Here is a 115343-nt window from a genome sequence, read left to right as displayed (position 1 = left end):
ACGATACAAAACATTGGTTGTGTTGTCTTCTACATCAGTATAGATGAAGAAGTCATGTCCCAATAAATCCATTTGAAGAAGAGCTTCTTCTAAGTCCATTGGTTTTAAGTCAATTTGTTTGGAGCGAACGACTTTTGCAGGTGCAGCTTCAGCTTCTTCAACAACAGCATCTGTAAACAACTGACTGGTTGATTTTTTATTACGGTTTTTACGTTCAATTTTTGTTTTATTTTTACGAATTTGACGTTCAATTTTGTCTGTCACCAAATCAATAGAACCATACATATCTTGAGAAACATCTTCTGCACGAAGAGTGATAGAACCAAGTGGAATAGTTACTTCAACTTTGGCTGTTTTTTCACGATAGACTTTCAAGTTTACACGTGCATCCAATTCTTGGTCAGCTTGGAAATACTTTTCGATTTTTTCAAGTTTAGAAACTACATAGTCACGAAGAGCTTCTGTTACTTCTAGGTTTTCACCACGGATACTATATTTAATCATATAAGTACCTTCTTTCTAAGCGTTTTGTTTTTCTTTATTTTATTATAACGCTTTCATTATTTTTTTGCAAATTTTTTGTTACCTTGCCAATGAAAATGTCACAATTTCTTTCACTCCTGCTTCCACTAAAATTTCCTTGGCTAATTGTAGGGTTGAGCCTGTTGTATAAATGTCATCTATCAAAAGGATTTTAGGTGGAAGTTGAACGTTGTCTTTCAATTTAAAACACTGCCGACTTTGCAATCGCTCCTCTCTTGTTTTACTGGATTGAGCAATTGTATCATGTTTTTCTAAAACTTCCTTAAATGGGAACTTTGCACCCTCAAGAAGAGCTGTTACTTGATTAAATCCTCTTGTCTGATACTTTTCAGCACTTACAGGAATGGGAACAAGCGCATAATCACGGTAAGCTTTTAATTCCCTTTGCAAAACCTCCGTAAATACAGAATAAAGAGCATAATCTCCTTGAAATTTGTATTGACTAAAGAAGTCTTTCATAGCTTCGTTATAAATAAAACAACTTTTATGGCAAACTTCTTTTCCTTTTTTTATCCACACTTGGCAATCCATGCAGACTTCGCATGTCCCTTCACGATAGCACTTCGGGCAATGCTGCGCTGAAATGCGCTGAAATTTTTCAAAACAGTCATCACAAGCCCTTGCTTTTGGCTTCTTCAAGGTCAATAAATCACAGAATTTCAGCTTTTCTTCTAGTGGATTTTCACATAAAACACATGAATTCATAGACCGGCCTCCTGATTCATATCCTGAATTTCTTTAATCGCTTTTTCTATCGCCATAGTCGCACCGTCATGAAAAAAGATTAACTCGCCTGTCGGTCGATCCATACTGCGACCGACGCGTCCAGCGATTTGTACCAGAGCGCTGCGACTAAACAGACGGTGGTTGGCTTCCACCACGAAAACATCTACACAAGGAAAGGTCACCCCACGCTCCAAAATCGTCGTCGTTACCAAAATCGTGATTTCTTTTTGACGAAATTTCTCTACAATTTCTAGTCGATTTTCAGTCGTCGAGGCTACACAACCAACTTTTTCATTTGGAAAATTGCTTTGGAGAATCTCTGCCAGCTCCTGCCCTCTTCTGATCTCGGAAGCAAAAATAAGAAGTGGAAATCCTGTTTTTCTCTGCTTTTGAATAAACTGCCTTAACTTGGTAACTAGCTTCTTTTGACCAAGATATTTTTGAAAATCTGCCAACCAAATTTTTTGAGGAACAATCAAAGGATTCCCATGAAAACGTCTAGGTAGACTCAAACGAGTTAATTCTCCTTTAGCCACTTTTTTGTCCAACTCATCTGTGGAAGTTGCTGTTAAGAAAATCTTCGTTCCCTCTACTTTAACTGCCTGATGAACCGCATGATAAAGCATCGGATTGTCCACATAAGGAAAGGCATCTACTTCATCAACGATAAGAAGATCAAAGGCTTGATAAAATTTGAGAAGCTGATGCGTTGTAGCAATCACGAGAGGACTGCGGGAATATGCTTCTGATTCACCGTGCAGGAGTGAAATATCGCAAGTAAAATCTACTTTCAGTCTGCGATAAAGTTCTAAGCAGACATCAATTATGGGGCTAGCCAAGCAGACGGATCCACCTTGATTGATGACTTGTGCCACCACCTGATAGATCATTTCCGTCTTTCCGGCTCCTGTGACTGCGTGAACCAAGCTATCTTTGCGTTTGGTAACCGCCTCTACAAGTCCTTGAGAAACCTTAGCTTGAAATTCTGTCAACTTTCCTTGCCATTTCAAAACATTCGCTTTGGGAAATTCTTCCTGTGGAAAATAGTATAGTTCTTCATCACTCCTAACCCTTCCTAAGATCAAGCAAGACCTACAATAATAAGCACTAATTGGTAGTTGCTGTTTTTCTTTGTCAATGGCTTGTCCACAGCGATTACAGCTTAACTTTCCTTTCTCTTCTACCATTCCAGCTAAGCTTTGTGCTTGCAATTGCAATTCTGGTGACAATTGACTTTTTGTAAAAATACGACCTAAGCAATCTTGTAATTCCGTCATATCTATTTATTCGGAAAAACTTTGGCAAAATAAAAGTTTTTTTGTAAAATGAAGATATGGAATTTAGAACAATCAAAGAGGACGGTCAAGTCCAAGAAGAAATCAAAAAATCACGCTTTATCTGTCACATTAAGCGTGTGACAACAGAGGACGAAGCACGAAATTTTATTCAGTCTGTCAAAAAAGAACACTACAAAGCTACTCATAACTGCTCTGCCTTTATTTTAGGAGAGCGGAGCGAAATGAAGCGAAGCAGCGATGATGGCGAACCCAGCGGAACTGCTGGCGTGCCTATGCTAGGCGTCTTAGAAAATCATCAACTAACTAACGTCTGTGCTGTCGTGACGCGCTATTTTGGGGGCATCAAGCTAGGAGCAGGTGGGCTCATTCGGGCTTATGCTGGCAGCGTTGCCCTAGCTATCAAAGAAATCGGAAGTGTCCACATAAAAGAACAACTTGGACTAAGGCTTACTCTTTCCTACAGTCAATATCAAGAATTGCCAAATTTTCTTAAAGCCAAACAGTTGCAAGAACAAGATACAGCTTTTACAGATCAAGTACAAACGACTATTTTCGTTGACAAAGACGATAAGGACAGCGTTATAGAAAGTTTGATTGAACTGTTCAATGGAAAAATTGACATTGTTGAGCAGGGATTGCGGAAAGTTGAGGTTCCCATTTCTTCATCCTAAATATTAAAAAAAGCTATCGACTTGATAGTTTTTTTATATTTTACAAAGACTCTTTTTCGTTTTATACTGACTGTATCAACAGAATTGAGGTATTATTTTATGGCACAAATTTATCATAACATTACAGAACTCATTGGAAATACTCCTATTGTGAAATTGAATAAGCTGGTTCCAGAAGGCGCTGCTGATGTCTATGTCAAGCTAGAAGCTTTCAATCCGGGGTCGTCTGTCAAAGACCGCATTGCTCTCAGCATGATTGAGACCGCTGAGCAAGAGGGCTTGATTAAGCCGGGTGCAACCATTGTCGAAGCAACCAGCGGAAATACTGGAATCGGTTTGTCTTGGGTCGGTGCTGCTAAAGGTTATAAGGTCGTTATTGTTATGCCAGAAACCATGAGTGTAGAGCGCCGCAAAATTATCCAAGCTTATGGTGCCGAATTGGTGCTCACTCCCGGAAGTGAGGGAATGAAAGGTGCGATTGCCAAAGCTGAAGAAATCGCCAAAGAACGTAACGGATGGCTACCACTACAGTTCAACAATCCAGCTAATCCTGAAGTACACGAAAGAACAACAGGAGCAGAAATTATCTCTGCTTTCGGTGAAAAAGGATTGGACGCCTTTGTCGGAGGAGTTGGCACAGGCGGTACCATTTCTGGTGTTTCTCACGCTCTCAAAAAAGTCAATCCAGATATACAAGTTTATGCAATTGAAGCAGATGAGTCCGCTATCCTGTCCGGTGAAAATCCTGGACCACACAAGATTCAAGGAATTTCAGCTGGTTTTATCCCAGAAACACTGGACACTCAAGCTTATGACGGTATTGTCCGTGTTACCTCTGATCAAGCACTTGACCTTGGACGCCGTGTCGGTGGACAAGAAGGCTTTCTTGTAGGGATTTCTTCTGCCGCAGCTATCTATGCTGCACTTGAAGTCGCCAAAAAACTAGGAACAGGTAAAAAAGTTCTGGCTCTTGCTCCAGATAACGGCGAGCGCTACCTCTCAACCGCTCTCTATAATTTTGAGGTTTAGAAATCAAGGCATATACACGTACAAACTTTAAATTTGGATTTGACAACAGTTTAAAAAGAACAGCTCAATAATAGAGCTGTTCTTTTTTGATGGGTGGGGATGGATTGTATGTTGGAAAATATCGGTAACTTTCTTATTTCAGGTACTCCACCTAAAATATATACACTAAGTAAGAACCTTTCTGACCTCGGATGTTGATGTATCAATTTAAGTTCATTATACCAAAAACAAACCCAATCGTATAGCTGGGTTTGGGAAATTTATAAAAAGAAACTTAATGGGAGAGATTTTTATAATGGCGGTCTGTAACCTAAGTTTTTAACTAGTTTATCGTATTCTTGAGAATTTAATTGAGTTAATTTCCCTATTTGATTACGATACCAATGTCTCGTGTTAGTATCAGTAAATAATATTGATACCATAGGACATTCACCAGAACCACTCCCATAAGTATTTATTGAATCTATTTTTTCCCCTGGTACTAAACATGAATAATAATTGATAAGATTATCATCCCAGTTTTTAATATCTTTAAAATGAAGATATTTCTTATTGCTTAACGCTAAAACTACTACATTATATATAGGTAAATGAGAATTGTTATTAATAATTAAATCATATCTAATAAAACAATTTTTAAGTTGGTCATCTGAATTTGATACACTTGTTAACCAGGCTGCAATTTTTGAGGCTTGTTCAGCTTCCTTTTCTTTTTCTATTGATTTTAATTGAAGTCGTGCAACCCCAATAGAAAATAAACCACCTATAAATGCTCCTATGATTGTTGTCATTAAATTTGAAAAATTAATCACTTGCTAAAACTCCTTTATAAACTTTTGGTATCAATTCTCAATGTAACTGATTTTACAATTTAGATATATTTTCTCTCAAATAAATTGTCAGTTTAATTATATCATAGTACATACCTTACAGCTAAATATATATTCCTCTTATAAATTTACACTACACACTAGTAACAAAAAACACGTTTTTTACACCGTGTTTTCTTGTATCTATCTAGTCTGACTAACTCAACTTTCTCATCTCTTCAATCCGTGCTACAGTCGCATCATACTTAGCTTGGTAGTCGGCTTGTTTGTCGCGTTCTTTGTCGACGACTTCTGGTTTGGCGTTAGCGACGAATTTTTCGTTGCTGAGTTTCTTGGCAACTATATCTAATTCTTTCTGCCATTTAGCCAGTTCTTTGTCAAGGCGGGCTAGTTCTTCTTCAACATTGAGCAAGTCAGCGAGAGGCAGATAGATTTCAGCTCCTGTGATGATGCTGGACATAGCTAATTCTGGCGCCTCAATGTCAGAAGCAATTTCCAAATGCTCTGGATTTGTAAAGCGTTTGATGTAGTTCACATTGGCGTTGAAAAATGCTTCTAATTCGCTGTCGCTTGTTTTCACAAGGATGGTGATTGGTTTGCTTGGGGCTACATTCACTTCTGCTCTGCTATTTCTCACGGCACGAATCAAGTCTTTCAGACTTTCAACATCTTTGTGCGCCGCTTCATTTTCAAATGCGGGGTTAACTGTTGGGTATTCAGCTGTTACGATTGAACCTTCAGAAATTTGTTCAAAGATTTCTTCCGTCACAAACGGCATGATTGGGTGAAGGAGACGCAGGATTTTGTCCAAAGTGTAGAGAAGGACAGAGCGCGTGATAACTTTTTCGTCTTCGTTGTCGCTGTAAAGGACTTCCTTGGTCAACTCCACATACCAGTCGGCAAATTCATCCCAGATGAAGTTGTAAAGGATGTGACCTGCCACACCAAATTCAAATTTATCAAAGTTTTCAGTAACTTTAGCAATGGTTTCGTTGAGGTTGTGAAGAATCCAGCGGTCAGTTACGTTACCAGCCGTACCAGCAACAACTTTTGCAACATTTTCACTCGCTTGGTCAAGCGTAAGGTCTTCATTGTTCATCAAAATGTAACGAGAGATATTCCAGATTTTGTTAATGAAGTTCCAGCTGGCGTCCATCTTTTCGTAAGAGAAACGAACGTCTTGACCTGGTGCAGAACCGTTTGACAAGAACCAACGAAGCGCATCAGCACCATATTTTTCGATAACGTCCATTGGATCAATACCGTTACCAAGTGATTTAGACATTTTACGTCCTTGTTCGTCACGGATAAGACCGTGGATAAGCACGTTTTCAAATGGACGGCGTCCTGTGAATTCCAATGATTGGAAAATCATACGTGATACCCAGAAGAAGATGATATCATAACCAGTTACCAATGTAGATGTTGGGAAGTAACGTTTGAAGTCTTCTGCTTCTATGTCAGGCCAACCCATTGTGGAAAATGGCCATAGTGCTGAACTAAACCAAGTGTCAAGCACATCTTCGTCTTGAGTCCAGCCGTCACCTTCTGGAGCTTCTTCACCAACGTACATTTCACCTTCTTCATTGTACCAAGCAGGGATTTGGTGGCCCCACCAGAGTTGACGGGAAATGACCCAGTCGTGAACATTTTCCATCCATTGAAGGAAAGTATCGTTGAAACGTGGTGGGTAGAATTTCACTTCGTCATCTGTGTCTTGATTGGCAATAGCATTTTTAGCTAATTGATCCATTCTAACGAACCATTGTGTTGACAAACGTGGTTCAACCATAACACCCGTACGTTCTGAATGACCAACAGAGTGTGTCATTTTTTCAATATTAACAAGGGCACCGATTTCTTCCAATTTTTTAACAACGGCTTTACGAGCTTCAAAGCGATCCATGCCAGCAAATTCACCAGCAAGGTCGTTCATCGTACCGTCATCATTCATGACATTAACTTGAGGAAGATTATGACGCTGACCAACAAGGAAGTCATTAGGGTCGTGAGCTGGAGTGATTTTAACCACACCAGTACCGAATTCAGGGTCAGCATGTTCATCAGCCACGATTGGAATAGGTTTATTGACAATTGGCAGGATAACATTTTTGCCAATCAAGTCTTTGTAACGGTCATCATTTGGGTTAACCGCAACGGCAACGTCACCGAACATTGTTTCAGGACGAGTTGTGGCAACTTCAAGGCTACGTGAACCATCTTCCAACATGTAGTTCATGTGGTAGAAAGCACCTTCGACATCTTTGTGGATAACTTCGATATCAGAAAGGGCTGTACGAGCTTTTGGATCCCAGTTGATGATAAATTCACCGCGGTAAATCCAGCCTTTTTTGTAAAGTTCAACAAAGACTTTACGAACCGCTTTTGACAAACCCTCATCAAGGGTGAAACGTTCACGAGAGTAATCGACAGAAAGCCCCATTTTACCCCATTGCTCCTTGATAGTGGTAGCATACTCGTCTTTCCATTCCCAGACTTTATCTAAGAATTTTTCACGACCGAGGTCATAGCGTGAGATACCATCTTCAGCAAGACGTGCTTCAACTTTTGCCTGTGTTGCAATCCCCGCATGGTCCATACCAGGAAGCCAAAGGGTATCAAAGCCTTGCATACGTTTTTGACGAATAATAATATCCTGCAAGGTTGTGTCCCAAGCATGACCAAGGTGCAATTTCCCCGTCACATTTGGTGGTGGAATAACGATAGAATACGGATGAGCTTTCTTATCGCCAGATGGCTTGAAAACATCCTCAGCCAACCATTTTTGATAACGCCCAGCCTCAACTTCGGCTGGATTGTATTTTGGTGAAAGTTCTTTTGACATGATGTGTCCTTTCTAAATAATCTAATTAAAATATCTATTTGAAGTCTCTATATATGTTCTTCGTATTAAATATATCATTACTTTACTGAGTACATAAGCAATAGCCATTGAACATAGCAACATAATAAATGAAACAAAAATACCTAATGTAAAATTTGAAGATGTCCCCCGATCTAATACAGAAATAAGAAAGAGTTTTAAAGAATTGATTTGTTCCATTTGATTTTTTTTTAATATTTGCTTTGTAAATATAGAAGACACTATATTAAACACAAGTAATGTATTAAAACTCATCATTTGAAGCCAATAAATATGTTTCTTCATAACAGGTGTAGGAGTTTTTAAATATCCTCTGGGGATTATGCTATTCACTTCCCCAATAAAAATTGGCAATAATATCGGTAAAAACCATGTTAAAATTCCAATTAAGTCACTTTCAATTTGATCTAAAAGAACTAAAAAGATTGATACCAAACCAATTAATACCCAATTCAATATCACCTCTTTTTTGTCATCTCCTCCTCTGTCAATACCTTCATATACATACATCCAAAAGTAAATATTTAATGACATATATATTAAAAAGACTAATATTGTACTAAATTGTAATGTATCTAGTTGAAAAAATAAGGTAGCATACAAACATATAGATATAAACGAAGCAAAATATGATTTTAGATACAAATTCCAAAATACTTTTCCAAATTGTTTACGAATTCCGTTTTGTTTTTTATAGAACCAAACAGATAGACATCCTCTAAAAGCAGGTATCAGTACGAACAATACTATTAAAGTTAAAATTATAATAATCAACTCAAGATCATCCTGAGGTATAGACAATTTGTTTAAAAAGCTATTTATAACATCTGTTTTACACTTTATAATAAATTTTAAAAGAAAATAAAAGCCAATAAAAAACGCATCAAATGAATTAAGAACTACAAATGCATCTCTACTTTTTTGAACATATTTTTTAAAACTTATAAATATATGTTCAAATACTATAGCATAAATTATGGGTAACAATGGCTGTAACAAAATAATTAATCTATATTTCAAAAGTAATAGCACTCCAGCTGATGCTCCTAAAATAATCCAATAGATAATTTGAAGTTTATTATCTATTTGCATCCTTCTTAATCTAAATCCATATAAACCCAGTAGTATTCCTAAAATAATCTCAACAATATATATAGGAGCAACTGGTAAAATACTATTTGGAAGTAAAGTTATCGGAAAAAGCAAAATAGCTAATAGTAACAAAGAAACTACAGATATAACAGGTAGTAACGCCAACAGATACAAAAATAATCTTTTCATTTTTCCTCCCACTCATTCCCCAGCAATCCATATCGCAATAAATCACAGCGTTTACCTTGTGCATCTTTGCGATCACGGACGCGAGATTCGAGGGTGAAGCCAAGTTTTTCAGCAATACGCTGGCTTGCTTTGTTGTATCCATAGCATTCAATTTCGATTTTGTAAAGATTGAGTAGGGTGAATCCAACTTCCAACAGCGCACGCGCAGCTTCTGTCACGATCCCTTGCCCCCAATAATCTGGGTGAAGCAAATAGCCCATTTCAAGAACATCATCAGCATGGCGATTATTAAAATCAATCGAGCCAATGACTTTATTTGTCCCTTTTAAGCAGATACCATAACCAGACGGTATTTTTTGCTCAATCCAGCGTTTGGGCATAATGTTTTCGAGATAATTTTCCTCTTCTTCCACGCTTTCCGCAGGTGGAAAACCAGCTGGCCAAGTCACTTCTGGTAAACTGGCGTAGTCAAAGATATCCTCAGCATCAGCTACTGTGCGGACTCGTAGGACGAGCCGTTCGGTTTCTAATCGTTCTGGTAATTGTACTTGCTCCATCTTCCTCCCTCGCTTTCCATAAAAAATCGCCCCTACCATATCCATGACAGGGACGAATGTGTTTATCCGCGGTACCACCCAATTTCGGGCAGACGCCCGCAACTCTGGTCTTCTTGTTCATCTTTTATCACGTTGTTAGCTCGCTTAGGCGTACGCCAGTACAGCCCGTAACTCACTGCCTAGTCCTAAAAGTAAACAAAAAGACACCATTATTTCAATTTTAGCCTTAGCAACCAGTTTTGACATTTGTGCGGATTTCTCAGCAACACCGCTTTCTGTGACAAATGGGATTCAAAACACCTCTAATGCATTTAGTTTAACATGTTTTCTAGAGAAAATCAATAATTTCTCTGTCCAAAAAGTCCGTCTGGTAGGTCATGAAATCCCTTGCCCTCTTGATAATTGGCAAATTTCCCCAATAGAAACTGATAGGCATCTAGGCGGCTCTCATAACGAATCGCAGCTTCTTTAGCGCGTTCATCTTTATCTTCCTCATAAACTTTCTGACTTTCTTCAAGAGCCATTTCGTTGATAGTCACCTGAGTTTTGACCCAAGCTTCAAAATCCTTTAAAAATTCCTGTTCGTACGTCATCATATTCCTTCTAATCTACTCCTCGGTAGAAATCTTCTTCAATATCACGGAAAGGCTGAATATCTTGGACATATTCCAGCACACCTTGAAATTCTCCTGCTTTATCTCTCACTGCTGCATACGTCACATGAACAAATTTTCCCCGCGACTCCGACTTAAACCACATAACAAACTTGTCTCGCTTGCCTTCGCGCAATTCCTTAAAAATAAAGCGAACTTTCTCCAAAAACTTAGGCGGGTGGCACAGCTCGACATTGCGCCCCACTTGACTCGGCGTCCGTTTAAAAATCATCTCATCAGCTGGCACACTGTCATTGTAGTACTGGAAAATATCCTCCTTATTGACAAAGGTAATCTCCATCGGCAGATGATTCAAGATTAGATTTGCCTCTTCCACTGACAAATAGCCATGTCCAAAAGACTGTTGGGTCTGTCGATCAAAATTGTTTTCTGCCTTTTTCTTTTTTGGCTTAAAAGAAATGGTGACCTGCCCATCAGGTGTCTCAATGACCTGCTGAATAGTACCGTCTGACATAAGCTCATCACTAGCTGCCGCTTCGCTTCCAGTCTTCTCAGCAGCCTCTTTTTCTGCCTCCGTGAATGATTGACGAGCTGGTACCCATTTCTCAGTCGGCTTGATAATCGCATAACCGTAGGCACCACTTTCTTCTGCAATTTTCAACCAATCGTCCTGTGTGAAAGATTCCAGCAAAATCATAAGCAAGATGGATTCTTCCTTGAAAATCATCGCCTCAAATTCAGCCGCAAAATTTTCAAATGTTGCTCGAACTGGCTCGATACCTAGGTTAGACAAATCTTCAGCAGCAGTCTTTGCTTCGCAAAAAAGCTCTCGAATCTGGTCGTCCACACCCCACATAACCTTGGGTGGCGAGTCATGACCGTATTTCTCCATAATCGGAAACATCAGCTCTTCCTTGCGCTGATAATGAATGTCAAATTGACCGACCAAGCCCAGCTGGCGCATCAACCCCTTTTCCAACTCTGTCTTCATTTCTGCATCATCTGTTTGAGCATAGGTATCAAGGAGGCGTCGGATCCGCAACAGAGCCGCTCTAAGAGCTAGATTTTCCTGCTTGAAAATCTGGACTGGATGTCCCGGATAATCTGTATCTGCAACTTCTACATTTTTCACTGCTCCCTTAAAAAGATTCGCATGAACATTGCAAAGCGACATAACATCCTCAAAGGTTACACCCGTATCCGAGTTCATCAGTTCGTGCTCCATAAGACTGATCTCAATAGCTGAAACGCCTGTAAAATGCTTATTAAACTGCTCTTGAACCTCTTCTGGATTTGCACCATGATGCAAATCCAGCAAAATAGATTTCAAAATATCAATTCGTTCATCTATCATTAGTCTAGCCCCACCACTTCATAGCCATTTGCTTCCAATGTCATAACAATTTTATCCATAGGGGTTCCCTCTAACTTAGAACCTTGCTTTAACGACACCTTGCGCCCAATCGTATTGCGCATGATTGGATTAGCAAGTGGTTTGAAACCAAGTTCTACCAAAATTTCTAGCACTTCCGGATGTTTATCCACTACTTCTGCTACAGGAATTGATACATCAATGATATTGTCCATTTCTCACCTCATGAACATTTTTCTATTATTATAACACAAAATACAGTTGCTTTCTAAGCAAAATCAACACATTCCTTATCTTTGCCTCATTCCATTTTTCTGAATTAAGTATCTATAACTATTTTTAATATAGTATAAGTAATTATTATAATAAAATGATTCTGTATTTTTCACAATTAAAATAATTGATAAATCCTCTCTTCAAAGCAAAATATTTCACAAACAAAAGAAAAGTTATTAAATCACGGATTTGAAAACGCTTTTATAATCGTGATATAATAATTTTAAAAATAGGACTGAGGAGATAGTATGTCTATTACAACTTTATTAAACATTAAATATCCAATTTTTCAGGGTGCTATGGCGCAAATTTCTCACTATCCATTGGCTGCTGCTGTTTCAGAAGCAGGTGGCTTGGGGATTATCGCTTCAGGTGGCATGACTGGCGACCAATTACGCGACGAAATTCGTGAATTGCGCAAACTCACAGACAAACCATTCGCTGTTAACGTGATGCTGATGTTGAAAAACGTTGAAGAGCTTGTGAATGTTATCATCGAAGAAAAAGTTCCTGTTGTGACAACTGGTGCTGGCACCCCTAAATTCATTCTGCCCGCTCTCAAAGAAGCAGGTATCAAGGTTATTCCGGTCATTGCCAGCGTGAAACATGCTAAAAAAATGCAGGAATTAGGTGTTAACGCTGTTATCGCTGAAGGAGCTGAAGCGGGGGGTCATATCGGTAGCACCAATACTATGGCTTTGCTGCCACAAATTACTGATGCAGTTGATATTCCCGTGATTGGTGCAGGAGGTATTGCAGACGGTCGCGGGCTTGCTGCTGCTTTCGTTTTAGGCGCACAAGGAGTTCAACTCGGTACGGTATTTCTCGCATCAGAAGAATGCCCAATCGCTGAAAGTTATAAAGAAGCCGTTCTCAAGGTAAATGATACAGATACAGCTGTCACAGGCAGGAGGGCGGGTGCCCCCGTTCGTTGTATCCGAAACGAAATGACAGACCATTATATAGAACTTGAAAATAAAGGTACCAGCCGTGAGGAACTGGAAGAGATTACTATTGGAGCTCTCTCAAAAGCTGTATATGACGGAGACACAAAAAACGGCTCCATGATGTGCGGTCAAATTGCTGGTATGATAAAAGAAATCCGACCATGCAAAGAAATCATTGAAACAATCGTCTCAGATGCACAAAAAGCATTGGAAAACACAGATATTTCCTTGTAAAATAAAAAAACTTGTAGAGATTGTTTTCTACAAGTTTTTCTATTGCTGAAGTAGTTGAAAATATTTGCGTTTCATTTTACTGCTCAACTTCTGTCGCCTATTTGTCATCTGCCTCAAACTAGACTCACTCATGAACAAGTCATTCTATTCCATTTACCAAATACTATAAAATATCAATAGCATTGCTACAGAATACCTTCTTTGCAATTTTTACATCCTGATCCTTTGAACTTTCGTTGTTAGAAAGTGCCTCGTATATTATTCTAACATACAGTAAAAGTGCTTCATATCATTTTCCGTCATTTTCAGCACGTTCTTGCCCCCACCAGTAAGGCATGAGTTCTCCCAAAGTAATCGTTTCTCGTTTTTCAAAATTCAACATAAACTCCAGATGACGATTTTCAGGATTCAACTCCATTAGAAATTCTCTACACGCCCCACAAGGCATACCAGAACCTCCGCCATAAGGCGGTTTATCACGAAAAGCCAATACTCGTTTCATTTTTGTCTGTCCAGAATACTGATACATATTAAAAGCTGCTGCCCTTTCAGCGCAGAGATGAAAGACACCACAGGTTCCTTCAAAGCAAAAGCCTGTATAAATCTTTCCATCCTCTGCTTCAATAGCTGCTACAACATGATTAGCGTACACAAAGGGCGATACCTCATGCGGATCATAGAGCTTCTTGGCTTCTTCATACATTTTTTCCCAAATATCCATTCTAATCCTCTTTCTTTATCAACTTCACTACAGCCTCGGTCCTGGCTGTGTGTGGAAACATATCCACAGATTGAATATAATGAACATCGTAGACCTTGCTCAATTGCACCAAATCTCTAGCTAGAGTAGAGATATTACAGGAGACATAAACCATTTTCTTCGGTGCATAACGAACAATCGTTTCAAGCAGCTTATCATCTAAGCCAGTCCGTGGTGGATCCACAATCAAGGCATCTGCTCGATAGCCTTCCTTGTACCAGCGAGGAATAATACTTTCAGCAGTCCCAGCCTCATAATAAGCATTGTCAAACCCCATTTTCTTGGCATTTCGCTTAGCATCCTCAATAGCTTCTGGTATAATATCCATGCCGCGAAGAGATTTCACTTTTTTAGCAAAAGCAAAGCCAATCGTTCCCACGCCACAATAAGCATCAATCAAACAATCCTCTGAATCGACATCCAGAGCCTTAACTGCTTCATTGTAAAGCACCTCTGTTTGCTCTGGATTGAGCTGGTAAAAAGCTCTAGGCGATAAGGAAAACTCGTAATCCAAAACACCTTCCTGAATGGTCTCTTTTCCCCAGATGATCTCCGTCTTGTCTCCATAGATTTCACTTGATTTTGTCGTATGGTAATTGACCGCTACTGTTTCTAACTCTGGAAATTCTGCTGACAAATCACGAATGACTGGAGAAAAGTCCAACTTCTTTCCCGTGACAAAAATCATCTGCACCTGACCTGTTTTTCGAGCCCTGCGAATCATGACTGTCCGAACGCCAGCTCTCCTGCGCTCATCATAGATAGGAAGATTGTACTTTCCCAAAAGGAGAGCCACTTTATTGATGATTTTCTGCGTTACTTTATCTTGAACCAGACAGTTTTTCAAAGAAATCAGATAATGAGAATTCTGCGCATAAAGACCCGCTTTTACATCTCCCTTAAATTTCCGTGTTTGAAACTGCAACTTCGCTCGATAATATTGAGGTTCTTGCATACCAATCGTTGGACGAATCTCGTAGTTTTCATAACCTTGAGGTGCAAATTTTTTCAAAGCCTGCCGCAGCAGATCTGTCTTAAATTCTAACTGTTTGTCATAATGCAAGTGCATAATCTGGCAGCCCCCGCATTTTTCATAAATCTCACAAGGAGGCTCTACTCGATACTTGGAGTGTTTGTTAATCGTCAACAGTTTTGCTTCGACAAAATTACGCTTAACCGTCGTGATTTGACAAAAAATATCCTCACCTTTTAAAGCACCTGGTACAAAGACCAATGTCTTTTTATAAAATCCAATCCCTTCCCCGTTGATTCCCATTTTTTTGATTTTCAAGGGGATTTTTTGTTTTACTTTCAGATTCATAAGCCTATCTTACCATATTTTGAGGTATAATAGAATCATGAAAATTACAAAAATTGAAAAGAAAAAGCGGCTTTATCTCTTAGAGCTGGATGAGACGGAAAAACTGTATATCACCGAAGATACCATTGTTCATTTTATGTTATCAAAAGGCATGAACATTACTGAGCAAGAGCTGAAAGAAATCCAAGAATATGCTCAATTTTCTTATGGAAAAAATCTGGCATTGTATCATCTTTCTTTCAAGCAGCGTACTGTAAAGGAAGTCAATGATTATTTGCGCAAGCACGACATGGAAGAGGAAACGATTGTTCACGTTATTGACAACTTAAAAAAAGACAACTGGCTAGATGATGCCAAATATACTCATTCATTTATCCATTCCAATCTTCTCTCAGGAGACAAAGGTGCGTATGCGCTCAAGCAAAAGTTAATGCAAAAAGGAATTGCTGCTTCTATCATTGATGATGAGTTGCATCAACATGATTTTACAAACCTAGCAGAAACAGTTGCTCAAAAATTACTCAAAAAATATCAAGGGAAGCTCCCAGAAAAAGCGCTTCACGATAAAATCTTACAACAGCTCATCAATAAAGGCTTTTCCTATGAAGAAGCAAAAATAGCTTACCAAAGCCTTACCATAGAAGACGATGACGAAAAACAACAAGAATTGCTTTACAAAGAATTAGACAAACAATACCGCAAGTATTCCCAAAAATACGACGGCTATGATTTAAAGCAGCGCCTTACTCAAGCACTCGCACGCAAAGGCTTTGATTTTTCTGATATTGCGAGCGCTCTCAAAGAATATCTATAAAAAATGTAAGGTTTATTTATGTTTTTTCATGAAAATATGTTACAATAAAAGCGATAACCTGATAAATTGTAGAAAGTTGGTAGATTATGAAGCTTCCAAAAGAAGGCGACTTTATTACAATTCAAAGTTATAAGCATAATGGAAGTCTGCACCGCACTTGGCGCGACACCATGGTACTAAAAACAACTGAAAACGCCATTATTGGTGTCAACGACCATACCTTGGTCACAGAAAGTGACGGGCGGCGTTGGGTGACACGTGAGCCAGCTATTGTCTATTTTCATAAAAAATATTGGTTTAACATTATCGCTATGATCCGCGAAAATGGGATTTCCTACTATTGTAATCTAGCCAGCCCCTATTATCTTGATGCAGAAGCATTAAAATACATAGATTATGATTTAGACGTCAAAGTCTTCACCAATGGTGAAAAGCGATTGCTGGATGTAGATGAATACGAGCGCCACAAACGGCAGATGAGCTACTCCAATGATTTAGATTACATTCTCAAAGAAAATGTAAAAATCTTAGTAGACTGGATTAATAATGAGCGTGGACCTTTTTCACAGGCCTATGTCAATATTTGGTACAAACGTTATGTAGAGCTAAAGAATCGCTAAAGTTGTCAAGGGACCTCTGGTCCTTTTTGATTTTCAAAGAACAATTTCTTGCAATTCAAGCTTATTTTATGTATCATATAGAAAATACTTTGATGAATGAGCACAGAAAGGAAGAAACAATGGCTTTTACAAATACACGTGGACGTTATGCCAGCTTTGGCGTTGTAACAAGTTTGCCAGATGACATTATTGATTCTTTCTGGTACATCATTGATAATTTTTTAAAAGGTGTGTTTGAATTAGATGAACTTCTTCGATTCGAACTCATCAACCATCAAGGAAAATTAACATTTCGATTTTCCGAGGCAAGTCTGTCAACTACTGTCTCTTTTGATTTTAATGACGCTTTCGATCCATTTTTTCCACGAGAAATCTTTGTGACTGACAATAATGGCAAAGAAACCATCATGCTGCCAGATGAATATGCTTTAATGTGATAGTGGTTTGAACAAAGAATACAGAATTGATATCCACCTGAAAATGTATGAGAATAAATAACCCCCTCAATAAGATACAATGCTCTCTTATTGAGGGGGTCTTTTATGTGAAAATATCACAATTCTTGTCATTTGGTTTCTTCTTTTGATTGATTCAGAAAACCCATTGCTTCCTTGGTCCAAGTCGGCAAATTTTTAGCGAGCGGTGCAAAACCAATCTTGTAATGGTCATTTGAAAAGCGATGGCGTTTAGGAAAATGATGCTTCTCTTCTTCCAGAGTTCTCATTGACAAACTAGCCTTGCCCGAAAATTCATCATAGTCCATCACTTGCACCAAGACCTGATCGTCAACATGCAGAATTTCATGGATATTTTCGATATAGCCTGTCCGAATTTCTGAGATATGAATCAATCCCATGGCACCCGTTTCTAGTTCCACAAAAGCACCATAAGGCTGAATACCAGTAATTCGGCCTTTTAGTTTTTCACCAATTTTCATCTCAATCCTCAATTTCAATGGTTTCAATCACGACATCCTCAAGCGGTTTATCCATTGCACCAGTTTCAACTGCCGCAATCTTATCTAACACTTGATAAGAAGCCTCGTCTAGCAATTGCCCAAATACAGTATGCCGGCGATCCAAATGCGGCGTTCCACCATTGCTTGCATAGATCTCAGCAATTGGTGTCGGCCAACCACCACGTTCCAATTCCTTTTGTGCATAAGGAATCTTGCTGTTTTGCACAATAAAAAATTGACTGCCATTTGTGTTCGGACCAGCATTGGCCATCGAAAGTGCACCACGGATATTGTACAGTTCCGGAGAAAATTCATCTTCAAACTTTTCTCCATAAATAGATTCGCCACCCATACCCGTACCAGTTGGATCACCACCTTGAATCATGAAATCCTTGATAATCCGGTGGAAAATCACGCCATCATAGTAGCCATCTTTTGATAAAGCGATAAAATTAGCCACTGTCTTCGGTGCCTGTTCTGGAAATAATTGAAATTTCAAATCACCGTGGCTGGTTTTAATAGTCGCTTTCGGTCCTTCTGCTGTTTCCATCGTTACTTGTGGAAAATGTAATTCTTTTTCTATCATTCCTAATTCCTCCAAAGCATAAAAAATACCATCTTCTTCTACTTTTTTTGTCACAAAGTCAGCCTTTGCTTTGATCTTTTCATGGGAAATGCCCATAGCAATACTGATACCTGCATAATCAAACAATTCTAAATCATTGAGTTCATCTCCAAAAACCATCACATTCTCAGGCTTCAACCCTAGATGCTCCACAACTGTCGCAACTCCAGATGCTTTTGAACCATTTGTTAGAACTACATCTGATGAATGCGGATGCCAGCGAACCAATCGTAGATGTTCTTCTAACTCTTTAGGCAATTGCAAGCTATCTCCAACATCTTCAAATGTCCACATTTGATAAATGTTGTGATCTTGATAAAAATCCGGCTGAATAGGTAAATTAGGATAAACAATATCAATGGCTTCATCAATAAGCGGTGTTCGCGTCGAAAGCGCTGCCTCATGACTACCAACGAGACCAAAGTCAATCCCAACTTCCTTCGTCCAAGCGATATAAGTTTTTACTAAATTTCGATCAATCGGGGTTTGCGCAATAACCTTTCCTGCTTTATCTTCAATATAGGACCCATTTAAGGTGACAAAGAAATCCGGCTGCAATGCTTTCAGCTCTGGCACTACACCAAAAATCCCTCTCCCTGAAGCAATTCCTGTCAAAATTCCTTTTTCTTTTAGCTGTTTAAACACCGTTTTGATAGAGTCCGGAATGTAGCCAGTATCTTTCACCCGCAACGTATCATCAATATCGAAAAAGACGATTTTGATTTTCTTGGCTTTATACTTTAATTTTGCGTCCATAATCTCCCTCTAGCAATTATTCTGTTTTCTATTATACCACTAAATATCATCTTGTGGGACAAGGTGATGTTGGAAAGCATAAACAACAGCTTGTGTACGGTCACTCACCTCTAGCTTTGATAAGATATTGGACACATGTGTTTTCACTGTCTTTAAAGAAATAAACAACTCATCTGCTATGCGTTGATTTTCATAACCTTTTGCCAGTAGTCCTAAAATATCTCGCTCACGCGCGGTCAAATCTTCGTGCAATTCAATATGATTTCGATGATATTCTACTTTTTGGCTGACCTCTGTTTCAATAGCAAGTTCACCCTTGGCTACTTTTCGGACCGCTCGTAAAATATCATCAGCACTAGAAGTTTTTAGCATATATCCTTTAGCACCCGCATCTAAAACTGGATAAATTTTTTCATTATCCAAATAAGAAGTCAAAATGAGAATTTTAGCTTCAGGCCATTCTTTTAAAATGGCAAGCGTCGCTTCAATCCCATTCATTTCAGGCATGACAATGTCCATCATAATCACATCTGGGTGCAACTCCAAAGCTTTTTCAACTCCTTCGCGACCATTTGAAGCTTCTGCCACTACATCCACATCGTCTTGTAAATCCAAATAACCTTTCAAGCCAAGTCTTACCATTTCATGGTCATCTACTAATAAAATCTGCATCCTAAGCTCCTTTCAATAATGGCACACGAATGTCAATTGCCACTCCCTGCTTCGGAGCGGTTAAAATCTGCATTGTTCCTGCCATGTCATTTACTCTTTCTTCCATATTTTTCAAACCATAGCTCAATTCATCAGATGAGGTATGCTCAAAGCCAATCCCATCATCTGTCATTTTCAACTGCAATTCATTCCGAGTTTGATACAAATAAACATCTAAATGATTCGCATTGGCGTGACGGAGCGTATTACTGATAATTTCCTGAGCAATTCTAAAAATATGCTCCTCAATCTGTTTCGGTAATTTTTGAACATCATGGTGAAAACTCACCTCAATATCGCTTTTATCTGATAGCTCTTTCAAGATGAGGTTCAGCCCTTCAACTAAGCTCTTCCCCTCCAACTCTGTCGGTCTCAAATGTAGAAGCAAGATACGCAAATCCCTTTGGGCAGTATTTAAAATTCCTGATACGCCTGTCAATTGTTTTGATAAGCTATCCGTATCTAAGTTCTCCACTTGACCTGTCACACCTGACAAAATTATATTAGCAGCAAAAAGCTCTTGACTGACCGTATCATGTAAGTCACGCGCAATTCGCTTGCGCTCTTTCTCAATAATCGTCTCCTCATTTTGCAGGGCACGGTTCTCTGACTTTTGCAGATTTTCTGTCAAATGAGTTAATTTCTCTGAAACCAGCCGAAAAGAGGAATCAATTTCAGGCTGATGAATCTCTTGCAATTCTCGACCTTCTAAAACATTTTTTAGGTTTGTTTGAATGGTAGACAAAGTGACCATTTGAATCACTTTAACACCTAAAATCATCAGCATCGTCAGAGATAAAGTCAGTACAATCACAAAGAAACTGAACTTTTCCAACCGCTCTACATTACTAAAAATCAGTTGCCAATCAAAATTAAATAGGCTAAAAATATAATGAATAATGATTCCTAAAATGAGTAGGGAATAAAAGCTAATCAAGAGATAGTAGACTTTTTTCATTTGCGAACCACCTCAACATTCCCTACAAACGTTGACAGGACAATTTTGACGCTTTTATGTGATCGCTTGAAGTCAGATGTCGTTAGGCTGATACTTTCATTTCGCAATTCATAAACAGGTTGATCTAAAAACTGCAATTCACCATACAGATTATTCACTTTCAGGCTGACTGCCACATCAACTGGCACGATGATTTTTGTATTTCCGAAAAATTTTCGCAAAATAATCACATTGTCATGGTTTGTGATAATGACTTGTTCCAAATGAATCGTATCTTTCCCCATGAGACGGAAAAGATTGATGTCATCAAATCGACAGGTATCCGATGAGCCAAAATGATGAAGATTTCCCAACCATTGATTTTTTTCACGTTTTTGTTCTACTGCATCATCAAAGATGAGAGTTGTCACTCCATTTTCTTTATAAATATAAGGATAAGCCACAATCATGCCATAAATGACCGCAAAGAGCAAGGCAGCAATGACATAAGGATTGAGCATAATAATGAAAAAAAGCAATATGGTAGAAGTTACTAGCAGAAAATTTCCTCTTTGTTTTCCAAAATAATAATAGAGCAATAACAAGAAGAGCACCAAAAAAAGAATAACACGTGAAAAATGACCAGACAAAATGGTCACTAATGCAAATGTTAATAGAATAGATTCAACAAAGATAAAAAATTGGATCTTTCTCATAGCCTCGATACCTTTCTTACTCTATTGTATCAAAAACTTACAAAAATTCCTCCGGCTAAGGTATGAAAAGAAGGTAGTGAACTGGAAGAAACTATTTTCAAGTTCTAGTTTGTAGTCCTAGAAGCTAACATTTTTATTTACAATATACTGGATAAACTTGATTGAGCAAAAACAATGCTTATCAATGATGTAAAACGAGTGCAAAAAAAGAGGGAGAGAAAATCGGTTTAACAAAACTATGATTTTATCCTCTCTCTTTTTTAATTACTTGCACTAGCACTTGTGTCTGGTGTTTTTGAGCTGCTTCCATCATTACCACTAGCTGACGAACTGCTAGAGGATGAGCTAGTTTTATCTGAGCTGCTATCAGATTGTGAACTACTTTCAGATGTTGAAGAATCTTCGTTTTTTGGCTCATATACATATAAGACAATGCGATCACTCTTCAAATTCAAAGACTGACCAGCTTCTGGGGTTTGTCTGATAATTGTATTTGCCTGTGTACCCGCCGGAGCTGTTGTAACCGTACGTTTTTCAATATTCGCTCCTTGAATACCAATCACTTCCGTCAAATTATTATAAGCAAATTCATAGGTTGAGCCGATATAGCTTGGCATCGTGACACTTGAAACGGACTTCGCTACTTTTAACGTAATACGGGTCTTTGAAGTCAAATCATAAGTGCTGCCTGCTACTGGTGTTTGATCAACAACTGTTCCTGCCGCATACTCACTACTTTCAACTTCTTCTGTTTTAATTAAGCCTTTTGAAACCTTGTATTTTTGTACCAGATTGTTGATAGCATCTGCTCTTTTCTGACCTTTATAATCTTCCATAATAAAAGTTTTAGTCCCTTTTGAGACAATCAGATCCACCGTACTGCCCTCACGACGTTGCGTTCCCGCTTCTGGATTGGTGCGAATAACTGAATCTTTTTTAACAGAATCACTGTATTCGTCTTTTTCCTTGCCAACTTTCAAACCTGCAGTTTCAATAGCGGAACGAGCTTGGGCAATAGTTTTTCCAGTAACATCTGGGATTTTTACATTTGACGGACTCAAATAGACTAAAGCCACCAGAGCTACGATGACTAAAACCACCGCTGATAACAAAACTTTATAGCGCGTTCTTAAACGGCGCTTCTTTTTTGCTTTTGGCTTAGGCGTAGGCTTACTACTGACTGCTTCTTTTGTAGGAGTAGGTGTTGACTTCGTCGCAGAAGTCAAGGTATTTTGTGATACTTTCGGCAGTGTCTTTGTGTCTGCTTTAGCAGTGTCATCAAAAACTAGTTTTTTCTCATTTCGACGGTCAGCAGATAAGCAGCTTGATAAATCCACATACATTTCTGCAACTGACTGATAACGATCCGTCAATTTTTTTGCCGTTGCCTTGATGACTACATTTTCCAATGCTTGTGGAACGTTTGGATTTTCAGCAATAATGGACGGTAGGGGCTTTTGGAAATGTTGTAGGGCAATCGTAACAGCACTATCTCCATCATAAGGGATGTGTCCTGTCAGCATTTCATAGAAAATAATCCCCATGGCATAAATATCGCTCTGAACGGTCGCTTTTGAACCACGCGCTTGTTCTGGTGATAGATAATGTACAGACCCCAACATAGAGTTGGTTTGCGTTAAGCTCGTTTCTGCAAAAGCTACTGCAATTCCAAAGTCAGTTACTTTTGCATCGCCATCTGGAGTTAAAAGGACATTTTGAGGTTTTAAATCACGGTGAACAATCCCATGCGTATGCGCCAAACGCATCGCCAAAAGGATTTGTCCCATGATTCGCACCGCTTCTTCATTGGACAAAGGAGCATGCTCTTTGATATAGCGTTTCAAGTCAAGTCCAGCCACATACTCCATTGCTAGATATTGCTGGCCTTCTTCTTCTCCAATGTCGGTAATCCGGACAATATGAGGATGATCCAAATCTGCCATGGCTCGCGCCTCTCTTTGAAAACGTGCTACAGCAATCGGATCTGTCTGGTAATTGGTTCTTAGAACCTTAACCGCGACTTCTTCCCCGTCTAAAATCAAGTCTTTCGCCAAGTAGACATCTGCCATGCCTCCTCGACCAATTTGTTTGATGATTCTATATCGTCCGGCAAATATCTTGCCGACTTGAATCATTCTGCATCCTCCTTATGATAATGAATCAGGGCAACTGTAATATTGTCCAAACCGCCTGCATTATTTGCAAAGCGAATCAAGGTTTCCGCTTTTTCTGAAAGAGCAATATCACTTGTCATAATATCATAAATTTCACTTTCTGAAATCATATTGGACAAACCATCGCTATTCAAAATAATGTAATCATCATCTTCTAAGCTAATCATGCCAACATCAGGCTGCACTTCGCCTCTTTGACCGATTGATTGCGTGATGATGTTGCGTTGTGGGTGACGTTCTGCTTCCTCAGGCGTAATTTGTCCTGCTTTGAGCAATTCATTCACCAAAGAATGATCGCTTGTCAACTGCTTATAACTGTCACCACGAATTAGACCGATACGAGAATCCCCTACATGAGCATAAATTGCTTGATTGCCAATAATTGCTAAGGCTTCAAGCGTCGTTCCCATGCCTTTATATTCTTCATCTTGACCAAATTGGTGAACTTTTTGATTTTCTGTTTCGAGATGTTCTGCGAACCACTCACGGACACCATTAATAGAATCAATTTGAGTATCCACCCAAGCAGCACCGAGGTCTGTTACTGCCATTTCACTAGCAATATTACCGGCACGGTGACCTCCCATACCATCTGCTAAAAGAACCATTGTCATACCAGCACGATTAACAAATTGATTGGCATAATCTTGATTATTTGTACGCTTCTGACCAACATCTGTTAATAATGAAATTTCCATACTGTCAGTTTCCTCCTTTAGGATATTCGTTTGAATTGACTGATGAAAAATCCGTCACTTCCATACAATTCTGGCGTAATTAAAATACAGCCATCTTTTAGAATATCCTGTCTATTATGTTCTAGTTTTACCTGTTTAAAATCTGGATGAGCTGCTAAAAACTGCTCAACAACTTGAAAATTTTCTTGCGAAACAATCGTACAGGTACTGTAAGTTATTATACCACCTTTTCGCAAGCTTTGACAAACACTATCCAGTATCTCAAGCTGAATTTTTTGCAACGAGGCAAAATCTGCATTTTCTTTATTGTATTTAATATCTGGTTTCCGTCGGATCAGGCCAATTCCTGAACATGGTGCATCGACTAAAATTTTATCAAAGGCATCTGCCCCAAAAGTTTCAAAAACCTTTCTCGCATCTAGCTTTTTCGTAATCACTTTATCTGCCACACCTAAGCGCTGTGCATTTTCTTTTATCAGAGCCAACTTATGCTCATAGAGATCTAATGCCGTGACCTGCCCTGTCGTTAAGTAAGAAGCAATGTGCATGGTTTTGCCACCCGGCGCACTGCATGCATCTAGCACTTTTTCATCGCCGCGCAATTCAAGACTTGGCGCAACCAATTGGCTAGACTCGTCTTGAATAGTAATAGCTCCTTCTTCAAACAAGGCATGCCCTGCAAAATGACCGTGGTTTTTCACCAGCGCACTCGGAGCTAATAGCGAATCTTCTGCCTGCAACACTTGTTTCAACTCTTCTTTACGGCTTAAATCCCCCACTCGAACACTGGCTTTATTCCGAAGAAATAAACTCTCAAAAATGGCTAGAGCTCGTTTTTCACCGTACTCTTCAATCAGCATTTTAACCAGCCAAACTGGCAAAGAATACTGAATAGAATAGCGTTTGTTTTTACGTTTAATACTGCCTATATCTGCCACACCGTCCCGCAATAATCCTCGCAGTACTGCATTGGCGAACTTTTCGCTTCCCTTTTTTCGCACCTTTGCCAACTCTACCGCTTCATTGACGACCGCATGCGCCGGAATTTTATCAAGATACAGTATCTGATACAAGCTCATCAGTAAGAGAAAATAAAGCCAAGAATCTAACTTATCTCGATCTTCAATAACATGAGACAAATACCATTCTAAAGTGATTTTACGTGCAACGGTACCATATACGATTTCTGTTACAAGTCCTTTGTCTGCAGAACTTAAAGGTACTTCTAGCAAAGCCTGGTTGAGAGCAATATTGGAATAAGCTCCTTCTGAAAAAACTGCTTCTAAAACTGCAAGAGCCGTTTGCCGCGCTGTTTTTGTTTTATTGACCAAAGAAATCACCTACTGATAATTGCCGTCCCAGACCATTCAGAAAATCAACGATAGTCATTTTGGGCTTTCCAGCTGGCTGTACTGTTTTCAGAGAAAGTGCACCCTCACCAGCTGCTACAATCAATTCTTTTTTCCCAATAGCAAGAATTTCTCCTGAATGACCAGCTCCTTCTACTGGAGTAGCTTCGTAAATTTTAAAACGGTCTCCATTTAAAAGCGTATGCGCGACTGGCCATGGATACATGCCTCGAATCTGATTAAAAATTTGTCGATTGGTCTTGGTCCAGTCAATTCTCTCCTCTTCTGGTGAAATATTTGGTGAAAAAGTAACTTGATTTTTGTCTTGCGGAACAGGCTTTATATCCCCAGACAAATAGCTCGGCAAAGTGTCCAGCAACAAATCGCGTCCTACAAGTGCTAACTTTTCAAACATCGTCCCAACATTGTCTGTTTCCTCAATAGGAATCGCTCGATGCGCAATCATATCCCCCGCATCCATCTCTTTAACCATTTCCATAATAGTCACACCGGCTTCTTTGTCACCGTTGATAATGGCGTAGTGAATGGGAGCTCCTCCGCGGTATTTGGGTAATAGAGAAGCATGCACATTAACGGCAAAACAAACTGAATCTAGCAATTTGCTTGGTAGAAATTGACCGAAAGCTGCTGTGACGATACCATCAGCGTTTAAATTCATCAAACTATCCAATTCAGCACTTTTAGACAATTTCTCTGGCTGATAGACGGGTAAGCCATAGTCTAAAGCCAGTTCTTTAACAGGCGTCATACGGATTTCTTTTTTGCGCCCTACTGCACGATCTGGCTGGGTTACAACTGCCAAAATCTCGTACTGCTTGCTTTCCAATAATCCTTTGAGCACTGTTGCAGAAAAATCTGGCGTTCCCATAAAAATAATGTTTGTCATGGTTTCCTCACATTCTTTTTTACTATTATATCAGAAGAAGTCGTGTATTTCTTTAAAAAAGGCTAAAAATAAGGCTACATAAAACTTTGTGGCTCATGATCAATACTCAAGCGTAAGTCTTTATTGATCTTTTCTTGCGTCCAATCCAAAATCTGATTCAACACATCTTGCAAGTGTTCTTCAAAACGGTATTTAATAATCAATTGATAGTGATAGAGGTTGTGAGTGCGGGCAATCGGCTTAGGAGTTGGTCCCAATATCTGAACCTTATCTGACAAGCCAGAACGTATCATATTCAAGACTTCGTATGACTTTTTGACGACCTCTGCTTCTATTTTATGAGACAAGGTAAGTCCCACCGTAAAATAATAAGGTGGATAGGCCAACTGCTTTCTGATACTCATTTCATAAGCATAAAAGCCCTCATAATCCTGATTTTTCGCAAAAGTAATCGCATAATGCTTCGGATTGTAACTTTGAATAATCACATGACCTTCCTTTTCAGCTCGTCCTGCACGCCCAGCAACCTGAGTTAAGAGTTGAAAGGTGCGCTCAGATGAACGAAAATCTGGCAAATTCAAAGCCGTGTCTGCATTGAGCACTCCAACGAGAGTGACATTCGGGAAATCCAGCCCCTTTGCAATCATCTGCGTTCCCAGTAAAATATCTGCACGCCCTTCACCAAATTCTTTTAAGATTTGTTCGTGACTGCCCTTTTTACGAGTGGTATCAACATCCATTCTCAAAATTCGAGCTTGCGGAAAGGCTTCTGCTAATTCACCGTAGGCTTTTTGTGTCCCAGTTCCATAGTATCGAATGCTCCGACTGGAGCAATTCGGACAAGTATAAGGAATCCCTTTTGAGAAACCACAATAGTGACAATTCATACTTTTCGTATCCATATGCAAGGTCAAGGAAATATCGCAGTTTGGACAGGTATCAACCGTTCCGCATTCACGACACATGACAAAACTAGAATAGCCACGTCGGTTCAACATCAAAACAACCTGTTCTTTCTTATCTAGTCGATCTTGGATTGCCTCTAACAGAACCGGAGTGAAATTACTAGCCTCATTTTGCCCAATATAATCACGAAAATCCACAATTTCCACTTCAGGAATCTGAGCTTGCGGCTTGGCTCGCTTGGTCAATTGCAAAAAGTGATACACACCTTTGCCAGCTCGCGCTCTGCTTTCTAAACTCGGCGTCGCCGATCCTAGCACTAGGACAGCTTGATTGTACTTCGCACGCAACAAAGCCACATCTCGTGCATGATAGCGTGGATTAGAGTCTTGCTTGTAACTCGCTTCATGCTCTTCATCAATGATAATTGCACCAATATTTTTTAACGGAGCAAAAATGGCAGAACGGGCGCCAACAACAACTTGCGCTTCTCCTCGCTCAACTTTGCGCCATTCATCATACCTTTCCCCATTTGAAAGGCCTGAGTGAAGAATGGCTACTTTCTTTCCAAAACGCGAAATGAAGCGGTTTGTAACTTGTGGTGTCAAGGAAATTTCAGGCACTAACATAATGGCTGCCTTGCCACGGCTGAGCGCCTCTTGAATGACCTGCAAATAAACCTCTGTCTTACCGCTACCTGTCACTCCTTCTAGCAGAAACGGCTTCCCACCATGCCCGATTTGCTGCGTGATAGCTTGAACCGCAGCTCCTTGCTCTTCATTTAGCACCAGTGCAGAATCCGTTGCAACATTTTCAAAATAAGCCTTAGAACGACTCACCTCTTTTTCAACGATTTGTAAGACTGCTTGCTCTATAAAATAATGAATAACTTCCCGTGAAAAGTTCTCTTTCAAATCTGCTAAACGGTACATGTCAGTCTGAGCTTGCAAAATGTCTCGCAAGGCTTGCTTTTTTTTAGCTCGATTAGGAATGACCAAGTGACCTAAAATCTCGTGATTAACCTGATACCATTTTTCTGTTTTGACATGTTTTTGATCTATCGCTTGGTATTCTACCTGAATCGCCCCTTGCCGTGTCAAACGCATTACCTTAGCTTGCAGCTCTTTATCAAGCGATGAGAAATGTTGCTGTTCTGCATTGCCAAAAATAAGCAGTCGATCTTCTCCATTCAAAGAAGGTTGCGCATGGAGAATCTTATCATAGCTAGAATTCAAAAATCCCGGCAACATAGCTTTTAAAATTGAAATTTTGTAAGAAAAGACAGATTTTCTCAATTCTTCTGCCAACCACAGTTGCTCCTCATTTAAAACTGGCGTAAAGTCCAAAACCTCTACAATCTCTTTCAATTCTGGTGTCGTTTCTTCTGTCAGCTCTACGACAATCCCTTGAATCAAGCGATTGGCTTTCCCAAAAGGCACATGCACACGCATACCAACTTCTAGCATAGTTGAAAATTCTTTCGGAATCGCATAACTGTAAGGTTTATCGGTCTGCATTAAAGGGACATCCACAATGACTTTTGCAAGTTGCATATTCTCACCACCTCTCATTTCTCATTAAAAGAAAAAATAAGATTGAGCTGACCCAACCTTAAATCTTTTCACCCTCTTCTTTTTCCTTCGCAATTTGTTCTTTGATTTTACGTTCTTCTTCTTCTCTGCGCAAGCGTTCTTCCTCAGCACGTCGACGAACTGCTTCTCGCTTGCCTTCAGGATCTGGGTGAATCCCGACATTGCCAGATTCGATTTCTTCTAAAGCACGAAGTGTCGATTTGACGGACTTAAACTCTTGAGTCGGAGCTGCTCCCTCTTCCAATTCATGAGCACGTTTTGCTTCAAGAATTACCAAGGAGTATTTTGAAGGCACCTTATCAAGCAAGGTGTCAATTGAAGGTTTTAACATCATAATCTTGTACCTAATTTCTAAATTCTTATCTTACTGAAAGTTGTTCTGACAGCATATCTTGATAGTGACCTATGACACGTTCCACGCGGAAATGCTCTGCTTCAATGACGCGCTTGACACGCTCAGCCGCTAACGGAACTTCATCATTGACAATCGCATAGTCGTATTCACGCATGAGAGCAATTTCTTCTCTTGCTTTGGCAATGCGTTTGGCAATTACTTCGGCACTATCTGTTCCACGTCCCACTAAGCGATCTTGCAATTCTGCCAAATCAGGTGGCGTCAAAAAGATAAAGACAGCATCTGGCACCTTTTTCTTCACTTGAAGTGCACCTTGAACTTCAATCTCAAGAAAAACATCAATCCCTTTATCTAAAGTTTCATTCACATAGGTCAAAGGAGTCCCATAGTAGTTGCCAACATACTCTGCATACTCTAACATCTGACCTTGCCGAATCAACTCCTCAAACTCTTCTCGCGTACGGAAAAAATAGTCAACCCCGTCCACTTCACCAGGACGTTGAGCACGAGTTGTCATGGACACAGAGTATTGAAACTGATTGTCTGAGCTTTCAAAAATCTCACGTCGAACCGTTCCCTTCCCCACACCTGAGGGACCAGAAAAAACGATTAACAAGCCACGATCCGCCATCATATCTCCTTCATTGTCTTTCTATCTAGTGTAACAAAAAAGCAGTATTTTTTCAACTGCTTTTTAGCATAGGTAGATGCTTGTTTTTTGAGAAAACAATGCAAGTCACTCTTACTTGCCTAAAATTATACATTAGCTAGATAAACATTCATTCTTAGTAATGTCTATTTGGCATAATCCACAGCACGCATTTCCCGAATGACCGTCACTTTGATGTTACCTGGATATTCGAGGTTATTCTCAATCTTTTCACGCACATCATGAGCCAAAATAGTAATCTTATCGTCTTTGATTTGACCAGGATTGACCATAATCCGAATCTCACGACCCGCTTGTAAAGCAAAACTATTTTTCACACCTTCAAAACTATTGGCAATTTCTTCCAAATCTTGCAGGCGCTTGATATAGCTTTCAAGGGATTCGCTACGAGCACCTGGACGAGCTGCACTAAGTGCATCGGCAGCCGCCACGATAACTGCAATCACACTTTCCGGTTCTACATCACCATGATGACTGGCAATTGTATTGACCACAATTGGATGTTCCTTATACTTACGAGCCAATTCTGTTCCAATTTCCACATGGCTGCCTTCCACTTCACGGTCAATGGCTTTGCCAATATCGTGAAGAAAACCAGCGCGGCGAGCTAAATTAGCATTTTCACCAAGTTCACTTGCAATGACACCAGATAACTTAGCAACTTCAACAGAATGACGCAATACATTTTGTCCATAAGATGTACGGAACTGCAAGCGACCCATAATCTTCATCAAATCCGGATGTAAGTTTGGTGCACCGATTTCATAAGCCGCTGCTTCACCATATTCACGAATCTTATGGTCAATTTCCAGACGATTTTTCTCTACTAATTCTTCAATGCGAGCTGGGTGGATACGACCGTCTTTTAACAGAGCTTCCATTGTCATGCGTGCAATTTCACGTCGAATAGGATCAAAACCAGATAAAGTCACCACTTCTGGTGTATCGTCAATAATGACATCAATACCCGTTAAACTTTCAAAGGTTCGAATATTCCGACCTTCACGTCCAATAATGCGACCCTTCATCGTATCATCCGGCAGATGAACTGTTGAATTGGTTTGCTCCGCAACATAGTCACCTGCAATCCGTTGCATGGCTTGAACTAAAATATCCTTTGCCACCTTATCAGAACGTTCTTTGACTTCTTGCTCTGCTTCACGAATACGCGTCGCAATTTCCTTTGATAGTTTATCTTCAGTCTGAGTGAGAATGATATCTCTGGCTTCAGTTTGTGAGAGTGCAGCAACACGTTCTAATTCTGCTTCTTTGTGTTGCTCCAACTCTGTCAGTTTGTTTTCACGCGCCTCAAGGTTTTTGTTTCTATCAGAAATACTTTGTTCTTTCTGTTCGAGTGTTTTTTCTTTGTTGGTCAAATTGTCATCTTTACGATCAAGACTTGTCGCACGTTCTGTCAAACGACTTTCCAATTGCTTCAACTCTTGACGATCAGATTTAAATTCTGCCTCAACTTCTTCTCGATATTTTCTGGCTTCTTCTTTTGCCTCTAACAGTGCTTCTTTTTTAAGGGATTTACTTTCGCGCTTCACTTCTTTTAATAACAAATCCGCTTCGCGCTCAGCTTGTCCACGTAAATTAGTTGCTTCTTGTTCAGCATTTAAAAGAGTAAGTTCCGCAGCTTCTTTCGCTGATTTCATGCGAGCTGTGATACTTACATATCCAATGACTAAACCAATGATGACGGCAAAAACACCTGCAAAAATCATTTCCATGTTTTTACCTCAAATTATTGATATTGAATTGTAAAATTCTTAATTATTTTATCATAAAAATCAATTTTTCACAAACTAAATTCTTATAAATACGTGACTGTTTTCACATTCTTTTTCGCAAATCCTTTTTCCTGTCTGGCTTTGTTAAGCAGAAAATTTTTTCTTTGCTAGAGCAAAATATGGTATAATTTATTAAAAGTAAAAGGAGTTTTATTTATGGTCAAAGAAGTCATTGTTGAAAGTTTTGAGTTGGATCACACGATTGTCAAAGCCCCCTACGTACGCTTGATTGGCGAAGAGGTGGGACCTAAAGGGGACATCATTTCCAACTTTGATGTTCGTCTGGTACAGCCTAATGAAGATGCCATTCCGACCGCTGGACTTCATACGATTGAACATCTGCTAGCTAAGCTCATTCGTACTCGCATTGATGGTATGATTGATTGCTCACCTTTTGGTTGTCGGACAGGATTTCACATGATTATGTGGGGACGACATAGTACAACCGAAATTGCCAAAGTCATAAAAGCCTCTTTAGAGGAAATTGCTGAAATCACCACTTGGGATGATGTTCCTGGTACGACTATCGAATCTTGTGGCAATTACAAAGATCACAGCCTCTTTTCCGCTAAAGAATGGTGCAAACTAATCTTAGAAAAGGGCATTTCCGACGATGCTTTTGAGCGGCATCTTGTGTAAATTAAAAAATGAGGTCGGGACAAAAGTTCCCAGCCTCATGCATTTTATAGTTTAGCTTGCAAGACGCAGTGGTTGGTTGGATATCCTTATTCCTAATCATACCGGTGATAGCGGCTATCCTAACCAACTGTGCGGAAAGTGGGACGACGAAATCACATTCTTCGAATGATTGATTTCTGTCCCACTCTCGTTTTTTTTATTGACGAATTAAGTAATCAAACGCTCCCAAAGCTGCCGTCGCTCCTGAACCCATTGAAATAATGATTTGTTTATAAGCGCTATCTGTACAATCACCTGCCGCAAAAATTCCTGGAACATTTGTTGCACCATGTTTGTCAACAATAATTTCACCACGTTCATTAAGAGCAACTGAACTATCTTTGAGCCAGTCTGTATTTGGTAAAAGACCAATTTGAACAAAGACACCGCTGAGTTCGATTTTATGTTCTTCATTGTTCGCACGATTGAGATAAGTAATAGCTTCCACTTGATCAGAACCTTGAATTTCTTTTGTTGCTACATTGGTTAGAACCGTCACGTTTTCAAGTTGGTGTACCCGATCTTGCAATACTTGATCGGCTTTCAAAGTTGGTAGAAATTCTAACACATAAACATGCTCTGCCAGACCAGCCAAGTCAATCGCTGCTTCAATACCGGAATTTCCTCCACCGATAACAGCTACTTTTTTACCTGTAAAAATAGGACCGTCACAATGTGGACAATTGGTTACACCTTTTGTTCGGAATTCTTCTTCACCAGGAACATTAACATTTCTCCAGCGAGCACCAACAGAAAGAACTGCCGTTTTCGCTTTCAGAACAGCTCCATTTTCAAGTTCCACTTCAATCAATTCCTTTTTCTCAATGTTCTTCACACGTTGATTCTTCATGATATCAATTGGATATTTTTTGGCATGTTCTTCTACTTGCGCCATCAGCTTAGGTCCTTCTGTATAAGGAGTACCAATCATATTTTCAATACCAACGGTCTCCATCACCTGTCCACCAAAAGTTTCAACGACCATACCAGTACGAATGCCTTTACGAGCGGCATAAATCGCTGCACTGCTCCCTGCAGGTCCGCCTCCAACAACCAACACATCAAATGGTTCTTTTTTGTCAAATTCCTCACTTGAAGTAGGTCCAGAAATCTTGTCAAGCAGTTGCTCAATTGTCATACGACCATTCGCAAATTCTTCACCATTTAGAAAAACCGTTGGGACAGCCATGATCTTTTTGTCTTCAACTTCTTGTCTAAACATGCCTCCTTCGACCATTGTGTGACTGATAGTTGGATTCAGCACAGCCATTGTATTCAGTGCTTGCACAACGTCTGGGCAATTATGACAAGTCAAGCTGACATAGGTTTCAAAATGAAGCGGCTGCTTAATAGCTTGAATTCGTTTTATAACAGCATCTTCTACTTTTGGTGCGCGACCAGAGACTTGTAGCAAAGCAAGCACAAAAGATGTAAATTCATGCCCCAAGGGAAGACCTGCAAATTGAACACGACCTGCTTGACCAACTTGTGTCACAGTAAAACTTGGTTTACGGTTAGTTTCTGTATTTTCTAGTGATAAGCGAGGAGACATTGCTACAATTTCATCTAGAAAAGCCCGCACCTGCTCAGAACGCTCATCTTGACCTAAAGACGCTTGAAATACAACATCAGATTCTAAAAGTTCCAAGTATTGCTTCAGTTGTGCTTTAATTGTTTCATCTAAAGCCATATAAGCCTCCTTAAATTTTACCAACTAAATCAAGACTTGGAGTCAGCGTTTCAATTCCTTCTTTCCACTTAGCTGGACACACTTCACCTGGATGGCTACGTACATATTGTGCAGCATGGATTTTGTCAATCAAGACAGAAGCATCACGCCCAACACCGTCTGCATTGATTTCAAGTGCTTGTACAACTCCATCCGGGTCAATGATAAAAGTACCACGTTGAGACAATCCACTTTCATCTAACACATCAAAACCAAGTGAAATGGTATGAGATGGATCTCCAATCATAATGTACTCAAGTTTTCCAATGGCATCTGAATAATCATGCCAAGCTTTATGTGTAAAATGCGTATCTGTTGAAACAGAATAAACTTCCACACCTAGTTCTTTAAGAGCTGCATACTGCTCTTGCAAATCCTCCAACTCAGTCGGACAAACAAATGAAAAATCAGCAGGATAGAAGCAAACGACGCTCCAATGACCTTTTAAATCTTCACTAGAAACTGTGATAAATTTCCCGTTTCCAGCGTGATAAGCATCTGCTGTAAACTCGACAATTTCCTTACCAATAAGTGACATAAGATTACCTCCAAAATTAGTTTTATAATAAAATAAAAATCTTATAAGCCCATTATAGCCTATAAGATTTTTAGTGTCTAATATCTTGCTTGAAAACGTTTCCTAATAATCCAAAGCATCTGCGTAACCCGCGCCATTTCCTACAAAATAACCCGTTTTACAGTTAATACTAAAGAGGTAGGTTCCGTCCGTTCTAAACAAATTGTAATAACCATTTCCGTTAATAATATTCACACGTTCAAGAATATAATTATCTCCTGTGAAATAGCCACGTTCTCGTGAGGTTGCTAAGATTTTTTCTAACACACCAGGATTGAAATTCCAAGCTGGATTATTACTGTCGTTAATTTTAGTTTGGTCGTACGGCACTCGGCTCAACTGACGCTGTAAATTCGTGCCTGACGCTGGTGCTGCTGGAGCAGTTGCTTGCGCTGGTACAGAAGCTGGTTGTTCTGCTACAGGTGCTTGAGCGGAGCTTTGTGACGGTGCAGCTGCAACCTCAGATTGAGGAGCAGAGGTTTGTTGACTCTTTCCTAAGCTAATAGCAGATTTCAACACCTTATCCAAGTCGGTATTTCCAGTTGTAACATCTGTAAATTTAGCATCAGCCTTAATCTTTGCTTTAGTATCTAAAACACCATCTGTAATAGCTGATGAAGTGAATTGTGCATTCACATTTTGAACAGCCTCAACTTGTTTGACCAAGCTATCGTATTTTGCTTTGGCAACATTGTACTCGTTGGTGTTTTTTAATTTTTCCAATACTGCTTTTAGTTTGTTTAAGTTTCCGAAACTGCTGTTTTTCAAAGCCAATTTATTGGCATCTGTAAAGAATGAATCATAAAGGCTATTGAAAGCTTTCAAATCCTTATTTTCAGAGCTAGAAGTGATAGAAGATTTACTTGTTTGGCTCGTTGAAGTTGTGGTTGTTTTCGCTTGCTTTTTGTTCAAAGACAGATAAGCTGTTCCGCCGATTAAAGCCAGTACAATAACACTTACTGCTGAATACACGACTTTTTTATTTTTATAAAATGGAACTTTCTCCGTTTCCATTTCTTCATCCAACGCTGTAAAAGTCGGATAGCTTTCCATTGACTCAGTTGAACTCACAGGAATATCATCCATTTCAGGCTGAATTGGTTCCATTATTTTTGTCTCAGCCTCTAGCTCCTCTGAAGTTTGTGTACTGTTTTCTTCCGAAGTTTCTTGTGGTTCCGCTTCGCTGGCTGCAAGTGCAGCTACTGTTTCATCAAAGGCAGACTCCTCAGACGCTACCTCTGCAGATTCTAGTGGTTTTTCCTCTTGAACCTCCTCGTGCATCTCTTGGATAAATTCTGCCAAGTCTAACTGGCTCAGTTGTTCTTGATCTTCTGCTTCAGGCATTTCTTCTGCAGATTGAGCCGAAAATTTTCCAGCTTCAATTTCTTGACGGTGCTGTTTGATGTATTTATCCAGTACATTGTCCTCTTCCGTCACTCCTGCTTCAAGTTCTTCACTTTTTCGAGCAGCCTGACCAATCGTCATTTCTTTAGCTGTTTCAAAATCAAGAATTGATTCTTTTTCTTCTTGTTCTGGCAAATGTTTTTCGTCTTTACTCACGGCAAATCCTTTCTAATCTATTTGGCGTTTGACTCTCTGACCAAAATATTGGTACAAATCAACTTTTAAAGTCCCGTTATAGAGTTTGCGTTTTTTATCGGCTTGACTGCCAAATTTTGTTTCAAATGCTTCATCACTCGTCAAGATAAATTTGCTCCACGTCTTTAGTGGCTCAAAAGTCTGTCCCATTTCTTGATAAAGCTTGGTCACAGCATCATCATCCAACAATCGCTCGCCATAAGGCGGATTGGAAACGATGACACCATTTATCTTGTCGGTGTGCAAATCTTGCAAACGCATTTGCTTGAAAACAATCTGCTCAGAAACACCTGCTTCTTCGGCATTTCGCTTGGCAATCTCCACCATACGTGCATCAATATCAGTCCCTAAAATATCAAGCTGAATGTCTTGCTTAATCTGTCCTAAAGCTCTAGCGCGAACACGCCCAACCAAATCTGAGTCAACCCAATTCCATTCTTCAAACGCAAAATGGCGATGAAGTCCCGGTGCCATATTCATGCCAATCATAGCTGCTTCAATACAGAAAGTTCCTGAACCACAGGTTGGATCAATCAAAGGCTTATCTGGATACCAATTGGACAAGAGCAAAATCGCAGCCGCCATATTTTCTTTAATCGGTGCACCACCTTTTTCAGTCCGATAACCACGTTTAAAGAGACTAGAACCTGTCGTATCGATTAAGACAGTTGCCACGTCTTTCAAAATAGAAACTTCAATCTTGAACTCTGCTCCATTTTCTATCAAGGGAACGCCTTCAGGTCGAGCATAGCGCTTTTGCAGCTTCTTGACTACTGCTTTTTTAGAAATAGCCTGCACACTTGGTTCATTGTGAAGTTTTGATTTGACACATTTTGCTTTGGCAATTGGAAATTTAGCTCCCAGCGGTAGATAATTCTCCCAATCCAGTGCAAAAACTCCCTGAAATAATTCCTCAAAGGTCTTAGCCGGAAAGCTACCAACAACAATCTTAATGCGGTCTGCCGCGCGCAACCAGAGATTCGTTTCAATAATGGTTTCAACAGTTCCGTCAAACCGCACGCGCCCATTCTCTACTAGACATTCTATGCCAAGATTTCTGATTTCACGACCAACCACAGCCTCTAAACCAGCCGCAGCAGTCGCAATCAACTTAAATTTTGTTTTCATTCGTCCTCTCAAAATAAAAGCTAGCATAATACGCTAGCTAAACCTATATGCAACTTTCTATAAGCCATGTTTTGTTCCAGAAATAACTAGGTATCATTTCCTTCGATAATCATCTGTCTACTGTTTACAGTCAGAATGCTGCGTTCGTTTCCACGCATCCCGTGCCCCGACCAAAGTTTGGGTTGCTAGCTTGAGGGGTTTACCGCGTTCCACTTCCTGTGTTTCCACAAAAACTACGTCACTGTGGCACTTTCAGGACTATTCCAGCATATCCAGAGACGTAGCTGTTTCGTCCGCCGTAACGATTTCTCGTCCCTAGGCTTATTGTTTCACCTAGCACAAACACTACGGGCATCACAGCCCGTGCTAGCATGGACTTTCCTCATGAAAAGACGACTCTTCACGCGATTATCCAAAAATTGCACATTACTGATTAAATTTCGTTATTTAAGATTTGCTTGCCGAATACTTCTTTTTCCAAACGATTTAAGCGTTTTAAAATATCAAAATTTGTCAGCGTAGCAGATGCCGCTTGATGAGGGGTTTCCATGATAGATTGCGTCAAAGGTGAAGTCGCCGCCTCATTTGACTTTTTAGCGAGTTCTGCTTTCAAACGAGCATTTTCTTCACGCAGTTCCTTTACCAAAGCAGCATATGTCTCGTAATCTTTAATGACATCATCTAAAAATTCGTCCACTTCAACCTTGCTATAACCACGGACACCAACTTTAAAATCTTGATCAAAAATATCTTTCGGTGTGTAAATAATACTAGCCATTTCTCTCTCCATTCTCGTTCATTACTTTAATTATATAAAAAATGAACCGCAAAAATCAAGGTTAAACATCTAATTTTCGGAAAAATTTTCTGCGACCTCATTCAAGTCATCAAATGTTAATTGTTTGATAAAGTATTGTTCTTGTTTTTTCATCATTTGGTAAAGATATTTTAAATTTGTTTCATTTTCTTCATCGTAAAAAATATAAGCCCCGTCTGTATTACTGAGTAGAAAGTGATTGTAATCACGAAATTGGCTGGGATTTTCATAATGAGGATAGGCGTATTTAACAAAATCCACCTGTTTAAAACGACTTAATTTTTCTTGATTGGCTTCATCCCAGTTTTCACCTTGATTCTCAAAAGTAAAAATCGTCGCAATTTGAAAATCGTAATCTTGCTGCAATTTTTTTGCAACCTCTAGTGCCCAAACTTCAAAACCTAAGTTCCCAGTGAAAATCAGCCACTCCGCACCTTCTTCCAATAAACGCGTCAAATCTCGTTGAATGGCTTTTTTAATAATCTTGATTCGAGGGTCTTTGTCATTAAAAATTCCCAAATCAAAATTCCGATAACCTACTATTAATACGCTAACCACTTAAATTATCCCTTTATTTCCTTTTTTATGTTATAATAGAGTGATGTTATTGTACCAATAAGGAGATATATGGTCAACTATCCACATAAAGTTTCCTCTCGAAATCCATTAAGACTTCCCAAAAAGAAGTCCGTTGACTTTGCGAATCGGGGAATGTCGTTTGAAAAAATGATCAATGAAACGAATGATTATTATCTTAGTCACGATTTAGCGGTCATTCACAAGAAACCAACCCCTATTCAGATTGTAAAAGTGGATTATCCCAGACGTAGTCGGGCAAAAATTGTTGAAGCCTACTTTCGACAAGCCTCTACAACAGACTATTCTGGTGTCTATCAAGGACATTATATAGATTTTGAAGCAAAAGAAACACATCAAAAGGCTTCTATGCCGATGAAAAATTTTCATGCTCATCAAATCAAGCACATGGAACAAGTCGTCAAACAAGGAGGAATTTGTTTCGTTTTATTGCACTTTTCAGCCTTAAAATCGACATATCTGCTTCCTGCTCCTTATTTAATTAACTTTTTCAAGATTGACAAAGGGAAAAAGTCCATGCCGCTTGACTACATTCAAAAGCATGGATATTCTATCTCACAGAATGGTCTTCCTAGCATTCCCTATCTTGAAATCATTCAACAAAATTTACTAGGTGGTAAAATAAATGAATAAGCAATCTTTACTGACAGCTGCAAAATATGTAGCTATCGGTCTCATTACATTATTTATGCTTGGAGTTGTAGCTGGTGGAGGAATTTTTCTCTATCAAGTTCACAAGGCACCTGCCTTGTCAGAAAAGAAACTAGTCGCCACAACTTCCAGTAAAATCTATGATAGTGAAAACAATCTTATTGCTGACTTAGGTTCTGAAAAAAGGGTCAATGCGGCAACAAGTGATATTCCAACTGACTTAGTACGAGCTATCGTTGCAATTGAAGACCACCGTTTCTTCAATCATCGCGGCGTGGATTCTGTTCGTATTTTTGGTGCTTTCTTGAATAATCTGCGCAGAGGAAATCGACAAGGAGGGTCAACGTTGACGCAACAGTTGATTAAACTAACCTACTTCTCCACTTCAAGTGCCGACCAAACACTATCACGGAAAATTCAAGAAGCCTGGTTAGCAGTTCAATTAGAGCGGAAAGCCACTAAGCAAGAAATTATTACGTATTATGTAAACAAGGTCTACATGTCAAATGGTAACTACGGTATGCAAACAGCTGCTAAAAGTTATTACGGCAAAGATTTGAAAGATTTGAGCTTAGCTCAAACTGCTTTATTGGCGGGGATGCCTCAGGCACCAAACCAATACGACCCTTATACAAAACCAGAAGCTGCTAAAAATCGTCGCAATCTTGTATTGTCAGAAATGTATAAACTCAAATACATCTCTGCTGAGCAATATGAAAAAGCAGTCAATACACCCGTCACAGATGGTCTGCAAAGCTTAAAAAATTCAGCTTCTTATCCTGCTTACATGGATAACTACTTAAAGCAAGTTATTGAGCAAGTCCAAGAAGAAACGGGTTATAACTTGCTGACGACGGGAATGGAAGTCTATACAAACGTAAACAGAGCAGCTCAAGAGCGCCTTTGGAATATTTATAATAGCAATGAATATGTTGCTTATCCAGATGATGAACTACAAGTAGCTTCTACCATTATAGATGCTACAACTGGTAAGGTAATTGCTCAACTAGGAGCCCGAAATCAAGCTTCAAATGTTTCTTTTGGTACTAACCAAGCAGTTGAAACCAATCGCGACTGGGGATCAACCATGAAACCGATCACGGATTACGCTCCAGCCATTGAAAATGGCATTTACACTTCTACGGCTGCTTATATTAGTGATGCTCCTTATAATTATCCTGGAACAACTACTCCAGTCTACAACTGGGATATGCGCTATTTTGGAAACATCACCATTCAGTATGCACTTCAAGAGTCTCGGAACGTTCCAGCTGTCAAGACGTTAGAAGCTGTCGGACTCAGCAAGTCTAAGAAATTCCTAAGCGGACTGGGCATTAATTATCCAGATATGGTATATGCAAATGCCATTTCAAGTAACACGACAAAATCCGATCGAAAATATGGTGCCAGCAGTGAAAAAATGGCTGCTGCCTATGCTGCTTTTGCAAATGGTGGAACTTATTACAAACCACAATATGTCAGCCGTGTTGTCTTTAGCGATGGAACCTCAAAAGATTTCTCTAATCAAGGTACAACCGCAATGAAAGAAACAACAGCTTACATGATGACAAATATGCTGAAAACAGTTCTTACATCTGGTACTGGGACCAATGCAGCTATATCTGGTGTCTATCAAGCTGGTAAAACGGGAACTTCCAACTATTCCGATGATGAATTAGCGAAACTAACGAAGCCTTATGGTGGCTCTAGTGTTGTGACTCCTGATGAACTCTTTGTTGGTTATACGCAGAAATATTCAATGGCGGTATGGACAGGTTACACTAATCGTCTTACTCCTGTTCTGGATGACGGTGTGAAAATTGCAACAGATGTTTACCGTGCGATGATGTCTTACTTGTCTGAAAGTGGGACAGAAGACTGGGAAATGCCTAGCGGCCTTTATCGTAGCGGAAATTATGTCTTTTTAGCCAATGCAACTAATAGATATCAACAAAATTATTATAATTCTACTTCAAGTTCTAGCTTAGAAGAATCGTCTACATCTTCAAATAGTCAAGAAAGCTCTACTCAAGAGTCATCAAGTAGTTCTTCATCAAGCAGTTCTTCATCAAGTACGGAACCCAGTGCTTCCACATCTACAAATTCTCCTAATAACAGTAGAAATTCGGAAACTCCTCCCGCACGAAATCGATAATGAAGAAGTTTCTGAAAGCCAAGCCGTTTAAAAGTTAACACCTTCAAATCAGAGTTTTGTAAAAATTAAAAAACACGAACAATCTTATAGCCAGTTATTTACTGGTCTTGATTGCTCGTGTTTTTAATATTTCATTCTCTTGCAGAGTCTTTTGAAGCAAGATTAAAAGTTTTATCCCGCTTCTTTTTAATTCTTATTATTTGCTAGCCAAAGCTCCCATTGGATCCCACGGAGCAAGTACTTTTGGTTCTGCTTCATAAGCAGCTAATTCTTCAGCCGTTAAAAATTCTTTGCGGACAACGATTTGATAAGTGTATTCGTCCATCCAGTCATCACTGGCAACAAAATAACCTTTGTCTCCAACTTTATCTCCCCAAGAATTTTCCACTTTCCATTTTGTTGATTTTCCATTTTCATCCAAATCAACACCCGTCAAGACCATAGCATGGGTCATGAGACTTTCGCTGTAATCCAAACGTCCCGCTTTATCTTGTGTCAATTCAATATCCATGCTTGATGTGAAATCGTACATATCGTTAACCATAACGCCTGCTTTGCGGTTGCTAGATTGACCGACATCAGAACCAAACCAAACCGTTTCTCCAGCCTGCATTTGAGCAATAGCCAGCTCTTTCAAACGCTCCATATTAACATTCAAATAACGGACATCGCGCGCTCCTACGACATTTCCTAACATCTCAACAGTGTAAGATTTACCGTATGGTTTGTCAGCTGTAGGAGCATTGATGATTGAAACGTAATCATCTAATTGAAGATCCACGTATTTTTTGTAAAATGCTTGTGGTGTTAAGCCATTTTCACTGTGGAAATTGTTGTCTTTATCACGATAAGAAAAATCAAAAGTACGAGGTGGGAGTCCAAGTGACATTGCTAAGAAATTAAAGATTTCTTGTAAAAGCTCTTCTTTCTTAGCTTGGACAGCTGCTGTGTTTGCTCCACTAGTAACCAAGTCACGCAAGATTTGTGCATCTTGACGGAGTAATTTATTGAGATATTGGTTGAGCTCACGGCTATTGCTAGATGAAATGGATTCTGGGTAAACTGATTTTGGAACAACTCCATATTTTTCAAAAAGTGCCACAACCATATCCCATTGTCCGCCGTCTTGTTGAGGCGTATCTAAGAGGAATTTCACTTTGCGGCTGGTTAAGTCTTGGTCAGCTGTTGCTAAGACTTGCTCTAAGAACCAGTTGGATTTTTCATATTTATCCCAAAAGAATGTATATGCTTGCGACAATTCAAATTCTTCCAATTGAAAGCCTGCAATCATTTTATGACGGAAAGTATTGAGTGCTGCAAACATCCAGCAACGTCCAGATGCTTTTTGATTGCTGACTTTATCTTTGGTTAAGTCAATAGAAAACACAGGATTGTTTTCAATCGCACTACTGCGCTTTTCAAGCGATGTTAATAAACCATTGTGGCTAACTGCATTTTCAATTGCAGCATACTTAGCAGTTGCTTCATAATTTGCATATAATTTATCTGTAAATTGTTGATCTATAGAATTCATAGATGCCTCCTTCTAATTCTAAACACTATTATAGCTTATTTTCAAAATTCTTCAAACAAAAAGTTAGGCGCACCTAACTTTTTGTTATACAACTAATTTTAGTAGTCTTCGTATTCTAAAAAACGTGAGTCAGAACAATTCTCCTGCTTATTTCCAAAAATCATCGAAGATTGTAATCGGCAAATGGCGTTTATGCTCCCCTTTATGCCACCAAGATTCAATCCTTGCTTTCGTTTGGTCAGAAATGGTCTTACCTTCCAAATAGTCATCAATTTCGTTATAAGTGACACCGAGAGCGACTTCATCTGCAATGCCTGGCTTTTCTTCTTCCAGATCCGCAGTCGGTACTTTCTCATAGAGGGCAGGATCAGCGCCCAAGGCAGCCAACAGTTGCTTACCTTGCCGTTTATTGAGACGATAAAGGGGCAGAATGTCTGCACCACCATCACCAAATTTCGTAAAGAATCCTGTGACGTTTTCTGCGGCATGATCCGTTCCAACCACTGCTCCTTTATAAGAGCCTGCTAAAGCGTATTGCGCAATCATGCGACTACGAGCTTTAATATTGCCTTTATTGAAGTCTGAGACAGTTGCTCCTGTAGCCTCAACCACTTTTGTCATAGCGTCTGCACTTTCTTTGATGTTAACCACAAGACTGACATCCGGCTGGATAAAAGCAAGAGCTCGCTGTGCATCGTCTTCGTCAGCCTGCACTCCATACGGCAAGCGCACTGCGATAAATTGATAGCTAGCATCGCCAGTCTCAGCTCGCATTTCCTCTATTGCTAATTGCGCCAAACGTCCTGCTAAAGTGGAATCTTGTCCGCCCGAAATTCCCAAAACATAGGTTTTCAAAAAGGAATGTTTTTTTAAATAATCCTTTAAAAAATCAATGGATTTACGGATTTCTTCTTGTGGATCAATGACAGGTTTCACACCTAATTGCTGGACAATCGTTTCCTGTAAGGTCATTTTGTTTCTCCCATTTGGCTTGCTTTTTTGCGCATTTGATCAATCAAATCCACCTTATCTTGCCATACATCACGTGCCAAATCCACAGGATAATCTTGTGGATTGAGAACCCGTTTGTATTCATCCCACAACTTATCAAACTCTTTGCGAGCATATGCTTGGATTTCTGTTAAGGTTGGCAATCGGTATACGAGTTGCCCTTGTTTAAAAACATCTACCAAAAGAGGCACTGCATCAAAATTTGTCACTGTTTTATTGATGTAGGTGTAAGTTGGGTGGAACATTTCTAACTCGGCAATAGCATTCACATCTACGCCATCATAAGTGATATAGTCTCCTTCTGACTTGCCTTTTGCACGGCTAGTAATCCGCCAAACTTGTTTTTTACCCGGTGTTGATACTTTTTCCACATTATTAGAGAGCTTAATTGTATTACGCAAATTGCCATGTTCATCTTCAATAGCCACAATCTTATAAACGGCTCCCAGTGCTGGTTGGTCATAAGCCGTGATGAGCTTAGTTCCAACGCCCCACACATCAATCTTTGCCTTTTGCATTTTTAAGTTGAGGATTGTATTTTCATCCAAGTCGTTAGAAGCGTAGATTTTGGCATTTGGAAAACCAGCTTCATCCAGTTGCTGCCGGACTTTTTTAGAAATATAAGCCAAGTCACCTGAATCAATCCGCACTCCAAGGAAATTGATTTTATCCCCCATTTCACGCGCTACTTGAATCGCTGCAGGAACACCGAGGCGGAATGTATCATAGGTATCCACCAAGAAAACACAGTCACGGTGCGTTTCAGCATACGCCTTAAAAGCTTCATAGTCATTTCCATAGACTTGGACGAGAGCATGAGCATGCGTTCCTAAGACTGGAATATCAAAGAGCTTTCCAGCACGAACATTACTGGTTCCATTTGCTCCACCAATCACTGCCGCACGAGTTCCCCAGATAGCCGCATCCATTTCCTGTGCTCGGCGTGTACCAAATTCCATTAAAGGCTCATCTTCGATGACTGAGCGAATCCGAGCTGCTTTTGTCGCTACCAAGGTTTGATAGTTGACAATGTTTAATAAGGCAGTTTCCACTAATTGACATTGAGCAAGAGGACCTTCTACTTGAACAATGGGTTCATTGGCAAAGACCAAATCTCCCTCTTGTGCAGACCGCACTGTTAATTCCAATTTCAAATTTGCCAAATAGTCTAAAAATTCTTCATCATAGCCAAGAGAACGAAGATAGGCAATATCACTATCTGAAAATGTCAAATGATTTAAATAATGAACCATCCGCTCCAAGCCAGCAAAAACAGCATAGCCACTATGAAAGGGCTCTTTCCGAAAATAAACTTCAAAAACAGCTCGTTTATTATGAATATTTCTTCTAAAATAAACTTGCATCATGTTGATTTGATACAAATCCGTATGCAAGGTTAAACTATCATCTGGATACATAACGACTCCTTGTAAGATGTATTTTTACTTATTATACCACAAATCAAAAGAGCAAGAGGAAATCTTGTTCAACTTTAGGTGTTTAAATAACTATTCTCAAGTTTTCTATTGTATTGCGCTGTTTAAATTTTCAGTTTTAAAACATCTTAAAAACCAAGGTGCATTTGGAACAACTTTAAAAAAGTCGCAAATTTATCCTTGGTTTTATTATATTATTATTTATCTTTAAATTTCAATTGGCTATAGATACCAAATATAAGTATCCAAATAGCTGAACCGATCGCTCCTACAACGGTTGATTTTTGTAAAAAGAGGGTTATAAATACAAAGGCAAAGAAGAGCAAAGTAAGAGGATTGAGAAACTTATAGGCTGGCATTAGATAGCCATCTGCCATAAATTCTTTTGATTTTCTGTATTTCAGGTGAGCAATCATAGTGAGTGCATAGATAGCAATATAAACTCCTGATGAAGAAGCAGTAATCAAAGCAAAGGAGTCTGATACTCCTGGTAACACCTGAATAAAAGCAGCTAATGCAATCACTACCGCTGAGGTCAAAATAGCGTTTTGCGGAACATTTTGTCTAGATAATTTCCCAGCACCGATCCCATTCAAAAAGCGATTAGGTGAATCATGTGCAATTTGATACAAATGACGCCCAGTCGAATACAGAGTAGAATTCAAAGCTGAAGCAGCTGAAGTCAATACGACAAAGTTAATCAAAGCTGCAGCCCATTTGAGACCTGCCAACTTGAAAACAATCACAAAGGGGGAATCTGTGGTTGCTAAATCCCGCCAAGGGATAATCGCCATAATTGCAAGCAAAGAGCCACCGTAGAAAAGAACGATCCGCAAGGGGATTTCTTTAATAGCCTTTGGCAATACCTGCCGAGGATTGGCTGTTTCAGACGTTGTGATTCCAATAAATTCAATAGCTTGATAAGCAAAGAAGACCATTTGAAAGCCCATGACAAAACTCATAAAACCATTAGGAAATAATTGGAAATTTTGACTGATATTGCTGATGCTGGCTACACCATTGGGCGTTTTAAAGCCTGTCAACACCATAAAAATCGCTGTCACAATCAAAGCAATAATCGCTACAATCTTAACCATAGCAAACCAAAATTCAACTTCACCAAAGACTCGGACTGCAATCAGATTGACCATACTCAAAACGGCAAGGAAGACGATTTGAATCAGCCATGCCGGCCAAGTCGGAAACCAAAATTGGACATACTGTGCAACTGCCGTGATTTCTGCCATACCAATAAAAATGAGGGAAATCCAATAGGACCAACCGGAAAAATAGCCCCAGCCATTCCCAAGATACTTGGTAATGAAGTTGATAAATGTGTGCTGGTCTGGATCATAATACAACATCTCTCCAATCGCCCGCATCATCAAATACATAAAGACGCCGGTCAACATGTAAATGAGGATAATAGATGGCCCTGTCAAACTAATCGAACGTCCTGCTCCCAAAAAGAGCCCCGTTCCAATTGTCCCAGCAATAGCAATGATTTGGACATGACGATTTTTTAAGCCACGTTCCATTTTATTCTTATTATTTTCAGAATTCTTTTCACTCATACGAAGCCTCCTTTTCACATGAACTTTTCCATTGTACCACAATTCTGACAATTTCACTAGTCATTTATGAGGGCACGAGAATTGAACAAATCAAAAGAACCTTTTCCTTTCCCAATCCTCCAATGCATCACTGTGTTTTTATTAAACAAAAAGAAGCTGGGACGAAAGTCTCCAGCTCCAATGTATATAGTGCAATAAACCAGCGACGCAATAGCTGATTGCTCAAAGCACGTCTTTGAGGTGGCAAATAGGACTTGCGAAGCAAGTTCGAAAGAATGACTTTGTCAAACACTTCGTTTTTTATCCACCACCTCAGCAGTCTGAGAGACTGAGACTATGAACTAAAAATTTTCAAGATGATTTTGGTCTTTCGCTCTAAAAATTCTCTGTGATATACTTGTAGACTTCTTGCCCTGCGACTGCCCCGTCACCAACAGCTGTCGTTACTTGGCGAAGGTCTTTTTCGCGAACATCTCCAATAGCATAGATGCCAGAAATAGCCGTTTCCATATGATTATCGGTTACAATCCAGCCTGCTTCATTGGTAATGCCCAAATATTTGGCAAACTCACTAACTGGGTCTAAACCAACATAAATAAAGACACCGCCAAATTTACGCTCCGACACTTCACCTGTTTTGACATTCTCTACCACAATGCTGCTAACGCGGTTGTCACCTTTGATTTCTTTTACCACTGAGTCCCAGATAAAATGAATCTTTTCATTGGCAAATGCACGTTCTTGCAGTAACTTTTGGGCTCGCAATTCATCACGCCGATGAACAATGGTCACCGTTTTTGCAAAACGAGTCAAAAAAATCGCTTCTTCTACCGCAGAGTCGCCTCCACCCACGACAAGTAGGTCTTCATCTCGGAAAAAGGCGCCGTCACAGACTGCACAATAAGAAACCCCGCGGCTGTTTAATTCTTCTTCACCAGGTACTCCTAGATGACGGTGAAAGGCACCAGTCGCAATAATAAGTGTCTTCGTTTCAAAAACCTCATCTTCTGTAAAGACTTTTTTTATTGCTCCTTGATCTTCGATTTTTTCAACAGAGCCAAACAAATGCTCCACTCCCAAATTTTCGAGCGGTTCAAACATTTTTTCGGCTAGCTCTGGACCACTGATATTAGCATAACCGGGATAATTTTCAATATCTGAGGTATTGTTCATTTGACCACCGGGGATGCCTCCTTCTAAAAGAGCAACTTTAAGATTACTTCTAGCAGCATAAAGCGCAGCTGTCATGCCTGCTGGTCCAGCTCCAATAATAATTGTGTCGTACATAAAATTTACTTCCTTTATTGTAATCACTGTTATTCTAACGTTATTAAGCTCTTTTTTCAAACATTATGCTCTGAGGATAAGCAGAATCCCCATCATTGCAAAGGATAAAATCGGAATCGTCATCACTGCAATCAATAGCATATCATACAGATGAGCTTGTCGTTCTTTGATTGTTTTATCAACACGTCGAACAGCACGAAGCCCAATCCATAATCCGAGAAAACTCCCCACCAATAGCGCCGTAATCAGTAAACTCTCTAGATAGAGTAAAAAAACTTGAGACAGCATAGCCACTCCCCTATTTCATAACTTTATGATTGAAGGCATTCAAAACGGATGCCGCAAACTTGAAAATAAACCCAGCTAGCAAGGCCAACTGGGCTTCTTTTTCTATTATATCAAATATATGTCCGTTTGTAACTGGCAAAAAATTCTTTTGTGCGTTCTTCTTTAGGGTGGTTCATTATTTCATCAGGAGTGCCTGTTTCGATAATGTGTCCCTTATCCAAAAACAGCACTTTATCTGCCACTTGCGAAACAAAAGACATGTCATGACTGACTAAAATCATGGTCTGACCAGCCTTGGCTGCATCTGCAATGGATTTTTCAACTTCCCCTACCAATTCAGGATCAAGTGCTGATGTTGGCTCGTCTAAAAGCAGAACATCTGGCTTCATCGCAAGCGCACGCGCCAAAGCAACACGCTGTTTTTGTCCACCTGACAAATGACGCGGATAGTGATTTTCACGGTCTGACAGACCAACTTTTGCCAATTCTTCTTTGGCAAGACTCGTTGCTTCTTGGTCTGAGAATTTTTTTACAATCAATAAACCTTCTTTGACATTGTCCAAAGCCGTTCGGCGCTCAAAAAGATTAAACTGCTGAAACACCATAGCTAACTTTCGTCGCAAGGTTAGGATTTCTTCCTTGCTAATCTTAGAAAAATCGACAGTAAAATCATCAATGGCAATCGTGCCGCTGTCTGGCTGTTCCAGATAATTCAAGCTGCGTAAGAAAGTAGATTTTCCCGCACCAGATGAGCCAATTAAAGCAACTACTTCTCCTTTTTGAATCTCTAAACTAAGATTGTTTAAAACCATTTGTCCAGAAAAGGATTTGCTGAGATTTGAAATACGAATCATTATCGAACATCTCCTTTCGCCTGTATTTGTGGATTGAGATTATCAAGCGCTTCAATCGCCATTCTCTTTTCGATAAACCGCCCAAGTGCTTCAATCACAATATTCACGCCCCAATAGACAAGAGCAACTGAGATAAAGCGCTCAAAGTAACGGTAATCTGCACCACCCAAAATCTGCGCTTGAGCAAAAATCTCAACAACTCCTGCACTAAAAGCCAGAGAAGTTCCCTTTGTCAAGCCAATCAAAGAGTTAATCAAGGTCGGTGTGGCAACCACAGCTGCATTGGGGATAATAACACGGCGGTAAACCTGTCCGTTTGTCATCCCCAAACTACGAGCTGCTTCAATTTCTCCAGCATCAACAGACAAAATCGCCGCTCGAATGGTTTCACTAGCGTAAGCCGCTTCATTAAAAGCAAAAGCTACAATGGCAAATAGATAGGCTGGAATAGCATTGATATTCAGGCCCGTTCCAAATCGCAAGTTGATGGCCTTCAGGAGCAAAGGAATCCCATAATAAGTCAGCATGAGCTGAACAAGCACTGGTGTCCCTCGCAAAAAACTAACGAAAAAAGCCTGCAAAGGATACAAAACTTTCACACGGTTGATTTTGACAATAGCAAAAATGAGAGCCAAAATCAAGCCAAAAAAAGCTCCTCCCAAAGTCAATAGCAAAGTTGTCGGTAATTTTTCAATAATTCTGGGTAGTCCGTCAAACACAGATCGCCAGCTAAAAAGCTGTCCGTCTGGAATCTTCTGAACCAATTCTTGATACCAATTAGAGGCTAAAATCACTGTTGTAACAATCATAGTAACTTCCCTTTCTCGATAATGTCTAATTCTATCACAATTTTTTTATTTTACCAATTATTTGCTACGATAAAAATAGACTAGCAAGACTAGTCTATCACATTCGTTCTCTAAAGAATAATTGTTTTTATTTATGGGAGTGATAAAGAAATTTTAAGACTAAAACTGTTGACGTTTGGCTTTTCTTTCTGCACGACCGCGTGCTCGATTTTCAGCTCGCTTCGTTTTTCGACGTTTTTCATTGACAGCCCACTGGATTTTCTTCTTATAGCCCGGTTTGATTTTCTTCTTTTTCTTTTTAACCAGACCAATCATTTCCGTGTCCAATTTTTCCTGCGTTTTTTCACGATTGGCACGACGATCGCGGTCATAGGTATCTTGAAATTCTCCGTTTTTAATCATCTTGGGAATGAAGTGAATGCCCAATTTTTCCAGCTCACGAATATCTGAATCATCGCTCGGTTGATAAAGTGTAATGGCTGTTCCCGGTAGACCATTTCTGCCAGTTCGTCCCACTCGGTGAACGAAGAAGGACAAATCTTGCGGAATCGCATCATTGATGACATGACTAACGCCTTCAATATCAATTCCCCGCGCAGCTAAATCTGTCGCAACAATGTATTCAAAATCTAGGTTCTTCACCTGATTCATAATCCGTTTTCGCTCCCGCGGTGCAATATCCCCATGAATCTTTGCCACTTTGAGACCTTGCGCTGTCAGATAGCTATGCAATTCATCCGCTCGTGTCTTAGTATTGACAAAAATCATCGCTAGATAAGGCTGTAGGAGCTGTGTGATTTTATAAATTTGCGCATTCTTATCACGTCCTTTTGTTGAAATCAGCCAATTTTCAATAGTATCTGAAATAACCGTTTTGGTTTTGATTTGCTCAATGACCGGGTTGGATAGATATTTTTTTAAAAATGGCTGCAATTTTTGCGGAATGGTCGCAGAAAAGACTAGAAATTGCAAATCCTTCGGCAAACTGGATGCAATCTTATCCACCGTCATTAAAAATCCCATATCAAGTGTCATATCAGCTTCGTCAACGACAAAAGTATGCGCCTTATGAATGACTAAGTCACCAGATTCAACCAAATCATAAATACGTCCCGGCGTACCAATGACAATGTGCGGCTGACTGGAACTCAATTTCCCAATCTGACGATTTTTATCAGTTCCACCAACGTAATGAGCCACTCGGATTTCTTTATCAGAAAAAGCAGCAATTTGACGCGCAGCCTGATAAATCTGCCTAGCCAGCTCACGACTAGGGGCGGTAATGACAACCTGAACACTATCTGCATCTTCATTCAGCTTTTGAAAAATCGGCAGTAAGAAAGTGTGGGTTTTCCCTGAACCTGTTTTGGACTCTCCCACCAAGTCACGACCAGCAAGCACAACCGGAATGAGTTTTTCCTGGACTTCTGTTGCCTCAACAAAGTTCAAATCCTTGAGTGCCTCTTGGATATAATCTTTAAACTTAAATTCTGTAAATTTCATGTTTTCCTCTATTCGTCTCTTATTCTATCTATTATACCAGAACTTGCTTTAAAAATAAAAATGAATCATGTTTTTCTCTTCTTATTTCCTCCCTTTTCTATGAAGCTCTCCTTATTTTATGATACAATAATAATAAGTTTACAAAAAAGGGATGACCATGAAAAAATTTATTATTACTCTTGTAACGACTCTCTTGATCTTCCTAGCTCCTACAGTTTTAGCGGACAACTTTGAAGTAGGTGCTAAGCATGCTATCGCAGTTGACGTTGCAACCGGAAAAATTTTGTATGAAAAAGATGCTAATCAGCCAGTTGAAATTGCTTCTATTACTAAACTACTAACAGCCTATTTAGTCTATGAAGCGATTCATCAAGGAAAATTCACTTTACAAACTTCAGTAGATATTTCTGACTATCCTTATCAACTAACCGTTAATCCAGATGCCAGTAACGTTCCGTTGGAAGCTAGAAAATATACTGTCGAAGAACTGTTAGAAACTTCTTTAATAGCAAGTGCCAATAGCTCAGCGATTGCCTTAGCTGAAAAAGTCGCTGGCAGTGAGAAAAAATTTGTTGACTTGATGAAAGCTAAATTGCAGCAATGGGGAATCAAAGATGCTACTATCGTTAATGCTTCTGGACTGAATAATTCTGTTTTAGGAGAAGAACATATTTATCCTGGTTCGGGAAAAGAAGACGAAAATAAAATGAGCGCCCACGATGTTGCAATTATTGCTCGGCGTTTAATCCTTGATTACCCAGAAGTTCTAGAAATCACCCAAAAAGCTACGTCTAACTTTGCAGGCATGACGCTTACATCGTCCAACCACATGCTCAAAAACATGCCCGCCTTTCGAGCGGGAGTAGATGGCCTCAAGACTGGAACTTCTGATAAAGGAGGCTCTTCCTTTGTCGGAACAATCCAGCAAAGAGGGATGCGTTTGATTACGGTTCTCCTCAATGTTAATCATGCAGATGAGGATGAGAATGCCCGCTTTACGGCTACCTCTAGATTTATGACCTATATTTATCAACAATTCACAGTCCAAACTCTTATGAAAAAAGGCGAAGCCTACAATAAAAGCTCTGCTCGCGTCATTAACGGGCAAAAAGATGAAGTCACTGCTGTTGCTAGTGAAAAACTCACCATTGTGCGGAGATACAATCATAAAAAACCGACTGTCCATTTTTCAACTGATAAAAACGGTTACCCCACTCCTTTAAAAAAGGGTGTCGTTGTTGGGAAATTGACCTATACTGATAATGATTTGATTGGAAAAGGCTATCTTGACAAGAAACCACCAACTATTTCCATGCTTTCAGCAGATAAAATTGGTCGTCCTTTCTTCCTCAAATCATGGTGGAATGAATTCGTCCAATATGTCAATGAAAAATTATAAACGAGCGAAATAAAAATCAGTATTCGTAGATGCTTGATTTCATCGTTCATCTCCGCATAGCTCGAAAGACTTGAGGAACTTTTTATAGTTGGAAAGCAAATGTAACTTGATGGCAAAATGGGCTGTAAAAGTTGATATAGCAACATATTATAGCTCATTCAATAGTAATTGGGAATGTGACAAAACTCAAAATCAAAAATTTTTAGTTTGTAGTCTCATTCCCACAAGGTTGCTCAACAGCCTGAGAGACTGTCGAGGTGGCAGATAAAGAAAACAAAGTTTTCGTCAAAAGTACTCTTCCAAGCTTGAAAAGCGAATCGCCTTGAGACTTGCTTTTCAAGCTCTATCCGTAACCTCAACGCAGTACTTTGAGCAATTAGCTACTGCGTCTGTAATGCTAACGATATAAACAAAGAAAGCTGAGCACTTTTGTCTCAGCTTATTTATTTTAGCTTCATTTACTCAACTTTTCAGAATTTCCAGCTTCCTCAATCGCCTTTTTAAGAGCGTTCCAACCTAAGGTTGAGCATTTGATGCGTTGAGGGAACTTAGCAACACCAGCTAAAAAAGCTGCGTCTCCTAGCTCCTGTTGCTGCTTATCTTCCTTACCTTGAACCATTTGGGAGAAAATTTCTGCCAAAGCTAGCGCTTCATCCTTCGTCTTCCCTAGGACTACATCCGTCATCATACTGGCTGAAGCTGTAGAAATACTGCAGCCAGAATTCACAAAGGCAATATCTTCAATCACGCCCTGCTCATCAAATTGAACCGACAAGCTGATGACATCACCGCACGTAGGATTGTTGAGACTAACTTGTTCTACGCCCTCCAATCGACCCTGATGATGAGGGTGAGCTGAATGGTCCGTCACAACTGCTTTATAAAGGCTATTTAGTTTAGAAAGTGCCATTGAAAAACTCCTTTGTTTTCTGCAAAGCTTCAACGAGCTTATCACAATCGGCTTTGGTATTATACAGATAAAAGCTAGCCCGTACAGTTGCTGCTACTCCTAGGTAACTCAACAAAGGTTGAGCACAGTGATGTCCAGCCCGTACAGCCACGCCTTCATAGTCCAGAGCTGTTGCTACATCATGAGGGTGAAGCCCAGCTAGATTAAAAGAAATAACACCCGACCGCTGAGCCAAGTCCTCCGAACCATAAATGGTAAGCCCCTCAACAGCTTGTAATTTTGGAAATGCGTAAGCTATCAATTCTTGCTCATATTGATAAACAGTTTCCATTCCGATCTTATCCAGATAATCAATAGCGGCAGCTAAACCAATAGCACCAGCTATATTGGGTGTGCCTGCTTCAAACTTCCAAGGCAACTCTTTCCATGTCGCTTCTTGTTCATAGACAAAATCAATCATTTCCCCACCAAATTCGACAGGCGACATTCGCTCAAGTAGCTCTTCTTTGCCATAGAGAACACCGATACCAGTCGGACCTAGCATCTTGTGACCTGAAAATGCAAAGAAATCAACGTCCAAGTCTTGTACATCAATCTTCATGTGAGGGACTGATTGAGCTCCGTCCACCACTAAAAGAGCATTTGCCTGATGCACTAAGTCTGCTATTTCTTTTATGGGATTCACCACACCTAGTACATTAGAAACATGCGCCAAAGCAACAAATCGCGTCTTTTCAGTCAATTTCGACCGAAAGTCAGCGAGGTCTAACATACCGTCTTTCAGATAAGCATAAATCAATCTAGCACCTGTCTTCTTACAGGCTTCCTGCCAAGGAATGATATTGGAATGATGTTCCATAACGGAAATCAGCACTTCGTCACCTGGCTGCAAGACATTTTCAGCATAGCGCGCCACCCAATTGAGACTAGTCGTCGCTCCTCTCGTAAAGAGAACTTCTTTCGTCGAAGCGGCATGGATAACGGAGCGCACTCGTTCCCGCGCAGCTTCATAAGCTGCCGTTGCCCGTTCTGCTAGTGTGTGAACACCACGATGAACATTGGCATTGTCTTTTTCGTAATAAGCTGCAATCGCCTCTAATATCTGCGTAGGCTTTTGGGTTGTAGCCGCATTGTCCAAATAAACTAAAGGCTCATCATTGACGATTTGATCCAAAATTGGAAAATCCCTCCGAAGGATTTCTACATCAAGTTTAGACATTTCTTTTCCTATCTTTTATTTCTTAGCCAAAATTTCATCAATATTTTCAATCATCTCAGCACGGACTTCTTTAACTGGAATTTCAACAATAACAGATCCTAAGAATCCACGCACGACCAATCGTTCTGCAGTTGCCTTATCCAGTCCCCGACTCATGAGATAGTACATATCTTCTGGATCTACCTGACCGATAGAAGCCGCATGCCCTGCTGTGACATCATTTTCATCAATCAAAAGAATAGGATTGGCATCTGAACGTGCTTGATCAGATAGCATCAGTACTCGACTTTCCTGTTGAGCATCTGCTCCCTTAGCTCCCTTAATAATGTGTCCAATACCATTGAAGGTCAAAGTCCCCTTTTCCAAAATAACTCCATGTTGGAGGATATTGCCGATTGAATTGCAACCGTAGTTGGTGACGCGACTGTCAATCCCTTGTATCTGTCTACCACGAGAGAGAGCCACCACTTTCATATCCGCATGACTGCCACGACCAAACAAATCACTGTCAAAATCAGCAATCACATTGCCTTCATTCATGACCCCGATTGCCCAGTCAATCATTGAATCATCGTCCAACTTGCCCCGACGACTGATATAAGCTGTCACATTTTCCCCCAGACGGTCAATAGCTGAGAACTTAATCTGTGCACCAGCCTGTGCAATCACTTCCACCGTGATATTAGCAGTCACGGGAACAGTCCCAGAGCCATAAGTCTCCAGACGCTCCAAATAGGTAAACTTGGCATGCTTCCCTGCAATAATCAGAATGTGCTTATTAAATGGCACGTCGCTCTCACTGTCTTGGTAAAAAATGCCTTCAATGGGCTGATTGATTTCAACATTATCCGGAATATAGAGCACCGCTCCACCATTGAAATAAGCTGTATGATAAGCAGCAAGCTTATCTTCGTCATATTTGACAGCAGACATAAAATGTTTCTCAATAATTTCTGGAATTTCTTCAAGAGCAGAATAAAAGTCTGTGAAGACGACGCCCTGCTCCGCCAAGTCAGCCGGCAATTGCTCTAAAGTAGTTTGTGTTCCAACCTGAACCAATGTCAAATGGTCATTCAGTGCTGTAAAATCAGGCACATTTACAAGATCCTCACTTTCTGACAGCGTGCCGTCTCCCAAGTTCCAACGATGAAATTTCACACGCTCAATAACAGGCAGTTCCAACTTATCTATTTTATCAAAGGCAGCTTGACGGAGATTTGCCAACCACTCAGGCTCCGCATGCATTTGTGAAAAATGTTTAATGGTTTCTTTTGTCATTTTATTCTCCTATCTTTTCTAAGCAAAAAGAAAGGTTGACTAGACTTCTTCTTGGTAATCAAAACCAAGTTCTTCAGCCAATTTGGCATAACCTTCCTGCTCCAAACGAACAGCTAATTCCGGACCACCAGAAGCAACTACACGCCCATCCATCATGATATGGACCACATCAGGCGTAATATAATTCAACAGACGTTGATAGTGCGTAATAATCATAGCACCAAAATGTTCACCACGCATAGCATTGACGCCCTTAGACACCACTTTCAGTGCATCAATATCTAGTCCAGAGTCGATTTCGTCCAGTAACGCAAAGGTTGGTTCCAACATCAACAACTGCAAGATTTCATTACGTTTCTTTTCACCGCCAGAAAAACCTTCGTTTAGATAACGCTCTGCCATTTCTTCTTTCATATTCAGCAATTCCATCTTTTCGTCCAATTTCATGATAAAATCACGGACAGAGATTTTTTCATCATCTTCTTTACCTGCATTCATGGCTGCACGCAAAAATTCTGCATTGGTAATACCTGGAATTTCACTTGGATACTGCATAGCAAGAAAAAGCCCCATGCGAGCTCGTTCGTCCACATCCAGTTCTAAAATATTGACACCGTCAAAGAGAACTTCTCCTTTGGTTACCTCGTAATTTGGATTCCCCATAATCGCTGCTGATAAGGTGGATTTCCCTGTCCCATTTGGACCCATAATGGCGGCAATTTCTCCTGTTTTAAGAGTCAGATTGACTCCCTTTAAGATTTTCTTTCCTTCAATTTCTACATGGAGGTCTTTGATTTCTAACACAGACATGGCAAACTTTCCTTTCTTTGTAACCATTCATTTACCTTATAAGTATAGCAAAAAAAAGCCAAAAAGGCTTTTATTTTGTTTAAGTGCGAGTCTACTTCTTTTTTCTATTTCTAAACTTTGTTCGGATTTCTTCCCGATAAGCAGAATTTCCGATAAAACGAAGGATATTGAGTAGCGGTGTTCGATTTGGCCCCAGAACACCAATTAGTTCTACCAAAAGTTCCACTCCAAAAAGTAGTCCAATAATTAACAGTGTCCCACCGATACGGCTCGAAACATTTAGCAAAAGAGAAATCATGGCAAAAATCATAGAAATGCCATAAATAACCAAGACTGTCCCACGATGTGTTAAGCCCAAGGATAACAGCCGATGATGAAGATGCCGCTTGTCTGGTGTGTAAAACTTTTGCCCAGATAAAGTTCGACGGACAATTGCTAAAAAGGTATCTGTAATCGGCACCCCCAGAATAATCATCGGAGTAATCACAGCAACAGCTGTCGCATTTTTCAAGCCTTGCAATGACAAAACCGCAATCATAAAACCGATAAACAGCGCTCCTGTATCTCCTAGATAAATAATAGCTGGATGATAATTATAAGGGAAAAATCCTGCAATAGACATGACCAAGACGAAAATAGTTAAGGTTAGAAAAACATTGTGATCTGGCAAGAAAAAGTAGGAAACAATCCCCATTGTCACCAGCGAAATAATGGATACACCACTCACTAATCCGTCCAACCCGTCAATCAAATTAACAGCATTGGTAATCGAAATAATCCAGATAACGGTTAAGATGAAAGACAACCAAGGAGCAAAGTGCAGCAGCGGCCCACCAAAAGGAATTTTAAAATGATTCAAACGGAAATCCGTCAATAGCCAAATCAAACTGGCAGCTAACACAATTCCTGACATCTTGGCTAAGGGCTTCAACTCTTTTACATCGTCAATCAATCCTGTCAGAGCAATGATTCCGCCTCCTAAGACAACAGGCCAAATATAATCAAAATAACTTTTTCCATGAAAGGTCGCCTGTACAATCATCGGCATAAAAACAAGCGTAGCAACCGAAAAAGCAATGACAATGGCTAAACCGCCACTGCTTGGCATCGGTTTTTTATTGATTCTCCGAGCATTTGGATAATCAACTGCGCCTATCTTAAATGCTAATAGACGCACCAAAGGTGTGAGAATCACACCAATGAAAAAGGTTCCAAGCAACACCAAAATGAATTTTAAAGGGAAGGGAATCATAAGCATTTAACCTTTTTAAGACTGGCAACTGCCTCGTTGACAAGCAATAAATAACCATGCTCTTGTAAAACAGCTCTTGTCACATCTGTGTCTTCTGCATGTTCACGCATCAAAGCCAGAAGCCAAGCTGGATAACGCTTAGGATGTCCTTCAATATCAACCAAGATTGTTAAATAATAGTAACCATCCATTTTGTACAACTCCGAAGTGTTAACAGCATAGTCTACTGTTTTAGAAAAGACAATCGCTTCTTTCAGGCTGGAAAATTTCAAAATGTAATAGATATATTTTTGCGTTAGCTCGTCACTATTTTCCTCTTGTTCTTCCACATCAGAAGTGCTTGTGTTATCGTCTGCTTCCGCCGTTTCCAAAGAACGAACAGCCTCCATATCGTCTTTACTTTTCTCAAAAATATTTTTTTCTAATGTCTTTAAAAATTCATCAGGAGACATTTGAGACAGCTCTTCTACATCTGGCAAATCTGCCAAATCATCGAAGTTCAGATTCTTATCAATCTTAGACTTGGTGACAAAGACATCCAATCGGTCGGGCTTTGGTGTCACACGAAAACTGAGCATGCCGCTATCCAAAAAGCTCTCTGGCATTTCCAACTCATCTAAAATTGCATAGAAAAACTCTTCTGTCTTTTCTTGCGGAACGAGAAAATCTGCCATTTCCATCCCACGTTCTTCTAAATCTTCTAATTTTATTGTGATCTTAATCGTTGTATCACTAATTTGCTTCATTTCCATCGCATTACCTCATACTTCTAGTCTTTTCATTATACTAAAATTTCGGTTTTTTTACAAAAAATAGACAACCTCATTTTCTTTTGCCAATAAAAAACTCAACAAAAACTGTTGAGTTTTGAATACTTAAAAAATGGCTTTAAAAATGCCGTAAATGATAAGCAAGACACCAAGTCCAATACGGTATTTCCCAAAGATTGTGAAGTCGTGCTTTTTCACATAGTCTGTCAAGAAGCGAATGACATAGAGACTGACCCCAAATGCAATGCCCATTGCTACAAGCAGCAAGAAAAACTGACCAAATCCAAGTGTATTTCCTTTGATAATAAATTTCAAAATCTTCCAACCACTGGCACCAAACATGACAGGAATTCCCAAAAAGAAAGTGAACTCTGTCACCACAGAACGACTGGTCCCATTCAAAAGCCCACCTACAATGGTTGCTCCTGAACGACTTGTTCCTGGGAAAAGTGACAATACTTGGAACAATCCAATGTAGAGAGCGGTTTTATAAGGTAAACGCTCTAAATTAGTAATCACTGGTTCCACGCTTTTATTGCGTTTTTCCAACAAAATAAAAGCAACACCATAGATAATCAACATACAGGCAACAGAAATGAAGTTATAAAAATGAGCATCAAACCAATCATCCAAAGGCAGCCCGATAATGGCAGCCGGCGCAGCTGCAATCAGTACTTTTGCCCACAATTGCCATGTTTTCTGCACTTCACGCGCTGTCTTTCCCGGTTTAAATGGATTTAATTTATCAAAATAAATCACTACAACCGCCAAAATCGCTCCTAATTGGATAACGACATTGAACATTTCCATAAAGGCAGCATTCTGATTTTTATACTTGATAAACTCCTGTATCAAAATCAAGTGACCTGTGCTAGAAATAGGCAACCACTCTGTAATTCCTTCCACAATCCCAAAGATGATGGATTTTAAAATTTCAATGATAAACATTTTCTTCTCCTAAGGTTGATTTGTTTCATTATAGCATAATTTCAAGTGAGAGAATAGAGGCACTTTTTAAAAAGCACCTCCTCCTCCGCCTCCGCCACCACCAGAGAAGCCGCCACCGCTACTGCCACTTGATGAAACAGAGAAACTGCTAGCCGAATTAGCTGCTGCCCCATAGCCAACAAAAGCATGTGAGCTCGCATGGAAATCATACACCATATCCTGATAAACAAAAGCATTCATTGATGGATTATCAATTGTGATTTTGCGTAGTTTCATCGTCTTAGTCACCTTATCTGCACAATTAAACATAGCAGCATAAACCAATAATCTGTTCCACAAAATCACTCCCTCTACTTCTGTATTCTTTAAATGAGCAATCTCATGCAACATATTGGCAAAACTCTTCCAGTAATAATAGTTTTCTGCCCCTTCTTCATTTAAAACGCCATCACGCTTCACCATTTTGCATTTTCTCAAAAGGTAATACAGCATTCCGCCGGCAATGAAGAAGCTAACTACAAATTGATAAAATACGAGTCCATACTCCAAGAAAATCCAAGCTAAGATGCCAAGAGAAGCAAACACAATAAGATTCATAAGGAGCATTGAAAGATATAAACACAAGAGCTCCTTTTTAGAAACAGGGCGATAATTATTTGGCAATTGCTCACGCTCAATAATTTCATGTATATTTTCTGTAATAAGTTTTAAATAGCATTTTAATAGTTTTCTCACTCTATTGCCCGCGCTACGAACAGCTTTCTCGCCACTATTATATATCTTATCGTCAATTTTAAAATCTGAAAACAAATTTTTCACAAGCAACTGCTTGTTGTTTCCCATAGCCATTTTTAAAAATTCTTTTTCAAAATCAGCTAAACCCTTATCTGTCACTCTTTGTAATTTTGGCTGTTTCGTATCATCTGTAAAAACAAGATTGCCTCGATCAATCAAATCTAATAAAGTAGCTTGGACAAGATTTTCAAATTTCAGAGATGTAGCTTGTCGCTCAGTCGGATCCAATTCTGTCAAATCTACTGAATAAACATTTGAAGCAATGACCATTGGTGGTAAATCTTGCGGTATTTCATACAAACGAGCATGCTTAGGAAACGTTACACGGGATTTTGTTCTAAGATGAAAAATAATGTAAAAAACCAAACTAATTAGACCAACCAATACCAAAGCAAGTGGTAAGTCCCAGTCTACTAATCTCTGGTATTTTTTTGTACTGGTGGCAACTTCCTTTTCAACTTGACGAAACTCTTGCAACCGATTGCGTTTTGTAACAGCTAAACTATTTTCAGGAACAGTTACTAGCGATCGATCCCAATATGCATGAAATTCTAAATTTCTATTTTTAGCAATACTAGCGACACGGATCAGATAGCTATCTCCCTCTCGTGTCACTTGAGCTGGCTTCATAAAATAACCCGTGTGAGCATACAATTCAGTCTGTTGTGAAGTAGCTGGAGGAGTAATCCGAAATTCTACATTATTTAATTTTTTATCCCAATCACTGATTGGAATCCAGTGTAATTCTACAATATCATTGTAGACAAACAACATATTCTTCAACTTCCAAGTAACCGTAATGGTTACACGGTCTCCTTTATTACCAGCATTATAAATTTTATATTTATAACCACCCGCAATGTATTCCTGAACAGCAGTAATATCCGTTTTTGGTTGTCCATTCCTTAAAGCTAGAATCGTCGGCTTTCCTTCCACATCAAAGCCCAGAGGAACTTTACCAGATGTCCCCAAAGTAATGATTTGTCCTCTGTAACCGCTTGAGAAATGGTAATTGACTGTTTCAACAAATGTCGCTGTATTATCAGAATGAATCTGTAAATTGCCTTTATAGGATTCAATATCGTAACTCACTGCCAAAACTCGCTGGCTAATGAACAAACACGAGAAAAAAATCACCATACTCCAAAAGAACTTTTTCATCTGACAACCTCCTTTTACTGGTTAGATTTATTATACCATTTTTTCAAGTAAGGGTTTCCCCAATATTGAAAAGCATTGCTTTTTTCGATATAATACAAGGAACCTATTTTAAAATTAGGAGAATAATATGAAGAAAATTTGCTTATCTCTATTTACACTTTTTCTGTTCAGTCTAGGATTTGTAAATACCGTTCATGCCGATGAATATTTACGTATCGGAATGGAGGCAGCTTACGCTCCGTTCAACTGGACTCAGGACGATGACAAAAACGGCGCAGTCAAAATCGAAGGTACCAATCAATATGCCAACGGTTATGATGTCCAAATTGCAAAACAAGTCGCAAAAGAATTAGGTAAAAAACCGTTAGTGGTCAAAACGTCTTGGAATGGTTTGATTCCTGCTTTAACATCAGGAAAATTGGACATGATTATAGCAGGTATGAGCCCAACTGCTGAGCGAAAAAAAGAAATCGCATTTTCCAATAGTTATTATACCAGTGAGCCTGTAGTACTGGTCAACAAAGACGGGGCTTATGCTAATGCAAAAACGTTGAAGGACTTCAAAGGAGCAAAAATCACCTCTCAACAAGGTGTCTACCTCTATAATTTGATTTCCCAACTGACAGGCGCTAAGCAAGAAACTGCAATGGGCGACTTCGCTCAAATGCGCCAAGCACTTGAGTCAGGAGTGATAGACGGCTACATCTCTGAGCGTCCCGAAGCCCTCACAGCAGAATCTGCCAACTCGAAATTTAAAATGATTCAGTTCAAAAAGGGGTTTGAAGTTAATGAAGAGGATGCTACGATTGCAATCGGAATGCGCAAAAACGACAATCGTCTAGAACAAGTCAATGCTGCTATCGCTAAAATCAGTGCCAAAGACCAAGTCGCTTTAATGGACAAGATGATTCAAAACCAACCTGTTGAAACTGACACCAGCAAAGATAAAACTACTTTCTTTGGACAAGTGACAAAGATTCTGAAAGACAACTGGCCCCAATTTCTGCGCGGAGCTGGCTTAACCCTTCTCATTTCCATTACTGGTACAATTGCAGGGCTCATCATTGGTCTCTTAATCGGTGTTTACCGCACCGCTCCTACAGCCAAAAATAAAGCTCTCGCTATTCTACAAACTTTATTCGGTTGGTTCCTGAATGTCTACATCGAAATTTTCCGTGGAACACCTATGATTGTTCAATCTATGGTTATTTACTACGGAACAGCACAGGCATTTGGAGTTTCCATTGATCGTACAATCGCAGCCATCTTTATCGTTTCCATTAACACGGGTGCTTATATGAGTGAAATTGTCCGCGGAGGAATCTTTGCTGTTGATAAGGGGCAATTTGAAGCCGCAACTGCTCTGGGAATGACACATAACCAAACCATGCGCAAAGTTGTCCTTCCTCAAGTCGTGCGCAATATTCTACCTGCTACAGGGAATGAATTTGTCATCAATATCAAAGATACTTCCGTACTGAATGTTATCTCCGTTGTTGAACTTTATTTCTCAGGAAATACTATTGCCACCCAAACTTACCAATATTTCCAAACCTTTACGATTATTGCCGTGATCTACTTTGTCCTAACATTTACGGTAACACGCATTCTCCGCTATGTAGAACGGCGTTTTGACACAGATGATTACACAACGGGCGCTAATCAAATGCAAACGAAAGGAGTAAAGGCATGAGTGATACCATTTTAGAAATCAAGCATCTTAAAAAATCCTATGGACAAAATGAAGTCTTAAAAGATATTTCCCTTACCGTCCACTCCGGAGAAGTCATCTCTATCATCGGAAGCTCTGGTAGTGGAAAATCTACTTTCTTACGCTCTATCAATCTCCTTGAAGAGCCAAGTGGAGGAGAAATCCTTTATCGTGGTGAAAATGTACTAGAAGAAAACTATAACCTCACTCATTACCGTGAAAAACTCGGTATGGTGTTCCAAAGCTTTAACCTTTTTGAAAACCTCAACGTTCTTGAAAATACCATTGTCGCACAAACGACTGTTCTCAAGCGAGAACGAGCAGAGGCCGAAAAAATCGCCAAAGAAAATCTTGAAAAAGTTGGCATGGGGCAACCTTACTGGCAAGCAAAGCCAAAACAACTTTCTGGCGGACAAAAGCAACGGGTTGCTATTGCACGCGCCTTATCCATGAACCCAGATGCCATTTTATTTGACGAACCAACATCAGCCCTTGACCCTGAAATGGTCGGCGAAGTGCTGAAAATCATGAAAGACCTTGCTCAAGAAGGCTTAACCATGATTGTTGTCACGCACGAAATGGAGTTTGCGCGTGATGTCTCCAATCGTGTCATTTTCATGGACAAAGGCATCATTGCTGAAGAAGGCAAACCTGAAGACATTTTTACTCACCCTAAGAAAGAACGCACAAAAGAATTTTTACAACGTTACTTACGATAATCTACAACCGACGGGAGTGGGACAAAAATCGGTAATTTCGGAGAAATTTGATTTTGTCGTCCCACCCCCGCACAGTTGAGTAGGGCTGTAAAGGTTGATTTATCAACTGCATAGAACCCACTCAACCACTGCGACTTGCAAGAAACTCATAAAAATCTGACGAGGTTAAGGACTTTTGTCCCAGTCTCGTCTTTATTTTCTCTCCAAAATCTTTAGGAACTCAATTGAAAAACTAATTTTTATTCAAACAAAACAGAATGTTTGAATACACATTCATTAGAACATTTTCTTGTGAAAAATAAAACTCTAATTTTTAAGAATATTTTTTAAAACAGATTGTATTGTAGAAAGCAATTTATCATTTTTTTGTAAAAATATTCATTCTAAAGAATCAGTCATCTGTCGAATAAATAAACTTTATATTTTATAATTATTTGTTATTTACCTATAAAATCATACTATTTTACAATCGCAAACAAAAAAAGCAGGCTGATAGCCTGCTAAAAATACAACGATTAGTTTTCAAACTTTTCGTGGTTTTTATCGTAAAAATCAATCAATCCAAGAGCGGTTTCAAATGAAATATTTTTCACTTTAGCACGTCCTTGAGCAAGGGCAATGATAGACATTTCACGAGCGTTCGTTTCTTTACTGATGCGATAACCCGTGATTTTCTTATCACGAACCCAGCTAACAACTGATTCTACTTTTTCAAAGTTAGATTTAGCCATTTCCTTCTCCTATTTTATTATTTCTAAATAAATATTGTAAAGGTTTTTGTTTGTTTTGTCAACGGAAAAGGATGCCTATTTTGATGAATAAAGCAATTCAGAATATTCTTTATTTAGCTTTAAGTGCTGATAATATTTGTGTTCGGATACTTTCCACTCCGTCAGGATTTGCTGGTAGGAAAATTGTATTATTTCCCTTATTGTCTGCAAAATTATTCAACGTGTCAAGGTATTGGTTGGTTAAAAGAATGGACATGATTTGTTCTTCCTTCAATTCAACATTCGCACCTTTCAGCTCTTTGATAGAATCTGCCAAACCATCCACAATCGCTTTCCGTTGCTCTGCAATCCCTACCCCATGAAGGCGGTCTTTTTCCGCTTCTGCTTCTGCGGCAGTTACAATTTTGATTTTATCAGCTTCAGCCAATTCTTGAGCAGCAACACGTTTCCGTTGGGCAGCGTTAATCTCGTTCATTGATTGCTTGACTTCTGCGTCTGGCTCAACCTTGGTAATTAAGGTTTTTACGATGATATAACCGTAAGTAGACATTTCTTCTGCTACCTGTTTTTGTACTTCAAGTGCAATTTCATCTTTTTTTTCAAACAATTCATCCAATGTCAATTTAGGAACAGATGAGCGCAAAGCATCTTCAATATAAGATTTGATTTGAGCTTCTGGACGAATCAATTTATAGTAAGCATCTGTTACATTATTTTCATTAACACGGTATTGTGTAGCAACATTCATCATGACAAATACATTATCTTGTGTCTTCGTTTCAACCACAATCTCACTTTGCAAGAGGCGCAATTGCACACGCGCTGCGATATGATCAATACCAAATGGCAAACGCAAATGAATTCCACTATTACTTAACTTTTGATATTTCCCAAAACGTTCTATAATCGCTACAGACTGTTGACGAACGACATACAACGAGCTAAAAAGAATGAGAAACAGCACGACAATAATAATTGGCACTATTAAAAATAGCATAATATGAAACTCCTATCTTCTTTTTCAAAATTATAGCATACTTATAAGAGTTTATCAAACAAAAGCGATAAAAACTAGTTAAATCACTATGTTAAATTTCTCTTCAATATCTCACAATATCTAGTTTATATCCAACCATTTTCTTGCGCAATTCGAACCGCTTCCAATCGATTTTCTGCTGCTAATTTCGTTAGAATGCTTGACATATAATTACGAATGGTACCATTTGACAGATAAAGCTTTTGAGCGATTTCTTTGCTGGACAGACCTCTTGCTGCCGCTTGCAAAACCAAAATTTCTTGATTGGACAAGGGATTTTTACTTGTCATCATGACTTCCATCAACTCAGGAGAATATTCTTTTTTTCCGTCTAACACAGTATGAATCGTTTTCATAAGGTCGGCTATACTGCGTTCTTTTAAGACATAAGCATCTACATCTGCTTTAATCGCTCGCTCAAAGTAACCAGGACGTTTAAATGTGGTGACAATAACAACTTTGACAGTTGGCTGCTTCTCCTTGACCCATTCCAACACATCCAGACCTGTTTGCTTAGGCATTTCCACATCTAAAATAGCCACATCTATCTTTTTAGATTGCAACAGAGTCATTGCCTCCTGCCCATTAGAAGCTTGATGAACCGTTTCCACATCTGATTGCATTTCTAGCAATTGACACAGAGCATCTCTTAGCATGCTTTGATCTTCGGCAACTAACAATTTCATTTGTATCCCTCCATTGGTAAGTTTATTCGAATCTTAGTTGGCTGTTTACAGCTTAAAATCTCTACGTGTCCAGACAATGATTCCACACGCTCCCGAATAGAATGCAACTCTTTTCCTGTGGCAATTTTGAAACCTTTCCCATTATCCTCAACATCTGCTATTAACCTATTTTTTTCAGAATACAGATGAATTTGGCAACTGCTTGCTTGAGCATGCTTGATGATATTTGTTGCTAATTCTAGTAGAACCATACTTAAGCTTGATTGAATATTCGGTGCGATGCTAGCAATATTGAGTTGATGCTGTACTTGTACCCGAATCCCACTCATTTCCAGCATCGCCTGAATAGTCACTAACTCCTCATCCAAGGTTCGTGTTTTTAGATTATCAATAATCCGTCGCACATCTGCCATAGACTGCTTGCTAATTTCATGCACTTCCTGCAATTCTTTACCAGCTTTCTCATAGGATTTCATTTGAAGAAACTGTTGTGCTAATTCTGTCTTGACACTGAGCATAGCAAATGTATGCCCTAGACTATCATGTAGGTCTCGTCCAATACGATTGCGCTCATTTTCAGCTAGGAACAGATTGAGTTGAGCATTCTGCTTTCTTTTTTCCTCCTGAAGCAATTCAGCCACCTGCATGCGATACAATCCGAAGGTCAATAAATCAGCAAATAAAAAGGTCGCAATCAAAAATATCAGATAGGATAAATCACTCGGATTTTTCAGAAAAATAGAAAACAGAATGATTGGCTGTAAGGTAAAAAAGGTCCAAAAGCGCCAAGATTTAAATGGAATTTCATTAAAGTGATAGATTAGTAGATTTGATAGATAAAAGATGTACCAAACAAAACTTGGATTTAGCCAAATAGAACTATAAAAAATGTAGGCAATCATTATCCACCAAGACAGCCACTGATGAAACGGATGATTATCGAGTAGAAGATTGTAATAAGCTCCGATAAAAAATACTGTCCACAACAAGAGCAAAAGCGAGTAGTCCCCACCGATGACACCCGCTATTGGAAAGACAATAAAAACTAAAGCAATATGAAACATATAGTGAATATTTTTTAGTTTTTTCCACATAAATTTATTTTACCTCAATCCGTTTTTTAAGTTGAAGAACCACCAGACTGACACCAACTGTGTAAACCAGAACAATCAGTGCTGCAATGGCATTAAACTCGCGATGTTCCAAATAAGAAGATACAATCTGCATGAGTTGATAACTAGGAGTCAACTTACCGATTGATTGGAGCCATTTTGGAAACATGGTCAAAGGAAACCAAAGACCACCCAGGACTGCCAAAGCCATATAGGCAATATTCCCCACAACAGACATAAGCTGAGCGCTAGGAAGTAAACTCACTAGTACTCCCATAGCAATGAAAACCAAACTTCCAAACAAAATAATTAGGGCGATGATTAACCAATCCATTGCAGGAAGATTGACTCCACGAACGAAATGTCCAATAGAAAATACAACGACTATGGAAAGAAGGAAAGTCAGTAAAGCACTGAAAAGTTTGGATATATAATATTCTATCATAGAAACAGGTGAGTGTTGAAGCATTTTTTGCCAATTATTAGTTTTATCAGACTGCAAGGTGCTTGGAATACTAAAGAAAGCACTGGACATAATACTAAAAACTGTCATAGAAAAGAGATAGGTTTGGAGTACAAGTGTAGGGGTGGCACTCCCAGACATCATACCTGAGAAAATCAGATAAAAGACACTAGGCAATCCAATAGACAATAGATAATAAGCCGCTTGGCGCTTCATTAAAATCAATTCAACCTTCATTAAACTTCTCATATTTTTCATGATAGATCTCCTTTTACTCTTGCGTTGTCTCAAAAATACTATCCAATAGTGTCCGGTTGCGCACTTCTACTTCCTCAATCGTACAACCATTCTCTACCAAGACTTGCCACACTTGACCAGCCTTTCTAGTTGCAAAGGAGAGAGCATTTTGCTTGATTTCAATTTCGGTCACTTCAGGTAACCTTTCCAAAATAGCTTGGTAAGAAAGCGGAATAGTAAAGTGTTTTTCTTGTTCTTCGCTGCGCATAGCGTAAGGCGTTGTATCACGAATCAATTCACCCTTATGCAAAACCAAAATCCGATCTGCTGTATGCTCTACTTCCTCAATATAGTGAGAAGAGTAAATAATGGTCACACCCTTTTTCTTCAACTCATCCACAATTTCCCAAAAATGCTGCCGAGTGGAAGTATCCATAGCAGAAGTCGGCTCATCTAAAAAGAGAATTTTAGGTCGGCCAATAAGAGCTAAAATAAAAGAAAACAACCGTTTTTGCCCACCAGATAATTTGCTGGCTAGCTGATCTTTTTGCTTATCCGTAAATGTCAAAAGGGCATCAACTTCTTGATTAGTTAAACTACGTGGGTAAATACTTTGAAAAAAGTTCAGTAGTTCTTTTACCTTCAAATCTGCCACAACTGTATTTTCTTGTGGTAAAATAGCAACAATCTGCTTTAATTGCTCATCTGTTGGCTTTAATCCTCGAACACTAGCCTGCCCACTTGTAAGAAATTTATCGCCTAGCAAACAATCCATGAGCGTGGTCTTCCCAGCTCCATTTGGACCAATCAACGCCACACATTCTCCCTCGTTAATAGTAAAAGAGATATCTTTCAAAATTTCTTTCCCACGAATCTTTTTAGATAAACGGTTCACCTCAATCAGCTTCATCTTTTTCTCCTCATTATTTTTATTGGTGGAAATGCAACACATACAGAAGTCCTAGCAATTGGCTCAGGAAGTTTCTGGTCAACGATTAGATTACCACAAAGTTACTTGCAGCAAGAAGAATAAAACAGGTTGTAGACTTGGCTTCTAACTCTACATTTCCTCTTGTTACTTTCATTATAGCTCAACTCTTTTATCGCCACTAGATGATTTTGTCATCACTCAACATGACAAATGTCATAAAAAAGACGACTCCATCGAGTCGCCCTTCGCAATAATTCTTCTGTTTTATTCAACACTAAAAAGGTATGGATAAACTGGCTGTCCGCCATTATGTATTTCTACTTCTACATCTTCAAATTTTTCAGTAATATCTTGCGCTAGTTCATTAGCCAAGTCTTCACTACCGTCTTCACCGATATAAATCGTTACAATCTCACTATCTACATCTAGCATTTTGCTAAAAGTTTCATTCAATGTCGTCAACATGTCTGGATTGGAAACAACAATTTTTCCATCCACCATACCAAGGTTATCATTTTCATGAATTTCAAGACCATCAATCGTTGTATCACGAACAGCTGTCGTCACACTACCACTGACAACATCAGCAAGAACAGCCGTCATACGATCATGGTTGTCTTCAATGGATTTGCTTGGATCAAAAGCTAGCAAGCTAGTCAAACCTTGCGGAATCGTTCTTGTTTCAATCACTGCAGCAGGTTGTTCAATCACTTCCGCCGCCGATTGCGCCGCCATGAAAATATTTTTGTTGTTTGGCAGAATAATGATATGACGAGCATTCACATGTTCAACAGCCTTGATGAAATCTTCTGTTGAAGGATTCATCGTTTGCCCGCCAGAGATGATATAGTCCACACCTTGTGCCTTAAAGATATCTGACAATCCTTCTCCTGCAACTACCGCAATAATAGCATATTCTTTTTCTTCTGTTGGCTGGCTATTTTCACGTTCTTCTTTTTCAACCTGCGCTTCGTGCTGATTGCGCATATTATCTACTTTGACCTTGACAAGGCTTCCATATTTCAAACCTTCTTGCATGACCAAACCTGGGTCTTCCGTGTGAACATGAACTTTTACGATTTCATCATCGTTTACGACAAGAAGTGAGTCGCCCAGTTCATTCAAATAGTTGCGGAATTCATCATAGTCAAATTCTTTTACATACGTTGGACCTTTTTTCAAAGCGACCATGATTTCCGTACAATAGCCATATTTGATGTCTTCTGTTGCCACATGACTAGCTACCGACTTATGGTGTTCTGCATTGATCATTTCTGTCATAGTTGCAGGCGTTGCTTGAAATTCTTCAGATGCAATGTATTCGCCTGTCAATGCTGACAAAAAGCCTTCATAAATGAAAACAAGACCTTGACCACCAGAGTCCACAACACCAACTTCTTTTAAGACCGGAAGCATGTCTGGTGTTTTAGCAAGAGCCACCTTAGCACTATCAAGAGCTGCTTTCATGACCTCAACAGCATCATCTGTCTCTTCTGCTTTTTTCTTAGCACCGATCGCAGCTCCACGAGAAACTGTCAAAATCGTTCCCTCAACTGGCTTCATCACAGCTTTGTAGGCTACTTCCACTCCAGATTGAAAAGCAAGGGCTAAATCTTGTCCTGTTAATTCTTCCTTTTCTTTCACACTTTGAGAGAAACCACGGAACAGCTGAGAAGTGATAACGCCAGAATTTCCACGCGCTCCCATCAATAGACCTTTTGCAAAAATCCCAGCTACTTCACCGACAGTAGAAGCAGATTTATCTGCAACTTCCTTTGCCCCATTTTCAATGGTCATTCCCATATTGGTACCTGTATCACCGTCTGGCACAGGAAAAACATTTAAAGAATTGACATATTCAGCCTGTTTATTCAAACGAGTAGATGCAGACTGCACCATTTCTTGAAATAAACTAGTAGTAATATTTGACACGATTATTCTCCTACAACTTTAATATTTTGGATATAGACATTTACTGTTTCGGCAGTAATTCCAAGCTGATTTTCAAGACTGAATTTCACACGTTCTTGAATATTTTTAGACACTTCACTGATCTTGGTACCATAGCTCAAAACTGTATACACATCAACAGCAATGCTACCTTCGTCCGTGGTCTTTACTACAACGCCTTTCGCATAATTTTCTTTGCCTAATAAAGCTTGGAAATTATCTTTAATGGCATTTTTACTGGCCATTCCGACAACACCAAAAATTTCAGTTGCTGCCCCACCAACAATTGTCGCAATGACATCATCTGTCAGTTCGATTTGACCATCTTTTGTATTGATTTTTACAGTCATAGTTTCTACCTCAAAAGTATTTTATAGTTTATTTTACCATATTTTACGCGGACTGTAAAAGAGAGAGTACATAATTAGAAAGGATTCAGTCAATGTTGGGGATTTTCCTTGTCGTAAAAAATCTATTTTCTTGTGCAAAAAGAAAAAGGACCCCAGAGGTCCGATTCTTCATAAATTAAACGCGTTCAACTTTGCCTGATTTAAGGGCACGTGCTGAAGCCCAAACTTTCTTAGGTTTACCATCAACTAAGATTGTCACCTTTTGAAGATTTGGTTTCACAGTACGTTTTGTTTGGTTCATTGCGTGAGAGCGGTTATTTCCTGATACAGTTTTACGACCTGTAAAGTAACATACTTTTGCCATTGATACTTGTCCTCCTGATTAGTTTCACGGGTTTTATACCACATACCGTAAAATTTTATCACAATTTCTATGATTTTGCAAGACTATTTTCTCTATATTTCAAAATTTAGCCAAGGCAGTCTAATCCGTCAGTCTTAAATATAGATAATTCCCAAACGACCGAAAGATACATCTCCCTTTACATAGAGGGTCTTGTCTTTCTCATTGATGTTACGGGGATTGGTAACTGTGCCGAAAGCATTGTCTACATCCAACTCCACACGCCAATTACTAGGCACATATAACGTTGCATTCCCAAAAGATACATCAACATCAAAGGTAGCAGAATCGCCTTTTATCGTGGCATTGTCAAAATAAACTGTGGCATTACCAAAGGTACAATCTAGCGTTTCATAGGTAAAATCTTCCGAATTGATGTAGCGCGTACCACTTCCAAAATTAATATCCCCATTTATAATGCGATGAGCATTTGAACCACGATAAACACCCCAAATTCGTTTTGGTTTGAAAATCAAGCCAATCCCAATAGAAGCCAGAATCCCTGCTAAGAAAATCGTTCCAGATGAGATGGGCAAAAAGTGATAGCTACTATTTGCAACGATTAAGGAAATAATGGCTAAAATAACCCCACCAGATAAATTTCCTCTCCAAAAATTTTCAATTGCAAAGTAAGCAAAGCCAAGCACAACAAGCATCGGCCAAAAATTGAAATCAATAAGCGGAATACCAAAATTTCCTTGTAGTAGTACCCAGCCTGCCAATACCAAAAGCCCCATTCCAAACAATGTTTTTCTCATAATATTTACCTCATTTCACTTAATTTTTCTTTTAAAAATTGAAAATAATGCCGAGACACATGCACCTGTTTATGAGTATCATAAAAGCGAATGCTACTAGTCCCTGAAAAAGACTTTTCCAACGAATAAATTGCTTTAATATTCGTAATCGTTGACTTAGAAATACGGCAGAAATAGCGTGGCAAGCATTCTTCCAGCTCATACAATTTCAGCTTTACTTCATAAGCATTATTTCGAGCATGTGCAAAAATCTTATTTCCCTCTGTCTCAAAAAAGAGAATATCCGCTAAATCAACATAGTATTCGCTCGTATCTTTGTAAAAAAGAATAGACGGCTTAGCAACTTCTTCCAGAGAACGCTGAACGCGCTCTATCTGCTCATCAAAGCGAGGTGCCTTAATGACAATTTCTGCTTCTTCTAGATTAGAATCTAGCTCTACTCGAATCTTCATAAACACTCCCTCGTTTTTCTTTATTTTATTATAACAATTGGTTCGTGAAATTCAAGTGATTTTCAGTAAGTGGTTCCTTTCGAGACGCAAGTGGTTGTAAAATTTGGATATCCTACTTGTTTTTCATAAGCTGGTCAGATGCGATTAGCTTTTTTTACACAACAATGCTTAACAATAAACAAAAAGCCTTCAATCAATGAAGACCTTCAATGATGCCGATTATAGGGCTTGAACCTACGACCTACGCGTTACGAGTGCGTTGCTCTACCAACTGAGCTAAATCGGCATTCAACACATTCTTATTCTAACACGTCAAATTTTTTTGTCAAGAAGTTTTTAGGAAATTTTCTTGATTAAAACCATGCAGGGATTATGTGAATCCCACAGCCGAGGGAAGATTTCTAATTTTTTAAAACCTTGAGCCTGATAGAAAGCATTCGTTCTATCGTAGGTTGGATAATGACCCGGTGCCACTGTTTTGACTTGTAAATAGTCAACCTGTTGTCTTGCTGCCATTTCCAAGATATTCACTAACTTTGATCCAATCCCTTGTCTATGATAGTCTTTCTTGATAGCTAGGCAGTCAATCTCTGCACAGTCTTCACTGGAATAGGACAAACTAATAAAACCAAGCGGATCATCACCTTCATAAGCTCCCCAGACACGAAGTTTCCCAGCCGCCTCAATATAGGCTTGAGTACTATCTGGAATACCAAACCACTCTGGTAAATCAGCCAAAATCTCAGCTGCAATCGCTAACTTCTGCTCCTCTTTCTTGATTTCTTTAATCTGAGCCATTCCTCTCTCCCATTCCTGCCAACAAATTTTTATCTTTTATGTTTATGTATTCAACAATCAACAAAAATCCCGCACAAGGCGAGATTTTCTTGTTTATTTGGTAAGCCTAATTAAGCTTTACCTTCTGAACCAAATACATCGATACGTTCTTCAACAGCTTCTGTAATGGCTTCAAAACCTGGTTTCAAGAATTTACGTGGGTCAAAAAGTTTCTTCTTATCGTATTCTGCTTCGTTTGCTTCGTATTCAGCAACGAATTTACGAGTAGCTTTTGCAAAAGCAATTTGACATTCAGTGTTTACATTTACTTTAGCAACACCCAATTTGATAGCTGCTTGGATTTGGTCATCAGGAATACCTGAACCACCGTGAAGTACGATTGGGAATCCAGGGACAGCTTCTGTCAATTTTTGCAAGTGGTCAAGGTGAAGACCTTTCCAGTTAGCTGGGTATGGTCCATGAATGTTACCAATACCTGCTGCAAGGAAGTCAATTCCAGTTTCAACCATTGCTTTTGCATCTTCGATTGGAGCTAATTCACCGTCACCGATGATACCGTCTTCTTCGCCACCGATTGTACCAACTTCAGCTTCTACTGACACGCCATTTGCATGCGCAAATTCAACAACTTTGCGAGCTTTTTCAAGGTTTTCTTCAACTGGAAGATGAGAACCATCAAACATAACTGAAGTGTAACCAACTTTGATACATTCAAGTGCATCTTCATAATGACCATGGTCAAGGTGAATAGCAACTGGTACAGTAATTCCCATTGATTCTACAAGGTTTTCGATGAGAAGTTTACATACTTTGTAACCACCCATATATTTAGCAGCACCCATAGAAGTTTGGATAAGAACTGGAGCTTTTTTAGCTTCTGCTGCACGCAAGATAGCTTGAGTCCACTCAAGGTTGTTTGTATTAAATCCACCAACTGCATAACCATTGTCACGAGCTGCTTGGACAAATTTTTCTGCTGAAACGATTGCCATTAGTATTAGGCCTCCTATTTATTTTTATGGGTTTCCCCATTTACATTGTTTATTTTATCACTTTTTAGGAAAAAATACCAGTGTTTCCTAATCTTTTAAGCATTTTCTCTTATGAAATTGTTTCTCTTTCCTTACATCGCAAAAATAATAACATAAAATGTAACAACATCAACAAAAAAACTGGCCGAAGCCAGCTTATCTGATGCGGAGAGAGGGACTTGAACCCTCACGACCTAAAGCGGTCACAGGATCCTTAGTCCTGCGCGTCTGCCAATTCCGCCATCCCCGCTATTGAGTACCTTATTAGTATAACAGGATAGAAACTCCTTGTCAAGAAAATTTTTTGAAAAAATGTATCTGTCAGCACTTAAAATCACTCCCTAAAGCCAACTCTTGTTTGAAACTTCTTCGATATAGGTTCTTTAGATATGAACACAACACAAAGAAACTCCTACGAAGCTTGTCGTTCATAGAAGTTTCTTGCATTTGTTTTATTTCACATGATTTTCGTAGTCATCTTGTGCTTTTTTATTAGAAGTTTCTTTTTCTTTTAGCCATTTCTTTTTAGCACTTTCGTATTCTTTTGTTGTTACAATCTTGTCTTGCAGTTTGACATATTTGAAATAACTGCTTGAAGCACCTTTGATTCCAACTAATGAATAAGAACGACTAAATGGAACTGTTTTCGTCACGGACGGTGTTCCTCCAAGAGAGAGGTTTGGCATTGTCAAGCCACTATCGATTAACCATGCTTGCGCTTCGGCATATTTTTCATAGCGTGTAGCTTCGTTGGTTTCAGCATTTGCTTCTGCTAGCATCTCTGTATATGTGTCCAGTCCAACTGCCTTAATCTTATCATTTTCTTGACCTGGTTCCAGACCAAAGTTTTGTAAACTACCACCATTTTTTGTATTCAAAGTATCTAAATAAGTAGATGGATCTTGATAGTCACCAGACCAGCCACCATTATACAGATCATAGTCCTTTTGAGCAGCCGTATTAGCAAAATAACTGATATTATTTAATTCATCTGAACTCATTTGTTGAATATCAATGACAACATTTTCTGTGCCCAAGACAGACTCAACAGATTGCTTCATGGAACTTTCCCATTGAACACCAATTTTGCTTGTCTGATCAGTCGGTACATCTAAGTGAATAGGGAACTGAACACCTTTTGCTTGCAATTCTGCTTTAGCTTGAGCAAACTTCGCCTTGGCTTTTTCTGGATTGTAATAAGCATCTTGTGCATCGGCCAAATTCATATTTGACCATTCTGAGCCATAGTTTACCAATTTAGAAGACACAACATCACCAAACGTTTTATCACCGATAGAAACAAATGTTGGTGGCACGAGTGTGTTCCGCAATACCTTTGTCGCTCCGTCTTTCCCATTACTTTGTGCACCATAAGAAGTACGATTATAGGCAAAGTTGATAGCTTGGCGGAAAGCTTTATTTAGCACCGCTTCTTGTGTCGCAGCCTTTTGAGCATCTGTTTTCTTAGATGTATGGTTGTAAGACTGACGATTTAAATTAAAGTTATAATAGTAGCTGGTCGCATCTTGCAAACTATAGATGATATTGTTAGCATATTGTTTCTTAACAGAAGCAAAACTAGAGCTATTTGGATAAAGACGAGCTGCACTATAGGCACCATCTGTGAAGTTACGGATAAGAGCTTCTTGGTCAGAGCCGTCATAATATGTCAATTTGATATTGTCCAAATGAACATTCTTTTTATCATAGTAATGAGGATTTTTAGCAAATTCCATAGAAGACTTGGCCGTCAGAGATTTCAACAGATACGGACCATTGTATAGAATGCTGGTTGGTTTTACAGAACCAAAATTTTTTCCTTGTGATTTCAAGAAATCTGCATTAACTGGGAAGAGGATATTATTGGTCGTTTTTGAATTCCAATAAGTCTCTGCACGGCTGAGTGTATACTGTACTGTATAGTCATCTAGAGCTTTTACTCCAACCGTTGAAAAATCTTTCGTTTCACCCTTGATGTAAGCATCTAAACCTTTGACAGAATCTTGAACGAGGTAAAGGGCTTCTGATTTATTATCTGCGGCGTATTTCAAGCCAGTTACAAAGTCTTGCGCCTTTACACTTGCGTACTCTTCACCTTCTGATGTGTACCATTTAGCATCTTTACGTAATTTATACGTATATGTCAAGCCATCTTTGGAGACTGTCCATGACTTAGCAAGCGCCGGAACTAAATTTCCGTACTGGTCATTTTCCAATAATCCATCAACTAAGTTAGTCACAACATCTGAAGTTGTCGCACGGTTCGCCATCAGATAATTTAGCGTGTCTGGATCTTGTGTATACACGTATGAATAAGTTGATGTGCTAGAAGCTGACTTGCCACAACCTGATAATAGGATTCCAGCGCTTAGCACAACTCCTGTTGCAATAATCCATTTTGATGATTTCATAGATAAACCTCCTCTAATGTCACATCTTATTACATTGAATATTATACCGAAATAGTTTCAAAAAGTAAAGAGCTGTTTTTGACAGAAAATATTATTTATTCAAAATACTAGTTATTCACTGCATAATATGATTAAAATAAGCCGCAAAATACATAAATAAGCAAAAACAATAAATTTATCTTTTGACTAAAATTGAATAAACATTCTTTTAAAGTTAAAAAATAAGCCATTCTACTTTATGAAGATATCAACTACTCCCCTCCTTCAACTAAATATTGAACCTATTATACACTTTTTTCGTATAAGTACAAGAAAAATCATGATTTTTTAATATATTTTTCGGATTTTCTGCTCTTTAAAAACAAAAAAAGAGACATCCAGAGATAAAATTTGCATTTTTTAGTTTCTAACCTCATCTCTCAGAAGGGTGGTTATTCAGCAATCTAGAAGGCTAGTGAGGTAGGGACGAAGTTTTCGTCATAAAAAAGCGAGGCAGAAATAATATTGTCCCCGCCTCGTTTCTCTTATAAATATAAAATTGCAAGTGTTAGTAAGCTAGCTGCAAGACCAATTCCCCAGAAAAAGAAATCGACCTTCCATTCACTCCAAGCTTTACCATGCCCTGACAAACCACCTAATTCAAAATGGTGATGAACTGGTGTCATCCGGAAAATCCTTTTACCACCGGTCAATTTGAAATAAGAAACCTGCATCATAACCGAAGTTGTCTCAAAGACATAGACAATTCCAATGATGAGAAGCGTCCATTCTTGATGAAGCGCCATCGAAATGGCTGCTAACATACCGCCAAGCGCTAAGCTCCCTACATCACCCATAAAAATTTTAGCTGGTTTATGATTGAAAATGAAGAAGGCAAGCAGACCGCCAATCATACTCAAAATGACAATTAAAATATCAAAACGATGCTGAACAGTCGCAATAACTGCATAAGCTGCTAAGCTGATTGTAACAGAAATGCTAGCTAACCCATCAATACCATCTGTTAAATTGACTGCGTTGGAAAAACCGACCAGCCAAAAGAGGGCAAAAGCGATATAAAGATAACCTAAATGAACTGGGAAACCAAAAACATTGAGTAAGTCACCGCCACCATGAGTATCAAAGAAAAAGTAAAAAACAATACCACCAATAATTTGAAGAACCAATTTTTGTTTGGGATTTAAGCCTTCATTTATTTTGCGAAAAATCTTTAAAAAGTCATCCAAGAAACCAACAATACCGTACAAAACAAGAATAAACAATATCATCAAAGCAGCGCTTGAGAGTTCTCTTGATATAAGTGTAATCACAAAACTGGACAAAACGGAAGCTACCAAGAAAACAGTCCCACCCATGGTTGGAGTTCCCGCTTTTGCTTGGTGCTGCTTCACATCCTCGTGCATTTGTTGCCCAGAAATATGAGCTTTATGATAAAAACGAATAAAAGCAGGTATTCCAACCAGAGTTAGAATAAAGGTCACAACACCTGCGACGATAGCTTGTAACATGCTAATCTCCTAATGTAATTGTTATTTCTTTTATTTTCTTGAGTGATGCGTTGGTTTTGACACTTTGGGCAACGACCTTAGAGCCTTTACCCTTAACATGCACTTTTATGCCCAACCATTCACCGAATGTTTCAGCATTTTTCTTGGTCCAACCGTACATATCCGGCATTTCAGTAAAGTGATCTGTTAAGACAAGGATTTGCTGATTGGATTTCAGTGCTTCACCTGTTCTTACAGAAACTTTCTTAATATTTTTACCAGTACCTAGGATAATAGGTTGTACAAGATTGCGTCGTAACTCATCTGCTAAATCACCAGGGCTGGTATTTTTAGTAGATGGCATTTTATAAGTTATTTCTTTTGAAACTGACTTTAAAACAGGTGATTGCGTCGTCAAGTTCAACGTATCCTTCATCGCTGCAGCTTCTTCTAACACCGGATTGACCACCTCTTTCCAGAAGATTGGTTGGAAAGATTCTGAGGGCTGTTTCAGAGTTACATACATGATAAAATCAGGATTTTCTGCTGGTGTCATTGCCACAACAGAATAGATGTAATCATTTGCCCCTGTCAGATAACCACTGCCATTTTCTCCTGCAATCTGCGCTGTACCGGATTTAACCGCCACATTTTGATTAGGTACTTTGATAATTGGACCGCCCTCTGCCTTGCTATATAATGTTCCGTAAATAGGATCTGTACCGACAGTCACCATATGGTCTCTCGTTGACTTAGCAGCATCTTCGGAAACGGGGTGCCCGACAATCTCTGTAGAAGCCTTACGCGCACTCCCGCTTTTGGAATCATAAATGGCACTGATGAATTTTGGTTCAACCATTACACCATCATTGGCGATAGAAGAAAAAGCACGTAACATTTGTATTTGAGTAACCGAAATTCCTTGACCAAAAGCACTCATTGCATATGTAACGATATTATCTGCCGGAAGACCGCCGTAATCTTCATAATTCATTCCAAAGCGTGTAGGTAGTCCAAATTTAAACTTGCTAAGATAGTCTAGCCATTTTTCGTCACCCATTTTTTTCTCAAGAGAAGCCATTCCCACATTACTAGAAAGAGCAAAACCTTGAGCATAGGTTAATGTCTGTCCTTCAGAAAGTCCCATGTTGACATTCCAGTCTCGAATCGTTACATCTGCAATTTGCAGCCCACTATTATTATACGTTTCATTTTCTGGGAAAGTGTTATTGTCTATAGCTGCAGCTAGTGTCATAACCTTCATCGTTGAGCCAGGTTCATACTGATTTTGATAGAGAGCACTAGACCAAGCAAAGTCTTTTGTCAGATCTTGCTTTGTATCAGCATCAAAACTTGGACGCTGCGTCGTTGCAAGGATTTCTCCAGTTTTTGCACTAACTAATGTGGCACTGGCATAAGTTCCCTTAGCTTTTTCCACAAACGCATTCATCCGCGTTTCAAGGAAAGACTGTAGGTCTGAGGATAAGGTTGTATAAACATCTTTTCCATCTTGTGTTTGCCTTGAAACCTTGTCTGATCCCGGTACTATATTTCCGTTTTTATCTTTTTCATAGGTGATGACACCATTTGTTCCGGCTAACGTCTTGTTTAAAGCAGCTTCTAAACCTGTCGTCCCAACAAGCATTTTGCTACCGTCTTTATTTTCTTGTAACTGAGCCAATCCAACAAAAACAGAAGCAAAATTCCCATTTTTATAGCTTCTATTTGGACTAGTTGTGAAATCAACTCCCTTTACTTTTGCTTTTTTCAATTCCTCACGAATGGTATTCATATTACTATAACTGATACCATTCCCTTGAGCACCAAACGAAACTTGTTGTAATTTTTTTCGAGATAGTTGTTTTTTGACGTAGTCCTTATCCATACCAAGATACTTGTTAAATACATCAGCTACCTTATCGTATTGAGATTCTTCTACATAGAGAATTTCTCCTGTTGCTGACTTATAACTTTTATCAATAACAGCATAAACATTATAGGAAGTTGCATCTTCAGCTATTGGCAAACCATTACGGTCATAAATAGTTCCACGTTTAGCTGGGACGATCTTTGTGATTTGATGCACTTGACTTGCCTGTTCAGCTAAATTCACGCCAAATTTCTTTCCCGTTCCAATGATAATTGCAAAATTGATTAGGAAAACAAAAAAGACAAAAACCGTCAAAACGCTTAGATTTTTCCCTACTCGTCTACGGTTGTAACTAGGATTCCTACGATTTTTCAAAGCATGGTTTAAAATTCGTCTTCTGAGTCCATTCATGCTCTACTCCGCCGTTCTGATATTTTCATTATTCTGAGTCATTTCTTGCGAACTCGCTAATTTTGACAAACGTTCACTACGGATCAATTCATTAACCTCTTGCTTGGCATCATCTAACTCTGTTCGCTTCGCCTCGATTTTTGAATTGACAGTTGTTAAATCACGCTGCACTTGCAATAATTTTGTCTGCATAAATACGACACTTGTCGCTAAGATAACTGCCGTCAAGACTATAGCGCCATAAAATGCCTTTTCAACACGAGAAAATCTTTGAATACGCGCCTGAAGTATCTGACTAGTCGTTCTTGGTCTATTATTTGCCATCTCAATCCTCACTTATGTACTTTTTGTGCCACACGCAGTTTGGCTGAATGCGCGCGATTATTGTTATCTAGTTCTTCTTTACTTGGTAAAATAGGTTTCCGAGTAACCAATTTCATTTTAGGTTGTAAATCCTCTGGAATAAATGGTAAACCTTTCGGGACTTCCACTGTTGAAGCCTCTTTAAAAAGTTGCTTGGTCAAGCGGTCTTCTAACGAATGAAAAGTAATCACAGAAATCCGCCCATCAACTGCTAACAAATCCATCGCCTGTTGAATAGACTCGTCTGCCGCTCCCAACTCATCATTGACCTCAATACGAATAGCTTGAAAAATCTGTTTAGCTGGATGACCTTTTTTCTTTAATTCCTTGGCAGGCTTAGCAGATTTAATAATCTCCGCCAACTCCGTAGTGGTTTCAATCGGTTTCTTTTCACGCATTTGCTCAATTTTACGAGCAATTTGTTTTGAAAATTTATCTTCTCCATATTTAAAAAAAATCCGCACTAAATCATGATAGCTATATTGATTAACTACTTCGTAAGCCGTTAGCTTTGCCTCACGATTCATTCGCATATCAAGCGGAGCATCTTGCTTATAGGAAAAGCCACGCTCACGCTCATCAAGTTGCGGACTCGAAACTCCTAAATCATAGCAAATACCATCAATTTCTTCAACACCCAGCTCATTCAAGCGAGCTTTTAAATGACGAAAATTGTCATTGATAAAAGTCACCATTCCTTGTTCAACATACGATGCTAAGCGTTTTTGAGCATGCTCAATAGCAGTCTGATCTTGATCAAAAGCATATAGATGACCGTTTTCCCCTAATTTACTCAATAAATATTCACTATGTCCTGCCCCACCTAATGTTGCATCAACATAGACTCCATTTGGTTTTATATCAAGTTGATCAATGGTTTCGTGCAGAAGAACTGTCACATGATGAAATTCATTTGTCATATCTTTACTATTATACCACAAAGATTTAAAAAAAGAATTTTAGAATCATGTAAAGTTTTTTGTCAATTATACTTGACATATCAACCAAGGATTTTTATAATAAAATCACAAATGTCAGTTATATTTGACATCAAAATAAGGGGGAATGCATGAATCATGTGAGAGAATTTCGAAATAGTCTTGGACTATCACAATTAGAACTTGCTAAAAAAATTGGCGTTTCACGACAAACGATTAACATGATTGAAAACAACAAATATAATCCCACACTAGAACTTTGCATTAACCTAGCACTAGCTTTGAAGACAGACCTAAACACACTTTTTTGGAATGACAAGAACGATTTGAAAGGATACAAAAATGAAAAAGGAATCTTTAACTGACAAACTAATCAAACGTATATTTTGAATTGTCGGACCACTAGATGAATATCGACGGCGAGCGATTGGCAAAGCCAGCAGCGCGACTTTTATCTGGCTTTATTATATTTTGCTATTCTCTAGTCTTATGGCTTCTATTTTGGGAATTTATTTCCCAAAAGTGATTGCAATCGCATTTCCTATATTTATATTATTGCTAGCACTTTTAACACAAGAAATCGTCTACCTAAAGACTGAAGACCGAGGTGTGCAAAAGTTTGATAAAGAAGAACTTTCAACCTTACCAATCACGCCAAAGCAACTGAAAAGGCGAGCGATTCTGACAGCTATTTTATTGCCCCTTGCTATCTTTTTATGGATAGTGTTTCAAAAATCGCTAGACTGGAAAGTAAACTATTTACATGCTCTCTGGCGTTCCCTAACTAGTCCACTTGTCATTTTGCTCATTGTGGGATTCCTCATTATCGAACCACTCGTTGGCGGTATGATTTACTTTCCACAAATAGAACTCTAGAAAAAAAGAAAGAAAATAGAAAGGCTAAACTTAAATGAATCTTCAACAATACAAAAAAATTATCTTACCTCTTCTAGCTATTCTCCTTATCATTTCCTTCTACTTTTTCTTCACCTTGACAGATCCAATCTTGTTCTGGGTAGATGTGGCAGTGATTGCTGGTTGCATATTTTTCGGTCGAAAACTTTTAAAGAAGGACTAGACTTCTTGCGCCTTCCTTCTCGTCTTTTAAGCTGCTTTGTGGTAAAATAAAGTCATTATTCTATGAAGGAAATTACAAATGTCACGTTTCTTATCCAGATTATCTCCTGCTAGGCGCATTTTATTGAGCTTTGCCCTTGTGATTGTGGTAGGCTCTCTTCTTTTAAATCTGCCTATTATGCAGACAGCGACCTCTAAAGCTAATTATTTTGACCACCTCTTTACATCAGTTTCAATGGTTTGTGTGACGGGGCTTTTTACGCAGTCTGTTGCAGATACTTACAATATTTGGGGGCAAATCATCTGCATGCTCCTCATTCAGATTGGCGGATTGGGGCTGATTAGCTTTATTGGGCTGATTTATGTACGTTCCAATCAAAAGCTCAGTTTTTCCAATCGTACTACTTTACAAGAAAGTCTTAGTCGAGATGAGACAAATTCTATTCGCGACTTTCTTCGCTCCATTTTTCTTATTACTTTCAGCATTGAAGCTCTTGGAGCATTTATCCTCAGTTTTCGCTTTGTCCCCCTTTTAGGATGGGGAAAAGGACTTCTAACCTCCATTTTCCTTGCTATCTCTGCATTTTGTAATGCTGGATTTGACAACTTAGGAAGCACTAGCTTATTGGCATACAAAACAGATGCCTTGGTCAATTTGACCATTGCTGCTTTGATTATCATGGGAGGCTTGGGTTTTTCAGTTTGGTTTGACTTAAAAACAAATATCCAGACAAAAGGACATAAGCGAAAATTGCGCTTTCACACAAAATTGGTTCTTGCTTTAACAGCTCTCATCTTAATCAGTGGAACCTGCTTGACATTTCTAACAGAATACCAAAATACAGCTACGATTGGTCGACTTCCCTTTGAAAAGAAACTTTTAGTCAGCTTCTTTCAAACCGTCACCATGCGGACGGCTGGATTTGCAACAATTGACTATACACAAGCTCGCCCAGTTACATTGCTCCTTTACATCATTCAGATGTTTCTAGGAGGTGCTCCCGGAGGAACGGCAGGGGGACTGAAAATCACTACTTTTTTGGTCGTATTAGCCTTTGCCCGAACGGAAATCCTTGGCTTGCCTCATACTAATTTTGGTCACCATACGTTTTCTCCCTCTACCATTCAAAAATCCTTTAGTGTCTTGATTGTCTTTACAACAACCTTTATCATTGGCTTGACTTTTTTGACTATGGTCGCTGATAATGGACATCGTTTTATTTACTTAATGTTTGAAGCCATGTCTGCTCTTGGAACGGTGGGCGTAACGGCAAATCTAACACCTACTTTAAATCATGCCGCTTTAACCGTGATTATGTTTTTGATGTTTATCGGGCGTATCGGACCATTGACCTTAATTGTCAGTCTTTCCAATCGAAAACCGAAGAAGAAAGACACAATTAAATTTGCCAATGCAAATATTATTATTGGATAGGAAGGAATTTTATGGATAAACGAACAATCGGTATACTGGGGCTGGGAGTTTTCGGTCGCAGTATCATTAACACACTTCGCAAATACAACTGCGATATTATAGCTGTCGATGACCATGAAGATGTCATCAATCATTTTGAAGCTATTTTAGCGCGAGGTGTGGTCGGCGATATTACAGACCATGATTTGCTTCAGGCGGCAGGGATTGATACCTGTGATACGGTAGTGGTCGCTACTGGAGACAATCTAGAATCGAGTGTCCTTGCTGTTATGCACTGCAAATCGTTAGGCGTTGAAAAAGTAATTGCCAAGGTGAAAAGTAAAACAACCAGAGAAGTCTTGCTAAAGGTCGGAGCAGACCGCTGCATCTCCCCTGAGCGTGAAACAGGGATTTCACTTGCAAAAAATATCCTGCATCAAGCTACGACTGACGTCATTGAACTAGATAAAAATGTATCTATTATTGAATTTTATCCACCTCAGTCTTGGATTGGTAAAAATTTAGTCCAATTAAAACTTCGTCAAAACCACAACCTCAATATCATTGGTTTTCGAGAAACACCCGACGGTGTTCTCAACATTGATACATCACCTGACTATACCTTTAAAAAGGACGAACTGTTGATGGCGGTTATTGACAGTCAAACATTTGACCACTTTGAAGATATTACAAAATAGATGAAAACATCGCTGAGAATTTTTCTCAGCGATGTTTTGTTACCTTTATTACGAATTTGGATCATCCAAACTTCGACCGTGCAAGCCTTTTTCACGTTGGACTTGACGGAGCTTTTCCGGTGTGATGTCATTACCCTCTTCATCCACAATTTTAATCCCTTCAATGTGGTGGCGAACGCTACGACGATAGCCTTCAATGTATTCTTCACGCAATTTAGCTTGCTCTACTTTTTCTTCTGGCGTTAGGCCAACTGTTTTTTTCTTTTTGGCAAGTTCGTTGATACGTTCGATTTTCTTTGGTTCCATTTTTCCCTCCTTGGATTATTTTGTATTGATTTGGTTAAATTGTGCCACTTTTTTGGCTTTCGTCATTAAGGCAGCTAAGAGTGCCAAACGATTTGCTCGGATTGCTTCATCTTCAGCCATAACCATAGTATTGTCAAAGAAAGCGTCAATCACTGGACTTAAAGCGAAGAGTTGCTCAATATTATCTGTTAAGTCATCAGATAACGTTAAGTTTTCTACTGCTGCATGAAGGGCTTTTTCTTCGGCATTTTCAAAGAGACTCTCGTCCACAACACCAGCCGTTTCTGCTTTTTCTGCCAAGTTAAAGACACGTGCTAAACTTTCGACCGACGATTTGAAAGAATCTTCTTGTGCTTTTTCTGCCAAACGACTTGCTGCTTCAACCAAGTCCCGCACAACAAAGGTTGAACTATTTAAAACAGAAGACACGATATCTTTTGGAACATCGCTGTCCATCATTTTTTCAATACGTGCACGGAAGAAATCAAGCACCTGTTCTTTATTGCTATATGTGAGACTGTCAAATTGCAGCGCATAAATCTCTTCTACCAATTCATCTAAAGCAATGTGCCAACCAAATTTATCAAGAATACGCACGACACCTTGCGTTGCTCTACGAAGAGCATAAGGGTCATTTGAACCGCTTGGAATGAGTCCGACCGAGAAGAAAGAAAGAATCGTATCCATCTTGTCTGCAATGGCTAAAATGGCACCAATTTTCGTGTCTGGCAATTCACCATCACTGGCAGTTGGCAAATAATGCTCCCGAATAGCTTTAGCTACTGCTGTGTTTTCTCCTGCAAGCAGGGCATATTTTTCACCCATGATACCTTGCAGCTCATCAAACTCACCAACCATACCAGTCAACAAATCAAACTTGTAAATAGCTGCAGCTCGCGCTACGTCTTTCATTTCTTGCTTAGATAACTGAACTTTTTCTGCTAAAAGGGCTGCAATTTTTGCTGTTCGCTCCATGTGCTCTGCTAGAGAGCCGATTTTTTCATGGAAGGTCACATTTTTCAACTTTTCAACCAAATCAGAAATAACCAATCGTTGGTCTTCGCGCCAGAAAAATTCTGCATCTTCCAAACGAGCTACCAACACTTTCTGATTTCCTTTGACGACATTTTCGAGGTGTTCTACATTTCCGTTGCGTACCGATACGAAATATGGAAGAAGCTTGCCATTTTCATTGCGAACAACAAAGTAGCGTTGATTGACTTTCATGGAAGTCACAAGAACTTCCTCAGGTACATCTAGGTAACGCTCGTCAAAACGCCCGATAAAAGCGGTTGGGTATTCAATCAAATTCAGCACTTCGTCCAGCAAATCTTCGTCAATCTCCACATGAACGTTATGCATTTTCTCGATTTCTTTGATTTGATCCAAAATCATGTTTTCACGTTCCATTGGGCTGGCAATGACAAAAACTTTACGCAAGTCCTCTTCGTAAGAATCTGCTGACTGAATCTTCACTTCATGGCCGAGAAAACGATGCCCCCGACTTGTCCGTCCACTTTCAATATCGAACAAATTCATCAAAAAGGACTCATCATCCAACAACACAGTTAGGGTATGAACGGGGCGAATATATTCAAATGTATTGGTGCCCCAGTGCATATTGACCGGAAAGCTCAGAGAGGTCAGCACATCGGCAACTCCGTCAATCAATTCCTCAACAGGTTTTCCGATTTCTTGCTTGGTGACATAGACATATTCTTCGCCTTTTACTTCACGAAATGTGATATCTTCAACCGTCAAGCCTTTTCCACGAACAAAGCCTTGCGCAGCTTTCGTAAAATGACCATCTGCATCCAAAGCAATCTTCTTGCTTGGTCCTTTAAAATCTTCTGTTAAATCTGTTTGCTTTTCACTTAGATTGGACACGCGCACAGCCAAGCGACGAGGAGTTGAAAACATTTCAATCTTATCAAAAGTTAAACGATTGTCTGTTAAAAAGGCTGCCATTTTGTCGCGCAATTGTTTCATGCTTGGTGTCACAACATAAGCCGGCATTTCTTCTAACCCTAACTCAACCAATAAATTTTTCGTCATTTTTTATTCCTCCTCAGCCAATAATTTCTCACGTGTTGCTTCGTCTAACAATGGATAGCCTAGCCGTCTGCGTTCTGCCACAAAGGTTTTAGCAACAATACGCGCTAAATTACGAATGCGAGCAATGTAGCCTGCACGTTCTGTCACAGAAACAGCTCCGCGAGCGTCCAATAAATTAAAAGTATGAGAACATTTCAGCACATAATCATAAGCAGGATGGACGAGATTGTATTCTAAACAGCGCTTCGCTTCTGCTTCAAAATGATCAAAATTAGCTAAAAGCAAGGCTTGGTCGCTCACTTCAAAACTGTATTTTGAATGTTCAAATTCTGGTTGGCGGAAGATTTCTCCGTATTTTACGCCATCAGCCCATTCAATGTCATAAACGGAATCCACTTCTTGAATATAAGATGCCAGACGTTCCAAGCCATAGGTTACTTCAGACGTCACTGGGTTGGTAGGCAAACCGCCGACCTGTTGGAAATAAGTAAACTGCGTGATTTCCATACCGTCAAGCCATACTTCCCAACCTAGACCTGCAGAACCTGTTGAAGGATTTTCCCAATTATCCTCTACAAAGCGAATATCATGTTCCAGCGGGTTAATCCCCAGCAATTCCAAAGACTGCAAATACAGCTCTTGAATATTGCTTGGGCTTGGTTTCATTACAACTTGAAACTGGTGGTGTTGGTAAAGGCGATTAGGATTTTCACCGTAACGTCCATCTGCTGGACGACGTGAAGGCTCTACATAAGCCGCATTCCACGGCTCAGGACCAATGGCACGCAAGAAAGTATAAGGACTCATGGTACCAGCGCCTTTTTCATTGTCGTAAGCCTGCATGAGCATACAACCCTGATCATTCCAGAACTGTTGCAACGTTAAAATAATTTCTTGGAAGGTTAACTTCTTCGACATAAGATACTCCATTCTTTTTGTGATAATATTCTTACTAACCTGAGTTTATAGTAGAAATAACACCAGCGTCAACAAGTGATTCAATTTGACTGACAAAACAAAAAGCAGAACTGCACTTGACACATACCTATACAGATTTGCATAGGGGCGTCAAAACGCGGTTCCACCCTAGTTTATTACTTCATTGTTAATATAGCCTTAAGATAACATCAAGGACTAAAATTTACCGAAAGCTCCATCTTCATTCAGTTCCTATCTGGCTTTCACCATCCCAGACTCGCTAGAAAGTATCCTGACAAGACCTCTTTCATAAAAACTATTATAGCAGGAAAATAAGATTTTGTAAAATAGAAATACTGATGAAATTTCTCGCAGATAAAAAAGAGAGTGTGGGACAGAAATCAATCATTCGAAGAATTTGATTTCGTCGTCCCACCTCCGCTTTCAATTAAGAAACTAATTCATTAGAAGCAACTTGCACTTTTGTTTTTTTCAAAACAGTTAGTGTTTGAACCTTTTTGGGTCTTTTCCCATTTAATTTTCGTTTTGCTTTTCTTAAATTTGCAGTAGCTGCTTTCACTTCTTCCCTACTTGCTCCTGGATTTTCCAACACAGCCTGAGCATGCTCAAAAGCTGTTAAGTAAGCTGCTTTGACATCATCAGAAGCATAAATGAAGCGATAGTTACTTGCTTGAAATTCCACTTCTCTATCCACTAGCTTTTGCAAGCTGCTAAAGTTCGTGGCTTTGCCATTCAGTCGCTGTTCTGCTGCTTTTAATTTGGCTAGAACTGTATCAATTTGTTCTTGAGTTACACGCTCCTGTGCTAACAGCAAAGCAACTGCTTGGAAAGCTTGGTCATAATTGCGACGGTATTTCTCTGTAGCGTTGGCATAACGTCCTGTTTTTGTCATAGCACCATAGGCAGCAATGGCTTGCTTCACAGAAGCAATATCAGAATCTTTACCGTCCAAATCGTTAGAAGCCGTATTTAAATTTGCTAAAACTTTATCCACTTCAGCTTGAGTCAATTTGCCAGCCACAGCAGCTTGAGCCACTGCGTAAGCCTGATCATAAGCTGTGCGTTTTTCTGCAGCTGCATTATAATACTGAGCAGATGCGACAAGACTAGCTTGTTTATTGACAGCCGCTAGTAGCTGCGTTTTGATAATAACCGCTAACTTAAGAAGATTATTTTGACCTTCAAAGACCTCAACCATTGGATTTTCATCCCACAATTCATAACCCGCAGGAAGTTTCACAAGAACTGTATAACGACCTACTGCAACCGTTTTTCCAAAAGCATTTTGACCATATTTTTGCACTGGTAATACCAATAAATCTCCGTCTGCATTTTTTAAGACGACTGATGTATTTTTAGGAACCGCTTGGTCAAAAGCTACACTTAATGGAGCATAGGCGATTTCTTTCGCTAAAAATTCAATCGTTTTAAAGCTATCCTCAGCTGTCAAATCAAATTCTTGCGTTTGAGGGCTGTACAGTTTTAGACCGCCTTTGTCATAAGTGAACAATTCAGCCACATAGTGTCCAAATCCTAAGAAGTTGATGTCATTTCCTTTATCAAGATTAACATAGTTACCGTTTGCATCTTTGATACGATATACAAAGCTCGTATCCAAATCTTTATGACTTTCAGCATCTACCAAAGCTACACGAATTCGTCCACTATTTTCATCTCCTACTAATTTTGCTAAAGAGATAACATCTTTATTTCCAGCAAAATCTTCTACCAAATAGAAAATATTGGTCTTTTCTACACCTTTTGGCAAAGTGTAACTGCCGTCTTGATTTGCTGCAATATAAACACGGCGTTCATAAATGCGTACATTTCCCAAAGCATCTCTAGCTTGATAGAGGACGCTATTGTTTTTATCTGGCTGAAGGTAGAAGAGGCTTTTTCTTAGAATTCCACCCTCCCCTTCATCTTTTACCTGACGAGCGACAAATGTTTCTACTCCATTTGTATTTGTGATATAACCTGATGTGATGACTGGCTTTTGTGTATCAATTTGAAGTTGGAAAGCTACCGCTTGTTCATTTGCCCCAGGGACATCTGGTGTGTAGCGGATTACATAGGTATATAGGCCGTCTTTCACAGCATTTCTGCTACTATCACGACCATCCCATACGGTATTTTCAACCACATAAGATTTCGGCCCTTTACTATCAAAGTAATTTTTACGACCATCTAAAGCTTTGCTGCTCTTCCAAATTGGTGAACGATAATCTGTATCCGTACTTGCATAGACGCTGGCGGTTAGATTGGTGAAATTTCGATAAAATACTGAGCGGTACTGAATCAAGTCTTTGTTGCCGTCATTATTTGGAGAAAAGGCGAGGCGAACATTTCCATTGGCATCCAACTGCAAGACATTTGTGCCTTGTTCATTTTCCACCGTGCCAAGCACAATCGGACTACGAGCTGTTGTTTGACCAGTTGAATAAAGGGTCTCATTAGCTGTCGTTAAAATAGCACTCACATTGTCACCGGCTGAAACACTCTTATCTTGCGGAACATCGTAATAAAATCCAGACCTGCCTTCTCTGACTAAATTATAAATTGGTTTTTCAGCTGCTGGTAGATTTTGAAATTCGCCACGGAAGCCCATAAATGGCAGGCTAACTACATCTCCATCATCCGCTGGATCAACAAAACGAACAAAACCTTCTAAGAAGTAGCCGTTTGGCATGAGCTTGGTCAATTCTTCTGCAAATTTAGATGTATTGACTTTGACCGTGACACGTTCACTACTGTGTGCCTTAACAGTAATCTCAGGCCAGACAGTTTCTGTTAATTTCCTAGGAGTGAGTGTAAAACGCCCGTCCTTAACATTGTCTGTATTCGTATTGACAATCATTTTCAGTGTCCGATCTTTATCAGAAAGATTGTGAACGGTCACATCAAATGTAAATTCATCCTTAACATTTCCAAGCGATACACTAGGATAATTATTTTCGCCCGTTACATACAAATCTGTAGATACGGCTGCTGCTGTGTCTACAATACCAGCACCTTGTTGACGGGGGGAAGTGTACGTTTCAGTTTCCTTATTGACATGCGGTTTCGCTGTAGACATGATTAAGGCTTTGACTAATTCTGAAATTTCTGCAGGAGATTTGTCTGGGTATTTCTTCAGTAAATACTGTTTGACAAGAGCGGCTACACCAGCTACGTGAGGAGCTGCCATACTGGTTCCGCTCATATTGCCATAGGTATTATCATTGAGCGATGAAAAGATAGAGCCACCAGGAGCAGTTACATCTGGTTTCAATTGACCATCTGTTGTTACACCCCAACTTGAAAAATCAGACATTTCTTTTGCTTCTGGATTGGGCTGATTAGCCATCGCACCATTAAATACTAACTTATACTGACCAGCTTTCAGCGCTTCACCATATTCTTTGGAAATAAAGACTGCAGGATTTTTCTTCCCTTCTCCGTCCAAAGCCATTGTAACATTCGCACCTGCGACATTATTATAGACTACTATTCCAGTCGCACCGTGTTTTAGTGCATTGTTTGCTTTTTCTGCAAATGTAATACTGCCACGTTGCACAAGAGCTAGTTTTCCTTTGACATCCACTCCGCTAAAGTCTTCTTCACGACCAAGCTCAGCGTCTACATATTCATACTCTTTTCCTTTTTTAAACTGTCCTTCTGTTTCAGCTGCTGCATAAGTGAATTTCCCATGATTTAATTCGGCATTGTTTTCCAATCCAAGAACATTAAAGACTTCTTCTGTGACTACTGTGTTATTGACGGAAGCAACAGAGATTGAGTCTTCTACCGTAGAGGGGTTTCCGACTAATCCATAATCAGGATTTTCTGCTAGTGGTTTATCATACCCATATCCAAAAGTATTGCTGTTCCCTGCAGATATGAGGACTGAAACTCCTTTTGCACGGGCACGTTTAATCGCATCTACAATGCTTGGATCAGCATTGATAGTGGAACCAGTAGAAGAACCCAGACTCATATTGATAGAATCCGCTCCCAGGGCAACCGCATCATCAATGGCTTTCGCATAAATAGCTGAACTAGTAGTTCCGCTCCGATCAGAAAAGACCCGCATAAACATAACCTGCGCTTCAGGTGCTACTCCGTAAACATATTCACCATTAACACTTTTCTTATCTGGATTTCCTGTAGCAATCCCTGTTACATGCATCCCGTGCGATGACGTATCTTTTTCTTTGATATTGTCATCACCGTCCATATAATCATAAGCATAGACTACTTTGTCATTATACCATTTCCCATAGTCAATGCCAGCTGCACGCTTAACAGCCTCCATTTCGGCTTCAGTTTTGTATTTTCCTTTTGAAGGATCTGTAATCCGCAATACTTCATGGTGAACATCCAAACCAGAGTCAATAATCGCTACAACAGTGCCCTCCCCTTTATAACCTTGATGCCAGGTTTGAGGAACTTTGATGATTTCATTACTGCTAACACTTGCAGGTCTTGCTTCATCTGACACAGGTGTCTTAGCCGGCTCAGCTTTTGTAGCAGGTGCAGCCGATGAATTCGTCACAGAAGTCGACTCTGCCTCTGTCGATGCTGCTTTCGGTTGCGAAGCTGGTGCACTTTCCTTCTTTGTAGCACTTGTATCTTCTGGAGCTGGTTGCTCTTCAGTGTTGGAAGACACTTCAGTCGGAGAGCTTGATGTCACTTCGGCAACTTGAGCAGTCGCTGTCTGTTGCAGTGTTTCAACAGGAGTGGCTACTGGAGAATCTGTTTTCTCTGCCTCAGATTCTGTATTTTCAGACGCAGTTGCTGATTGAGTAGTCGCTTCTGTTGTCGTAGCAACGTTCGTCTCCTGTGTAACTACGGGCTTAGCTGCCACTTGCTCCTCAGCTTGAACTTGAGCTGCTCCAATCACTAAAAATGTACCTAAAACGACCGAAGCCAAACCAAACTTATACTTTCTCAATGAAAAACGCTGTTTTTGCATATAAATCTCCTCATTTTTATTTTTTAAAAGTTATTATATCGTAAATTTTTCTGAATATTCACACAAAACAGCATTTGTAATGAAAACGTAACATTCCTTTATGAACATATACAAAAAATAGAAAATATAAAGTTTTAACTATAAAATTATTTTGTTTATAGAATCATCGTTCGGAATACACATATACTGATTATAAAAAAGCTGCAAAAAAGAACCTAGGGTGTTATCCTAGATTCTAAAAAAACTATATGAATACTTCAATGTTCCATCTTTACGCTTCGTATCGTTTTTCACCATCCAGATAAGTTGCAACGAGTTCTAAATCTTTGTCCAAAACGATAAAGTCCGCATCGTGACCTTCTTTGATTTGACCACAAACATCATCAATGTGGACTGATTTTGCTGGATTGAGCGTTGCCATCATAACTGCTTCATGTGGGTTGGCAATGCCCCATTTAACCACATTTTTCAGTCCATCTTTCAATTTTAAGATAGAGCCCGCGAGGTTGCCTGTTGATTTGAGACGAGCAGTTCCGTTGGCGACCACTACTGGAAATTCGCCCAACATATAATCTCCGTCTTCCAAACCGCCTGCAGTCATACAATCTGTGATAAGTGCTACATTTTCATGTCCTTTTTGCTTCATCAAAATGTCACAAGCCTTTGGATCAACATGGTGGCCGTCACAAATCAATTCTGCATAAGTGTGAGGCAGCTCATACATAGCTCCGACCATGCCAAGTTCTCGGTGGGTCAATCCACGCATTCCATTATAAGCATGAACCCAGACACTAGCACCCGCGTCCACAGCAACTTTTGCTTCTTCAAAAGTTGCATTTGAGTGTCCCAACGCAACCGTTACACCCTCATCTGTAATGGTACGGACAAAGTCTTCAACACCTTCTCGTTCTGGCGCCAGAGCGATTTTATTGAGCAAACCATTTGAAGCTTTTTGCCAAGCACGAAATTCATCCATTCGAGGATCTTTCATGTAAATTGGATTTTGAGCCCCTTTGTATTTTTCTGTGAAATACGGACCTTCAAAATATAGCCCACGAATCTTAGCACCTGTTGCTTCTTGGTAATGATCACCAATATTTTTGGTCACAGCTAGCAGTAATTCAAAACTTGAGGTCAAGGTTGTCGGTAAAAAACTGGTGACTCCTGTTGACAATAAGCCTTCACTCATAATGTGAAGCGTTCCTTCGATATTATTATCCATCACATCAACACCACCAAAGCCATGAATATGGGTATCTACCAATCCCGGTGCAATAGAATAACCTGTGTAATCTATCACATCTGAATCTGCTGGAATTTCCTTGGACCATTTTCCAAATTTGCCATCGACCAATTCCAGATAGCCACCTTGACGAATACCGTGGGGATAGAAAAATTGATCAGCTTGAATGTATTTAGGCATAATAAAACCTCCTTCATTCGATGAGAGTTTATATTAAGTTACAATTTCTAGCAACTGTAATTGATATTTTGAGGCACTCTCACATTTATTCATTATGTCCCTTTTATTATACCGCTTTCTTCTTTTTTTGTAAATGGTATAGACCTATTTTGCGTATTTTAAATCATCAAAAAACAAACTACATCAGCAGTCTGTTTCTCAATCTTAAATTTGTTCCGCTTGCACTTTCTCCGCCAAGTTCATGGCATGGTCTGCGACTCTCGTATAGTGAGAGATGATATCAATAAAGTTTACGCCTGCTTGCGTAGAGCATTCTCCTCTGTTCAGGCGATGGATATGCGTCTTCCGCAGCTTTCGTTCCATTTTATCAATCGCTTCATGCTTAGCCACCAGACTATTTGCCAATTCAATATCATTATTTTCTACAGAAGCTAAAGATTCTTTAATGAAACTAAGAGTCATATTGTAAATCAACTCCAACTCTTGCAAGGCTGCTGGAGAAAATTCTACTTTTTTTCGACGGATATAGTCTGTCAAGTTGATAAGCGCTTCACCGTGATCTCCGATTCTTTCCAAATCGCGTGAAGAGTCCAGAATATTAGTCAGTACTTCACTTTCTTTTTGACTCAGAGGCTCACTGGATAAATCGATCAGATAGCGCGTCAAATCTTCATCAATCTTATTGATAGCTTCTTCTGTTTTATGCCCTTTATCTGCTGATTTTTCAGTGTTATTTACAATATAATCATAAGCTAGCTCAAATGAGCGCATTGCATAACTTCCTAAATGCAGCAATTCTTTTTTTGCATTTCCTAAAGCAAGCGATGGAGCTTGTTTAATCAAAATCACATCCAAATAAAGCGGCTCGTATTTCACGACTTCATCTTCACCTGGGATCAACTTCGTTACCAAAGTAGCCAGCAAGCCAATGAATGGAAACTGAATAATGGTATTGGTGACATTAAAAGTTCCGTGAGCAAAAGCAATGGTCATTTCTGGACTTAAATGGAGAGCTGTTTGAAACCACTGAATCAAGCTTGTAAATGGTCCTAACACAATCAAACACAAAATGGTACCAACCACGTTAAACATTACATGAGCACCTGCCACACGTTTTGCTGCAATATTGGCACCTAAGGACGCAATAATCGCTGTAATCGTTGTCCCGATATTATCCCCAAAAAGAACTGGCAAAGCTCCTTTTAGCTCAATCAAACCACTCGCATATAGATTTTGCAAAATACCTATAGTTGCGGATGAGGCTTGAATCAGTAATGTAATCCCTGTTCCTACAAACACTCCAAGGACTGGATTTCCACTTAACTTTATCATGTATTCACGGAAAGCGTCTAAATCTTTCAATGGCTCCATAGCGCCACTCATCAGATTTAAAGCAAAGAAAATCCCACCGACCCCAAATAAGACACGACCAATATTATTGATAGAGCGCTTTTTGGTAAAGAAGAGACAGACTGCTCCTAAAAAGAGAATGGGTAAGGCATAATCACCTAGCTTAAAACCAATGATAAAAGAGGTTACCGTTGTTCCAATATTGGCCCCCATGACAATCCCAATTGCCTGCCTAAGCGTTAAAAGTCCCGCACTCACCAATCCAACTGTAATAACTGTCACACCTGAACTGGACTGAATGAGAGCTGTTAGACCAATCCCAACTAGAACACCAAAAAATGGATTGCTTGTATATTTGTCAATAAAATAACGAAGCCGATCACCTGCAGCCTGCTGCAAGCCATCCCCCATCATCCTAATACTATATAGGAAAAGTCCTAAACCGCCTAAAAAGCTAAATATAATTTGCTGCCAATTGATGGACATCTTTTTCCCTCCGAAAAATATGTAGCGGATTATCTCCTTTTCTATTTTAATGGATAAGTGTAAAAGTAACAAGCCTTTTTTAGCATTTTTATCAAAAAAAGAAAGAAAAATAGAATTTCCTTTCTTTTTAAATATATTGATATAGCTAAAATCACATTTTATTTTTGTTCTAAATCGCGGAGCATTTGGTCAATTTTATTCCCGTATTCAATGGATTCATCTTTGATAAATGTCAAATCAGGAATTTTATACATCTTCAAGTTGTGACCCAATTCACGTTTGATCGTTCCTTTGGCTTTTTCTAAACCAATTTGAGCTTTTTCTTGCTCAGAAGCAAGCTTGCTCATCAGCGTGTAGTACACTTTTGCCATTGACAAGTCACCCAACATTTGCACATCTGTAATGGTAATTCCTTGAACACGCGGATCACGAACTTTTTTTTGCAAAATTTCATTGACTTCACGTTTGATTTCCATGCCCACACGATCCACACGAAATTGATTTGCCATGATATCTCCTTTCACTTACTTTAGAAAAAGGTTGAGGCAGACTTTAATGAACCATAGCCTGTCTCTTTTCCATTCATATTTTATTTTGTGATTTCTTCCATGATGTAGGCTTCAATCATGTCGTCAACCTTGATGTCATTGTAGTTCTCAACCATGAGACCACCTTCTTGCCCATTGCCAACTTCTTTCACATCATCCTTATAATGTTTAAGGCTAGCAAGCGCACCATCAAAGATGACAACACCATCACGAATCACACGAACCTTAGAATCACGAGTTACTTTACCGCTAACCACCATAAAGCCACCAATGGTACCGACTTTAGAAACCTTGAAGGTTTCACGGATAACAGCTTCACCGATAATTTTTTCTTCGTATTCTGGATCCAACATCCCTTTCATGGCATCTTCTACTTCTTCGATGACTTTATAAATAATGCTGTGAAGACGAATTTCGACATCATCGGCTTCTGCTTGTTGACGAGCTTGTGGGGTAGGACGAACGTTGAAACCAATGATAAAGGCATTTGAAGCTTCGGCAAGAGTCACGTCAGACTCGTTAATAGCACCAACTGCTGAGTGAACAATCGTGACTTTAACGCCTTCTACTTCAATCTTTTGAAGGGAAGCTGTCAAGGCTTCGGCAGAACCTTGCACATCTGCTTTGATAATAACATTGACAGACTTGACTTCACCTGCTTTAAGGGTATCAAAGAGATTTTCAAGACTAACACGGTGAGTTGCTTGACGTTGCTTCATGAGAGCACGTTTTGCACGTTCTTCACCAGCTGCACGCGCTGCTTTTTCATCTTCATACACTGCAAAATGATCACCAGCCATTGGTGTTTCATTTAGACCCGTGATAGATACTGGTGTAGACGGTCCAGCAACTTTCACTCGGCGTCCACGGTCATTGGTCATGGCACGTACACGTCCAAAGGTATTTCCGACAACGATTGGATCCTGCACATTCAAAGTACCTTGTTGAACGAGCAGAGTTGCCACCGCACCTTTCCCTTTATCCAAGCGCGCTTCGATAACCGTACCAATTGCGCGAACATTCGGATCGGCTTTTAATTCTTGAATTTCGGCTACAAGGAGAACTGTTTCGAGCAACTCCTCAATATTTTGATTGAATTTCGCTGAGATTTCAACGAATTCAGAATCACCGCCCCAAGCAGTTGACATAACGCCATATTCAGCCAATTCACTGATAACGCGTTCGGGATTAGCTCCTGGTTTATCAATCTTGTTAATCGCTACAATAATTGGTACATTTGCTGCTTTTGAGTGGTTAATCGCTTCAATTGTTTGAGGCATTACCCCGTCATCTGCTGCTACGACAAGAATCGTGATATCTGTGACAGAAGCACCACGTGCCCGCATACTTGTAAAGGCCGCATGCCCTGGTGTATCAAGGAAGGTAATTTTCTTACCATTTTCTTCAATCTGGTAAGCACCAATATGTTGTGTAATCCCACCTGCTTCACCTGTAGCAACACGAGAATTACGCAAGGTATCCAAAAGTGTTGTTTTCCCATGGTCAACGTGTCCCATGATGGTCACAACTGGCGGACGCTCTACCAAGGCATCTGGATCAAGATAATCATCATCCACAAAGAAACGTTCGATATCTGCATTATCGACTTCAACTTTAGCATGTGCTTCAATGCCATAATCTACCATCAGAAGTTCAATAGTATCGCCGTCCAACGATTGATTCTGCGTTGCCATAACCCCCATCATAAAGAGTTTCTTGACAATTTCGGCTGGTTCACGTTTAATCCGTTTTGCAATTTCTGCAACGGTCATACCTTCTGTGTATTCAAATTCTTTAGGCAATTCATGGAACTTGCGTTCTGTAACTGGTTTTGGAGTTTGGTTATTGTTCCGATTATTCTTGCCTTTTTTATTTTTCTTGTTATGATTCCAATTACTATTCTTTTGATTTCTCACTTGATTTTGACTGCTTCGATTCTTTTGTTGTTTTCTTGGACCATCTTCTTCACGATCAAAGTCATCGCGTTTCTTGTCTGGTCGAGCTTGTTTTTTCCGACGAGTATCAACTGCGGGAGTTTGACTCGCTTCAGGAGCAACTTGGGGCTGTGGAGCTGGCTTTGTTGCTTCCACGATAGGAGCTGCTGCTTGAAATAATTCTTCTACAGGTTCTTTCCGTTTATTCTGCTCGCGTTGAGCTGCTTTCGCAGCCTGAGCTTGTTTGAAACGTTCTTCACTACCACGAGCATATTCAGCATTTTGTTCAGCTTTCAGAGCTGCTGCACGTGCTTTAAAATCAATGCGTGGTCCTTGATTCGTTTGAGGGCGATTTTGATTTGTAGCATGTGAACGATTTTGCTCTTGACGACGATTATCTTGGTTGCGATGATTGCGATTGTCACGTTGCTCGCCACGATTCCCACGGCCATTTCGGTTTTGGTTGTTTCGATCATTACGCGGATTGCGCTCTTCTCGATTTCGCTTCTCAACATTTTGTTGTTTTTGCGGACGATTGTCTCGCTGTTTATTCCGTCGTTCTGCTTGCTCTTTTGCTCTTGCCTCTCGTTCAGCCTTAAAATTACGACTTTTTGGTTTTGCAGGCGCCGACTTCATTTCCACTTCCGACTTTTGCGTCGGAGCTACTGCCTTCTGCTCTGCTTTCTTCTCAGCCTCGGTCGTTTCTTTCACTGCCGTTGAAGCTGACGGTTGCTCTTTAGGCAACGATTGAGTCGGCTTTTGAGTCGTTTCTTTTTTAGGAGCTGCTGCTTGAGAAAAGCTAGCTGTGATACGTGTTGCTATTTCACTTTCCACGCTGCTGGCATGACTTTTTACCTCAATACCAAGCTCTTTTGCACGCGCCACAATTTCCTTGCTTTCTTTCCCCAGCTCTTTCGCGATTTCGTACAATCTTACTTTAGACAAATCTTGTCCTCCTCTTCTATTCCATAAGAGACCTCATTTTCTTTGTAAATCCAGCATCAGTGATGGCAAGCACTTTTCTTGCCTTGCCTACTGCGGTGCTTAATTCCAGTGTTGAAAACACGGTTGATACTTCTACTTTGTAATAATGACTTTTATCAGTAATTTTCTTGGTCAAATTTGGAGCAGCATCATTGGCTAAAAAGACTAACTTTGCTTTCTTATCTTGTATTGCCTTAACAACCAGTTCTTCACCTGATATGATGCGACCTGCTCGTTGTGCCAATCCAAGTAAACTGGCTAATTTTTGTTTATTCAAGACCAAGCTCTCTTCTTTTAACTTTATGATCCACGTAAGCAATCAGCTCATCGTAAAAATCGTCTTCCACTTCCATATTAAAACTGCGATTAAAGACTCGTTTTTGCTTAGCTTGAAGCGCTTCTTCATTATCAAGTTTGATATAAGCTCCACGTCCGTTTGCCTTGCCTGTTGGATCAATGAAAATTTGACCTTCTTTGTTTTTGACAATGCGGAGTAAATCACGCTTGTCAATGACTTCGTTAGAAACTACTGATTTTCGTAAAGGGATTTTTCTTGTTTTTGCCATTCTTTCCCTCCTTTAGTCTGCTGCTTCAACTTCACTTTCTACAAATTCTGCTTCTACAGGACTTTCAACTGCTGTAAATTCTTCTGCTTCTTCAGCAAATCCGCCAAGCTCACCAGCTTCTTCCATAGCTTCAAATTCACTTGCAGATTTGATGTCAATTCTGTAACCTGTCAAATGAGCTGCCAAGCGTACGTTTTGTCCGCGACGACCGATTGCAAGAGACAATTTGTTATCTGGCACAACGACAAGAGCATGCTTGCTATCTTGACTGTCAAAGATGACTTGATCCACTTCTGCCGGAGCAATCGCATTGTAGATAAACTCTGCAGGATCTGCTACCCACTCAATCACATCGATGTTTTCTTCAATAGGAATCATACGGTCTGATTTTGCATCATACTTAGCAGGATGAAACTTGCTAGTGATTTTCTTGATGTTTGCGCCACCACGTCCAACGATTGTACCAATTGCATCTACATTTGGGTTGTGACTACGTACCGCAACCTTGGTTCGATCACCTGCTTCACGAGAAACGCTCATAATTTCAACCGTTCCATCATAAACTTCAGGAATTTCTTGCTCCATCAAGCGTTTGATCATCTCTGGATGACTACGGCTAACAAAAACATTTACACCACGAGGATTGTCCTCAACCTTATAAACAAAAACTTCAATGCGGTCGTGTGAAGCAAAGACTTCTCCAGGGATTTGGTCTTGTTTAGACAACTGCGCTTCAATGCTGCCAAGATTGACATAGATGAAACGATTGTCAAAACGTTCGACTGTTCCTGACATGATTTCATTTTCATGCTCTTTGTACTTATTGTAGGTAATCGCCCGCGTTTGCTTGCGCATCTTTTCCATAATTGTTTGCTTAGCAGATTGAGCTGCTACCCGACCAAATTCAGCCGGCGCTTCTTCAAATTTGATTTTATCACCAAGCTCATAAGCTGAGCTAATGGCAAGAGCATCTTTTAAGCTGATTTCCAAACGGCTATCAAAAACTTCGTCCACCACTTCACGAACTGTATAGACACGAAAATCACCTGTTTTTTCATTAAATTCAATGGCCGCACTATCTGACTGACCATAACGGCGACGATAAGCGGAGCGTAAGGATTCTGTCACTGCTTCGATAATGTCTTCTTTTTTGATTCCTTTATCTTCTTCCAAAATGCGGAAGGCCTCTAGCATTTCTTTACTCATGTTTTTTTCGCTTTTGTAAAAACAAAAGCAATCCTTTCTTTTTTCTTACTAAAATTTTACTGCTAATCTTGCTTTGGATACTAGCTTGTAAGGAATTTGAACAACTTTCTTACGCGTCTTATCCATATATTCCATTGTTACACTATCTTCCTCAAAAGAAAGCAATGTTCCTTCAAAGGTTTTACTTTTATCAACTGCTTGATACAGACTAACATGGATATATTGCCCAACTGCATCTGCTAATTGTTCTTTCGTTTTCAGCGGACGTTCCAACCCTGGGCTCGTCACCTCAAGGAAATACTGCTCAGGAAAAGGATCCGGCTTAATCGTGTCCAAAAGCGGACTGATGATGTCCGTCAAATCTGCCGTATCATTTACGGTAATCCCTCCCGGCTTATCTACAAAAATACTGAGAACATGGTCGCTCCCCATCTTACCATACTCAATATCCACTAATTCATACGGTTCTTGGATGACTGGCTCGACAACCTCTTTTACCAATTCTACAATCGTTGCGATAAGACTACACCTCCTCACAGATAAGAGGCGAAGATACTTCCTCGCCTCTCTTTCATATTCATTACTTGTATTATAGCATAAGAAAAAATAAAATGCAAGAAAATATATTCCTGTATTTTATTTGATGCTATATTTATCAATCGTAAGAAAATTGATTGATTTCAGCATTGTGGTTGACAGATAATTCTAAAAAGAATTGACTATAAAGTCAAATAGAATAACTTACAATCAAAATCACTCCTCATAAAGGTTTTTTATTTCGAAATTAAATAGCAAATAATTGACCTACAAGATAAGTTACTGTCATAGTCAAAAGTCCAATGACTAAGTTTCGAATCATGGCATTTTTTATCGGTGCTTTTCCTAACTTGGCACTGGTGTATCCCGTTCCCAATAGCGATAAAGCAACGATGACTACTGTCGCCGGAATTCTATAACTAGCAGAAAAGAAGACAATGCTCAGCATGGGAAAGATAGCTCCTGCTACAAAAGCGATAAAGCTGGAGATTGCTGCATGCCAAGGATTAGTAAATTCTTCCACTTCAATACCATACTTTTCCGCTACCAAAGCTTTGAGAGGATCCTTTAAAAAAGCTCGATTGGTTAAAAGCTGGGCAGAAGTCTCACACTCGCCATTCTGGATATAAGCTGCATAGAGCGACTGCCTAGCAATATCTGGATTTTTCATTAAAAGATCTCGCTCTCTAACAACTGCGGCCTCCTCCGTATCCTTTTGAGTGGAGACAGATACATATTCACCACCTGCCATGGAAAAAGCTCCCGCAAAGACTGCTGCTAACCCAGAAAGAAAGATAATCCAAATACTTTTTGTCGCACTTGCTACCCCTATTACCACACCCGCGATAGAAATAATACCATCATTGGCCCCTAATACTCCAGCTCGCAAAATATTAAGCCGACCGCTAAAATTCTTATAAATCTCTTGTTCTCTCATCATCGTCAGCCTTCTCTTTTCTCTTTATTTAGAATTATTATAAATAAAAACTTAATCAAGCACAAGAGAAAAGAACAAAATGAGAAAAGTTCTACCATTTAATAAAATTTCTTGAAAATCTACTTGGACAGCAACGTTTTACTTTTTAGCAAACTCAAAACAAGACCATTCTACCAAATCACACATATATATATTTATGATAAAAGGTCATCCGATTGATACCACAATCTTCTACAATGTCCTGAATCGTAAATTTTGTTAATAGCTTTTATAACAAAATGTTTAAATGAAGCTTCTAAAGTTCATTTTGTCGCTTGAGACATTCTTTTGCTCCTCTTGTTTTTTAGCAATCTTTTCTCCTGAAAATCAGAAAAGGGAGTGGAGGCTGGGACAAAAGTCCGACCTCAAATATAAAAAGCGAACAAAACTAGTTTTCTGGTAATCAGAATTCTGCTTTATTCGCTTTTCGCATTTAATTATAGATTAGAAGGGCTTAATAATTAAGATTTTTAAAAATTGAAATCTTTTTGTCCCAAACTCACCCCCGCAAAGGTGCTTAAACAGTTATCAAGCTGTTTAAGGTTGCAGATGAAGAAAACGAAGTTTTCGTCAAAGGTGCTCTTCCGAGCTTAAACAGCGAATAAAGAGCCCAATCACCTACTGCGTTATTCGTTTATTACTAAATCTGATAGAAGCTGGGACACTTTTTGCCCAGCCTCTTTCAATTATCTATTTCACCTTAAAACTCTGCCTCAACCCGATAGATGACTTGACCTTTGTTGACAAATTTTTGCTCATATTCCGTCATCACATTATTCTCAAAGTCGCTCGCGTGCAAATCCAACCAAACGCCATTTAGTTTCATGCCGTATTGAGAAAAGCTCACCAAGCTATATTCAAAGAGGCCACGATTATCTGTTTTGAAATGAATCTCTCCATGTTCTGGTAAAATTTGCTTAAAGGTATCGAGAAAAGATTTGTAGGTCAAGCGCCGTTTTTCATGGCGTTTCTTGGGCCAAGGATCAGAAAAATTCAGATACAAACGATCAATCTCTCCATTTTCAAAGTAGTTGGTCAAATCAGAACCATCTACCCAAAGGAGCTTGATATTGGGAACATCAGCTACTAAAACCTTATCCAAGGCGTAACTCAAAACAGATTTTTGAATATCAATTCCGATATAGTTAATTTCTGGATGAGCTTTTGCCATTTCTGAAACAAACGCACCTTTCCCACTTCCCACTTCAATATGAATAGGGTGCTTATTCCCAAAAATCTCATGCCACTTGCCCTTTGCTTCAGCAGAATTTAAAATCACATATTGCGGGTTTGCTTCTAGTAATTCCGTTGCGCCTTTGCGATTTCTAACTCTCATGACACCTTTCTTCCGTATTTTGAGCGGAAGTTACGCAAGGCATAAATCTCCCGATTCACATTTTCCAAGTCTGCATTTTCATAATACTTCGCAATCTGACATAGGTAAGCATACTGACCATACCAGTATAATTTCTTCAATACCGTTTCATTATAGCGATAGCCATAGTAGGTCAACCATTCTTTCCAACGCACCTCTGGAATATAATGGCTTAATATATGAGCCACATCAAACATACGATCTGTCAATCGAACAGAATCCCAATCTACTAAATACACCAATCCACTATCTGTCTCAATCCAGTTACTATGACGCACATCGCCATGCACAATCGTTGCATGATCCTCGCGAAATTGTGGTAAATGACTACGCATATCATTTAAAACCGACCGTAAGTAATGATTATTTCCAATTGCCAATGGTGCGTGTTCTAACCAAGATTCCAATAAATCTGCTGGCGTCTCCAAGGAATAACCCAACCGACGCAACTGTGTCATCAAAGGACGTGAACGATGCAGCCGTGTCAAAATATTTACAATTTGTTTTTTGTCCATTTCAGTCGGCGTCAAAATTTTTCCTGATAGCCATTCCTGTGCACTCATGACATTGCCGTCTGCCATGCGACGACTCCACAATAATTGCGGTGCGATTTGTTCTCTAGCCAAACCTACTAAGATTGGGGTCGTGTTCATCTTGACGAAAACGCGCGCCCCATCTGGATAGGTGCCCATGTAGGCTTTCCCACTTTTACCTGCAATTGGTGTCAGAGTTAGCTCATTATCAACCAAGTCCATTGTTCTCCTCCGTAAAAAGTTTCCTATCTATTTTACTAATTTTACTTCCTTTAGTCAACCAAACTTCTTAATTTGAATGGTAAATAAATGACATAGAGTAGCAATGTGATTCCTATCATAAAAAGCAAAGCTACTCTATCTTGGAAAAACAGCAAAGCCATTATTGTTTCCACAAAAAGCACGCTGTAGCCAATAAGAACAATCACTTGTTTCACTCCTTTTAACTTTGAGTTGATTTCTAAAGGGAATAAGAACGTCAAATATTGGTAATCAAAGGCATGGTACAAGGCTGTCAACTGAAATAGCAGGAGATAATTTAACAATGCCACAAATATGGCAGCAATCCACGATTGACTGATAAAACCAATTCCCAAAAGAGACAGAAACAGCAACCGTATAGTCAAGGCAAGAAAATCACCATTGCGCAAATAAGAACGCAAATACATATTTTGCCAAGTAGTCGACTGTCTTTTTGGTAGAATATTCGTCAAACCATCAAGATATGCTCGGCGTTTTACGCTATTGGAAATTCCCTTAACATTGGTAAAGAGAGCAAAGAAACGCAGAATCGTCTGTTTTCGTCTTTCTTCGTAAGCAATGAGATAGCCCCAATTCACCCCTGCACCTTGGTAAAATTTCTGGCTTTTTTGCAAAAAGATAAACCATTTTGCTAGCAACATAAGAAAAACAAGAATAAACCAGCCCCAAAGCGGCATGCCTAAAGCAAGAAGAAGCGGTGCTAATAGTAACAACGCAACGGTTTGAAGCAAGGCCCATAATCGATAAGATAAATGCGTTTGTTCTTGTAGGTAGCTTTTTAATTCCTCTTCTTTGACTAACAAAAATAAACTATCTGGTTTTTCCATATAAGTCGCGATTCGTCCCAGAGGCAACAATAAAATCAAAAGAACTGCTAAAGCAAGAATGATTGGCAGGTGATTTGAAGGTAAATTTCGCAACAACTGACTGTATTGAACCGCTAAAAAGCCAGTAAAAACTAATAAAAAGAGGACAAAATGGTCGTTAAAAACATAGCGCGAATACTTCAAACATTGATTGCGAAATACTTGTTTGCGCTTTTGAAACAGTTCTCTCATAGGCTCGCCTCTTCTGTCAAAGCTAGATAAATGTCATTGAGACTAGCTTCTGGCATGGCAAATTCTGCTCGTAATTCTGCTAAATTGCCTTTAGCTCGGATTTCTCCCTTATGCAATATCACGAATGAATCACACATCTTTTCTGCCGAATCCAGCACGTGCGTGCTCATGAGAATTGACTTGCCTTTTGCCTTTTCATCCTCCAAAAGCTCTATCAAGTCAGCAATAGCAACTGGATCAAGTCCCAAAAATGGTTCATCAACGATAAAAAGGCTGGGGTCAACCACAAATGCACAGATAATCATGACTTTTTGCTTCATTCCTTTAGAAAAATGCACCGGAAACCAATCCAATTTTTCTTTCAAGCGAAACATCGTCAATAATTTCTCCACGCGCGCAAAAGCCACCTTTTGCTCCACATCATAAGCCATAGCAACCGTTTCAATATGCTCGCGCAGCGTTAATTCCTCATACAAACTAGGTGTTTCCGGAATAAAACCAATTTTCTTACGATAAACTGTAGGACTATCTTGCAGTTTAGCACCGTCAATTAAAATTTCACCCTTATAAGGTGTTAAAAGTCCAATAATTTCATTGATTGTAGTGGATTTACCTGCACCATTCAAGCCAATCAGCCCCACCAGTTCCCCGTTTCCTACTGTGAAACTGATGTCTTTTAAAACAGGGATATTCACATAGCCCCCTGTAAGCCCTTTTATTTCTAACATATTTTCTCCAAATTCTGGTATAATGTTCTTATATTATAACAAAATCTAGCAAAGTAGAGGTAAATTTGATGGCAGATTGCATTTTTTGTAAGATTATTGCAGGAGAAATTCCAGCTTCTAAAGTATATGAAGACGATGAAATTCTAGCATTTTTAGACATCTCACAAGTAACGCTCGGACATACCTTGGTTGTCCCTAAAAAACATTTCCGCAACATGCTTGAAATGGACGGTGAAGCTGCCAGTCAACTTTTCGCACGCATTCCAGATATTGCTCGTAAAGTGATGAAGGCGACTGGTGCAAAGGGGATGAATATCATCAATAACAACGAAGAAATTGCCGGTCAATCTGTCTTCCATACACATGTCCATTTAGCACCACGCTATACAGAAAATGATGATTTAAAACTGACTTTCGTGGCGCACAAACCAAACTTCCCTGCTCTTGCAGAATTAGCCGAGAAAATTTCAAAAGCATAAGGAGAAACCATGAAACTTAGTAATCTATTGTTATTCACCGGTGCAGCTGCAGCCAGCTTTTGCCTTGTTAAAAATAGAGAAAAACTCATGAACGAGGCTGTTGAAAATTATGAGCTAATGGACAGGATTCAAGACAATCTCCAAAACATTCAACGAAATCTCCAAGTCGTTCAAGAGCAAAAAGACAATCTCCAAACAATTTCACAGGATTTAACTTACCAATTCAAACTTTTTGAGCAAGACGCTACTGCTCGACTTCAACAAATTCAAGATATCTGGAACACTCACATCAACTAAGAAATAAAAAAGAATTTAGACACACGCTAAATTCTTTTTTATTATGTCATTGTCCGTATTGACCGTAATACTGTCCATTTTGGTCTGTTCCATAAGGATTGCTGGAATACGCAGAAGAATCAGCAACACCAGTTGTTGTGCCACTTCCTGATTGACTGGAACTAGGAGCGGCACTGCCATACAATTCTTCATATAAAACTGCATTGGTTTCCAATTCAGTCACTTCTTCCAAGCCAAGTGATTTTCTCAGAATATTTTGCATTTCCAACATATGCTCCGAAGTTACGATTTGGTAAGATCCACCGTCTGGTAAAGTAGCACCCTCACCTTTCAATTGCTTACTTTCAATATTTTTAAAAGCATCTTGGTAACCTAATAATTGCGGAATACTGCCAGAAGACAACTCTACATTGGTCTGCATATTGTTGCTAACAGCTTTTAAAATAGCTTGATAATGGCTGACACTATTTAAACTCAGCACTTTTTGGACTACTTTTTGAATGACTTCTCGTTGACGCTTTTGACGGCCATAATCCCCTTCTGGATCTTGATAACGCATGCGAGAATAAACCAACGCCTGATCTCCGTTGATGTGTTGCTTACCTGGTTCAACAACTGCTTTGTATTCTGGTTCATTTTCTTCAATCGAAATAGGGAAACCAAGTGTGTTATTAACCGTGATACCGCCAACAGCATCAACCAATTGCACCAGACCTTTCATATTGATAAGCACATAGCGGTCAATGTGAATATTCATCATCTTTTGCACTGTGGAAATAGCTAGCTCAGCTCCACCATTTGCATAAGCCGCATTGAGCTTTGCTTGCATGGTTTCGTCGCCATTTTTTATATTGGTGAGAATATCCCGCTCCAAACTCATCATCGTAGTCTTTTTCGTCTTAGGATTGACCGTCATGAGAATCATGGAGTCACTATTTCCAGTCCACCGATCTGAGCGTGAACCACTACCCGTATCCACCCCCATTAAGAGCAAGGTAAGCGGTTTGGTAGCTGCAATAACATCTGTATCTTTCCCAAAGCTCTTGTAAGTCTTAGACAATACATCCGTTGATTGGTTATAAATCGTAAATCCATAAACGCCTAGTCCTGCAACCGTTACAAGACACAAGCTTAAAAACATTAAGATAATTTTTTTTAACATATTATTCTAATCTATCAGTTTTCCCATTAGGTAAACATCAAGAAATTTCCCTTCTGCAAGATAGGTCCCTCTTTTTTGAACGCCCTCAATCTCAAATCCAAATGCCTGATACAAATGAACAGCACGCTTATTTCTGACTTGTACAGTTAATTCTAATCGTCGAATCACTCCAGAATTCTCTGCCCAGTCTATCGCTTCTCCTAGAAGAAATTTCCCTAAGCCTTGATTCCAAAATGCTCTTTTAACCACGATAAAGACCTGTCCAATATGTCGAATCCGCTCATGAAAATCAGCTGTAATGCTTACAAGACCAGCAATTTCATTATCTAATAGTGCAATTAGATAAATCTGGTTATCTGACGCAGCTTGATGTTGAATGAAAGAGCTCATCTGCTCTTCTGTCATCAAAATCCCTGCAGCATCTAATGTCATGTAATCTGATTCTTTTCCAACTTGATTAAGAAAATCAATTAAAGATTTGGCGTCTTGAGGTTCTGCTTCTCTTATAACTAGCTCTAACTCAGTCATTGACAAATTCCTCAAGCAGTTTCTCAGCTCGATGTCCTTTTGCATCAAAGACCAATTCTCGACCATCACTTTTTCTTAAAATTGTCAATTTGAGATAGTCACTTGGCAAACTATCTCCCAACAATTCGCCCCATTCAATAACCGTCACTCCATCTCCAAAGAGAAAATCGTCTAAATCAATAGAATCTGGATCTTCTCCAATGCGATAAACATCCAAATGATAAAGCGGTAGGCGTCCGTCATATTCTCGTACAATAGTATAGGTCGGACTTTTGATCATTTGTTTGATACCCAGTCCACGTGCTAACCCTTTGGTGAACGTTGTTTTCCCAGCACCCAAGTCACCCGTTAAAATCAAAACATCTTGTTTTCGGAGTAAAGCGCCTAATTTCTCGCCCCACGCCATCAACTCATCTTCATTATGGCTAAACATTCTTTTATTATACCAGAAGTTTTCATTTTCTGCTGAAATTTAACAAAAGAAAAAAGGCTGGGACAAAAGTCCTTAACCTCTTCAGATTTTTATGAGTTTCTTGCAAGTCGCAGTGGCTGAGTGGGTTCTATGCGGTTGATAAATCAACCTTTACAGCCCCACTCAACTGTGCGGGGGTGGGACGACAAAATCAAATTTCTTCGAAATTACCGATTTTTGTCTCACTCCCGATTTTTCAATCATTAAGCTAAAGCTAGACTGATAAAGTTTAAGATAAACAAAGCATCCAATACCCAGATAATTGGGTGAACTTCCTTGGCTTCACCTTTGATGATTTTCACAAATGCATACATGATGAATCCTGCAGCAATACCATGAGTAATACTGTAAGTAAAGCCCATGAAAACGGATGTAAAGAAGGCTGGTACTGCTTCTGATAAATCGTCCCATTCGATATCTTTCATACTGGAAAGCATCATAATTCCGACAATGATAAGAATAGGAGCTACTGCTACTGTTGGGACAATAGCAAGAAGTGGACTAAAGAAACTTGAAATAGCAAACAAAGCCGCAACGACAAGTGCTGTTAAACCTGTACGACCACCGGCTTCAATCCCAGCTGCACTTTCTACATAAGTCGTGACATTTGAAGTTCCTGCAATCGCACCAATCGTTGTCCCAACCATGTCTGAAAACAGCGCCTTGTCCATTTTAGTCTGAAGCCCAGACGAATCTTTAGCAGCTTCTTCATCTGCAATATTAAAGATACCTGCTTTACGACCAGTACTAATCAAAGTTCCAATATTATCAAAAATATCTGTTAATGAAAAGGCCAAAATGGCTAGAAGCACTTCTGGAATGCGAGAAGGTTTTGCAAATAAAGCTAACAAACCATCTTTACCTAAAGCTGCACCAAAAATCTTTCCTAAATCCTGAACAGCAGCACCGATATTATTGGAAGCAAAATTGATTTTTGAAAGATCTACAACTCCCACCAAAATGGCTACGATTGTGGTTGCCGCAATAGATAACACAATACCTCCGCGCACACGTTTCAAGACAAAGAAAATAGTGATGAGAATTCCAAACAAAGCGACAAGAACAGCTGGATTGTTAAAATCTACCAAGCCCGGTGTTGCCATTCCATTAGCCGTAATAGCTGCTTGTGCCTTATCAGCACCTTTTCCTGCAACAGTATAGGTTCCTGGATCGATTGAAAATTTCAAAAGTCCCGCTTTTTTCACTCCGATATAAGCTAGAAAAATTCCAATCCCACCAGAAATCGCATATTTTAAACTTTCAGGAATTGCATGAATAATAATCGTACGAACCCTAGTCAGCGTGACAATAATACTAATAATCCCGCAGAGGAAAACCATTGCCAGCGCCTCTTGCCATGTATAACCAAGTGCAAATACAACGGTATAAGTAAAGAAAGCATTCAGTCCCATACCAGGCGCCTGAGCGTAAGGAATGTTGGCATATAAAGCCATCATCAGCGTCCCTGCAACAGTACCAATGATAGTCGCTAAGAAAACACCTTGTGCTGGCATGCCTGTTTGACTGAGCATTTCAGGGTTGACAAAGAGGATATAACTCATTGCAAAGAAAGTGGTTAAACCAGCAAGAACTTCTGTACGAACAGTCGTACCGTTTTCTTTTAGTTTAAAAAACTTGTCCATTTTTAAAAATCTCCTTAAAATTTACGAACGATAATAGATATAATACCACAAAATATTCATGTTTTCAACAGAAGTTTTAAAAATAAACAAATTAATTCAATGTTTTATACAGAAAATCTTTATTTAGACTGACTTTTACTCAAAAAGACCAAGGACATGATTTGAATAAAGGTAAACCCTAAAATGAATAACAGGCGCTCCCTCTGCAAAGCAGCTGCCAACCGCTCAAAGACTAACGTAGGATGGCTGACTAGATCCCAAGAATTGAGCCGATCATAGCGACCAATGTAAATTGCGAGACTCGATAAAAATGAGACGGCTCCAATAGCCAAATATTCCAGCCACCATTTGAGCTTCAAATAGCCCGAAATCAAATTCCAGCTCTCTATTCCGCATAGAACCCCGAAGAAAATACTTGGAATAAAGGCCATAAAAAGATGTAGACTTTCTCGGTTCCACAAGGTGTCACTCACCCAGTGCATGTGTACCAAGTCCGTAATCATATAGAACGTATTGGGATAAAACACTAGCCAAAGAATTGCTACAGGTAAGAAAAACCATTTCTTTTTAAACTGAATGGCTAGAAAAGCCGCATCATAGGCAACCAAAGCTAGAAACATATTCCAAATCAAATCTGGACCTTTTGTCAAAATTCCTTCAGCATAAACGATAGCAGAAATAATCGCAAAGAAAATATGAATGATAATTGTTTTACGCATACTCGATTTCCTCCTTCATTATATAAGAAAACATTATATCACAAATTCTGCACTTTCATCTTAAAATCTGCTATAATAGAAAACAGCACAAATGAAAGAGTAGACTATGACAAAAAAAGTAATTGCAGTAGATTTAGACGGAACCTTGCTCAATTCTGACAGCAAACTATCTGAATTTACAAAAGAAACCATTAAAAAAATTTCTAAAAAAGGACATCATGTTGTCATCACAACCGGACGCCCTTATCGAATGGCACGGGAATTTTATAAAGAATTGGAACTACACACTCCAATGATCAACTTTAATGGCTCTTTGACCCATATTCCGGAGAAAAAGTGGCAACAGGAAAGATGTATCACCTTAGATAAAGAATATCTATTAGACATTGTCAAAAGGAAGGAAGAGATTGAAGCAGACTTCATTGCTGGGGAATATCGGAAGAAATTTTATATCACAGCCCCCAATGAAACGATTGCCGACCCGAAATTATTTGGTGTAGAATCTTTTCAACCTGAAAATCAATTTAATCCAGAATTGGTTACCAAAAATCCCAACTGTATCCTTTTGCAAACGCATACCAATGATAAATATGCTTTGGCGGATGAATTGAATCAATTTTATCAACAACAATTATCTATCAATACTTGGGGCGGCCCTCTCAATATCCTCGAATGCACTCCAAAAGGCGTCAATAAAGCTTTTGCTTTGAAATATTTATTAGAGGTTCTGAACGTGGATCGGAAAGATTTGATTGCTTTTGGTGACGAGCACAATGATACAGAGATGTTAGCTTTTGCCGGTACTGGCTATGCCATGAAAAACGCTAGTCAAACACTTCTTCCCTATGCAGATGAACAACTACCACTGACCAATGACCAAGACGGAGTCGCTCATCAATTATTGAAACTATTTTTATAATAAGACTTAGAGTTGGATAGGTTTTCTGTCCGACTTTTTAATATTTACACGTAATCTTCCCAGATTTCATTTTTCTGAGACTGATTGTGCACTAGCAATCATGGGGCGATCTCATCAGCTATTGATTTTCAATTATTTTCTATCAGTTTATTTATGCTATAAATTGAATATTATAAAT

General features: G+C 39.3%; 108 protein-coding genes, 2 tRNA genes and 1 other RNA gene (1 of these 111 running past the window's edge). 20 read left to right on the top strand and 91 right to left on the bottom strand.

Going from position 1 to position 115343, the window contains the following annotated elements; translation table 11 throughout:
* The 3 genes from hpf to RG565_RS04585 all read right to left on the bottom strand — a co-directional run.
* Nucleotides 1-504 carry the 5' portion of a ribosome hibernation-promoting factor, HPF/YfiA family gene (gene hpf, locus RG565_RS04595; protein ID WP_003025754.1) on the bottom strand. Its footprint begins 39 nt before the window's first position, so only the first 504 of its 543 coding nucleotides appear in the window; the start codon lies at nt 502-504; its stop codon lies beyond the left edge, outside the window.
* 78 nt (nt 505-582) lie between these two features.
* Nucleotides 583-1248, bottom strand: a complete 666-nt coding sequence (locus tag RG565_RS04590; protein ID WP_247936786.1) for a ComF family protein — start codon at nt 1246-1248, stop codon at nt 583-585.
* The gene (locus tag RG565_RS04585; RefSeq protein WP_268732180.1) at nt 1245-2546 is read right to left on the bottom strand and encodes a DEAD/DEAH box helicase; all 1302 of its coding nucleotides are present in this window, start codon (nt 2544-2546) and stop codon (nt 1245-1247) included. The genes RG565_RS04590 and RG565_RS04585 overlap by 4 nt, the downstream gene beginning before the upstream one ends.
* 56 nt (nt 2547-2602) lie before the next feature.
* On the opposite strand from RG565_RS04585, the gene RG565_RS04580 reads away from it, so the two are divergent.
* Both RG565_RS04580 and cysK read left to right on the top strand, forming a co-directional pair.
* Nucleotides 2603-3238 carry a YigZ family protein gene (locus RG565_RS04580; protein WP_247936785.1) on the top strand — a complete coding sequence of 212 codons (636 nt, stop codon included), beginning with the start codon at nt 2603-2605 and terminating at the stop codon, nt 3236-3238.
* A 99-nt stretch (nt 3239-3337) separates the two neighbouring features.
* On the top strand, nt 3338-4267 hold the full coding sequence (gene cysK, locus RG565_RS04575; RefSeq protein ID WP_247936784.1) for a cysteine synthase A: 930 nt from the start codon (nt 3338-3340) through the stop codon (nt 4265-4267).
* A 290-nt stretch (nt 4268-4557) separates the two neighbouring features.
* On the opposite strand, the gene RG565_RS04570 is transcribed toward cysK, so the two are convergent.
* The 7 genes from RG565_RS04570 to RG565_RS04540 form a co-directional block, all read right to left on the bottom strand.
* Nucleotides 4558-5079, bottom strand: a complete 522-nt coding sequence (locus RG565_RS04570; RefSeq protein ID WP_247906324.1) for a hypothetical protein — start codon at nt 5077-5079, stop codon at nt 4558-4560.
* Nucleotides 5080-5293: 214 nt separating this feature from the next.
* Nucleotides 5294-7942 carry a valine--tRNA ligase gene (locus RG565_RS04565; protein WP_247936783.1) on the bottom strand — a complete coding sequence of 883 codons (2649 nt, stop codon included), beginning with the start codon at nt 7940-7942 and terminating at the stop codon, nt 5294-5296.
* A gap of 21 nt (nt 7943-7963) precedes the next feature.
* On the bottom strand, nt 7964-9262 hold the full coding sequence (locus RG565_RS04560) for an ABC transporter permease (RefSeq protein ID WP_070670927.1): 1299 nt from the start codon (nt 9260-9262) through the stop codon (nt 7964-7966).
* Nucleotides 9259-9819: a GNAT family N-acetyltransferase gene (locus RG565_RS04555; protein ID WP_180363944.1), complete on the bottom strand. Its 561-nt coding sequence runs from the start codon at nt 9817-9819 to the stop codon at nt 9259-9261. Before RG565_RS04555 ends, RG565_RS04560 begins: the two co-directional genes overlap by 4 nt.
* 338 nt (nt 9820-10157) lie before the next feature.
* Nucleotides 10158-10412 carry a DUF1912 family protein gene (locus RG565_RS04550; RefSeq protein ID WP_022525301.1) on the bottom strand — a complete coding sequence of 85 codons (255 nt, stop codon included), beginning with the start codon at nt 10410-10412 and terminating at the stop codon, nt 10158-10160.
* Nucleotides 10413-10422: 10 nt separating this feature from the next.
* Nucleotides 10423-11787, bottom strand: coding sequence for a DUF438 domain-containing protein (locus RG565_RS04545; protein ID WP_247936782.1), 1365 nt, complete (start codon nt 11785-11787; stop codon nt 10423-10425).
* A complete protein-coding gene (locus tag RG565_RS04540) occupies nt 11787-12020 on the bottom strand; it encodes a DUF1858 domain-containing protein (protein WP_247936781.1) in 234 nt (77 codons plus the stop codon). Before RG565_RS04540 ends, RG565_RS04545 begins: the two co-directional genes overlap by 1 nt.
* A gap of 309 nt (nt 12021-12329) precedes the next feature.
* On the opposite strand from RG565_RS04540, the gene RG565_RS04535 reads away from it, so the two are divergent.
* Nucleotides 12330-13262: a nitronate monooxygenase gene (locus RG565_RS04535; protein WP_247936780.1), complete on the top strand. Its 933-nt coding sequence runs from the start codon at nt 12330-12332 to the stop codon at nt 13260-13262.
* Nucleotides 13263-13551: 289 nt separating this feature from the next.
* Here RG565_RS04535 and RG565_RS04530 read toward each other — a convergent pair whose 3' ends face one another.
* Both RG565_RS04530 and rlmD read right to left on the bottom strand, forming a co-directional pair.
* The gene (locus RG565_RS04530) at nt 13552-13983 is read right to left on the bottom strand and encodes a cytidine deaminase (RefSeq protein WP_151380038.1); all 432 of its coding nucleotides are present in this window, start codon (nt 13981-13983) and stop codon (nt 13552-13554) included.
* Between the two features lies 1 nt (nt 13984).
* Nucleotides 13985-15343: a 23S rRNA (uracil(1939)-C(5))-methyltransferase RlmD gene (gene rlmD, locus RG565_RS04525; RefSeq protein ID WP_268732181.1), complete on the bottom strand. Its 1359-nt coding sequence runs from the start codon at nt 15341-15343 to the stop codon at nt 13985-13987.
* Nucleotides 15344-15380: 37 nt separating this feature from the next.
* Between rlmD and recX the strand changes: the two genes are divergently transcribed.
* The 3 genes from recX (at nt 15381) to RG565_RS04510 (ending at nt 17214) form a co-directional block, all read left to right on the top strand.
* Nucleotides 15381-16157, top strand: a complete 777-nt coding sequence (gene recX, locus RG565_RS04520; protein ID WP_106082895.1) for a recombination regulator RecX — start codon at nt 15381-15383, stop codon at nt 16155-16157.
* 86 nt (nt 16158-16243) lie between these two features.
* Nucleotides 16244-16777, top strand: coding sequence for a DUF402 domain-containing protein (locus tag RG565_RS04515; RefSeq protein ID WP_003028401.1), 534 nt, complete (start codon nt 16244-16246; stop codon nt 16775-16777).
* Between the two features lie 119 nt (nt 16778-16896).
* Entirely contained in the window at nt 16897-17214 is a 318-nt protein-coding gene (locus tag RG565_RS04510) for a DUF960 domain-containing protein (protein ID WP_003043378.1), read from the top strand.
* Between the two features lie 128 nt (nt 17215-17342).
* Here the strand turns inward: RG565_RS04510 and RG565_RS04505 are convergent, their stop codons facing one another.
* The 13 genes from RG565_RS04505 to RG565_RS04445 form a co-directional block, all read right to left on the bottom strand.
* Nucleotides 17343-17714 (bottom strand): S1 RNA-binding domain-containing protein, encoded by a 372-nt coding sequence (locus RG565_RS04505; protein WP_003043143.1) that lies wholly within the window; start codon nt 17712-17714, stop codon nt 17343-17345.
* A gap of 1 nt (nt 17715) precedes the next feature.
* Nucleotides 17716-19116, bottom strand: a complete 1401-nt coding sequence (locus RG565_RS04500) for a bifunctional Cof-type HAD-IIB family hydrolase/peptidylprolyl isomerase (protein ID WP_247936762.1) — start codon at nt 19114-19116, stop codon at nt 17716-17718.
* A 39-nt stretch (nt 19117-19155) separates the two neighbouring features.
* Nucleotides 19156-19788: a response regulator transcription factor gene (locus RG565_RS04495; protein ID WP_003028406.1), complete on the bottom strand. Its 633-nt coding sequence runs from the start codon at nt 19786-19788 to the stop codon at nt 19156-19158.
* Between the two features lies 1 nt (nt 19789).
* The gene (locus RG565_RS04490; protein ID WP_247936761.1) at nt 19790-20785 is read right to left on the bottom strand and encodes a sensor histidine kinase; all 996 of its coding nucleotides are present in this window, start codon (nt 20783-20785) and stop codon (nt 19790-19792) included.
* Nucleotides 20782-21480, bottom strand: coding sequence for a cell wall-active antibiotics response protein LiaF (gene liaF / locus RG565_RS04485; protein WP_049533516.1), 699 nt, complete (start codon nt 21478-21480; stop codon nt 20782-20784). The genes RG565_RS04490 and liaF overlap by 4 nt, the downstream gene beginning before the upstream one ends.
* A 260-nt stretch (nt 21481-21740) precedes the next feature.
* The gene (pknB, locus tag RG565_RS04480; RefSeq protein WP_247936760.1) at nt 21741-23615 is read right to left on the bottom strand and encodes a Stk1 family PASTA domain-containing Ser/Thr kinase; all 1875 of its coding nucleotides are present in this window, start codon (nt 23613-23615) and stop codon (nt 21741-21743) included.
* Nucleotides 23612-24352: a Stp1/IreP family PP2C-type Ser/Thr phosphatase gene (locus RG565_RS04475; protein WP_247936759.1), complete on the bottom strand. Its 741-nt coding sequence runs from the start codon at nt 24350-24352 to the stop codon at nt 23612-23614. The genes pknB and RG565_RS04475 overlap by 4 nt, the downstream gene beginning before the upstream one ends.
* A gap of 17 nt (nt 24353-24369) precedes the next feature.
* Nucleotides 24370-25683 carry a 16S rRNA (cytosine(967)-C(5))-methyltransferase RsmB gene (rsmB, locus tag RG565_RS04470; protein ID WP_059221096.1) on the bottom strand — a complete coding sequence of 438 codons (1314 nt, stop codon included), beginning with the start codon at nt 25681-25683 and terminating at the stop codon, nt 24370-24372.
* Nucleotides 25673-26608 (bottom strand): methionyl-tRNA formyltransferase, encoded by a 936-nt coding sequence (gene fmt / locus RG565_RS04465; protein WP_049533520.1) that lies wholly within the window; start codon nt 26606-26608, stop codon nt 25673-25675. Before fmt ends, rsmB begins: the two co-directional genes overlap by 11 nt.
* Nucleotides 26609-26682: 74 nt before the next feature.
* Complete coding sequence (locus RG565_RS04460; protein WP_247936758.1) at nt 26683-29064, bottom strand: primosomal protein N'; 2382 nt, start codon at nt 29062-29064, stop codon at nt 26683-26685.
* Between the two features lie 58 nt (nt 29065-29122).
* Entirely contained in the window at nt 29123-29437 is a 315-nt protein-coding gene (rpoZ, locus tag RG565_RS04455; RefSeq protein ID WP_003031464.1) for a DNA-directed RNA polymerase subunit omega, read from the bottom strand.
* Between the two features lie 25 nt (nt 29438-29462).
* Entirely contained in the window at nt 29463-30089 is a 627-nt protein-coding gene (gmk, locus tag RG565_RS04450; protein WP_003043430.1) for a guanylate kinase, read from the bottom strand.
* 164 nt (nt 30090-30253) lie between these two features.
* On the bottom strand, nt 30254-31861 hold the full coding sequence (locus RG565_RS04445) for a ribonuclease Y (RefSeq protein WP_247905493.1): 1608 nt from the start codon (nt 31859-31861) through the stop codon (nt 30254-30256).
* A gap of 216 nt (nt 31862-32077) precedes the next feature.
* Between RG565_RS04445 and RG565_RS04440 the strand changes: the two genes are divergently transcribed.
* Nucleotides 32078-32560, top strand: a complete 483-nt coding sequence (locus tag RG565_RS04440; protein WP_003043493.1) for an S-ribosylhomocysteine lyase — start codon at nt 32078-32080, stop codon at nt 32558-32560.
* Between the two features lie 196 nt (nt 32561-32756).
* Here the strand turns inward: RG565_RS04440 and ahpF are convergent, their stop codons facing one another.
* From ahpF to RG565_RS04405, 7 genes are all read right to left on the bottom strand, one after another.
* On the bottom strand, nt 32757-34289 hold the full coding sequence (ahpF, locus tag RG565_RS04435) for an alkyl hydroperoxide reductase subunit F (protein ID WP_151380046.1): 1533 nt from the start codon (nt 34287-34289) through the stop codon (nt 32757-32759).
* 10 nt (nt 34290-34299) lie between these two features.
* On the bottom strand, nt 34300-34866 hold the full coding sequence (gene ahpC, locus RG565_RS04430) for an alkyl hydroperoxide reductase subunit C (RefSeq protein ID WP_151380047.1): 567 nt from the start codon (nt 34864-34866) through the stop codon (nt 34300-34302).
* 102 nt (nt 34867-34968) lie between these two features.
* Nucleotides 34969-36465: a cell division site-positioning protein MapZ family protein gene (locus RG565_RS04425; RefSeq protein ID WP_247936757.1), complete on the bottom strand. Its 1497-nt coding sequence runs from the start codon at nt 36463-36465 to the stop codon at nt 34969-34971.
* Between the two features lie 12 nt (nt 36466-36477).
* Complete coding sequence (locus tag RG565_RS04420; RefSeq protein ID WP_247936756.1) at nt 36478-37632, bottom strand: class I SAM-dependent RNA methyltransferase; 1155 nt, start codon at nt 37630-37632, stop codon at nt 36478-36480.
* 55 nt (nt 37633-37687) lie between these two features.
* Nucleotides 37688-38052, bottom strand: an RNA gene (gene rnpB / locus RG565_RS04415) — RNase P RNA component class B.
* Nucleotides 38053-38065: 13 nt separating this feature from the next.
* Nucleotides 38066-38410 (bottom strand): cell division regulator GpsB, encoded by a 345-nt coding sequence (gene gpsB, locus RG565_RS04410; RefSeq protein WP_022525308.1) that lies wholly within the window; start codon nt 38408-38410, stop codon nt 38066-38068.
* A 69-nt stretch (nt 38411-38479) separates the two neighbouring features.
* The gene (locus RG565_RS04405) at nt 38480-39007 is read right to left on the bottom strand and encodes a DUF1273 domain-containing protein (RefSeq protein ID WP_049533528.1); all 528 of its coding nucleotides are present in this window, start codon (nt 39005-39007) and stop codon (nt 38480-38482) included.
* 69 nt (nt 39008-39076) lie between these two features.
* Here RG565_RS04405 and recU point away from each other — a divergent pair, with 69 nt between their 5' ends.
* Nucleotides 39077-39679, top strand: coding sequence for a Holliday junction resolvase RecU (gene recU, locus RG565_RS04400; RefSeq protein WP_049533529.1), 603 nt, complete (start codon nt 39077-39079; stop codon nt 39677-39679).
* A complete protein-coding gene (gene pbp1a / locus RG565_RS04395) occupies nt 39672-41852 on the top strand; it encodes a penicillin-binding protein PBP1A (RefSeq protein ID WP_247905490.1) in 2181 nt (726 codons plus the stop codon). Before recU ends, pbp1a begins: the two co-directional genes overlap by 8 nt.
* Before the next feature lie 196 nt (nt 41853-42048).
* Here the strand turns inward: pbp1a and pepC are convergent, their stop codons facing one another.
* From pepC to RG565_RS04350, 9 genes are all read right to left on the bottom strand, one after another.
* Entirely contained in the window at nt 42049-43386 is a 1338-nt protein-coding gene (gene pepC, locus RG565_RS04390; protein ID WP_151380049.1) for an aminopeptidase C, read from the bottom strand.
* 147 nt (nt 43387-43533) lie between these two features.
* Nucleotides 43534-44358: an ammonia-dependent NAD(+) synthetase gene (nadE, locus tag RG565_RS04385; protein WP_247936755.1), complete on the bottom strand. Its 825-nt coding sequence runs from the start codon at nt 44356-44358 to the stop codon at nt 43534-43536.
* Nucleotides 44355-45815 carry a nicotinate phosphoribosyltransferase gene (locus RG565_RS04380; protein ID WP_247936754.1) on the bottom strand — a complete coding sequence of 487 codons (1461 nt, stop codon included), beginning with the start codon at nt 45813-45815 and terminating at the stop codon, nt 44355-44357. The genes nadE and RG565_RS04380 overlap by 4 nt, the downstream gene beginning before the upstream one ends.
* Before the next feature lie 215 nt (nt 45816-46030).
* Nucleotides 46031-47407 (bottom strand): amino acid permease, encoded by a 1377-nt coding sequence (locus tag RG565_RS04375; RefSeq protein ID WP_003031075.1) that lies wholly within the window; start codon nt 47405-47407, stop codon nt 46031-46033.
* A gap of 375 nt (nt 47408-47782) precedes the next feature.
* On the bottom strand, nt 47783-48694 hold the full coding sequence (gene trxB, locus RG565_RS04370) for a thioredoxin-disulfide reductase (RefSeq protein ID WP_247936753.1): 912 nt from the start codon (nt 48692-48694) through the stop codon (nt 47783-47785).
* 63 nt (nt 48695-48757) lie between these two features.
* Nucleotides 48758-48982, bottom strand: coding sequence for a DUF4059 family protein (locus RG565_RS04365; RefSeq protein ID WP_003028431.1), 225 nt, complete (start codon nt 48980-48982; stop codon nt 48758-48760).
* Between the two features lie 110 nt (nt 48983-49092).
* Entirely contained in the window at nt 49093-49836 is a 744-nt protein-coding gene (locus RG565_RS04360; RefSeq protein WP_247936752.1) for an amino acid ABC transporter ATP-binding protein, read from the bottom strand.
* A complete protein-coding gene (locus RG565_RS04355) occupies nt 49836-50645 on the bottom strand; it encodes an amino acid ABC transporter permease (protein ID WP_247936751.1) in 810 nt (269 codons plus the stop codon). The genes RG565_RS04360 and RG565_RS04355 overlap by 1 nt, the downstream gene beginning before the upstream one ends.
* 159 nt (nt 50646-50804) lie before the next feature.
* Nucleotides 50805-52148, bottom strand: a complete 1344-nt coding sequence (locus tag RG565_RS04350; RefSeq protein ID WP_247936750.1) for a DEAD/DEAH box helicase — start codon at nt 52146-52148, stop codon at nt 50805-50807.
* Nucleotides 52149-52305: 157 nt separating this feature from the next.
* Here RG565_RS04350 and pbp3 point away from each other — a divergent pair, with 157 nt between their 5' ends.
* Nucleotides 52306-53547 carry a D-alanyl-D-alanine carboxypeptidase PBP3 gene (gene pbp3, locus RG565_RS04345; RefSeq protein ID WP_247936749.1) on the top strand — a complete coding sequence of 414 codons (1242 nt, stop codon included), beginning with the start codon at nt 52306-52308 and terminating at the stop codon, nt 53545-53547.
* A 454-nt stretch (nt 53548-54001) separates the two neighbouring features.
* Here pbp3 and sufU read toward each other — a convergent pair whose 3' ends face one another.
* From sufU to RG565_RS04305, 8 genes are all read right to left on the bottom strand, one after another.
* Nucleotides 54002-54457, bottom strand: a complete 456-nt coding sequence (gene sufU / locus RG565_RS04340) for a Fe-S cluster assembly sulfur transfer protein SufU (protein ID WP_037607642.1) — start codon at nt 54455-54457, stop codon at nt 54002-54004.
* Nucleotides 54444-55676, bottom strand: a complete 1233-nt coding sequence (locus RG565_RS04335; RefSeq protein WP_247936748.1) for a cysteine desulfurase — start codon at nt 55674-55676, stop codon at nt 54444-54446. Before RG565_RS04335 ends, sufU begins: the two co-directional genes overlap by 14 nt.
* A 15-nt stretch (nt 55677-55691) precedes the next feature.
* Nucleotides 55692-56954, bottom strand: a complete 1263-nt coding sequence (gene sufD, locus RG565_RS04330; protein WP_247936747.1) for a Fe-S cluster assembly protein SufD — start codon at nt 56952-56954, stop codon at nt 55692-55694.
* Between the two features lie 39 nt (nt 56955-56993).
* Complete coding sequence (sufC, locus tag RG565_RS04325; RefSeq protein ID WP_106083019.1) at nt 56994-57764, bottom strand: Fe-S cluster assembly ATPase SufC; 771 nt, start codon at nt 57762-57764, stop codon at nt 56994-56996.
* Between the two features lie 91 nt (nt 57765-57855).
* Nucleotides 57856-59022, bottom strand: a complete 1167-nt coding sequence (locus RG565_RS04320; RefSeq protein ID WP_003028442.1) for a glycosyltransferase family 4 protein — start codon at nt 59020-59022, stop codon at nt 57856-57858.
* Entirely contained in the window at nt 59013-59768 is a 756-nt protein-coding gene (mecA, locus tag RG565_RS04315; protein ID WP_247936746.1) for an adaptor protein MecA, read from the bottom strand. The genes RG565_RS04320 and mecA overlap by 10 nt, the downstream gene beginning before the upstream one ends.
* A 123-nt stretch (nt 59769-59891) precedes the next feature.
* Nucleotides 59892-60734, bottom strand: coding sequence for an undecaprenyl-diphosphate phosphatase (locus tag RG565_RS04310; protein WP_247936745.1), 843 nt, complete (start codon nt 60732-60734; stop codon nt 59892-59894).
* A gap of 66 nt (nt 60735-60800) precedes the next feature.
* The gene (locus RG565_RS04305; RefSeq protein ID WP_247936744.1) at nt 60801-62690 is read right to left on the bottom strand and encodes a DUF2207 domain-containing protein; all 1890 of its coding nucleotides are present in this window, start codon (nt 62688-62690) and stop codon (nt 60801-60803) included.
* 127 nt (nt 62691-62817) lie between these two features.
* Between RG565_RS04305 and RG565_RS04300 the strand changes: the two genes are divergently transcribed.
* Both RG565_RS04300 and RG565_RS04295 read left to right on the top strand, forming a co-directional pair.
* Nucleotides 62818-64383, top strand: coding sequence for an ABC transporter substrate-binding protein/permease (locus RG565_RS04300; RefSeq protein WP_247936743.1), 1566 nt, complete (start codon nt 62818-62820; stop codon nt 64381-64383).
* Nucleotides 64380-65120 carry an amino acid ABC transporter ATP-binding protein gene (locus RG565_RS04295; protein WP_003043510.1) on the top strand — a complete coding sequence of 247 codons (741 nt, stop codon included), beginning with the start codon at nt 64380-64382 and terminating at the stop codon, nt 65118-65120. The genes RG565_RS04300 and RG565_RS04295 overlap by 4 nt, the downstream gene beginning before the upstream one ends.
* 515 nt (nt 65121-65635) lie before the next feature.
* On the opposite strand, the gene RG565_RS04290 is transcribed toward RG565_RS04295, so the two are convergent.
* The 20 genes from RG565_RS04290 to rsmH all read right to left on the bottom strand — a co-directional run bounded on the left by RG565_RS04290 (nt 65636) and on the right by rsmH (nt 83520).
* Nucleotides 65636-65851, bottom strand: a complete 216-nt coding sequence (locus RG565_RS04290; protein ID WP_003025899.1) for a hypothetical protein — start codon at nt 65849-65851, stop codon at nt 65636-65638.
* 109 nt (nt 65852-65960) lie between these two features.
* The gene (locus RG565_RS04285; RefSeq protein WP_003028449.1) at nt 65961-66848 is read right to left on the bottom strand and encodes an SPFH domain-containing protein; all 888 of its coding nucleotides are present in this window, start codon (nt 66846-66848) and stop codon (nt 65961-65963) included.
* Between the two features lie 125 nt (nt 66849-66973).
* Nucleotides 66974-67573, bottom strand: a complete 600-nt coding sequence (locus tag RG565_RS04280) for a response regulator transcription factor (RefSeq protein WP_247936742.1) — start codon at nt 67571-67573, stop codon at nt 66974-66976.
* The gene (locus RG565_RS04275) at nt 67570-68667 is read right to left on the bottom strand and encodes a sensor histidine kinase (protein WP_247936741.1); all 1098 of its coding nucleotides are present in this window, start codon (nt 68665-68667) and stop codon (nt 67570-67572) included. The genes RG565_RS04280 and RG565_RS04275 overlap by 4 nt, the downstream gene beginning before the upstream one ends.
* A 4-nt stretch (nt 68668-68671) precedes the next feature.
* A complete protein-coding gene (locus RG565_RS04270; protein ID WP_247936740.1) occupies nt 68672-69406 on the bottom strand; it encodes an ABC transporter permease in 735 nt (244 codons plus the stop codon).
* 13 nt (nt 69407-69419) lie between these two features.
* Nucleotides 69420-70295 carry an ABC transporter ATP-binding protein gene (locus tag RG565_RS04265; RefSeq protein WP_070670885.1) on the bottom strand — a complete coding sequence of 292 codons (876 nt, stop codon included), beginning with the start codon at nt 70293-70295 and terminating at the stop codon, nt 69420-69422.
* A 285-nt stretch (nt 70296-70580) separates the two neighbouring features.
* Nucleotides 70581-72248 (bottom strand): DAK2 domain-containing protein, encoded by a 1668-nt coding sequence (locus tag RG565_RS04260; protein ID WP_106082861.1) that lies wholly within the window; start codon nt 72246-72248, stop codon nt 70581-70583.
* 2 nt (nt 72249-72250) lie between these two features.
* Nucleotides 72251-72616 carry an Asp23/Gls24 family envelope stress response protein gene (locus tag RG565_RS04255; protein WP_003031118.1) on the bottom strand — a complete coding sequence of 122 codons (366 nt, stop codon included), beginning with the start codon at nt 72614-72616 and terminating at the stop codon, nt 72251-72253.
* Nucleotides 72617-72791: 175 nt separating this feature from the next.
* Nucleotides 72792-72980, bottom strand: a complete 189-nt coding sequence (rpmB, locus tag RG565_RS04250) for a 50S ribosomal protein L28 (RefSeq protein WP_003025909.1) — start codon at nt 72978-72980, stop codon at nt 72792-72794.
* A 134-nt stretch (nt 72981-73114) separates the two neighbouring features.
* Complete coding sequence (locus tag RG565_RS04245; RefSeq protein WP_070670881.1) at nt 73115-73777, bottom strand: hypothetical protein; 663 nt, start codon at nt 73775-73777, stop codon at nt 73115-73117.
* A gap of 5 nt (nt 73778-73782) precedes the next feature.
* Entirely contained in the window at nt 73783-74229 is a 447-nt protein-coding gene (locus RG565_RS04240; RefSeq protein WP_049514692.1) for a LytTR family DNA-binding domain-containing protein, read from the bottom strand.
* A gap of 213 nt (nt 74230-74442) precedes the next feature.
* A tRNA-Thr gene (locus tag RG565_RS04235) sits at nt 74443-74515 on the bottom strand.
* A gap of 50 nt (nt 74516-74565) precedes the next feature.
* On the bottom strand, nt 74566-75027 hold the full coding sequence (locus RG565_RS04230) for a GNAT family N-acetyltransferase (RefSeq protein ID WP_003028461.1): 462 nt from the start codon (nt 75025-75027) through the stop codon (nt 74566-74568).
* Between the two features lie 110 nt (nt 75028-75137).
* Nucleotides 75138-76019, bottom strand: a complete 882-nt coding sequence (locus tag RG565_RS04225; RefSeq protein ID WP_003025917.1) for a class II fructose-bisphosphate aldolase — start codon at nt 76017-76019, stop codon at nt 75138-75140.
* A 203-nt stretch (nt 76020-76222) separates the two neighbouring features.
* Nucleotides 76223-76308, bottom strand: a tRNA-Leu gene (locus tag RG565_RS04220).
* A gap of 202 nt (nt 76309-76510) precedes the next feature.
* Complete coding sequence (locus tag RG565_RS04215; protein WP_268732182.1) at nt 76511-78469, bottom strand: peptide ABC transporter substrate-binding protein; 1959 nt, start codon at nt 78467-78469, stop codon at nt 76511-76513.
* Between the two features lie 524 nt (nt 78470-78993).
* Nucleotides 78994-79977, bottom strand: a complete 984-nt coding sequence (gene mraY / locus RG565_RS04210; RefSeq protein ID WP_268732183.1) for a phospho-N-acetylmuramoyl-pentapeptide-transferase — start codon at nt 79975-79977, stop codon at nt 78994-78996.
* Between the two features lies 1 nt (nt 79978).
* A complete protein-coding gene (gene pbp2X, locus RG565_RS04205) occupies nt 79979-82237 on the bottom strand; it encodes a penicillin-binding protein PBP2X (protein ID WP_268732184.1) in 2259 nt (752 codons plus the stop codon).
* Nucleotides 82238-82240: 3 nt separating this feature from the next.
* Nucleotides 82241-82561 (bottom strand): cell division protein FtsL, encoded by a 321-nt coding sequence (ftsL, locus tag RG565_RS04200; protein WP_003031041.1) that lies wholly within the window; start codon nt 82559-82561, stop codon nt 82241-82243.
* Nucleotides 82562-82569: 8 nt separating this feature from the next.
* Nucleotides 82570-83520, bottom strand: coding sequence for a 16S rRNA (cytosine(1402)-N(4))-methyltransferase RsmH (rsmH, locus tag RG565_RS04195; protein ID WP_247936736.1), 951 nt, complete (start codon nt 83518-83520; stop codon nt 82570-82572).
* Nucleotides 83521-83669: 149 nt separating this feature from the next.
* Between rsmH and RG565_RS04190 the strand changes: the two genes are divergently transcribed.
* The 5 genes from RG565_RS04190 to RG565_RS04170 all read left to right on the top strand — a co-directional run bounded on the left by RG565_RS04190 (nt 83670) and on the right by RG565_RS04170 (nt 86727).
* Nucleotides 83670-83903, top strand: coding sequence for a helix-turn-helix transcriptional regulator (locus tag RG565_RS04190; RefSeq protein WP_247936735.1), 234 nt, complete (start codon nt 83670-83672; stop codon nt 83901-83903).
* Nucleotides 83904-83928: 25 nt separating this feature from the next.
* Entirely contained in the window at nt 83929-84414 is a 486-nt protein-coding gene (locus RG565_RS04185; RefSeq protein ID WP_268732186.1) for a DUF3278 domain-containing protein, read from the top strand.
* A gap of 34 nt (nt 84415-84448) precedes the next feature.
* Complete coding sequence (locus RG565_RS04180) at nt 84449-84616, top strand: hypothetical protein (protein ID WP_003043314.1); 168 nt, start codon at nt 84449-84451, stop codon at nt 84614-84616.
* A 78-nt stretch (nt 84617-84694) separates the two neighbouring features.
* Complete coding sequence (locus RG565_RS04175; RefSeq protein WP_247936734.1) at nt 84695-86050, top strand: TrkH family potassium uptake protein; 1356 nt, start codon at nt 84695-84697, stop codon at nt 86048-86050.
* Between the two features lie 11 nt (nt 86051-86061).
* A complete protein-coding gene (locus tag RG565_RS04170; RefSeq protein ID WP_247936733.1) occupies nt 86062-86727 on the top strand; it encodes a TrkA family potassium uptake protein in 666 nt (221 codons plus the stop codon).
* A 48-nt stretch (nt 86728-86775) separates the two neighbouring features.
* On the opposite strand, the gene RG565_RS04165 is transcribed toward RG565_RS04170, so the two are convergent.
* From RG565_RS04165 to RG565_RS04080, 17 genes are all read right to left on the bottom strand, one after another.
* Entirely contained in the window at nt 86776-87033 is a 258-nt protein-coding gene (locus RG565_RS04165) for a DUF896 family protein (protein WP_003025937.1), read from the bottom strand.
* A 15-nt stretch (nt 87034-87048) separates the two neighbouring features.
* Nucleotides 87049-89088, bottom strand: coding sequence for a glycine--tRNA ligase subunit beta (gene glyS / locus RG565_RS04160; protein ID WP_247936732.1), 2040 nt, complete (start codon nt 89086-89088; stop codon nt 87049-87051).
* Nucleotides 89089-89091: 3 nt separating this feature from the next.
* A complete protein-coding gene (gene glyQ, locus RG565_RS04155) occupies nt 89092-90006 on the bottom strand; it encodes a glycine--tRNA ligase subunit alpha (RefSeq protein WP_003025941.1) in 915 nt (304 codons plus the stop codon).
* 448 nt (nt 90007-90454) lie between these two features.
* On the bottom strand, nt 90455-94981 hold the full coding sequence (locus tag RG565_RS04150) for a S8 family serine peptidase (RefSeq protein ID WP_247936731.1): 4527 nt from the start codon (nt 94979-94981) through the stop codon (nt 90455-90457).
* A 271-nt stretch (nt 94982-95252) separates the two neighbouring features.
* Nucleotides 95253-96404: an N-acetylglucosamine-6-phosphate deacetylase gene (nagA, locus tag RG565_RS04145; RefSeq protein ID WP_247936730.1), complete on the bottom strand. Its 1152-nt coding sequence runs from the start codon at nt 96402-96404 to the stop codon at nt 95253-95255.
* 204 nt (nt 96405-96608) lie between these two features.
* Nucleotides 96609-98240: a Na/Pi cotransporter family protein gene (locus RG565_RS04140; RefSeq protein ID WP_247936729.1), complete on the bottom strand. Its 1632-nt coding sequence runs from the start codon at nt 98238-98240 to the stop codon at nt 96609-96611.
* Between the two features lie 158 nt (nt 98241-98398).
* Entirely contained in the window at nt 98399-98749 is a 351-nt protein-coding gene (gene rbfA / locus RG565_RS04135) for a 30S ribosome-binding factor RbfA (protein WP_003043380.1), read from the bottom strand.
* An 80-nt stretch (nt 98750-98829) separates the two neighbouring features.
* The gene (gene infB, locus RG565_RS04130; RefSeq protein ID WP_247936728.1) at nt 98830-101667 is read right to left on the bottom strand and encodes a translation initiation factor IF-2; all 2838 of its coding nucleotides are present in this window, start codon (nt 101665-101667) and stop codon (nt 98830-98832) included.
* A gap of 16 nt (nt 101668-101683) precedes the next feature.
* On the bottom strand, nt 101684-101983 hold the full coding sequence (locus RG565_RS04125) for a YlxQ-related RNA-binding protein (RefSeq protein ID WP_049533320.1): 300 nt from the start codon (nt 101981-101983) through the stop codon (nt 101684-101686).
* On the bottom strand, nt 101976-102272 hold the full coding sequence (rnpM, locus tag RG565_RS04120) for an RNase P modulator RnpM (protein ID WP_003033741.1): 297 nt from the start codon (nt 102270-102272) through the stop codon (nt 101976-101978). The genes RG565_RS04125 and rnpM overlap by 8 nt, the downstream gene beginning before the upstream one ends.
* Before the next feature lie 12 nt (nt 102273-102284).
* The gene (nusA, locus tag RG565_RS04115; RefSeq protein WP_003043633.1) at nt 102285-103478 is read right to left on the bottom strand and encodes a transcription termination factor NusA; all 1194 of its coding nucleotides are present in this window, start codon (nt 103476-103478) and stop codon (nt 102285-102287) included.
* 48 nt (nt 103479-103526) lie between these two features.
* Nucleotides 103527-104015 (bottom strand): ribosome maturation factor RimP, encoded by a 489-nt coding sequence (rimP, locus tag RG565_RS04110; protein WP_151380360.1) that lies wholly within the window; start codon nt 104013-104015, stop codon nt 103527-103529.
* 247 nt (nt 104016-104262) lie between these two features.
* Nucleotides 104263-104955 (bottom strand): VIT family protein, encoded by a 693-nt coding sequence (locus tag RG565_RS04105; RefSeq protein ID WP_374989846.1) that lies wholly within the window; start codon nt 104953-104955, stop codon nt 104263-104265.
* A 736-nt stretch (nt 104956-105691) separates the two neighbouring features.
* A complete protein-coding gene (trmB, locus tag RG565_RS04095; protein WP_308937454.1) occupies nt 105692-106327 on the bottom strand; it encodes a tRNA (guanosine(46)-N7)-methyltransferase TrmB in 636 nt (211 codons plus the stop codon).
* The gene (gene ccrZ / locus RG565_RS04090; protein ID WP_003043230.1) at nt 106324-107121 is read right to left on the bottom strand and encodes a cell cycle regulator CcrZ; all 798 of its coding nucleotides are present in this window, start codon (nt 107119-107121) and stop codon (nt 106324-106326) included. Before ccrZ ends, trmB begins: the two co-directional genes overlap by 4 nt.
* A gap of 50 nt (nt 107122-107171) precedes the next feature.
* Complete coding sequence (locus tag RG565_RS04085) at nt 107172-108218, bottom strand: ABC transporter permease (protein WP_247936726.1); 1047 nt, start codon at nt 108216-108218, stop codon at nt 107172-107174.
* Entirely contained in the window at nt 108215-108946 is a 732-nt protein-coding gene (locus tag RG565_RS04080; protein ID WP_247936725.1) for an ABC transporter ATP-binding protein, read from the bottom strand. Before RG565_RS04080 ends, RG565_RS04085 begins: the two co-directional genes overlap by 4 nt.
* A 68-nt stretch (nt 108947-109014) precedes the next feature.
* Between RG565_RS04080 and RG565_RS04075 the strand changes: the two genes are divergently transcribed.
* Entirely contained in the window at nt 109015-109425 is a 411-nt protein-coding gene (locus RG565_RS04075) for an HIT family protein (RefSeq protein ID WP_268732185.1), read from the top strand.
* Between the two features lie 9 nt (nt 109426-109434).
* A complete protein-coding gene (locus RG565_RS04070; protein WP_247936724.1) occupies nt 109435-109722 on the top strand; it encodes a hypothetical protein in 288 nt (95 codons plus the stop codon).
* Nucleotides 109723-109768: 46 nt separating this feature from the next.
* On the opposite strand, the gene RG565_RS04065 is transcribed toward RG565_RS04070, so the two are convergent.
* The 5 genes from RG565_RS04065 to RG565_RS04045 all read right to left on the bottom strand — a co-directional run bounded on the left by RG565_RS04065 (nt 109769) and on the right by RG565_RS04045 (nt 114246).
* On the bottom strand, nt 109769-110884 hold the full coding sequence (locus tag RG565_RS04065; RefSeq protein WP_247936723.1) for an LCP family protein: 1116 nt from the start codon (nt 110882-110884) through the stop codon (nt 109769-109771).
* A 6-nt stretch (nt 110885-110890) separates the two neighbouring features.
* On the bottom strand, nt 110891-111412 hold the full coding sequence (locus tag RG565_RS04060; protein ID WP_247936722.1) for a GNAT family N-acetyltransferase: 522 nt from the start codon (nt 111410-111412) through the stop codon (nt 110891-110893).
* The gene (tsaE, locus tag RG565_RS04055) at nt 111405-111845 is read right to left on the bottom strand and encodes a tRNA (adenosine(37)-N6)-threonylcarbamoyltransferase complex ATPase subunit type 1 TsaE (protein ID WP_059221176.1); all 441 of its coding nucleotides are present in this window, start codon (nt 111843-111845) and stop codon (nt 111405-111407) included. Before tsaE ends, RG565_RS04060 begins: the two co-directional genes overlap by 8 nt.
* A 242-nt stretch (nt 111846-112087) precedes the next feature.
* Nucleotides 112088-113527, bottom strand: a complete 1440-nt coding sequence (locus RG565_RS04050; protein WP_247936721.1) for an NCS2 family permease — start codon at nt 113525-113527, stop codon at nt 112088-112090.
* A gap of 119 nt (nt 113528-113646) precedes the next feature.
* Nucleotides 113647-114246 carry a DUF1361 domain-containing protein gene (locus tag RG565_RS04045; RefSeq protein WP_247936720.1) on the bottom strand — a complete coding sequence of 200 codons (600 nt, stop codon included), beginning with the start codon at nt 114244-114246 and terminating at the stop codon, nt 113647-113649.
* A 106-nt stretch (nt 114247-114352) separates the two neighbouring features.
* Between RG565_RS04045 and RG565_RS04040 the strand changes: the two genes are divergently transcribed.
* Nucleotides 114353-115165, top strand: a complete 813-nt coding sequence (locus RG565_RS04040; protein ID WP_195322606.1) for a Cof-type HAD-IIB family hydrolase — start codon at nt 114353-114355, stop codon at nt 115163-115165.
* The last annotated feature ends 178 nt before the right edge of the window (nt 115166-115343 follow it).

This window comes from Streptococcus sp. IsoGale021, assembly GCF_031142795.1.
Lineage (GTDB): Bacteria > Bacillota > Bacilli > Lactobacillales > Streptococcaceae > Streptococcus > Streptococcus hominis.
This window is presented reverse-complemented; position numbering and strand designations above follow the sequence as displayed.

Bases quoted from the DNA above. Each gene is read 5' to 3' on its own strand.
- RG565_RS04590 (WP_247936786.1), bottom strand. From the start codon at position 1,248: ATGAATTCATGTGTTTTATGTGAAAATCCACTAGAAGAAAAGCTGAAA.
- RG565_RS04585 (WP_268732180.1), bottom strand. From the start codon at position 2,546: ATGACGGAATTACAAGATTGCTTAGGTCGTATTTTTACAAAAAGTCAA.
- RG565_RS04580 (WP_247936785.1), top strand. From the start codon at position 2,603: ATGGAATTTAGAACAATCAAAGAGGACGGTCAAGTCCAAGAAGAAATC.
- cysK (WP_247936784.1), top strand. From the start codon at position 3,338: ATGGCACAAATTTATCATAACATTACAGAACTCATTGGAAATACTCCT.
- RG565_RS04565 (WP_247936783.1), bottom strand. From the start codon at position 7,942: ATGTCAAAAGAACTTTCACCAAAATACAATCCAGCCGAAGTTGAGGCT.
- RG565_RS04560 (WP_070670927.1), bottom strand. From the start codon at position 9,262: ATGAAAAGATTATTTTTGTATCTGTTGGCGTTACTACCTGTTATATCT.
- RG565_RS04555 (WP_180363944.1), bottom strand. From the start codon at position 9,819: ATGGAGCAAGTACAATTACCAGAACGATTAGAAACCGAACGGCTCGTC.
- RG565_RS04550 (WP_022525301.1), bottom strand. From the start codon at position 10,412: ATGACGTACGAACAGGAATTTTTAAAGGATTTTGAAGCTTGGGTCAAA.
- RG565_RS04545 (WP_247936782.1), bottom strand. From the start codon at position 11,787: ATGATAGATGAACGAATTGATATTTTGAAATCTATTTTGCTGGATTTG.
- RG565_RS04540 (WP_247936781.1), bottom strand. From the start codon at position 12,020: ATGGACAATATCATTGATGTATCAATTCCTGTAGCAGAAGTAGTGGAT.
- RG565_RS04535 (WP_247936780.1), top strand. From the start codon at position 12,330: ATGTCTATTACAACTTTATTAAACATTAAATATCCAATTTTTCAGGGT.
- RG565_RS04530 (WP_151380038.1), bottom strand. From the start codon at position 13,983: ATGGATATTTGGGAAAAAATGTATGAAGAAGCCAAGAAGCTCTATGAT.
- rlmD (WP_268732181.1), bottom strand. From the start codon at position 15,343: ATGAATCTGAAAGTAAAACAAAAAATCCCCTTGAAAATCAAAAAAATG.
- recX (WP_106082895.1), top strand. From the start codon at position 15,381: ATGAAAATTACAAAAATTGAAAAGAAAAAGCGGCTTTATCTCTTAGAG.
- RG565_RS04515 (WP_003028401.1), top strand. From the start codon at position 16,244: ATGAAGCTTCCAAAAGAAGGCGACTTTATTACAATTCAAAGTTATAAG.
- RG565_RS04510 (WP_003043378.1), top strand. From the start codon at position 16,897: ATGGCTTTTACAAATACACGTGGACGTTATGCCAGCTTTGGCGTTGTA.
- RG565_RS04505 (WP_003043143.1), bottom strand. From the start codon at position 17,714: ATGAAAATTGGTGAAAAACTAAAAGGCCGAATTACTGGTATTCAGCCT.
- RG565_RS04500 (WP_247936762.1), bottom strand. From the start codon at position 19,116: ATGGACGCAAAATTAAAGTATAAAGCCAAGAAAATCAAAATCGTCTTT.
- RG565_RS04495 (WP_003028406.1), bottom strand. From the start codon at position 19,788: ATGCAGATTTTATTAGTAGATGACCATGAAATGGTAAGACTTGGCTTG.
- RG565_RS04490 (WP_247936761.1), bottom strand. From the start codon at position 20,785: ATGAAAAAAGTCTACTATCTCTTGATTAGCTTTTATTCCCTACTCATT.
- liaF (WP_049533516.1), bottom strand. From the start codon at position 21,480: ATGAGAAAGATCCAATTTTTTATCTTTGTTGAATCTATTCTATTAACA.
- pknB (WP_247936760.1), bottom strand. From the start codon at position 23,615: ATGATTCAAGTCGGCAAGATATTTGCCGGACGATATAGAATCATCAAA.
- RG565_RS04475 (WP_247936759.1), bottom strand. From the start codon at position 24,352: ATGGAAATTTCATTATTAACAGATGTTGGTCAGAAGCGTACAAATAAT.
- fmt (WP_049533520.1), bottom strand. From the start codon at position 26,608: ATGACAAACATTATTTTTATGGGAACGCCAGATTTTTCTGCAACAGTG.
- RG565_RS04460 (WP_247936758.1), bottom strand. From the start codon at position 29,064: ATGCAACTTGCAAAAGTCATTGTGGATGTCCCTTTAATGCAGACCGAT.
- rpoZ (WP_003031464.1), bottom strand. From the start codon at position 29,437: ATGATGTTAAAACCTTCAATTGACACCTTGCTTGATAAGGTGCCTTCA.
- gmk (WP_003043430.1), bottom strand. From the start codon at position 30,089: ATGGCGGATCGTGGCTTGTTAATCGTTTTTTCTGGTCCCTCAGGTGTG.
- RG565_RS04445 (WP_247905493.1), bottom strand. From the start codon at position 31,861: ATGGAAATGATTTTTGCAGGTGTTTTTGCCGTCATCATTGGTTTAGTC.
- RG565_RS04440 (WP_003043493.1), top strand. From the start codon at position 32,078: ATGGTCAAAGAAGTCATTGTTGAAAGTTTTGAGTTGGATCACACGATT.
- ahpF (WP_151380046.1), bottom strand. From the start codon at position 34,289: ATGGCTTTAGATGAAACAATTAAAGCACAACTGAAGCAATACTTGGAA.
- ahpC (WP_151380047.1), bottom strand. From the start codon at position 34,866: ATGTCACTTATTGGTAAGGAAATTGTCGAGTTTACAGCAGATGCTTAT.
- RG565_RS04420 (WP_247936756.1), bottom strand. From the start codon at position 37,632: ATGAAAACAAAATTTAAGTTGATTGCGACTGCTGCGGCTGGTTTAGAG.
- gpsB (WP_022525308.1), bottom strand. From the start codon at position 38,410: ATGGCTAGTATTATTTACACACCGAAAGATATTTTTGATCAAGATTTT.
- recU (WP_049533529.1), top strand. From the start codon at position 39,077: ATGGTCAACTATCCACATAAAGTTTCCTCTCGAAATCCATTAAGACTT.
- pbp1a (WP_247905490.1), top strand. From the start codon at position 39,672: ATGAATAAGCAATCTTTACTGACAGCTGCAAAATATGTAGCTATCGGT.
- pepC (WP_151380049.1), bottom strand. From the start codon at position 43,386: ATGAATTCTATAGATCAACAATTTACAGATAAATTATATGCAAATTAT.
- nadE (WP_247936755.1), bottom strand. From the start codon at position 44,358: ATGACCTTACAGGAAACGATTGTCCAGCAATTAGGTGTGAAACCTGTC.
- RG565_RS04380 (WP_247936754.1), bottom strand. From the start codon at position 45,815: ATGTATCCAGATGATAGTTTAACCTTGCATACGGATTTGTATCAAATC.
- RG565_RS04375 (WP_003031075.1), bottom strand. From the start codon at position 47,407: ATGAGTGAAAAGAATTCTGAAAATAATAAGAATAAAATGGAACGTGGC.
- trxB (WP_247936753.1), bottom strand. From the start codon at position 48,694: ATGTACGACACAATTATTATTGGAGCTGGACCAGCAGGCATGACAGCT.
- RG565_RS04365 (WP_003028431.1), bottom strand. From the start codon at position 48,982: ATGCTGTCTCAAGTTTTTTTACTCTATCTAGAGAGTTTACTGATTACG.
- RG565_RS04360 (WP_247936752.1), bottom strand. From the start codon at position 49,836: ATGATTCGTATTTCAAATCTCAGCAAATCCTTTTCTGGACAAATGGTT.
- RG565_RS04355 (WP_247936751.1), bottom strand. From the start codon at position 50,645: ATGATTGTTACAACAGTGATTTTAGCCTCTAATTGGTATCAAGAATTG.
- RG565_RS04350 (WP_247936750.1), bottom strand. From the start codon at position 52,148: ATGAAATTTACAGAATTTAAGTTTAAAGATTATATCCAAGAGGCACTC.
- pbp3 (WP_247936749.1), top strand. From the start codon at position 52,306: ATGAAAAAATTTATTATTACTCTTGTAACGACTCTCTTGATCTTCCTA.
- sufU (WP_037607642.1), bottom strand. From the start codon at position 54,457: ATGGCACTTTCTAAACTAAATAGCCTTTATAAAGCAGTTGTGACGGAC.
- RG565_RS04335 (WP_247936748.1), bottom strand. From the start codon at position 55,676: ATGTCTAAACTTGATGTAGAAATCCTTCGGAGGGATTTTCCAATTTTG.
- sufD (WP_247936747.1), bottom strand. From the start codon at position 56,954: ATGACAAAAGAAACCATTAAACATTTTTCACAAATGCATGCGGAGCCT.
- sufC (WP_106083019.1), bottom strand. From the start codon at position 57,764: ATGTCTGTGTTAGAAATCAAAGACCTCCATGTAGAAATTGAAGGAAAG.
- RG565_RS04320 (WP_003028442.1), bottom strand. From the start codon at position 59,022: ATGCTTATGATTCCCTTCCCTTTAAAATTCATTTTGGTGTTGCTTGGA.
- mecA (WP_247936746.1), bottom strand. From the start codon at position 59,768: ATGGAAATGAAGCAAATTAGTGATACAACGATTAAGATCACAATAAAA.
- RG565_RS04310 (WP_247936745.1), bottom strand. From the start codon at position 60,734: ATGTTTATCATTGAAATTTTAAAATCCATCATCTTTGGGATTGTGGAA.
- RG565_RS04305 (WP_247936744.1), bottom strand. From the start codon at position 62,690: ATGAAAAAGTTCTTTTGGAGTATGGTGATTTTTTTCTCGTGTTTGTTC.
- RG565_RS04300 (WP_247936743.1), top strand. From the start codon at position 62,818: ATGAAGAAAATTTGCTTATCTCTATTTACACTTTTTCTGTTCAGTCTA.
- RG565_RS04295 (WP_003043510.1), top strand. From the start codon at position 64,380: ATGAGTGATACCATTTTAGAAATCAAGCATCTTAAAAAATCCTATGGA.
- RG565_RS04290 (WP_003025899.1), bottom strand. From the start codon at position 65,851: ATGGCTAAATCTAACTTTGAAAAAGTAGAATCAGTTGTTAGCTGGGTT.
- RG565_RS04285 (WP_003028449.1), bottom strand. From the start codon at position 66,848: ATGCTATTTTTAATAGTGCCAATTATTATTGTCGTGCTGTTTCTCATT.
- RG565_RS04280 (WP_247936742.1), bottom strand. From the start codon at position 67,573: ATGAAATTGTTAGTTGCCGAAGATCAAAGCATGCTAAGAGATGCTCTG.
- RG565_RS04275 (WP_247936741.1), bottom strand. From the start codon at position 68,667: ATGTGGAAAAAACTAAAAAATATTCACTATATGTTTCATATTGCTTTA.
- RG565_RS04270 (WP_247936740.1), bottom strand. From the start codon at position 69,406: ATGAAAAATATGAGAAGTTTAATGAAGGTTGAATTGATTTTAATGAAG.
- RG565_RS04265 (WP_070670885.1), bottom strand. From the start codon at position 70,295: ATGAAGCTGATTGAGGTGAACCGTTTATCTAAAAAGATTCGTGGGAAA.
- RG565_RS04255 (WP_003031118.1), bottom strand. From the start codon at position 72,616: ATGACTGTAAAAATCAATACAAAAGATGGTCAAATCGAACTGACAGAT.
- rpmB (WP_003025909.1), bottom strand. From the start codon at position 72,980: ATGGCAAAAGTATGTTACTTTACAGGTCGTAAAACTGTATCAGGAAAT.
- RG565_RS04245 (WP_070670881.1), bottom strand. From the start codon at position 73,777: ATGAGAAAAACATTGTTTGGAATGGGGCTTTTGGTATTGGCAGGCTGG.
- RG565_RS04240 (WP_049514692.1), bottom strand. From the start codon at position 74,229: ATGAAGATTCGAGTAGAGCTAGATTCTAATCTAGAAGAAGCAGAAATT.
- RG565_RS04230 (WP_003028461.1), bottom strand. From the start codon at position 75,027: ATGGCTCAGATTAAAGAAATCAAGAAAGAGGAGCAGAAGTTAGCGATT.
- RG565_RS04225 (WP_003025917.1), bottom strand. From the start codon at position 76,019: ATGGCAATCGTTTCAGCAGAAAAATTTGTCCAAGCAGCTCGTGACAAT.
- RG565_RS04215 (WP_268732182.1), bottom strand. From the start codon at position 78,469: ATGAAATCATCAAAATGGATTATTGCAACAGGAGTTGTGCTAAGCGCT.
- mraY (WP_268732183.1), bottom strand. From the start codon at position 79,977: ATGTTACAAGCTATCGTCGCAGGTGTTGTGACCTTTATTCTAACTCTG.
- pbp2X (WP_268732184.1), bottom strand. From the start codon at position 82,237: ATGAATGGACTCAGAAGACGAATTTTAAACCATGCTTTGAAAAATCGT.
- ftsL (WP_003031041.1), bottom strand. From the start codon at position 82,561: ATGGCAAATAATAGACCAAGAACGACTAGTCAGATACTTCAGGCGCGT.
- rsmH (WP_247936736.1), bottom strand. From the start codon at position 83,520: ATGACAAATGAATTTCATCATGTGACAGTTCTTCTGCACGAAACCATT.
- RG565_RS04190 (WP_247936735.1), top strand. From the start codon at position 83,670: ATGAATCATGTGAGAGAATTTCGAAATAGTCTTGGACTATCACAATTA.
- RG565_RS04180 (WP_003043314.1), top strand. From the start codon at position 84,449: ATGAATCTTCAACAATACAAAAAAATTATCTTACCTCTTCTAGCTATT.
- RG565_RS04175 (WP_247936734.1), top strand. From the start codon at position 84,695: ATGTCACGTTTCTTATCCAGATTATCTCCTGCTAGGCGCATTTTATTG.
- RG565_RS04170 (WP_247936733.1), top strand. From the start codon at position 86,062: ATGGATAAACGAACAATCGGTATACTGGGGCTGGGAGTTTTCGGTCGC.
- RG565_RS04165 (WP_003025937.1), bottom strand. From the start codon at position 87,033: ATGGAACCAAAGAAAATCGAACGTATCAACGAACTTGCCAAAAAGAAA.
- glyS (WP_247936732.1), bottom strand. From the start codon at position 89,088: ATGACGAAAAATTTATTGGTTGAGTTAGGGTTAGAAGAAATGCCGGCT.
- glyQ (WP_003025941.1), bottom strand. From the start codon at position 90,006: ATGTCGAAGAAGTTAACCTTCCAAGAAATTATTTTAACGTTGCAACAG.
- RG565_RS04150 (WP_247936731.1), bottom strand. From the start codon at position 94,981: ATGCAAAAACAGCGTTTTTCATTGAGAAAGTATAAGTTTGGTTTGGCT.
- nagA (WP_247936730.1), bottom strand. From the start codon at position 96,404: ATGCCTAAATACATTCAAGCTGATCAATTTTTCTATCCCCACGGTATT.
- RG565_RS04140 (WP_247936729.1), bottom strand. From the start codon at position 98,240: ATGTCCATCAATTGGCAGCAAATTATATTTAGCTTTTTAGGCGGTTTA.
- rbfA (WP_003043380.1), bottom strand. From the start codon at position 98,749: ATGGCAAATCAATTTCGTGTGGATCGTGTGGGCATGGAAATCAAACGT.
- rnpM (WP_003033741.1), bottom strand. From the start codon at position 102,272: ATGGCAAAAACAAGAAAAATCCCTTTACGAAAATCAGTAGTTTCTAAC.
- nusA (WP_003043633.1), bottom strand. From the start codon at position 103,478: ATGAGTAAAGAAATGCTAGAGGCCTTCCGCATTTTGGAAGAAGATAAA.
- RG565_RS04105 (WP_374989846.1), bottom strand. From the start codon at position 104,955: ATGATGAGAGAACAAGAGATTTATAAGAATTTTAGCGGTCGGCTTAAT.
- trmB (WP_308937454.1), bottom strand. From the start codon at position 106,327: ATGAGAGTTAGAAATCGCAAAGGCGCAACGGAATTACTAGAAGCAAAC.
- ccrZ (WP_003043230.1), bottom strand. From the start codon at position 107,121: ATGGACTTGGTTGATAATGAGCTAACTCTGACACCAATTGCAGGTAAA.
- RG565_RS04085 (WP_247936726.1), bottom strand. From the start codon at position 108,218: ATGAGAGAACTGTTTCAAAAGCGCAAACAAGTATTTCGCAATCAATGT.
- RG565_RS04080 (WP_247936725.1), bottom strand. From the start codon at position 108,946: ATGTTAGAAATAAAAGGGCTTACAGGGGGCTATGTGAATATCCCTGTT.
- RG565_RS04075 (WP_268732185.1), top strand. From the start codon at position 109,015: ATGGCAGATTGCATTTTTTGTAAGATTATTGCAGGAGAAATTCCAGCT.
- RG565_RS04070 (WP_247936724.1), top strand. From the start codon at position 109,435: ATGAAACTTAGTAATCTATTGTTATTCACCGGTGCAGCTGCAGCCAGC.
- RG565_RS04065 (WP_247936723.1), bottom strand. From the start codon at position 110,884: ATGTTAAAAAAAATTATCTTAATGTTTTTAAGCTTGTGTCTTGTAACG.
- RG565_RS04060 (WP_247936722.1), bottom strand. From the start codon at position 111,412: ATGACTGAGTTAGAGCTAGTTATAAGAGAAGCAGAACCTCAAGACGCC.
- tsaE (WP_059221176.1), bottom strand. From the start codon at position 111,845: ATGTTTAGCCATAATGAAGATGAGTTGATGGCGTGGGGCGAGAAATTA.
- RG565_RS04050 (WP_247936721.1), bottom strand. From the start codon at position 113,527: ATGGACAAGTTTTTTAAACTAAAAGAAAACGGTACGACTGTTCGTACA.
- RG565_RS04045 (WP_247936720.1), bottom strand. From the start codon at position 114,246: ATGCGTAAAACAATTATCATTCATATTTTCTTTGCGATTATTTCTGCT.
- RG565_RS04040 (WP_195322606.1), top strand. From the start codon at position 114,353: ATGACAAAAAAAGTAATTGCAGTAGATTTAGACGGAACCTTGCTCAAT.